This is a genomic window from Flavobacterium sp. PL002 (genome assembly GCF_054165825.1).
Genome location: NZ_CM135110.1, coordinates 1,155,928 through 1,240,000 on the forward strand (window position 1 = coordinate 1,155,928; position 84,073 = coordinate 1,240,000).

Here is an 84,073-nt window from a genome sequence, read left to right on the forward strand (position 1 = left end):
ACCCTATTGCTTGGGGCGGAAACATACTTTTTAAAGGACAAGGATTAAATGCTGACACCTATTCATTATTAATTCCGCAGTTTTTCAACAATAAATCCCTGACTGTATTGGTGTTTCTGGGTGGTTTTTCCGCAGCAATTTCTATGATTATTGTATCCTCCATTTCTCTGGCCACCATGTTAAGTAACAACCTACTTATTCCGTATGGATTTGTAGGATCTTTAGAAGACATTTCCGAAGAAAAAAACAGCAAACGCATTGTAATCAGTAGAAAAATAGGCATCTTCTCGCTGATTATTTTTGCCTATGCCATTTATCGCGGTTTCGTTCTTGATTACTCTTTAGTATCCATTGGCCTAGTCTCTTTTGTTGTAATTGCACAACTAGCACCTGCCTTTTTTGGTGCAATATTCTGGCGTAGGGGTTCTAAAAAAGGTGCTGTAACCGGTATAATTCTAGGATTTCTAGTCTGTTTATACACCATCTTGATTCCGTATGCCATCGGTGTAACTAAATCTTCAAGCACCTTCATTCAAGAAGGGCCGTGGGGAATTACAATGCTCAAACCATTTGAGATTTTAGGCTTAAATTATTTAGACCCTATTCAACATGCCTTTTTCTGGAGTATGCTATTGAACGCCATGAGTTACCTCGCTGTTTCTGTGAGTTTTAAAGGCAATTACAGAGAACGCAATTATGCCGAAATGTTTGTAGATATTGACAAATACATCACCAATCATGAAAACGCATTTGTCTGGAAAGGAATTGCGTATGTATCTGACATTCAAAAAGTTCTAAAACGTTTTCTAGGCGAAGCAAGAACAAAACGTGCATTGACTATTTTCAACCAAAAATACAATGTAGATAAAAACAACAATACAGCTGACGCCAAATTTATAAAGTTTGCCGAGAATCTATTGACGGGTCACATAGGTACGGCTTCCGCCAAAATTTTAATAGCGAGCGTAATTAAAGAAGACAAAATAAGTTTGCCCGAGGTACTCCGAATTCTGGAAGAGTCAAAAGAAAACATCATTATCAATAAGAAACTAACTGATACCTCAAAGGAACTTAAATCGATTTCAGAAAAATTAAAAAATGCCAATCAAGAACTAGTTAATAAAGACATTCAAAAAGATGAATTTTTAGATACCGTCACACATGAGCTACGCACCCCTATTACAGCAATTAGAGCGGCAAGTGAAATCCTTCATGATGATGACGATATTCCACCAGAAATTAGAAAACAGTTTTTAAAAAGCATCATCACAGAGTCAGATCGTTTGAACCGTTTGATTGATAAAATTTTAGACTTAGAAAAATTTGAAACTGGCAAACAAAAGCTTTACCTTTCTAAAAACAATATTTCTAAAACCATAAAAAACACTTTAGAATCAGTTAATCAACTTATAAAAAACAAAAATATAAGTATCGAACTTCATTCAACTTCAAATGAAGTAAAAGCTTTTTATGACGAAGAGAGAATCATTCAAGTCATACATAATTTACTTTCGAACGCTATAAAATTTTGTTCAGAAACAGCCGGTAAAATCACGATCATCATACTCGAAAACAATCAAAATGTAGTAATCAAAATTCACAATAACGGTAAGGAAATAAAAAAGGAGGACATGGATTCTATATTTGATAAATTCTATCAATCCCGAGATCAAAATGTAAAAAAACCTATTGGTAGCGGTTTAGGTTTGGCTATTTGCAAACAAATTATCGAACACCATAAGGGAAAAATCTGGACAGAAACCACTAAAAATGGCGCTACGTTTATTTTTACTTTACCCAATTACAACACCACGGAAAAAAATATAATATGAAAAAAATTTTAATTGTAGATGACGAACCTAACATTGTGATGTCACTCGAATATACTTTTAAAAAAAATAATTTCGAAGTTTACATTGCACGTGACGGTCAAGAAGCACTAGACATCCTGGAAAAACAACTTCCAGATATTATTATTCTAGATGTAATGATGCCTATGGTAGATGGTTTTGCTACTTTAGAACAAATAAAAAAAGATAGTAAACTGCAGCATTGCAAAGTCATTTTCCTTTCGGCAAAAAACAAACAGCACGACATTGACAAAGGACTCGAATTAGGAGCCAATTTATATGTGGTAAAACCTTTTTCGATAAAAAAACTAGTAGAACAAGTACAAGAATTAACACAATAACTTACAATAGTAACCGTATGAATTACAATAATTTTTACACAGAAAGCATTCGTGATCCCGAAAAATTTTGGGCTACACAAGCAGACACTATTGCCTGGTATAAAAAACCAGAGACTATTTTGTCTGAAGATAAAAACGGCTATCCGTTATGGTATAAAGATGGCGAACTTAACCTTTGTTACTTAACAATTGACAAACATGTAGAAGAGGGTTATGGTGAGGAAATTGCCTTAATTTACGATTCCCCAGTAACTCAAACTATAAAAAAATACACCTTTGCCGAGGTCAAAGCTGAAGTAGCAAAATTAGCTGGTGGCATGCTGGCTTTAGGATTAAAAAAGAATGATACGGCAATTATTTACATGCCTATGATTCCGCAAACAGCATTTGCCATGTTGGCTTGCGCTAGAATAGGCGTGACGCATTCGGTCGTTTTTGGTGGGTTTGCTCCTCATGAGCTGGCCATTAGAATCGATGATTGCAAGCCTAGAGTGATTATCACTGCCTCATCAGGAATAGAAGTTGACCGCTTAATTGCTTACAAACCATTAGTAGACGAAGCGATAAGCCTTGCCGAACACAGACCGAAAAAAGTAATTGTTTTTAACAGAAAACTGGGCGCTAGAGTTCCGTTTAAAAAATACGATGTGGATTATGAAACGCTCGTTTACGGTTCAGAGGAAACTCCTTGCGTTCCTCTGCCCGCGACACATCCTTTATATATTCTATACACTTCAGGCACCACCGGAAAACCAAAAGGAATTATTAGAGACACTGGTGGTTATGCCGTAGCACTGTTATTTTCAATGAAATATATCTATGACGTACAACCAGCTGAGACTTTTTGGGCTGCATCTGACATGGGTTGGGCTGTAGGACACAGCTACATCCTTTACGGCCCCTTGTTGAACCGAAATACAACGGTAATTTTTGAAGGAAAACCAATTAAAACTCCTGATGCGAGTACGTTCTGGAGAGTCATTGCTGATCATAAAGTAAACACGATGTTCACTGCTCCCACAGCCATTAGAGCAATTAAAAAAGAAGACCCTGATGGTGACTTTATAAAACAATATGATTTAAGTTGTTTGAAAAATCAGTTTTTAGCAGGAGAACGTTGCGATAATGCTACGATAGAATGGTTTCAAAAACACATTCCTATTCCGGTAATTGACCACTGGTGGCAAACAGAATCTGGCTGGCCTATGGTGGCAAACTCACTAGGATTAGAAAAAATGCCTGTAAAGTCCGGATCAGCAACAAAAGCGGTCTGTGGTTATGATATTAAAATTTTTTGAGGTAAGTAGATAATTTCATATCTTAGAGATCAATAAAACAAGGGAAACATGGATTTATTTACAGGGCAAAACCTTTTAGAATTCGCTGAACGGTTTAAAACAGATGAACACTGCAAAGAATATTTAGCAAATTATAAATGGGAACGAGGATTTATTTGTTTAAAATGTAAGCATACAAAGAGTCAAATCCGCAAAGATTTTTCCAGAACTTGTAATATCTGCAGCCATACAGAAACCGCGGCTGCAAACACTTTATTTCATAAGGTTAAGTTTGGTTTACGCAAAGCCTTTTTTATATGTTTTGAGATGTCAACCACCACTAAAAGTTTATCTGCCAGTTACATGGGAGTTCGCTATGGAGTTACAGAAAAAACAGCACGTTTATTTATGCACAAAATTAGAGAAGCGATGAAATCTAGTGAGAATCATCCAATGGACGGAACTGTTCATGTTGATGAATTCGTTATTGGAGGAAAGGAAAAAGGTAAAGTAGGCAGGAGTTATGATAGCAAGAAAAAAAAGGTTGTAACAGCAGTGGAACTAACAGATGAAGGAAAAATTAAAAGAATGTATGCCTTGAAAATTGATAATTATTCAGCCAAAGAATTAGAGACAATATTTGAAAAGCACATTAATAAAAATGCAAAAATAACCACAGATAAATGGAAAGGTTATCGTCCTTTATTTGGAGATTATAATATCACACAAATAGAAAGCAACAAAGGGATGAATTTTATGGCATTGCACACAATGATTCATCAAGTAAAATCATGGATTAGAACAACATATTCATCGGTAAGTGACTTTAATATAAACAGGTATCTTGATGAATTTTGTTATCGAATTAACCGTTCTCAAAGCAAAGACACAATATTCAACAATTTGATAGTAAGAATGGTCGAGTCAGAAAAAATATATCAATCTAAAATTATATGTTCGTAACTACTGACCTCAATAAATTTTTAATGAAAACGGAGAAGAAGTTGGGACTAACGAAGAGGGTTTAGTAGTTATAAAACTCCCTCTTCCGCCGGGAAATATGTTAGGTATTTGGGGAAACGAAGCCCGTTTTAAAGCAAGCTACTTTGATAAATTTGATGGGTATTATCTTTCTGGTGACGGTGGTTACAAAGACAACGACGATTACATTTTTATAACAGGAAGAGTTGATGATGTGATAAACGTTGCTGGTCACCGATTTTCGACCGCAGAGATGGAAGAAATCGTATCTTCACATGAGCTAATTGCGGAGTGTGCGGTGATAGGAATTCATGATGAGTTAAAAGGACAAGTACCTTTTGCTTTGGTTGTAACCAAATTAAATGCCACTATGGGCCATTTTCAATTGCAACAAGAAATTGAGAATTTAGTGCGACAACAAATTGGGGCTGTTGCCTCCCTAAAAAATATAGTAATTGTAAAACGACTGCCCAAAACGCGCTCCGGAAAAACATTGCGTAGGTTATTGCGAAGTTTATGTGATGGCGAAGAATACCAAATTCCATCTACCATTGATGATGAAAGTATTATCGATGAAATAAATAGCGTTTTAAAAGAACATGAAATTGGTTGTTATAAAATTAAATAAAACTTGAAAATTATGAGCCGTTATAAAATAAATAATCTAGAAGAATATTTTAAAGAATATAAAAAATCAGTTCGAGAGCCTAAAAAATTCTGGGACAAAATAGCTTCTGAAAATTTCACTTGGTACCAACAGTGGGATAAAGTAGTCGATTTTAATATGGCTGAAGCCGAAATAAAATGGTTTACCGAAGCTAAGGTCAACATTACAAAAAACTGTATCGATAGGCATCTAGCAAAAAAAGGGGATAAAACCGCTATTATTTTTGAACCAAATGATCCAAAAGAAGACGCTTTGCACATTTCCTACAACGAACTTCATGTCCGCGTGGGTAAAATGGCCAATGTGTTGCGCGAACAAGGCATTGAGAAAGGAGATCGCGTGTGTATTTATTTGCCTATGATTCCTGAATTAGCGGTTGCTACTTTGGCTTGTGCTAGAATTGGAGCCATCCACTCAGTTGTCTTTGCAGGATTTTCAGCATCGGCAGTGGCGACAAGAATAAAAGATAGCGACTGTAAAATAGTCATCACCTCTGATGGTGGTTATCGCGGAAACAAAACCATAGACCTGAAAGAAATAATTGACGAAGCTTTAATTGATTGTGCTTCTGTTGCAAAAGTATTGGTTGTAAAAAGAACAAACACAACTATAAATATGAAAGAAGGTCGTGACCAATGGTTACAACCACTTTTAGACGATGCATTAGAGAATAATGTGGCTGAAATCATGGATGCCGAGGATCCATTATTTATATTATACACTTCTGGCTCAACTGGAAAACCAAAAGGAATGGTGCATACCACAGCGGGATACATGGTGTACACGGCATATACTTTTAAGAATGTTTTTAATTATGAAGAGAATGATATTTACTGGTGTACCGCTGATATTGGTTGGATTACTGGACATTCTTATATCCTTTATGGTCCGTTATTAAATGGAGCTACAACGGTGATTTTTGAAGGTGTACCCTCTTACCCTGATTATAGCCGTTTTTGGGAAATTATCGAAAAACATAACATTACACAGTTCTACACTGCTCCAACTGCTATTAGAGCTTTAGCAAAAGAGAGCTTGGACTATGTACAAAGATTTCCCTTAAAAACATTAAAAGTAATTGGCTCCGTGGGAGAACCAATTAACGAAGAAGCTTGGCACTGGTACAACGATCACGTGGGAGACAAAAGATGTCCTGTTGTAAATACCTGGTGGCAAACAGAAACGGGTGGAATTATGATTTCGCCAATACCTTTTGTAACCCCTACAAAGCCAACCTATGCAACTTTACCTTTACCAGGAATTCAACCTGTTTTAATGGATGAAAAACGCAATGAAATTGAAGAAAATCAAGTAGTAGGTAGTTTGTGTATTAAATATCCTTGGCCAGGAATTGCAAGAACGATATGGGGAGATCACAAACGTTATAAAGAAACCTATTTCTCCGCTTTCCCTGGTAAATATTTTACTGGTGATGGTGCTTTGCGTGACGAAGTAGGCTATTATAGAATTACAGGAAGGGTTGATGATGTGGTTATTGTTTCAGGTCACAACTTAGGAACTGCTCCTATTGAAGATGCCATCAACGAACACCCAGCAGTAGCCGAAAGTGCTATTGTAGGTTTTCCTCATGATATAAAAGGAAATGCTTTATATGGTTTTGTAATTCTTAAAGAATCAGGAGAATCACGAGACAAGGAAAACCTTAAAAAAGAGATTAATCAACAAATTTCGAACCAAATAGGACCTATTGCTAAACTTGATAAAATACAGTTTGTTTCTGGTTTACCTAAAACACGCTCTGGAAAAATCATGCGTAGAATTTTGCGTAAAATAGCCGAAGGTGATTATTCTAATTTTGGAGATACCTCAACGTTATTAAATCCTGAAATTGTTGAAGAAATAAAAGAAGGAAGAATCTAATTTTTTATATCGAGCGCAATCGAGATGCAATAATAATTATCTACTCTGCTCAAACTAACAATTGGATTATTTTATAAATAGTATTGACATTAAAGCTACTTCCTTGACTGAAGTAGCTTTTTTTTATATAAAAAAAGCTGCCTTTTCAGACAGCTTAACCAAAATAAAAAAACAAATTACTAACTTTTTACCAACTTCATTACCTGAAGTTGCTGTTCTTGATTATAGACTTTTACCATGTAAATACCCTTTGGTAAATCATTTACATCGTATTGATGGTCTTTAGAAAAATTATCTTTAAAGGTCTTTATTAATTGTCCAGTAAACGAATATACTTGTACATTTATTGCTTCAATATTGATCATAAAATAATTTGATGTAGGATTAGGAAATATAAAAACCGAATTATCACTTTCAAAGTTTGTAATGGCCAATGCTGCTACTTTATTTCCATAAATCCTGAAATCTCCTGCGGCAATTGACATTGGATCGTTAACATTAGTCACATTGATTGTTGAGTTATCCATTAAATTGTACCAGGTTCCCGTGTATGGAAAACCAGTAGGCACATTTTGAGTAGTTACATCAAAATTAGCCATGATTAACACATCTTTTAATTGCGTAGCTGCCAAAGCTGTATTAGTGATTTTAATATTTTGTAGTAATGTACTAGAAGTACTCATTGTTGCCGTACCCGCAAAAATAGGTTCAGAGACCTTCAAGGCAATTATTTTTGCCCAATCATTGTAAATTTTGCTTCTAGCGTTATTTTCCAACCAGTTATTTACCCATTGCGGTTGTGGCTTTGTATCTAATTTACAATCACCCGCAGTAGCATCTGATGGTGTGTTTAGCGTTCCGTTATTACAACTAAATATTGATGTCTCCCAACCAAGTTCTCCAAAATGCCAAATCATTTTTGGTCCTGGAACCAATAACGAAACCGCTCCTATAGTAGACATTCTTGATAAAGCCACATCTAAATTTTTTACATTATGAGTTGTATTTGTAGCATTACCATACTGTAGGTTTTTATACATCAAGCGTTCTTCATCATGACTTTCGGCATAGCCCACTAACCTGTTTGCTATAAAGCCACGACTAGCACTTGTCATTCCTGAAATAGTAGCAGCATATCCCATAGAAAGCTCATTGTAATTATCAGTCATTTTTCCCCACATCATAATTCCCTTACTGATTCCGTCTGGTTCACCAGAGATTCGGTAATTTGCCCATTGTTGCTCTTCTTGATTGGTTCCTAAATGTTCAAAAATAGTATAATGCGTAGGATCTAAACTCCATGAATAATCTGCATAGGTTTTTAGCACCGCTACTCTATCCGCCTGAAATTGATTTGTACAATAATCCTGACCTCCAGCAACTGCTGCAGGGCAATTTTGGGTAAAACCCTTAGTTAAATCCCAACGGAAACCGTCAATTTTAAACTCTTCGACCCATTGCTTGATGACACGTTTAACATAATTTTGAGTGCGTGGTAATTGGTGATTAAAATCTTCCCCCACATTATAACTGTGTTTTGCTTCGGTATTGAAATATGGATTCTCTACTGTAGGAGATCCCCAACCGTCGCCATCAGGATCGTTCATCCACATTCTAACCATTGGGTTTCTACCAAAAGCGTGGTTTAAAGCAACATCCAGAATTACGGCTATACCGTTTTGATGGCACAAATCAATAAACTCTTTCAGCTTATTTGAAGGTCCATAAAATTTATCTAGAGCCATGTGAAAAGAGGTATTGTAACCCCAACTTTCGTTGCCTTCAAATTCCATTACGGGCAATAACTCAATAGCGTTAATTTTTAGATTTTTAAAATAGTCGATCTTGTCAATAAGGTCTTGAAAATTTCTATGCGAATCAAAATCACGTACAAGCACTTCATAGATTACTAATTTTTCTTTTTCAGGTTTTACAAAATTAGTTGTTGCTGTACTCCATGGGTAAACCGTTTGCCCCGTTTGCAAAACGGTAACTTCACGCTCTTGCCCTGTTGGGTAAACAGGCATATTAGGATATGTAGTACTCGGGATTCCAGCATCATCAAAAGGGGATAAAACCAAAGTAGAGTAAGGATCTGCCGTTTTTACTAGAGCAGGAGAATTTGCAATAGGAGTTGCATCACCCACCCAATATTGATAAGTATTTATTGCTCCCGAAACTAAACCCGTTAGCGTTAACCAGAATTTGCCATTTACAGGATCTTTTTTCATCGAATAAGTAGCTGTAGGCTGCCACATATTGAAGCTTCCGGCAACATAAATAAAATCTTTGAAAGGTGCATCAAGTACTAAAGTAGCTTTTGTTGCATCCGTAGTATTGTAATTAATCCCATCTACTAATCCTACAGGCATCACTTCAGAAATAGTTCCTGGATTGACTATAACATTAAATTTCTTGTTAATTGTTGTTGTCCCTTGTGTAACTACTAATTCGTAATTTTGATTTCCTGATAAATTAGTGTGTGAATAGCTATAACTTGTAGTAGCTGAATTAGCATTAATACTTACTCCGTTTACTTTTAAATTATAAGTCGCATTCCCACCAGAATTGGTAGCTGCAATTGTAAAACTACTTCCCGAAGTGATAATTGTAGTACTATTTTCTGATGGTGAATTTAGTGTAACTTGAAATACACCCACCTCAGCTAATATGTCTTGTGATTTTTTATCACCAGTACCATCTTTGGCTTTGACCAAAAAACCTATTTTACCAATAGCGGTAGTATTGTAAAAGGTTGTAGGAGTGATTGTTTTTGTATACACATCTAAAGCTGCATTATAAACAAACTTACTCGCCTCATTAGATGCAGTCCATGAACCATTTACTGGAGTTCCTTTTTGTGTTGTATCATTTGTATCAAAAGCCCAAGCCCAAAGGTACAATGCATTTCCAGTTACTCCCCAAGCTGCTTCGTTAATACTACTTCCGTTTATAGTAATAGTAATTGAGGCTGTTTCTTCGAAAGTAGCTGGATTAATGTTATAAGTCACCGTTTGTTGTTGAGCAAATACAGCTACATTTAATAAAAAGCATGCGATTAAAAGTAATGTTTGTTTCATAGTTTTGGCTTTAATAAAAAGGGCTATCCAAATTAGATAGCCCTTTCAATATTTAAGTATTTTATTCTTGATTTGGTATCATTAAATAACTACCATCTAAATCATTAAAGTAAATTTTGTATTTAGACTTGGTTACAGGAATATTATCAGCAGTACCTCCGCCTGAAAAAGCTTTAGAACCACCCCAGCTAACATCCCAAGCATCATTAGCTCTAAACTTAGCTTCTCCATCATTTAATGCCGTAACCCCAAGGCTCCAAACATGTGTATTAAAACCTGATTGAGTCATCGCTGTAGAAGCATCCCAACTATTAGCAGTACTACTACCTATAATACCAACTGTAGTAAAACTAGCTGCAGCCGTTGCGTCATAAGCAACTAATGAAGCTTCTAAAGTATTTGTATTCATTGTAAAAGTATAATAACCTGCTGTTGCAATAATAAATGTCCCAGGATCAGATTCTGAAGTAAGTGTTTTAATTCTAATTTTTGTATTATCGCTTCCTTTACCCAATTGTGGTAACCAGCTACCAAGTGTTGAAATAAATTTAAATTCACCTGCATTAAAATAACCGCTAAACTTATAAACGTTAGTATCTGTACCACTTCTAAATAAAGGTTGGTGTACTGTAGTTGCATCATTATCCCATCCTCCCGCTACTGCAGATCCAATTAAATACCAATCAGTAAATGGATAAGCGATCAATCCTGAATATGCATTAATACTAATTGTAATTGATTTTTCAGAAGTCATGGCTACGCCACCTGAAACACTTGACTTTATTTTCACATCAAACAAAGTAGGCACTCCTGGCTCTGCACCTAACTCAATAGCAGCTTGATTTAAATTTTTCACAATAATAGCAACCTGTGTTGTATTACTTGTAGTTGCTAATGTTAAAGCATTTTCAAAATCACCGTCTTTTTTATCTATCAACAATGTGTAGCTAACGACCACATTGTCTGAATATTTTGCAGCAGACCATACAAATCTGTCTACTTCATTCGTTCCATTTTCTTCAGTTAAAACATATTGCTTAGCCGTTTCTGGAGCTAACAATTCAGGTGTTGACACTGACTCAATAACAGGTCTACTTTCTACATCATCTGCATTACATGATACTAAAAGTACACTAAGAAATGCGATCAAAATTTTATAGTTATTTTTCATTTTTATAGTTTTATAAGGTTAATTAGTATCCTGGATTTTGTTTTAATGTTGGGTTTGCTTGAATATTCCTTGCTGGAATAGGCATCAAGTCTCTATATGATGCAGTAGAATTACCATTCATAGAACCACCTTTCCATTGCCAGATTTTAGCACTACCGGTGAATTTACCAAAACGAATTAAATCAGTTCTTCTATGACATTCCCAAAATAACTCTCTTCCTCTTTCGTCTAGAAGAAAATCAAGTGTTAAATCAGCTGTGGTAATTGCTGTTGCATTTGCTCTAGCTCTAATTTTATTTACATAACCTAAAGAAGTGGCAATATTACCTGTAGCAGCTCCTCTTAAAGTAGCTTCAGCATACATTAAATAAGCATCTGTTAATCTAAACATTGGGAAATCAATATCTGGGATATCGTTTCTTTGTGCCGCTGTTCCGTCGGCATTTTTATTAATGTATTTAGTTACTGCATAACCATCTGTAAAAGTTCCTACGTTGTTGATATCTAGTGACTGTCCATCTGTATAAAACGAACCTCTTTTATCAGCGATTCCGTTTGCGTCAGGAAAAAGATTAACAAACTCTCTACGAGTTCTAATCCCTTGCCATCCACCATCCATACCACGGCTAGCAGCATCCATGCTACCACCTATAGAAGCGTGCATGATAAAACTCATTCCACCACCAGTTGCTCTAATCGCATTTCCATCTCCTACAATAGGAAAAATCACTTCGTTTTGAGCACCGTTTCTGTCGTTATCTGCAGAAAATATATTTTTGTAAACAGGAGCAAATGTGTAATTTGAGCTTGTAATAATCTCATTAGTTAATGTAGCTACTTCACTAAACTTATCCTCTCCTATATAAACTTGAGCGTTTAAATATACTTGAGCTAATAAGAATTTTGCCGCAGTTTTATCAATTCTACCATATTCATTAGATCGAGAATCAGCTAGACTACTATCTAAATCTTTCAATTCTGATTCTACAAAGGCAAAAACCTCTGCTCTTGTTTTTTGCTCAGGATAGAAAAAACCAACTGGATCTTTCTCAGTAGTAATAGGTACATTACCAAATAAATCCATCAGGTTATAATAAGAGAAAGCTCTTAAAAAACGTGCCTCAGCTCTAAAAGTGGCTATTTCAGCTTTCAAACCTGCATCGACACCTCTAGCTGTTAACTTCTCATCTGTGGTTTGTCTTAAAAATTCATTAGCAACACTGATATGATAAAAAGCTCTTGAATAAGTTCCTTCAAGAAACTCATTTGCTGGTGACCAGGTTTGTGCATTCAATGTAGGTAAAGTTCCATCAGCCCAAGCTATAATTGCTTCATCAGTAGAAAATTCTTGCGTTACAAAAAGCAAACGCAAATAACTACTAAAGTCCCCTCCTATTCCAGCAATATCAGCTGCTCCATCTCCATCATTACCTCCCACATACAAACCAGCATATAATTTTGCTAGTACTTGTTTGTAGGATGCTGGATCTTGAAAAAAGGTTTCAGATAAAAATTCATCATCATCTCCGGGTGTAACATCCAAGTCACTCGTACACGATGAAAGCGCCATACTCACTCCCATAATAAAAAGAAGGAAATAAGATATATATTTAAATGATATTTTCATTTTGTTTATTTTTAAATTTTTATTTATCAGTATACTATTAGAAATTGGCATTTACTCCAACCAAGAAAGTTCTCGCTCTTGGGTAAACATTATTATCAATTCCGTTGAACTTTTCTGGATCTAAACCGTCATATTTTGTCAAAGTCAAAACATTTTGAACACCAGCAGTAAATCGTAATGAAGCTGCTTTTAATAATGTTTTATCAAAAGTATATCCAAGAGTGACATTATCTAATTTTATAAAAGAAGCATCTTTTACAAAATAATTAGACAAGTATCGCTGTGTACCATTATCTTCAAATTTAAAACCTGTATTGTAGTAATCAGCACTTACGTTAGATAAATCAGTTTGTCTTCTTAAACCTGCATCTGAATATCCTAAATTAGAACTTACATTATCAAAAATATAATTCCCTAAGCTAGCTCTCCAGTTCATTGTAAAATCAAACTTTTTATAGTTTAAAGTTGAAAAGAAACCAAAAGTATAATCGGGTGCCGGTTTATGATATCTGTAACGGTCAGCTGTATCAATTTTTCCATCATTATTTCTATCTACATAAGCTCCTGCAATGGGTCTTTTATCAGCATCATACAATTGTTCATATACAAAAAATGAATTTGGTGTAAACCCTACAGAGTTAATTTGAATTTTATTTCCGTTACCTCCAGAGATATTATCTCCAGCTAAATAACCTTGAAATCCTGGAACTGTAATCCCTAACTCTGATATTTTTTGATCAATATAAGTAGTATTGAAAGCAACATTCCATCTTAAATTGTCATTCTTAATAATATCCGACTCAATACTAAACTCTACTCCTTTAGTTCGTACACTTCCTATATTGAAAAAACCTTGATTTCTAATGTTTGCACCATCAGGAATTGCTATATCAGCTAGTAAATCAGTTGATTTTTTATCAAAATAATTAACAGATCCCGTTATTCTATCATTAAAGAATCCATAGTCTAAACCTACGTTCATCTCTGCTAATTCTTCCCATTTAATATTTTCATTGTATCCTTCTGGTCTTGCAGTAGCATATATTGTATTCCCAAAAACATATTGTGAATTAATAGTTCCTAAAGTTACTCTACGTAAATAATCGTACTGCGCTGAAATATCTTGCTGACCCGTTGTACCGTAACCAACTCTTAATTTTAAGGTAGAAAGCGTTTCATTGCCTTTCAAGAATGCTTCATCAGACAAATTCCATGCAAAAGCAGCTCCTGCAAAATTACCCCACCTGTTTTCTTCTGAAAAACGTGAAGTACCATCTCTTCTATAGTTTAAAGTCAATAAGTAACGACTATCAAAACCTAAATTTAAACGTCCAAAATAAGATTGCAAGTTGATATCTGGATCTGTAATTACATCTTCATTAGGATTAGGTTGTCTAGTTTCTCCAGATTGGTATTTTTCTTTTTGAAACAATTGATAATTGTAACCTGCTGTAGCATCAATTTTAAATTTACCTAAATCTTTAGTATAATTAAAATACGCATTTAAGTTTTTATTTTGAAGCGCATCAGTATAAGTAGAATAGTTTCCTAAATTAACGTATCCTGGATCACTAAACGCTTTTGGCTGATATCCTAGAACACTTTCAGTACTTACATTAGTAAAACCACTACTATCAAATCTATCAATACCAGCTTCAACAACCACTCTTAAATCTTCAAAGAAATGCAATTTATAATCTAACCTAACATTTCCCCATTTTCTTGTAGAAGTGGATCTACGTTCATCTTGATTTAATCTTGCTACTGGATTTCTTGCAGGTAATAACGGTAAATTTCCGTTAGACTCTAACCATTCAAAGTAACCTCCGTAACGAGAACCCGCTTGATAAACTGGTTGTGTTGGATCATAACCTATTGCACTTCCAATAACACCACCTTCATCTTGAAATCTATTTTTACCAAAAGACAAGTTTCCGCTAATATCAATTTTTAAATGATTATCAAACAAAACTGGATTTAATGATAATGACGTTGTTGTTCTTTCAAAAGAAGTGTTTTTAAGAATACCTGGGTTATCAACATTACCAACTGATAATCTTATTGGCAACTTTTGGAACAAAGCACCACTTACTGATATATTATTATTAACGGTTAGTGCAGTATGAAAAATTTCATCTTGCCAATCTGTGTTATCTGTACCCAATAAAGCTTTTTGAGCATCTGTTCCTTTTTCGTTTACTAAAGCTCTATACTGATCTGCGCTTAAAACATCAACTGTATTAGCTACAGTATTAATACCTACCTGAGAACTAAAGTTTACTTTTATGCGTCCTTTACTTCCTTTTTTAGTTGTTATAACGATTACTCCATTTGCCGCTCTAGATCCATAAATAGCTGCTGCAGAGGCATCTTTTAAAACAGTAAACGACTCTATATCATTAGGGTCAATTGTAGATAGTATACTCGTTGAACCTGAAGGTACCGTATTACTTAATGGCAAACCATCTAATACAATTAATGGCTCATTAGAAGCGCTCAAAGAAGATCCTCCACGAATACGAATATCTGCCTTTGCTCCTGGAGATCCTCCACCAGTTACATTTACTCCTGAGATACGACCACTGATTAAACTTTCTGGAGTTACGTTTTGTCCTTTGTTAAAATCCTTTGCTGCTATTTGAGAGACAGATCCTGTAGCATCTTTTTTCTTAACTGTACCATATCCTACTTGAACAATCACTTCTTGAAGCATGTTTTGATCTTCTTCTAAAGCAACTGTTAATGATTTTTGACCAGTATAAGAAATTATTGAATTTTTGTATCCAATGAAAGAAAAAACAACTTTATCGCCGTTCTTAACTTTTAACAATTGAAATTTACCATCAAAATCTGTTGAAACGCCATTTATTGCGCCTTGAATATTTACATTTACTCCTGGAATAGGTTGTCCTGATGCTTTATCAACAACAACACCATTAAAAGTAGTCTGAGCTAGAATACTAAAAGGCAGTAGTAATAATAAAAATAACAACTTTTTATAAATTGTTTTCATACTTTTTGTTTAAATTAATTAGTTTTAATTGAATTTTACTCTTACTTCGAATGTTAAATTTATGTAAATTTTAAGATGCTCGACAATCACAATTTTAGAAAAGGTTACGAAAACGTAATAGTGTTGAAAACTTTCTGATTAATCTAATTTATTAATGGGAAAATTGCCATTAATAAAAACAAATCCTACCTTTATTACGAATTAATTTTTTATCAGATTTATAATTATGAAAAGAAAAGTTACACTTAAGCAAATTGCAAAAGAACTAGACGTCTCTATTTCTACCGTTTCAAAATCACTTAGAAACAGTTTAGAAATAGGAGAGGAAACCAGATTGAAAGTACAAGCATTTGCAAAATTTTATAATTATAAACCTAATAACATTGCACTTAGCTTAAAAAATCGCAAAACTAAAACAATCGGAATCATTATTCCTGAGATTGTACACTACTTCTTTTCTACTGTGATTAATGGTATTGAGCAGGTCGCAAACGAAAATGGGTATAGTGTAATCATATGCCTCTCTGACGATTCATTCGATAAAGAAGTTCGAAATATGGAAATGCTTGCTAATGGTAGTATTGATGGTTTCATAATGTCGTTGTCTAAAGAGACGCAACTTAAAGGAGACTTTCACCACATTACCGAAGTTATCAACCAAGGCATGCCAGTAGTTATGTTCGACCGCGTTACAAGCGAAATATTATGTGATAAAGTAATCATCGATGATAAATCAGCAGCTTATGAAGCAGTACAAACCTTAATCGACAAAGGGCGCAAGAAAATTGCTTTAGTAACCACTGTAGACTATGTAAGCGTAGGTAAATTAAGAACAGACGGCTATACTAAAGCATTGCTTGATAACGGCTTGCCTTTCAACGAAAACCTCATCATCAAAATCGAAGATGTAGATACTTGCGAGGTTATCATTGGTAAACTACTAGAAGACAAAGCCATCGATGCGGTTTTTGCTGTAAACGAACTCTTTGCCGTAACCAGTATTAAAGCTGCAAATAAAATGGGATTAAATGTCCCCGAAGATCTAGCGGTAATTGCTTTCACCGATGGTATTATTTCTAAATATTCTACTCCTACAATTACCACCGTAAGTCAAAGCGGAAAGAAAATGGGAAACAAAGCTGCTAAAATGCTTATTGATCGTTTAGAAACTGAAGAGGAAAGCGAAGAGGAAGAGGAGGTTGAAAACTATAAAACTGAAGTAATTGAAACCCATTTGGTCGAAAGAGAGTCAACAAATTAAAACTATTCTGCTATACTATTCATTACTACAACCTTGTAGTTGTTAATCTTTGGATTTTTTTAGATCCAAAAAACAAATGTTTGAAATTAATTTCTACATTTACCCCAATCAAAGCTTTTACTTTTACTTCGAAAAATAAGTTAAGTTTTGATAAGCATCGCGCTTATCGTATTAATTTTTAAATTACGATAATGGAAAAGCGTAAATTAAGTTTTTGGGAAATCTGGAACATGAGTTTCGGATTCTTGGGAATACAAATGGGATTTGCTCTTCAAAATGCAAATGCGAGTAGAATTCTTCAAATTTTTGGTGCCGATGTTCACGAGCTATCATGGTTCTGGATTATTGCTCCTTTAATGGGACTTATCGTTCAACCCATAATTGGTCATTATAGTGACAAGACTTGGGGAAAATTTGGACGTAGAAAACCTTTCTTTTTAATTGGTGCAGTATTGGCCTCAGTAGGTTTGATATTAATGCCACAAGCCGAAATTTTCATCGCATTACTTCCTGCCTTATGGGTTGGAGCTGGAATGTTAATGATTATGGATGCCTCTTTCAATATTGCTATGGAACCTTTCAGAGCTTTAGTGGGAGACAATTTAAGAACAGATCAAAGAACATTAGGATTTAGCGTTCAAACGGCCTTAATTGGTTTTGGAGCCGTAATAGGTTCTTGGCTTCCTTATGTTTTGACTAATTGGTTTGGTGTTTCTAATCGAAATGAAGATGGCGGCGTTCCTATGCATTTGATTCTTTCATTTGTCATTGGTGCAGTAATCTTAATTGGTTCTATCCTAGTAACCATTTTTACCACAAAAGAATATTCTCCTGAAGAATTAGCCCAGTTTGAAGATGAACAAGCACATCAAGAAACAGCAGCTGTAGAAAAAGAATCGAGTCTTCTCGATATTTTTGAAGACTTTAGAAAAATGCCTACTACCATGCGACAATTGAGTTGGGTGCAGTTTTTCTCTTGGTTTGGACTTTTTGGAATGTGGGTTTTTACAACTCCTGCTATTGCGCACCACATTTATGGTCTGCCTATTAACGATAGTAAAAGTGAAGCGTATCAAACAGCCGGTGACTGGGTTGGTGTCCTTTTTGGGATCTACAATTTGGTTTCTGCATTTTACGCTTTTGCACTTCCTTACATCGCTAAGAAAATAGGTAGAAAACTAACGCATTCTATTTCCTTAACCATTGGTGGTCTTGGTTTAATCTCTATGTATTTTATGCCTAACGAAGATTGGTTAATCCTTTCTATGGTAGGAGTAGGAATTGCATGGGCTAGTATTTTATCAATGCCATATGCCATTCTCGCAGGTTCTATTTCGCCTTTAAAAATGGGAGTTTACATGGGGATTTTCAATTTCTTTATCGTGATTCCGCAAATTATCAACGCTTTAATTGGTGGTCCACTGGTTAAATACTTCTATCATGACGACGCTATTTTTGCACTGGTAACTAGTGGAGTGAGTTTTCTCATCGCCGCAGTGCTGGTAGTAAAAGTAAAAGATGTCGATGATGTTGTAAAAAAATAATCACTCCAGACCTTTCCTGATTTAATCCTTAAGCAAAACTGCTTAAACCACTTATTTTCCACAAAAAATTATTCTCGACATGCGTACAAAAGCATTTATATTCGACCTCGACGGAGTAATCGTCGATACGGCAAAATACCATTATTTAGCTTGGCAAAAAATTGCTCAAGAACTAAACATAGACTTCACATTAGAGCATAACGAACTCCTTAAAGGCGTAAGCCGTGTTCGCTCTCTTGATATTATCCTCGAACTAGGAAACGTTCAGGCTTCACAAGAAGACAAGAACAAATGGCTGGTTCAAAAAAACGACGAATATTTAAGCTATTTAGTCGATATGGATCAAAGCGAAATCCTTCCTGGTGTGATTCCAGTCTTAGAATTTTTAAAGCAAAACAACCAACCTATCGCTTTAGGTTCGGCGAGTAAAAACGCAAGACCCATTCTAGAAAAAACGGGCATCATCCATTTTTTTGATGCAATTGTTGACGGCAATGATGTCTCTAACGCCAAGCCAGATCCTGAGGTTTTCTTAATCGCAGCAAAACACTTGAACAGCAATCCAGCGGATGCAATTGTATTTGAAGATTCGGTTGCGGGTGTTCAAGCAGCTAACATTGCCAAGATGATCAGCATAGGAATAGGAGAAGAAAAAACACTACAAGAAGCACAGTATATTTTTGAGGATTTTACTCAAATAACGACCCACTTCATTCAAGAATTAATCAACAAATAAGACGCAAGTATTTCCTTGGCTGTATCTCGTGACAGCAATAAAACTTGAACTACAAAACTATCAAACAAAATGAATCAAGATTATATAAAACCCGATAATTGGTCTATCATCGAAGAAGGATTTGACGCAGAAAGCGTAAAATCATCTGAAAGCCTTTTCAGTATAGGAAATGGCGCGATGGGACAACGTGCTAATTTTGAAGAAACCTACACTGGAGCTACTTTTCAAGGTAGTTATATTGCCGGAATTTACTATCCAGACAAAACTAAAGTGGGCTGGTGGAAAAACGGTTACCCAGAATATTTTGCTAAAGTATTGAATGCGCCTAATTGGATTGGAATTGATATCGAAATCAACGACGAAATTTTCGATCTTAATAAATGCAGCGAAATAAAAAAATTCCGTCGTGAGTTGAACATGAAAGAAGGTTGGTACAGCCGCTCATTTGAAGCCACTTTAAAAAACGGAACGGAGATTGCCGTAAACGTAACGCGTTTCTTGGCTTTAGACTTAGATGAGGTAGGGATTATTAACTACGAAATCACGCCATTAAACAAAGATGCAAAAATAGTTTACAAACCTTATATTGACGCTGGTGTTACTAATGAAGATGCTAACTGGGATGAGAAATTCTGGGAACCTCTTGATGTAAAACACACCGGTAACGAGGCCTTTGTAACTGCACAAACATTCAAAACGCATTTTAAAGTGACCACTTTTATGCAGAATAGTGTTTTTGAAAATGGTAAAAATCTAAACCTCTCTCCTACCAACTTCAATACTACTGCAGACAAAATTCAAAGTCTGTATGCGGTGATTGTGGCAAAAGGAAAAACATCTTCTATTCAAAAAATTGGTGGTTACACCGTTTCTTTAAACCATAGCAACACGCAAACGGCTGCCGAAAAAGCAATTCAAGCGGCTTTAGCCAAAGGATACAATCAATTGTTGCAAGATCAGCTTGCTGCTTGGGCAAAGATTTGGGAAATGTCAGACATTACAATTGATGGAGATGTGAAGGCACAGCAAGGAATTCGCTTTAATATATTTCAGTTAAACCAAACCTATTTAGGTAAAGACAGCCGATTAAACATTGGACCAAAAGGATTTACCGGTGAGAAATATGGTGGTTCCACTTATTGGGACACAGAGGCCTATTGCATACCGTTTTACATGGCGACAAAAGACCAGCAGGTTGCTCGTAATTTATTGACTTACCGCTACAATCAATTAGACAAAGCCATCGAAAATGCCGAGAAAAACTTAGGTTTTAAAAACGGTGCTGCCCTCTACCCTATGGTGACAATGAACGGGGAAGAATGCCACAACGAATGGGAAATCACGCACGAAGAAATTCATAGAAATGGTGCCATCGCTTTTGCGATTTTCAACTACCACCGTTTTACCGGCGATTACTCTTATATTCCCGAAAAAGGATTAGAAGTGTTGATTGCTATCGCTCGTTTCTGGCATCAGCGCGCTTCTTTTTCGAAGGATAAAAACCAATACGTAATTCTAGGTGTGACTGGTCCTAATGAGTACGAGAACAATATCAACAATAATTTCTACACTAATTATATTGCAAAATGGTGTATTGATTATGCATTCGAACAAATTCAAAAAGTAGCTTCAGAATATGCTGAAGATCACAGTAGAATCATCGAAAAAGTAAACCTAAGTGCTAGCGAAATCCAAGAGTGGAAAAAAGTAGCGGATAACATGTATTTCCCTAAATCAGAAGCGTTGGGAATCTACTTGCAGCAAGACGGTTTCTTAGACAAAGATTTGGTTCCAGTTAAGGATTTAGATAAATTACAACGTCCTATAAATCAAAAATGGTCGTGGGATCGCGTGTTGCGTTCGCCTTACATAAAACAGGCTGATGTATTGCAGTGTTTCTACTTTTTTGAAGATCACTTTTCGAAAGAAGACCTACATAAAAACTTTGATTTTTATGAGTCATTCACGGTACATGAGAGTTCGCTTTCGCCCTGCGTACACTCTATTCAAGCTGCCTTGTTAGACAAAATGGATATGGCGTATACGTTTTATTTACGAACATCTCGTTTGGATCTAGACGACTACAACAAAGAGGTTGAAGAAGGCTGCCACATCACGTCAATGGCGGGAACTTGGATGAGTATTGTAGAAGGTTTTGGAGGAATGCGCGTTAAAAACGACAGCTTGCATTTCTCTCCTAAAATCCCTAAAGAATGGGATGGTTATTCGTTCAAAATTAATTTTAGAAACCAAATTTTGAAAGTAATTGTAAACCATAACGAAACCCAAATCACCCTTGAGGGTTCACAAGATCTTACCGTTTATATCAATGACAAACCGCTGCTAGTTCGTGCAAACGAATATGCTACAGCATAAAATTTCCAATAAATGAATGATATCGAGGCATTACCCAAATGATTTTTTCAAAGTACGTAATGCCTCCCTATTATTTTAAAAAACCGCTTACTTAGACTATTTTAAGTAGCAAGAACACTATTTTTTTGCTTGTAATTATTAGAAGCTATTTCCTGCTATCCCCTTTATCTCTTCACTACGTTACGAGGATATCGGTCCTATCAGGGCTAAAAAAAAGTACCATGAACAAATTCCTTCTCAGCATCATACTACTGGTTTTTACAATCACATTTTCATTTGCGCAAAATGCAAACCGAAAATTTAAAAGCAGCAGTTACAACCACAACACATTAGAAATAACAACTTCTGATGGTAACTATAGTATCACTGCATATACTGACAAAATTGTAGCGACTACTTTTATTCCAACATTCGAAAAAAATAAGCCAAACGCAACATCGCACGCGGTTGTTCTTGAACCTGAAAACAACATTGCTAAAATAAAAGAAACAAATACACAAATCGTTTTGTCTACTCAAGGAATTGCGGTTACGGTAACCAAATCACCTTTTCAGATTAGTTATTTCTATAAATCGAAAGCACTACTCTCTGAGAAGAACGGCTACATAAAAAAAGACAGCACAGAAGTACTCGATTTTAATTTAGATAAATCAGAAGCATTGTATGGAGCAGGCGAACGCGTTTTAGGCATGAACCGCCGTGGCAACCGTTTGCAATTATACAACCGAGCTCATTACGGTTATGAGACGCATTCAGAATTAATGAATTTCACCATGCCACTGGTAATGTCGTCAAAGATTTATGCCGTTCATTTTGACAATGCCGCCATTGGATACTTAGATTTAGACAGTAAAAAAAACAACACCCTAGCATACGAAACAATCTCTGGCCGAAAAACCTATCAAGTAATCGCCGCTGATTCTTGGACCGATTTAATTACTAGTTACACCACCTTAACAGGAAAACAACCGCTGCCTCCTCGTTGGGCATTTGGGAATTTTGCTAGTCGTTTTGGCTACCACACCCAAGCTGAAACCGAAGCGACCATTCAAAAATATAGAGACGAAAAAATTCCTGTAGATGCTGTAATTCTGGACTTATATTGGTTTGGAAAAACCGTTCAAGGAACAATGGGGAATTTAGATTGGGACAAAGAAAGTTTTCCCGAGCCTACAAACATGATTGCCAATCTTGAGAAAGCAGGCGTCAAAACTATTCTGATCACTGAACCTTTTATATTGACTACGTCAAGCAAATGGCAAGAAGCAGTCGATAAAAAAATCTTAGCCACAGATAGCAATGGCAAACCCTTTACTTATGATTTCTATTTCGGAAACACAGGAATCATCGACATTTTTAAACCTGAAGGCAAGCAATGGTTTTGGACTATTTATAAAAATTTAATCAATCAAGGCGTTGCTGGATTGTGGGGTGATCTTGGCGAACCTGAAGTATTTCCGTCTGCTGCGATAACGGTAGCTGGAAAAGCCGATGAGGTTCATAATATTTATGGGCATAATTGGGCAAAACTTGTTCAGGACGGTTATAAAAAAGATTTCGCACAACAAAGACCTTTTATATTAATGCGCGCAGGATATTCTGGATCACAACGATACGGCATGATTCCGTGGTCAGGAGATGTTAGCAGGTCTTGGGGCGGATTGCAAGCACAAACAGAAATCGCACTTCAAATGGGAATGCAAGGTATGGGATACATGCATTCTGACTTGGGCGGTTTTGCTGGAGCTACAGACGATAGTGAATTGTACACCCGATGGTTGCAATATGGCGTTTTCCAACCTATTTTTCGCCCACATGCGCAGGAAGACGTTCCTTCTGAACCTATTTTTAAAGACGAAATTACAAAAAGCAGAACGCGTAAAGCCATTGAATTACGCTACCAAATGATTCCGTATAATTACACTCTAGCTTTCGAAAACAATCAAAAAGGAACGCCATTGATGCGCCCATTACTTTTTGAAGAACCTACAGATACAGTTATCCAAAAAGTAAACGAAACCTATTTATGGGGAAATGACTTTCTGGTTACTCCTATTACGAATGCAGCTATAGCTAACAAAACGATTTATTTCCCTAAAAGCAGTAATTGGTTTGACTTTTATTCTGACAAGAAATATGCGGCAGCGACAACTAAAAATATCACTGTTGTTCCTGAACACATTCCGGTATTTGTGCGAGGCGGCGCTTTTATCCCTCTGGCTGATTTGGTACAAACTACGCGTGATTATACTACTTCAAAAATAAATCTACATTACTATAAAGACAGCGATGTAAAAGCAAGTTCTGGCGAAATGTACCATGATGATGGTAAAACCCCGGAAGCTTTCGAAAAAGAAAACTATGAGATTTTACATTTTAATGCAAAAAATAAAAGCAATATCTTGAGCTTTGAATTAACAACAACAATTGGCGCTAATTACACTGCTATAGATCGCCAAATCCAGTTGATTATTCACAACAGTGATGCTGAACCTAAAAAAATCACTAGCAATAGAAAAGCAGTAGATTTTAATTGGAACAAAAAAGAAAAGACACTTACTATTCCCGTGCAATGGACCAAGGGAACATCAGAAAAAATAAAAATTAAATTCTAATAAAATGAAAATATACCCTCTATTTTTTTTACTAGCGACTGTCGTTTTAACCGTAAGTTGCACCGCTACTAAAAAAGTTTCCAATATAAAAGCAGCAAAAACTCCCTTTGTATGGGAAGCCGCTAGCGTTTATTTTTTAATGACAGACCGATTTAATAACGGTGACAAAGCAAACGACCAGAATTACAATCGCACGAAAACTAGCGGGAAATTACGCGGTTTTCAAGGAGGAGACATCAAAGGGATTTCGCAAAAAATCGATGAAGGTTATTTTGACAAACTCGGAATCAATGCGATTTGGTTTACACCAATAGTCGAACAAATTCATGATGGCGTTGATGAAGGAACGGGATACAGCTACGGGTTTCATGGGTATTGGACGAGAGACTGGACCGCTTTGGACCCTAATTTCGGAACCAAAGAAGATCTTGCAGCCCTTGTTGAGAAAGCACATACTCACGGCATCAGAATTATTCTTGACGGCGTAATCAATCACACAGGACCGGTAACTCCTGAAGATTCGGTGTGGCCAAATGATTGGGTACGCACAGACCCGCAATGTGACTACAAAACATTTGAAACTACAACCGCATGCACCCTAGTTAAGAACTTACCCGATATTAAAACTGAGAGCGATCAAGAGGTTGCACTCCCTCCTTTTTTAATCGAAAAATGGAAAGCAGAAGGCCGTTACGAAAAAGAAGTCGCTTCGCTAGATGCCTTTTTTAAAAGAACAGCATACCCGAGAACACCCAAGAATTACATTATAAAATGGCTTACAGATTACATCGCTGATTACGGAATTGACGGTTACAGAGCAGATACCGTAAAGCATACAAACGTGAGTGTCTGGAGTGATTTTAAGACGCAATGTGAGTTTGCTTTTGCAACTTGGAAAAAAAACAATCCAACAAAAGTTTTAGACAACAATCCTTTCTACAGTATTGCTGAGGTCTACAATTACAACATTAGCGCCGGGAAATATTTTGATTTTGGTGACAAAAAAGTAAACTATTATGACAATGGTTTTAACAACATGATCAATTTCGAATTCAAATCAGATGCTTTAAAAGACTATGAGTTCATTTTCTCTAAATATGCTACTATTTTGAATGGTGAACTAAAAGGATCGAGCGTATTGAACTACTTATCGTCTCATGACGATGGAAGTCCGTTTGACGCAGCACGAACAAAGAACAAAGAAACGGCCACCAAATTATTACTTTCTCCAGGATTAGCACAAGTTTTTTATGGAGATGAATCGGCTCGTTCTCTTATTGTAGCAGGCACTGAAGGCGATGCAACATTGCGTTCCTTCATGAACTGGGAAGACATCAAATCAAATCCTGCAACTCAAGCAGCACTTTTACATTGGCAAAAACTAGGACAGTTTAGAAAAAACCACCCATCGATTGGCGCTGGCGTACACCAACAAATTAGCGCTCAGCCGTATGTATTCTCGAGAACATTTACTAAAGGCGATTATAGTGATCAGGTAGTCGTAGGACTAGATTTATCGATTGGTAAAAAAGAACTATCTGTTGGTACAATTTTCGATAACGGAACAACGTTAAGAGATGCGTACTCCGGTAAAACGGCCACTGTAACAAACGGAACCGTTGCTATTGATAGCCCGTTTGACATTGTACTATTAGAAAAATAAGTTTAAATATTGCTTTAAAATTCTTTTATTGCTACCAATCTGTGACAAAAAAATTACCCGAAGAATACCACAAATACTTCAAGTCAAAAAAGCACAAATCGAATCTGGTTTGTGCTTTTTTATTTTTCTAAAAACCGTTTTCAAAAATAAAAATTATATTTTCTTTAACATTTGTAACTTTTGTAAAAAATATCGTCTAATTTGGACACCCAAACCATTATTATGAACTTTTTAGAAAACTACGAACCCTTGCTAAAAGCTTTCTGGTACATTGCGCTACCCGTAAGTTTGTTTTTCAGTCTGCAAACCATCATGACATTTGTTGGTTTAAGCGATGGAGAAACCGACATGGATTCAGACACCGGCGATGTAGAGATGCCATTTGAGATTTTCACCTTACGCAACTTGATCAACTTTTTATTGGGTTTCAGTTGGACAGGAATTTCCTTTTACAACACCATAGAAAACAAAACAATATTGATTGTTGTTGCGCTTATTGTTGGGTTGTTATTTGTTGCTATCTTCTTTATGCTAATCAAACAAATTTTAAAACTATCAGAGAACAATAGTTTTAAAATTGAAAGTACCTTAAACCAAACTGCGCAAGTCTACCTGACCATTCCTGCAGAAAAATCAGGACGAGGCAAAATATTGATCAGTATAAAGGGAGCATACCATGAGCTGGATGCCATGACTGTCTCTTCCGAAAAAATCCTTTCAAATACTTCCGTGAAAGTCGTTGCTATAGAAAACAACGTATTAATTGTAGAAAAAAACTAAATTTAAAATAACCCATGACTGAAATTATTATTATCGTTGTTGCCGTACTTGTTGTTTTTGTAACCTTCCTTACGCTTATTTCTCGTTACAAAAGATGTCCTTCAGATAAGATCCTTGTTATTTATGGTCGCACAGGCGGCACCTCTGCAAAGTGTGTGCATGGTGGTGGTGCATTTATCTGGCCAGTTGTTCAAGATTACCAATACTTAGACTTAAAACCACTATCTATTGATGCTAATTTAACGAATGCACTATCGCGTCAAAATATTCGTGTCGATGTTCCTTGCCGATTTACCATTGCCATTTCAACAGAAAGTGAAAGCATGAACACCGCTGCCGAACGTTTATTAGGCCTACAACCTGAGCAAATTCAAGAATTAGCTAAAGACATATTATTTGGTCAATTGCGTCTGGTAATTGCTACAATGACTATTGAAGAAATCAATTCAGACAGAGATAAATTCTTAGAAAACATTTCTAAAAACGTTGATTCTGAACTTAAGAAAATTGGTTTAAAATTAATCAACGTTAACGTTACTGACATCAAAGATGAGTCGGGATATATCGAAGCTTTAGGAAAAGAAGCTGCTGCAAAAGCCATCAATGAAGCCAAAATTTCTGTTGCAGAACAAGAGAAAATTGGAGAAACAGGAAAGGCATTGGCTGACCGTGAGAAAGACGTTCAAATTGCAGAAACACATAGAGATCGTGACGTAAAAATTGCGATTACAAATAAAGATAGAGAAGTAAGTATTGCCGCTGCATTTAAAGATGAAAGCATTGGTAAGGCTGAAGCACAGAGAGACACCCGTGTAAAAACATCTGAAGCAAATGCAATTGCGATTAAAGGAGAGAATGAAGCTCGCATTGCCATTGCACAGTCTGAGGCAACACGTCGTGAGCGTGAAGCAGAAGCATTGAGAACAGCATTAGCCTCTGAAAAAGTACAAAGTGCAAAAGCATTAGAAGAGTCTTATGTTGCAGAGCAAAAAGCAGAGGAAGCCCGTGCCGAAAGAGAACGTTCTACTCAAAACGCTAATATTGTAATTCCGGCGCAAATTGCCAAACAAAAAGCAATTATTGACGCTCAAGCAGAAGCCGAAAAAACAAGAGAGTTAGCAAAAGGAGAAGCTGATGCTATCTTTGCAAAAATGGAAGCGGAAGCAAAAGGTTTGTACGAAATCCTAACAAAACAAGCAGAAGGATACCGCGAAGTCGTAAGCGCTGCTGGAGGTGACCCTACAAAAGCATTCCAATTATTGTTAATTGAAAAATTACCTGAATTAGTAAAAACTCAAGTGGAAGCGGTTAAAAACATCAAAATTGACAAAATCACCGTTTGGGATTCTGGAAATAATGGTGACAACGGAGCAGGTTCAACTGCCAACTTTGTATCAGGAATGATGAAAACGGTCCCACCATTGAACGACCTATTTAACATGGCTGGATTAAACCTACCTACTTATCTAAAAGGAAATGACACTGCTGAAGAGGCAAAACCTACAACCTCAAATGAGAACAGTACACCGACAGAAAAATAAGACAATATAGAAAGTCCTAATTCAAATTGTTTGTAAATTTGGACCTCTATTTTTCGAAATAAAAAAGCACAAATCGAATCTGGTTTGTGCTTTTTTATTTTAGTTACCTTTGCCAAAAATTAGTAGCATGTTAAAGATCGGCCATCGCGGTGCTAGAGGTAATGAACCTGAGAATACTTTGATTGGTTTTCAAAAAGCGTTAGCGCTTAATGTGGATCAAATCGAACTTGATATTCACAGCAGTGTTGATGGAGAAATCATGGTAATTCATGATGAAACAATCGATAGAACGACCAATGGCAACGGTTATGTAAATAGTTTTACGCGTTTAGAATTACAGCAATTCCAAATTGAAGGACAGCAGTATATTCCAACATTAATTGAAGTTTTAAATCTTATTGATCGAAAATGCTCCATTAATATCGAAATAAAAAGCAATGGATTAGCTGACAAATTAGTTGGCATAATTGAGCAATATGTAACTGAAAAACGGTGGGAATACAGCGATTTTATTGTCTCTAGTTTTGAGTGGGATAATTTGGAAAAAGTTCGCTTGCTGAATCCTAGTATTCCCATTGCCGTATTGACGGAGACGAGTATTGAGGACGCTTTGGCTTTCGCCAAAAAAATAAAAGCACAGGCAATAAATCCCGATTTTCAGATGCTCTCGACAGAAAATGTAAGTCAGATGCAACAGACTGGGTTTCAAGTTTTCCCTTGGACGGTGAACGAAATCGAAGACATAAAAAGAATACAATCATACAAAGTAGACGGAATCATCTCTGATTTTCCCGATCGATTATAAATTTTGCTTCAAGCAAAAACAACAAAAACATGAATCAAGATTTTGATATAATAATAGTAGGTGGTGGTGCAGCAGGTTTTTTTACAGCCATTAATATCGTTGAGAAAAACCCAAAGTTAAAAGTAGCCATATTAGAACGTGGTGCCGAAGTTTTGCAAAAAGTCCGCATCTCTGGTGGTGGGCGTTGCAATGTTACCCACGCCTGTTTTGAACCTAATGAATTAGTAAAATTCTACCCTCGTGGAGAGAAAGAATTGCGAGGACCTTTTCATCAGTTTTGCTCAGGTGATACTATCGAATGGTTTGAAAAACACGGTGTCGAATTAAAAATCGAGGATGACGGCAGAATGTTTCCGGTATCTAATTCGTCACAAACAATTATCGACTGTTTTCTTGAAGCCACTACTAAATTAGGCATCAAAGTATTGACAGGACAAAGTGTACAGTCTATTTTCAGGCCCGAAATCGCAGGAGAAAGCGTTTGGAAAATCGAAACACAATCGGAAAATTATATTACCGAAAAATTAGTTTTAGCCACAGGAAGCAATCCTAAAGTTTGGGATATGTTACAAACCTATGGTCACGCGGTTGTGAATCCCGTACCTTCCTTGTTTACATTCAATATCAAAGATCCTAGAATTAAAGAATTACCCGGAGTAGCAGCCTTAGCAACGGTTAAGGTCAAAGACAGCAAATTAGAATCAACCGGTCCTTTATTAATTACCCACTGGGGAATGAGCGGTCCAGCAGTTTTAAAATTATCCGCTTGGGGAGCCCGAATCTTACATGACAAAAACTATCAGTTTACTATTTATGTGAATTGGCTGAATGATGTAGATGCAAATGATGCCGAGATAAAGTTAAAAGAACTCAAACAAGAACATGCTAAAAAAGCGGTATCTAAGAAATCACCGTTTGACTTCCCAAACCGTTTGTGGGAGAGTTTAGTACTTGCTTCAGGAATCGAAATCGAAACAAAATGGGCCGATCTATCCAAAGCGCAGTTGCAAAACCTAGCAAACCAATTAACAAACGGAAGTTTTCAAGTCAATGGAAAGAGCACTTTTAAAGAAGAGTTCGTAACCGCTGGCGGAATCGATTTAAAAGAAATCAATTTTAAAACTATGGAAAGTAAGTTGCACAACAACCTATATTTTGCTGGAGAAATTGTGAATATCGATGCCATAACCGGAGGATTTAATTTCCAGAATGCGTGGACAAGTGGGTTTATAGTAGCCAATGCTATTTAACGTCTTAAAATTAATTAACAAGAATTTACACAAACGATAGGTTTTTATTAAGAACAATCTAATACTTTTACAGCTAAGCTATTAGACACACTTATATGAGAACAAAACTACTTTCTATTGTTGTTATTTTGCATACTATAAATAGTTTTTCTCAACAAGTAAAAGGCACAGTCCGCTACAACAAATATGCGATTCCGGATGTGGAAGTCATTAATTCCAATACAAAGCAGCTCACTGTAACAGATGCTAGAGGAGAATTTACCATCAAGGCAAAAACCAATGACAATTTAATTTTTGTATCCAAACAATACCAACTAAAGAAACTGGTTATCAATCCTGCGCTGTATACTAATGGCGTGTTAGAAGTGGATTTAATTCTGAATGCCGAAGAGTTAAATGAAGTTGTTGTAACTAACATGCCTTCAATAAAACTAAGCAAAGATGACAGCTGGGAGCAAACTAAATTAGATCAATACACCTTAGAAAAAAGAACTGCTGCTCCAAAAGTACAAGGCGTTTACACAGGCGAACTAGTTAACGCTGCTGACTTCATGCGAATAGGCGGAATGCTTTTAAGCCTATTCCTTAAAGATAAAGAACCCGCTAAAAAAGAAGCACCCGAAATAGCATTCAAAGATTTTGCCCTATCAAAATGTGACACCACATATCTCAAAAAAATATTAAACCTACAGCCCGAAGAGATTGGATTATTCTTAGAATTCTGCGATGCTGACCCTACATCAAAAACCATCGCCGCCAACCAAAATGTGCTGAGTTTAATGGATTTTTTATTCGAAAAAAACACCGCCTTTAAAAACCTAGCTACAGCAAATTAAACACACCACAAGCAAACAAAGACTGCGACTGCAAACAAAGACTGCAAACCACTACCCACAAACTAAACCTGAAAACTGAGACTGAGACTGCAAACCAATACCCGCAAACCACTACCCACAAACTAAACCTGAAAACTGAGACTGCGACTGCAAACTAATACCCGCAAACAAAGCCTGAAAACTGAGACTGAGACTGCAATCTATTATTCGCAAACAAAGACTGCAAACCAATACCCGCAAACAAAGCCTGAAAACTGAGACTGAGACTGCAAACTATTATTCGCAAACAAAGACTGAAAACCACTACCCGCAAACAAAGCCTGAAAACTGAGACTGCGACTGCAAACTAAAAAACCCTACCTATTCAACCACCAAATACTTCCGTTCAAAACAGCTGCAAAACTTACCCAAGCCAAATAAGGCAAGAATAAATAGCCTGCAATTTTATTAATTTTAGAGAACTGTGTGTATGTTTCGAAGATCATCAACCATAGAATAATAATTTCGATTCCGGCGAGCATAGGATTTTTTAATCCGAAGAATAAGTAGGACCACAAAGCATTCAATCCAAGTTGGATGGCAAATACAATCAAGGCTTTTGTAACGATCTCTTTTTCAAAATCAATGCGGTTCCACACTAGGCCTGCCGCCACTCCCATCATAATATACAGCGTACTCCACACCGGTGCAAAAATCCAGTTAGGCGGGTTAAAACTAGGCTTCACTAAGGTAGGATACCAAGTTAGTATTGCTGATCTAGTAACCGTACCCGATAAATAACCAATAGCCAAGCAAGTAACCACTACGGTAAGTATTTTTGTAATCTTATTCATTTTTCTAATTTATTTGAGAAACCAAAATTAATGAAAATTCAAGAGTTTTCGACAAATAAACCAATTGATGTGTAGTCCAAAAAAAGTATCTTTGCCAAAATTTTACCATTCATGTTAACAGCAAAAGACTTTATCCCGACAGCCTATTCTCAAACTATAGAAAGTGGTGAATACCAGTGGAGCGCGCCTAGCAATATCGCCTTAGTGAAGTACTGGGGAAAGAAAGACAATCAAATTCCTGCCAATCCCTCAGTGAGTTTTACTTTGAACAATTGTAAAACAATTACTAAGTTGGCTTTCGCCAAAAAGCATATTGCAACATCGTCCAACGCAAGTTCAGAGGATTTTTCATTTGATTTGTTATTTGAAGGGCAACCGAAAGAAGATTTTAAACCAAAAATTAGGAAATTCTTAGAAAGAATCGAAGTCTATCTTCCGTTTTTAAAAGAGTATCATTTTACGATCGACACACAAAACACTTTTCCGCATAGTTCAGGTATTGCTTCATCAGCGTCAGGAATGGCAGCTTTAGCGATGAACTTGATGAGTTTAGAAAAAGCGCTTAATCCTGCAATGACCGATGCGTATTTTTATCAAAAAGCCTCTTTTCTAGCCCGATTGGGATCAGGGAGTGCTTGCCGTAGCATAAAAGGGCAAGTAGTTGTTTGGGGAAACCAAGCGAATATTGCAGGCAGTACTGATTTATATGGCGTGGAATTTCCTAACGAAATCCATTCGAACTTCAAGAACTACCAAGACACTATTTTACTAGTAGACAAAGGCGAAAAGCAAGTCTCAAGCACGGTAGGCCATGATTTAATGCATAACCATCCGTATGCCGAGAGGCGTTTTGCTCAAGCGCATGAAAACTTAGATGCTTTAAAAGCGATCTTTAAGAGCGGGGATTTAGACGCCTTTATTAAAGTAGTAGAAAGCGAAGCGCTAACATTGCATGCGATGATGATGACTTCGATGCCTTATTTTATTTTGATGAAACCAAATACGTTACAGATCATCAATGCGCTTTGGAAATTTAGAAACGAAACTAAAATACCTGTTTGTTTCACGCTAGATGCAGGAGCAAATGTGCATGTATTATACCCCGAAAACGTTAGCGAAAAAGTTTTGCAATTTATTAAAGACGAATTAGTTGGCTATTGTCAAAATGGGCAGTACATTTGTGATGAAATTGGAAATGGAGCAATCCTATTATAATTTTCGTATCTTTAGGAGATTAAAGCGCTAAGTATGGATATTCAATTAGAAAAACAAGAAATTATTGAGCAGTTATTGCAAACCAATGACGAATCACTAATTGCGTCTATAAAACACCTTTTAACTAAAGAAAAAAAAGATTTTTGGGAGGAGTTGACGCCGGAAGAAAAAGCAGGAATCGAAGAAGGAATTGAAGATTTTAAAAATGGTAATACAACATCTTGGGATGACTTTATAATCAACTATCTTTAATGCGAAAGGTGGTAATTTCGAAACGAGCAACATACGAATTAGAAGATTTATTTGATTTTCTTGACTATAAATGGTCTATCGATATTCGTAAGAAAGTCGCACAGAAATTGAATAAAAATATTGAGAAGATCAGATTAAACCCTGAATTATTTCCAAAATCAACAGTACGAAATACACGAAAATGCGTGGTTTCAAAACAGATAAGCTTGTATTATGACTTTGACGAAAAAAATTTAAATATTCTTCGCATTTTCGATACAAGACAAGACCCAAATAAGATTAAAAAAATAGAATAATTACCAACCCCAAATTGTTAATTTAAAATAATATGAAAGGACCTTTATTTTACTCAAAAATATTACTCTTTGGAGAATACGGAATTATTCGTGACTCTAAGGGATTATCTATTCCCTATAATTTTTACAATGGTGCTTTAAAAACCGACGAAAACCCCTCTGCAGAAGCGATTGCTTCTAATGCGAGTTTGAATCGTTTTGCTAACTACCTAGAGACACTACAAACTGAACAACCTGAATTAGTTGCTTTTGATTTAGCTTTACTTAAAGAAGACATTGCCACAGGTATGTACTTTGATTCTAGTATCCCACAAGGATATGGCGTAGGGAGCAGTGGAGCACTCGTTGCGGCTATTTATGATAAATATGCTCAAGACAAAATCACGGTTTTAGAAAATCTAACGAGAGAAAAATTATTACAGTTAAAGAATATCTTTTCCCAAATGGAAAGCTTTTTCCATGGAAAAAGTTCTGGTTTAGATCCTTTAAATAGCTATTTAAGCATTCCGATCTTGATTAATTCTAAAGACAATATTGAAGCAACTGGAATTCCGAATCAGAGTTTTGACGGAAAAGGTGCTGTCTTTTTATTAGACTCTGGAATTGTAGGTGAAACTGCTCCTATGGTTAACATTTTTATGGAAAACTTAAAAGACAAAGGTTTCCGTACCATGTTAAAAAATCAGTTTGTAAAACACACCGATGCTTGTGTTGAAAACTTTTTAGGAGGCGACATGAAATCATTGTTTAGCAATACTAAAAAATTATCAAAAGTTGTTTTAAGTCATTTTAAACCAATGATTCCAGAACAATTTCATGCTATTTGGCAAAAAGGAATTGACACGAATGACTATTACTTGAAACTTTGTGGTTCAGGTGGCGGTGGATATATCTTAGGATTTACTGAAGATCTAGAACGAGCAAAAACAGCATTGAAAGATTACAAATTAGAAGTAGTTTATCAGTTTTAATAGAACATAAAAAACCAAATTTAAAGCTTAAAATTCAGTGTAATTTTAAGCTTTATTATTTTAATAAAGTATGGCATTAAGTAGAAAGCAAAAGCTTTTTTTAAAAAAGGTAATCAGTTTATTCTCAGTAGTAAGAGGACACAACATCCCGGTTATTATATTGGCACAGTACCTTTCGGCGATATTTATCTTAGCACCAGAGAAAAGAGCGATTGCTATTTTACTGGATTTCAATTTGTTTTTATTAGTTTTTGCCTCAGCGATTACGATTGCTTCTGGTTACATTATCAATAATTTTTACGACAGCCAGAAAGATTTAATCAACCGCCCTAATAAATCGATGCTAGACCGCTTAGTAAGTCAGGCCACCAAACTAAAGGTCTATTTTACTTTGAATTTTATTGCCGCATTGCTAGCTTTATGTGCTTCTTGGCAAGCCTTTTTATTTTTTTCGGCTTATATTTTCTTAATTTGGTTTTACTCCCATAAAATAAAAAAATATCCGGTTGTAGGTAATTTGACCGCTGCAATGATGGCTATTTTACCGTTTTTCGCCTTACTCCTACACTATTACAATAGCATAACCTTTGAAGAAATAGAAAGTTACAAAGGCCATTTTGCCGTGATTTTTGCACATGCGTGTTTCTTGTTTTTATTATTGCTAATACGAGAAATGATTAAAGATTTAGAAAATTTAAAGGGAGACTTGGCTAACAATTATCAAACAATCCCAATTCGTTTTGGCGAGCAAATGTCTAAAAAGATCATTACTATTTTAACGATAGCTACTATTGTCCCAGTTTATGTTTTAATAGACATTTATGACGTAGGTTATATGGACATCTATTTTTATGTTTGCTTTATCATCCTTATTTTCTTTTTACTTTACTTATGGAAATCACATCAAAAAGCAGAATACTTATTGTTGCATAATGTTTTAAAATTCTTGATTGTTGCAGGCGTTTTTTGCATTGTTTTGATCAATCCATCTGTTTTATGGAACGGCAGAAAATTGTTGTTAATGATGTAAAAAAGGTTTCTTTTAAATCCTAACTTTCTCGTAATTCTAGCCCTGATTACAGCGGCATCCTTTTACTTTTTTCTTTAAAAAGTAAAAGATATAGTGGAAAGCAGGAAATAGCTCCTTAAAAAAATCAAATTCACTTATTTAATACTCCTATAGGTTAACGTTTTAGCATTTTAATTAGTAGTTATTGATTGCCAATTATATAAATACTATCTTTGCGCAAATTATTGATTATTATGAATAACAAGGAAGGCAATAATAAGAGTAGCGGCGGAAGAGCAAATAGCTCACGACCACACTCGAATAAGCCAAAACCTGCCATGCAGAAGCGCGCTCAAGGGCCAAAAAAAGTTAAGGTAACTACTAAAGTTGCCGATGTTGCTACTGATAAAGTAGAAAAAAAGCCAAATCAAGCGCCAAAAAGACCGAAGGTAAAAGACGAAATTCGTTTAAATAAATACATTGCTAATTCAGGTGCGTGCTCGCGTCGCGATGCAGATATTTACATTACATCAGGAACAGTAAAAGTAAACGGAATTCCGGTTACTGAAATGGGATATATGGTTAAACCAGGAGATGTGGTTAACTTTGATGGTGCTACATTAACACCAGAGAAAAAAGTGTACATCTTATTAAACAAGCCAAAAAACTTTACTACCGCTTTTGACGAAGGTCAAGAGTTCCGTAATGTTCTTGAGTTAGTAAAAGGTTCTACGACTGCCAAAATTGGTGCTGTAGGAAGAATGGATAAAAATACGACGGGTTTATTATTATTTACTAATGATACTGACATGATTCGTAAATTTACTTTACCAAGTCAAAAATCATCTAAAATATACCACGTATCTCTTGATAAGAACTTAAAATTTGAAGATTTAGAAAAAATCAACAAAGGACTAACTCTTGATGGACACCGTGTTTTTATTGAAGACGTAAGTTATATTGAAGGAGAAGCTAAGAGCGAAATAGGTCTTAAATTAAGATCCGCTAACGTGAAAGTGGTTCGTAACATATTTGAACACTTTAGCTACGATGTTTTGCGTATTGACAGGGTCTCTTTTGCAGGTTTGACTAAGAAAAACTTACCAAGAGGAAACTGGAGATTGCTTACTGAACAAGAAATCATCAATTTAAAGAACGTTTAATAACCGCCTTTAAAAACAATACATAATTAGAAAAATCCTTTTCATTCGTGAATAGGATTTTTTTTTACTCCTAACCCATCATTCTCCATGACACCAGAAAAACTACAATCGATTGCTTTTAAATGGATCGAAACTTTTAACAACAAAGAATTAGACAAATTATTATCATTATATGATGATGATGCCGTTCATTTTAGTCCAAAATTAAAAATAAAAAAACCTGAAACTAACGGGAATGTTAGTGGAAAAGAGGCTTTACGCCAATGGTGGCAATCGGCTTTTGAGAATATTCCGAGTTTACAATACCAGCTTAAGTCGGTTACTGCAAATGGAGATCGTGTTTTCATGGAATACATTAGAACCGTTGACAATGAAGATGACTTATTAGTTGCCGAAGTTCTTGATATTAGAGAAGACAAAATTGTTGCTTCAAGGGTATATCACGGTTAAAATTGACAGTAAGATTAGTCAAGAAACAAACGTTATTACACCATTTAAAATTCCATTTCGATCTCCTCGAAATGGAATTTTTTATTTCGCACTCATTTTAAAAGGGGTTTATAAACTATCTCCTCTATCAAAGCTATTGAAATATTGCCTAATTTTGAGTATCACTTTATTGGTAACATTATTTCAATTACAGCTTTACTCTTTATTCAAACACAAAATGCACAAATTATATTTAAAACTAGTTGCCTTATTATTCCTTACACTAGCGAGTTGTCAACAGCAGGGAAAGCAACACAAAATTGTTGCCGAAAACACTACTAATGCTAGCACAAAACAGACAGTTGATTCTATGAGCATTGATTTGCTTGCTTTACAACAAGAAGGTAAATTAAAAAACACCCACTTAGTCACTGTGCAAGATGATCCTGTTTATCACAGCATCAAAAGATATCAGGCAGTTGCTTTGTCTAAGTTACTCTCCAGCTATACCGCTATTAAAACAATAGATCCTAAAAATTACCAAATCGTTTTTGAATGTGAGGACGGATACAAACCCATGATGCCTTTGCAAAAAATCATGGATTCTAAAGCGTATGTTGCCGTAAGCGATGTTGACGCTCCAAAGGGTCAATTATGGTCGGAGATTATTAAGGACGGACACCAAATGAAAGCAGCACCTTTCTATCTAATTTATGAAGCCGTACCTGCTAATGAAACAGACTATAAATGGCCTTACAACCTTGTCAAAATACAGCTCGTGAACAACAGCCTGAATACTGCCCTTATCGCTCCAAAAGACGATCCTAAAGCACAAGCGGGTTTTGACTTATTTGATAAAAATTGCGTGACTTGCCACGCCATAAATAAAATAGGAGGCACTATGGGACCCGAATTAAATTATCCAAAGAGTGTCACCGAATACTGGAAAAAAGACCAATTAAAAAAATTCATACAGCATCCAGCATCGTTTAGGAATGATGTAAAAATGCCAACCTTGACAAACATAACCCCAAGAGACATCGATCAAATCATTTATTACCTAGAATACATGTCAGATCATAAAATATAATTTTATTTTAATCGAAAAAAAAAAATAGACAAGAAAATTAGTTAAATCACCTGATATGACAACACAAAAACTTCTGATTTTAGGAACAGCAGTCTGCTTATTTTTTAACAGTTGCAAAAAAGAAGAGGGTAAAACTACCGATTTTACGGCCATTACTAAAAACTATTTTGACGATAAAAACGCACTAGATCCTTTGAGCGCAACCCAAAACGGACAAAACCAATACAACGACCAATTGCAATTTGAAATGACCGATGGCTATCGCAAATCACAATTGGCTTTTTTTGATAAATACCAGAAAACAATCGCCAGTATCAATCAAAAAGACTTGTCTGAAGAAGAACTCAACAGTTATGAAATTATTAAATGGGAAGTGACCGTAGGCAAGGAATTATTAAACCAACCCACCAATTTAATTCCGATACATCAGTTTTGGGGAACGCATTTAACCATGGGGCAATATGCTGGAGGAAGCAGTGGCCAACCTTTTAAAACAGAGAAAGACTATACTAATTTCTTAAAGAGAATGGACTTGTATAGTGTTTGGATTGATTCGGCGATGGTGTACATGAGAAAGGGAATTACAAAAGGAGCGGTTTTACCTAAGGCGTTAACCGAAAAACTCCTTCCGCAGTTTGCTAACAAGCCAACCGCTAACGTCGCCGACAATTTGTTTTATTCGGCGATTAAAATCATGCCAGCAACTTTCTCAGACGCCACTAAAAAAGAGCTAACCGCAAAATACACCGCTACAATCAACGATAAGTTGGTTCCGCAGTACAAGAAAATGGCCGAATTCATAAAAAAAGAATACTTGCCAGCCTCCCGCATGACAAGTGGCATAGGCAGTTTGCCTTTTGGAAAGGCATTGTATGCTGTTTATGTCAAACAATGGACCACGACGAGCATGACTCCTGAGGAAATTCATGAATTAGGACTAAGCGAAGTCGCGCGCTTGAATAGCGAAATGGAAAAGGTAAAAATGCAAGTAGGTTTCAAAGGAAGCTTACTCGAATTCTTTGACTACGTAAGAAACAAACCCGAACTAAAACCCTTCAAAAAACCCGAAGAAGTCATCGCAAATTTTGAGCGCATCTACAGTGTAATCAAACCCAATGTAGACCGATTGTTCTCGTTACAACCAAAAACCAAATTTGAGATTCGAAGAACAGAAGCCTTTCGAGAACAAACTGCCAGTGCTGAATACAGTCCAGGCACAACAGATGGTACACGTCCGGGGATATTTTATGTACCTATTCCAGATGTGAAGGAATACAATATGTATGGAGACGAAGATTTGTTCTTACACGAAGCCATTCCGGGGCATCACTTTCAGATTTCGCTACAGCAAGAAAACGCTAGCCTACCAGATTTTAGAAAATACAACTGGTTTGGCGCCTACGGTGAAGGTTGGGCATTGTACACCGAAAGTTTGGGGAAAGAACTGGGCTTGTATAAAGATCCGTATCAGTATTTTGGGATGTTAGGAAACGAGATACACCGTGCGGTACGATTGGTTGTCGACACGGGATTGCATAGCAAAGGTTGGACTAGAGAGCAGGCAATAGCTTATTCACTCGCCAACGAAGCCGAAAGTGAAGCGAGTATCACCACGGAGATCGAACGCTACATGGCGATTCCGGGGCAGGCTTTATCATATAAAATAGGACAATTAAAAATCATGGAACTGCGCAAAAGAGCACAAGACAAAATGGGAACCCAATTTGACATTAAAAAATTCCACGAGAAGGTATTAGCATCTGGAGTCATGCCGCTGGCTTTATTGGAGAAAAAAATCGATGCTTGGATTGCTGAGAAATAAATAATTTAAAAACGATGATAGCTCCTTATTATGGGAGCTATCATTTTTATAGAATCATCACCCTTCGTAATGAATTAATTAGGCTTAATTTATTACTAAAACTGGATCAAGTCTAAAAGTTGTGGGGAAATATTAAAAAAGGGATATTTGTGTTTTTAAAAATAAGATACAAATGCAAGATTCTTTTACCGAACTTCTCAAATTATTACTACCCGAAATTATTGTTGACTATTTTGAGTTAACCTCATACAAGAAAGCAGATGAAGTTTTGCATTTATACTTAAAAGAGATTAATTCCCCCCCTAAAGAATATCGTAATGAGAAACTAAGTTCCAAGGGATTCTTTGATGAAATAACAGTTCAAGATTTTCCCATTCGAGGACATCAGGTTTATCTTCATATCACACGCAGAAGATGGCTTAATGAAGACACTAGTAAAGTTGTATTTAGAGATTGGAATTTAGTAGCAGACGGAACTCGAGTAACACAAGAGTTTGCGTCTTTTTTAAAAGAGATCAATAGATTCCAAGGCTAATGACTGTAATGCCATAGCCTCTTTTTATGGAGTTAAAGGAAAAAATCTACAACATCAATACAAGGATTTTTTAAGTAATTTTAAAATTTGGGATCAAAAACCACATGCTAAACAATGGCTTCTATTTGCCCAAAATATTGGCAAACGTTTGTCTATAGACGAAACTTCACTATCCAATGGTGAACTCTATACTATTTTGACAAACAAAACTGCAAAAGGAAGAAAAGGAGCTATAGTAGCTATGATTGCTGGCACTAAAGCTGAAACAGTAATTTCAATCATTGAAAAAATCCCAATTAAGCGACGAAATTTAGTCACTGAAATCACTTTAGATATGGCAGGAAATATGGGTCTAATCGCCAAGAAATGCTTCCCAAATGCAACACGAGTTACTGATAGATTTCATGTACAAAAACTAGCTACAGAGGCTTTACAAGAAATAAGAATAAAATACCGTTGGCAAGCAATAGACCACGAAAACGAGGCTATAGAAAAAGCTAAGAAAAACAAGAAAAAATTCGAACCTACAATTTTATCAAATGGAGATACCATTAAGCAATTACTAGCCCGAAGTCGATACATCTTGTATAAAAACAAATCAAAATGGTCAGAAAAACAAACGGAAAGAGCCAAATTGCTATTCGAATTATACCCCGATATTGAAAAAGCGTACGGATTAGCTCAAGATTTACGAAATGTTTTTGAAAACACAACTGATAAAATATACGCACTAACCAGATTAGCTAAATGGCATGAAAAAGTAAATCAAGCAGAATTTAAATCCTTTAATACAATATCTAGAACGATACAGAATCATTATCAAACAATACTAAACTACTTTGATAACAGAAGTACAAATGCGTCTGCAGAATCTTTTAACGCAAAGATAAAAGCTTTTAGGTCTCAATTTAGAGGAGTAAGAAACATCGAGTTCTTCCTTTTTAGGCTAACAAATATATATGCCTAATTTTTACTTCCCCACAGGTTTTCGTTATGATCCCTAAAACTTTCAAGAGATGAGTAGACTTTATTTTAAAATTTACTAAAAATTAGGCATAAAAAAAAGCTTCCCGATTGAGAAGCTTTTTTTGTGCGGATAATAGGACTCGAACCTACACGCCTTGCGGCACCAGATCCTAAGTCTGGCATGTCTACCAATTTCACCATATCCGCGTAATTGTGGGTGCAAAGATAGACATAACTTTGAACTTTCAAAGCTTTTTTTAAAAAAAAATAATAATTCTATTTTTTGTACTTTTGGGTTTATAAAAATTAACAAATAAATGGAAAATATAAAGGCATACGTTCAAGAAAACAAAGACCGTTTTATCAATGAATTAATCGAATTATTAAAGATCCCATCAGTAAGTGCAGATACAGCTTACTCTCAGGATGTAATCGACACCTCGGAGGCAGTGAAAGCGAGCCTTGAAACAGCAGGATGTGATTTTGTTGAAATTTGCGAGACTGACGGATACCCTATTGTTTATGGAGAAAAAATGATTGATCCCGCCTTGCCTACCATCCTTGTTTACGGACATTATGATGTGCAACCCGCTGATCCAATCGAGCTGTGGACTTCTCCCCCATTTGAACCGGTTATTAAAACCACTGATATTCACCCAGAAGGAGCGATTTTTGCCCGTGGTGCTTGTGATGATAAAGGCCAAATGTACATGCACGTGAAAGCGTTTGAGTACATGATTAAAAATAACAACCTGCCGTGTAACGTAAAGTTCATGATTGAAGGAGAAGAAGAAGTAGGTAGTGTGAACCTGAAAACATTTGTAGAGAAAAACACCGAGAAGTTAAAGAATGATGTAATCTTGATTTCAGACACGGGAATGATCTCTAATCAACAGCCGTCTATTACAACTGGTCTACGTGGTTTGAGTTATGTAGAAGTAGAAGTTACTGGTCCTAACCGTGATTTACACTCTGGATTATATGGTGGTGCTGTGGCTAACCCAATCAATATTCTATCTAAAATGATTGCTTCGCTTCATGACGAAAACAACCATATTACGATTCCTGGTTTCTATGACAACGTAGAAGAATTATCACTAGAAGAAAGAGCAGAAATGGCCAAAGCGCCTTTTAGCCTAGAAAAATATAAAAATGCCTTGAAGCTAAACGATGTTTATGGCGAAAAAGGATACACTACAAACGAGAGAAACTCGATTAGACCTACCCTAGACGTAAACGGAATTTGGGGTGGTTACATAGGTGAAGGTGCCAAAACGGTAATTGCTAGTCAGGCTTTCGCCAAAATATCAATGCGTTTAGTTCCCAACCAAGACTGGGAAGAAATTACTGAACTGTTTACCAAGCATTTCATGAGCATTGCTCCTGCTGGTGTTACTGTAAAAGTAAAACCACATCACGGTGGTCAAGGTTACGTGACACCTATCGACAGCATAGGATACCAAGCAGCAAATATGGCCTACACAGAAACTTTTGGAACGCCTGCTATTCCGGTTCGTTCTGGAGGAAGTATTCCTATCGTGGCTTTATTCGAAAAAGAATTAAAAAGCAAAACCATATTAATGGGATTCGGCTTAGACAGTGACGCCATCCACTCACCAAACGAGCACTTCGGAATTTTCAATTACCTTAAAGGAATCGAAACAATCCCGTTGTTCTACAAATACTTCGTTGAGTTAAGTAAAAAGTAATTCCTTTCTAATCAAAAGGTAATTTTTTATCAAAATCAAAATCCGTTCAGCAATGAGCGGTTTTTTTTTTGAGTTTTTTTTAAAGTTGCAGAGCTGCTGAGTTGCTGAGTTTTTCTTAGAAGCTACAAAATTCTTTTTTGAGTTGCAAAGTCTCTGAGTTGCAAAGTTTCAAAGCAAATAAAGAAAAAAAAATCCGTGATGATCCGCTTAATCCGCGTCATCCGTGTTCCAATTCGTAGAGTTGCTGAGTGGCAAAGTTTTTCTTTTGAGCTACAAAGTTTCTGAGTTGCAGAGTTGCAAAGTTTCAAAGCAAATAAAGAAAAAAAATCCGTGCCAATCCGCTGAATCCGCGTCATCCGTGTGCCAATTCGCAAAACATTCCTCAAAACAAATCCGCAACACACTACCCTACAAATAATTACAAAATAATTTGTTTTATTGAAATATAACTCTACATTTGTAGAGCAATGTTTAATTATGTAGAACAAATGAAACAATTCTCTTTTCTTTTTATCATCATTATAAGTTTGAATTCATGCAAAGTAAGAACTAGCAATCAAACCATAAATAATAAACGAGAAGGGCGCTGGGTAGAACAATACACAATAGATAGCGCGCATTATAAATCAATTGGAACATATAAAAATGATGATCTCGTAAAAAAGTGGTGCTACTTTTTAAACGGCAAGCTAATAAAAAAAGAACGCTATCATAAAAAATATTGTAAAACCAAGCTCTTTTATGAAAACAGAAAAAAACAAGCCAGCGGAAAAACACATCTCGATCAAGGTACAAAGGAACTACATTGGTACTATTCTGGAAAATGGAAGTTTTACGATAACAATGGAACATTAACAACAGTTAGAATTTACAATAAAGGAGAATTGGTTTCGGAGATTCTTAGCTGCAAAGATGCTAAGCTTCAAAGTAACTAAGCTTCAAAGTTTTTTTAAGCTGCAAAGATTCAGAGTTGCAGAGTTGCTAAGCGGCAGAGCTTCAAAGTTTAAAAAGAAAAAAAAATCCGTTATGATCCGCTTAATCCGCGTCATCCGTGTTCCAATTGGCAGAGAAGAGTTGCAGAGTTGCAAAGATTCAGAGCTGCAGAGTTGCTAAGCTGCAAAGTGGCAGAGTTTCAAAGTTTAAAAAGAAAAAAAATCCGTGATGATCCGCTTGATCCGTGTCATCCGTGTTCCAATTGGCTGAGAAGAGTTACTAAGCTGCAAAGTTTCTGAGTTTCTGGGTTGCTGAGTTACTAAGCTTCAAAGTTAAAAAGTAAAAAAATCCGCGATGATCCGCTTAATCCGTGTCATCCGTGTTCCAATTCTCAAAGTTTCTAAGCTTCAAAGTTACAAAGTAAAAAAATGCGTGGCAATCCGCGGACTATATACAAACCAAACACAACAAGAATAATTTAAAAATCCGTGATGATCCGTGTGCCAATTCGCAACACAAGTAACGGAAACAAACTAACACAATACAACACAACAAAAATATAAAAATACCATGCAACAACTTACAAACGCCGAAGAACAACTCATGGAACATTTATGGAAGCTCGAGAAAGCTTTTATGAAAGATTTACTAGAAGCGTTCCCGGAGCCTAAACCAAAAACGACTACTGTAGCGACTTTACTAAAACGCATGATCGATAAAGATTTTGTGGCCTACAATGAATTTGGTAACTCTCGTGAATACTATCCGTTGGTTAAAAAAACCGACTATTTCTCTAAGCACGTCAATGGATTGATTAGTAGTTTTTTTAATAATTCGGCTTCGCAGTTTGCGTCGTTCTTTACAAAAGCAACCAATCTCTCTACAAAGGAGCTAGAAGAATTGAGACAGATCATTGATGGTGAAATCTTAAAAAAGAAAAAATGATAGCCTTTTTAATTAAATCGACCCTTTCGTTAGCCGTACTTTTAGCGGTGTACCATCTTGTTTTAGAGAATGAAAAAATACACAGATTCAATCGCTTTTATCTGTTGTTTTGTTTGGCGTTTTCGTTTGCTGTTCCGTTTATTACTTTCGAAATAGCGCAAGAAGTCAGCAGTGCGGCAATCAAAAAACCGTTGGTATTTGCTTCTGAAGCGACAATGGTGGTTATAGAAGACGAGACCAATTACTGGCTGCTTGCCTTATGGATCAGCTACGGACTGCTTACTACTGCTCTTGCTTTTCGTTTTGCTAGTAATGTGGCTAAACTGCTTCACAAAAAAAGAAACAATCCCACGGTGGAATATAAAAATGCGGTGTTGGTTTTACTAGATGAGGAGATATTGCCACATACTTTTTTAAACTATATATTCATCAATAAAGATGCGTATCATTCGAGAAAAATTGAAGCCGAACTGTATGCACACGAACTCATTCATGTGACTCAAAAACACACTATTGATATTTTAGTAATCGAAATAATTCGCGTGTTTTTTTGGTTCAACCCATTATTCCTATTGTACAAAAAAGCAATCCAGCTCAATCATGAATTCCTAGCTGATGAGCAGGTTGTGAAAACCTATAACAATGTTCCGTTTTACCAGAATTTACTACTCTCTGTAGCTAACGCGAACCCAACTTATTACTTGGCCAGTAATTTAAACTATGCAGTAACTAAAAAAAGACTTATTATGATGACACAAAAAACCACAGCTACCAGAGCTATTTTAAAGAAAGGGATTGTAATTCCCGTATTGACAGCCTTACTATTTTCATTGTGCATAAAAACTGTAGCACAAGAAAGCACACAAAAAATGGCGACAGTAGACTATTCGACTTTATTTAAAAATTATTACATCAATACTAATTTCCAAATATTAGGTGAAGACGGTACGGTAGTCGCTACTAAAAAATACGCTGATTTGACCGATAAAGAAAAAGACGTTGTCCCTGCTTTGATTACGGGAAATATTAAAAACCCTAGTAAAGAGAAAATGGACGAAATACTGACAAAAGGGGGACCAGAGACGTATCAGGTAGATGTTTATAGCAAGAAAATAGGCGCTGAAAAAGCCGCTGGCTCTACATACAACATCGCTGAGCTATCAGAAAAACCAGAATTTCCTGGAGGTATGGTTGAGTTTTATAAATTCGTTGGTAAAAATTACACCATGTCTCCAGAAATGTCTAAAGAGAAAGTAAAAGGAAAAGTCTACATTACTTTTATGATTGAGAAAGACGGATCATTGACTGATTACAAAATTTTAAGAGAAATAGGACACGGTACAGGAGAAGAAGCGATTCGTGTTTTGAAACTTTCTCCAAAATGGAATCCTGGTAAGTTGAATGACGTTGCTGTTAAAACAATGTACAGTTTACCCATTACTATAGCAACAGCACAATAAAATGTGTGAAAAACAAAATCCGCTTTGTGAAAAGCGGATTTGTTGTTTTATAAAAAGACTAACTAAAATCTTTATCGGGTTTGTACCCTAAATAAGGCATTGTTTCCTCTTTAAAAACAACACCATATTCTTCTAATTCTTTTAAAATAGGCAAATACACTTCTTTATTAATAGGAAGCTGTACCCCTGGAGTTTTTATTTTTCCGTTTAATATTTGTAATGTTGCCATAGCTACTGGTAATCCTACCGTTTTTGCCATAGCCGTATATGTTTGATCATCCCCTAAGCAAACCATTTTAGAATCAATTTGCTTTTTTACACCATCAAGTTCATAACCAAACTTATGGTACATGACAATCATGTCTTTATCATCTTGCTCTAAGGTCCATTTGTCACTTAATATTTTTTCTAACATTTGTGCAGGTGTCGCATTTTTAAGACCCACAATTTTATTTTTATTAAACAAATCCAATTCTAATAATTTATCCCACATGATGTCATCTTGATCAATTTTTAAAATCAATCTTGTTTTAATCTCTACCGAATCTGTTGGGTGGTAAGGCAAAAACGAATTTACAAAATCTCGGTAACTCATCGTGTCTGAGTTTTCCATTTGGTAACTATCATCAGTCATTCCTAATTGAACAAACATATTCCATGCTTTAGAAAAGCCAACTCTACGAATTGTCCCTCTATACAAAGTCAGTACTTTGTCTAGGCCATAAACCGAGCGGTATTTTAACGAATCTCGATTAGAATAAGCTTCAAAACGACCGTATCCTTCTACATCAAGAAACTCAGTTCGTCTAAACAAGTTGCAATACGGAATGTATTTGTACGTTCCTTCCTGAACAAATTTAGCGGCACCACCTTGACCCGCTAATACAACATTACGCGGTGCCCAGGTAAATTTATAATTCCACAAATTAGTATCTGATTCTGGAGCCACTAACCCACCACAAAAAGATTCAAACAAAAGCATTTTTCCGCCCTTATCTCTAATCTCGTCAATCACTTTCATCGCACTCATGTGATCGATTCCTGGATCTAACCCTATTTCGTTCATGAAAACCAAATTATTCTCTTTTGCAGCAACGTCCAGCTCTTGCATAGCATCACTAACATACGAAGCGGTAACCAAGCTTTTTTTACATACAATACAATCTCTAGCAACTTCAATATGCAAATGCGCAGGCAACATACTGATTACAATATCCGCTTTGCTAATTGCATCATATCTTTGATTAGTATCAAAAATATCCAGTGCAATTGCAGTAGCATTAGGATGATTGTTTGTTTTCTTTTTGGCTAGAGCCAAAGACAAATCGCCAATAACAAGATGTAAATTTTCCTTTTCAGATTTATTTAATAGATATTGTATTAATGAAGAGGCTGATCTTCCTGCACCAATTATTAAAATTTGTCTCATAATTTATATAAATATAACACAAACATACAAAATTGTTGTATTTATAACAACGCGCATTTGTTAAAACATTTTTTAATATTTAACAAATCTCTCTGTAAAGTATCACTAATAAATGTTTTAGATTCGTGAGATAAGGAATACTTTTGTATTTCATAAAATAATGATCATGAATAAAAAAATAATCACCACAGCAGCATTATTAGGAGCAATTGCAATAATTTTTGGGGCTTTTGGAGCACATGCTCTAAAAAAAGTTCTTGCTCCAGAGCAATTAATCACTTTTGAAACAGGAGTACGCTATCAAATGTACCATGCATTATTTTTGTTATTTATTGGTACCCTAACCACACTTTCAGAGAAAGCTAAAAAAACCATCCACAATTTAGTACTTATAGGTGTACTTTTATTCTCGGGTTCTATTTATTTATTAGCTACAAACGACCTTACTCCCTTTAATTTTAAAGTAATAGGTTTTGTTACACCAATAGGAGGAGCCTTGCTAATAGCGGCTTGGGTAGTTTTGTTTTATCAAAATTGCAAGAAAAAGGTATAAAAATAGGAATATCAAATCGTATCTGAAATATAATATCTATTTTTGCAAATAATAAATTAAACCACTCAATTATAATTCCATGAATAATAACACACCGTTTACGAAATCGATTTCGCTAACTGACTTAGGAATCGAAAACGCAAAGATTCATTACCAATTATCAGCCAGCGAATTACAAGCAAAAACAATCGCACTAGGTCAAGGAGTAGAAAACTCTACAGGAGCACTAGCAATTAACACTGGTGAATTTACTGGACGCTCGCCGCAAGACCGTTTTATTGTAAAAGACAGTATTACAGAAAACCAAGTTTGGTGGGGAAAGGTCAACATTCCTTTCGATCCTGCTGCTTTTGACGCTTTATATAAAAAAGTTACGGCTTACTTGAGTAACAAAGAAATTTACGCTAGAGACTCTTATGTATGTGCTGACCCTAATTACCGCTTAAATGTGAGAGTGGTTACTGAAACCCCTTGGGCAAACTTGTTTTGCTACAATATGTTTTTGAGACCTGAAGAAAGCGAATTAGAAAACTTTACACCAGAATGGACTGTAATGTGCGTACCTAGCTTTATGGCTGATCCAGCTGTTGACGGAACACGTCAAGCTAATTTTGCCATCCTAGATTTTACTAAAAAAATTGTCTTAATTGGGGGAACTGGTTATACTGGAGAAGTAAAAAAAGGAATTTTTTCAGCATTAAACTTTATCCTTCCTGTAGACAAAAACACTTTACCAATGCACTGTAGTGCTAATGTAGGTGATGATGACGACACTGCTATTTTCTTTGGATTATCCGGAACAGGAAAAACTACTTTATCTGCAGATCCAAAAAGAAAATTAATTGGAGATGACGAACACGGATGGACAAATGAAAACACAGTTTTCAATTTTGAAGGCGGATGTTACGCAAAAGTGGTAAATCTATCTGAAGAAAACGAACCAGACATATTTAGAGCAATTAAAAAAGGTGCAATTCTAGAAAATGTAATTTTTAAAGAAGGAACAAACGAAGTTGACTACGAGGATGTTTCTATCACGCCAAACACAAGAGTAAGTTACCCTATATTCCATATTGATAATATTCAACCAGGTTCTATTGGAAAAAACCCTAAGAACATCTTTTTCTTAACGGCAGATTCATTTGGAATCCTACCTCCTATTTCAAGATTAACTCCTGGTCAAGCTGCTTACCACTTTATCTCAGGATACACTGCAAAAGTAGCAGGAACAGAAGCTGGAGTGACTGAACCTCAGCCTAATTTCTCAGCTTGTTTTGGTGCGCCTTTCATGCCGTTACACCCTACGAGATATGCCGAAATGTTAAGCAAAAAAATCCAAGATGCCGATGTAAAAGTATGGTTAATCAACACGGGATGGACTGGTGGAGCTTATGGAACAGGTAGCCGAATGAAATTAAAATACACTCGTGCCATGATTACTGCAGCATTGAATGGAGAATTAAATGATGTAGAATATAAAAACCACGCCGTTTTTGGAATTGCAATTCCACAAGAATGTCCAAATGTTCCTAGCGAAATTTTAAATCCTAGAAACACTTGGGAAGACAAAGATTTATACGATAAAAAAGCCGTTGAATTAGGTCAAAAATTTAAAGCTAATTTTGCTAAATTTGAAGAGTTTGCGAATGCCGAAATTATGGCAGGAGCACCTAACGCATAAGTTAATTATAATTCAGATTCTAAAAGAGCTGTTCCTTACGGAATGGCTCTTTTTTTGTTTAACAAAAGAGCTAATCAAAAACAAATCAGCAATTTAAAATAATAATAGTTTTTTTGGTCTTAAATTTGCATTGTCGTTTAACACCTTCTTTAGAGGAAACGAAACAATCAAATCATCAATCAAAACAATCTGTTATGTTAAAACAATTTTTCATTCTTTGCTCGGGAGCTGACAAAGATATTCTAGAGGACTGCTCACAAGGAGAACAAACTAAATACGTAGGAATAGGTGCTACTGTATTTTTTACTGCAGTTATGGCATTTATCGCCTGTACTTATGCACTATTTACTGTTTTCGACAATCTATATCCCGCCATAATTTTTGGGATTGTATGGGCATTACTTATTTTTAATCTCGATCGTTTTATTGTTTCTACTATTCGAAAAAGAGACAAGATAGGAAGTGAATTTCTACAAGCAACTCCCCGAATTATATTAGCCGTTATTATTGCTATTGTTATCTCTAAACCTTTAGAAATTAAAATTTTTGAAAAAGAAATCAATACCGTGTTATTGAAAGAGAAAAACGCAATGGCTTTGCAGAATAAAAAAGAAGTGGCCAATTATTTTAAATCGGATGTAGATAAAAACAAAACCGAAATAGAAAAGCTCAAAGCAGAAATCACCAACAAAGAAAAAGAAGTAAATACGTACTACGAGACCTACATTGCAGAAGCTGAAGGTACATCTGGAACTAAAAAACTAGGTAAAGGCCCAGTTTTTAAAGAAAAAATTGCCAAACATGATTTGGCTAAAAAAGAATTAGACAGTTTGCAAAAGAATAATTTAGCAAAGATTGCTTTATTAGATAAAACAGCCACAACTCTACAAACAGATTTAGATAAAAAAGTAACCGAAACCCAACCTATAATTGATGGTTTTGATGGTTTAATGGCTCGAATAAATGCGCTAGACAAATTACCTTGGTTGCCTTCATTCTTTATTATGTTACTATTTTTAGCGATTGAAACCTCTCCTATTATTGCAAAATTACTTTCGCCAAAAGGAGAATATGATTTTAAAACTGAAGATATAGAAACCGCATTAAAAGCTACAATTACACAAAACAAATATCAAAGAGAATTATTAGTAAAAACTAGTGCCACAATGCATGACAAAGTGTATGAAGATATTGCACAAGACAAAAACCTCTATGATTTACAAAGAAAGAAAGCTACTGAACTACTAGAGTTACAAGCTCATAATTTTACCGAAAAACAAAAAAGAACATTATAAAACTAAAAAGGTCAAATGAGAAACATCATTTGACCTTTTTAGTTTATTTTTAATAGCTAGGAGTTACATATAAGAAAGAATCTCCTTTTTATAAGTATCATACTCTCCCTGCAAAATAAGTCCGTTATCAAGGAGCTTTTTATAATTCTGTAATTTCCCAAAAAGTTCATCTTGCGATAATTCACCTAATGCTTTTTCTTTATTTCCGTTTTCACTTTCAACAACTGCGGCATCAGGAGTATTATAATGTGGTGTAGCTATTGGCATAATTTCTGAATAGTTAGTCACTTCTTCCGTTTCTACTTCTTCAATAACCTCAGCTTCTTCAACAATTTCCTGATGTTCTTCAACTTGAACTTCTGGTTTTACGTCTTCTACAACTACATTATTTTGAGCTATAGGAGACTTTAAAAAATCCATTTGCTCTTTTGCGTAAGTATATAATTTTCTAGCTTGCGTTTTCGGGATGTAATCAATTGAAATTGTCAATTCACTTTTTGTAGAAAACGAAAACTCTGAACCAAGAATATTCTCTTTTACAAAAGCAGCCGCCACATCTTCCCAATCATAATCAACAAAATCCATGGACAGTCCTAAATTTTTAGGTTTGCACAAAATAATTCGCTTATTAGTTAACACAATACTATCAGGAAACACTGTTATAGCTGGCTTTTTTTGAACTCCAATGTACCCAACCTCTTCGTTTTTCATTAATAAATCCTGCAATTTTGAAGTGATTTTTTCAATCGCTTTAGGATCTTGATCTTCGTTTAAGAATTTTTTAATTTGTTCTTTCATATTGTATTGCACTTGATTACACTGCTTTTTAAACAGCAACTATTACGACACAAAAGTAATACCTATTTACGATATATAGTGATGCCTATTTTATTTTTTAATTGATTTTATAAAAAAAAGATTATGCTCTAAAACATAATCTTTAATTAAACCTTTATTAAAACTATTTTTTACCTGTAGTGGATTGCTATATGTCCAATTTGGAATACAATTTTCAAAGAATCTTTAAATGACAATTTAGATCCATCAGCGTGAATCCATCTTTTTAAAGGCTGTTCACATACTATTTTTTTAGTTTCTTCATCTCCGTAGATTTTTTTCATTCGCATAAAAATCTCTACGTCAAATAACCATTTTGTAATAAACTTAGTTTGAAACGTATTTTCAATAACATCCTTACTCATTATTTTAGCACCACATTGAGTGTCATTAAACTCCATCCCAATTGTTTTTCGAATAATGAAGTTGATGATTTTACTAATGATTGCACGTGCAGATTCCTTAGTAATATCAGCTCCCATGCGCGCCATTCTAGAACCACTAACCACTTTAAATTTAGAGTTGGAAATTGTTTTTACAAGATCATGAAAATCTTCAAAATCAGTAGATAAATCAGCATCTAGGAAACCTATATAATCAAATTGGTCTTGCTTAGCAAGATGCAACATCCCGAGACGAACAGCCTCAGCCTTACCTCCATTTTTTTCACAATCATAAATACTAATATGGTCTTCATGTCCTTTTCTTAGTTCTTCTAAAACTTCTAAGGTTTTATCAGTACTTCCATCATTAACAAAGCACAGATGATACCCTAGATTCGAATTTATAAAAGCCTTAAACTCGTCACCTAACAAGCGTAACTCCTCATTGTAACAAGGAATAACTACACCAATACAATCATTTTGAATAATCTGATTTTTTTTAGTGTTAGTGCTTATTTTGTCTCCACTTCCAATTAAACGTTTTACACGAGCACCAATTTCGCTTAAGCTCAAAGGCTTTTTCATATAATCATCTACACCAAGATCAAAACCTTTTACAATGATATCCTCATCTGTATTTCCAGACAAAATCATTACTGGTGTTGCATGGCCTCTTACCTTTTTAACGTGTCTCGCTATTTCAAGTCCATTATAAGCCACCTGTAAATCTGTACCATTAGCATTCGTTTCATTGGAAAAGGGCATGTTGATATCTGCGATAACTAAATCAGGACTGTGCTGATCATACTTTTCAATACCATCAGAAATGGTGTTAGCAGAAATCACTTCGTAGCCTAAATCAAGAAGGCTTTTTTCTAAAGAAAGAATAACTAATTCTTGATCATCAATTATTAAAATTTTCATAACTCTACTATTTGGCATTTGGTTATAGTAAATATATTAAATCTGCTTTAAAAACCAAACAAAATATGACAGTTAGTAGCTATGATTTATTTAATTAACAGTTTTATCATTACTTTTACAAAAACATCAATTTTCAATCATTGGCAAAAGAAAAATCAAATAAATATTTAATTGTAGCGCTACTTATTGGAGTTGTCTTTCATTCGAGTGCTATTTTCTTTACACTTGAGAGCACTTACGATGCGTTAATACACATGTTTTTTGCCAATCATTATGCAACAAGTTGGTTTGAACCCTGGAATTATAGCTGGTACACAGGATTTACCGTTATGGGATACCCACCGCTTGTTCATCAAGTAATTGGACTTTTATCTTTAATTGGGGGCCTAAAATTTGGTATGTTTACCGTGGCTATAATTGGTATTGTTTTATTTATAACCGGTGTATATCGCTACACTTTAATGATTACAGGGGATCGTACGGTAGCTGGATACGCATCAATTGTAGCTGTTTTTTCTTCATCATTTGTTGAAACACTCCATATTTTTGGACAATTACCCAGCATAATTGGTGTTTCTGTATTGATGCATTGCATGCCAGAGATCTATCTTTGGATAAAAACCGGAAAAATTAAATACCTTTTAAGGTCCTTTTCACTCTTAGCGGTAACAATAACTTCACACCATGTTACACCAATTTTTGGAATGATTTTTTTTATTTTTCCTTTGATTGGAACGGTAATTATGGATGTTTCTCGAGAACAAGTGAACTCCTATAAAGAGATAAAGTTTAAATTATTTCTGCAAACATTTTTTAAATTATTCAAACGAATTGTCACCTTTGGAGCTGGCTCATTATTTCTAATCATATTTTGTATTTTTCCATATTGGGTAAACTCAAAAGCAAACCCCATCACACAAGTCCCTATTCCGCATGGAAGTCGGGATAACTTTATTGAAGTTACCTCATCAGGGCTTATGTTTTTTGTGATTCCGTGGGGGATATTATTCTTTATTTTGCCGTATATATTGTACCGTTATTACAGTAAAAGATACATTTGTTTTGGGCTATCCATCTCTTTATTAATCGTTTTGGGAACGGGAGGAACAACACCTATCCCTTTAAAAGTTTTAGGCGAAACCGCTTTCAATATCTTAACACTTGACCGTTTTACGTTGTGGGCATCCATCATGAGTTTACCCATGTCAGGAGAATTTGTCTACCGCTTGATTGAAGGTGATTTAAAAACGGCTATTCAAAACCGTTTTGGGAATGTGTATCACCGTATTTTAGGGGCTTTGTTTGCAGGTTCTTTTTTGTTTTTTGCAGGTTTTACAATTACGCTGGGTTACTTTAGACCTTTTCAACCTCAAAAAATAAACACCTTACCGCTTGTTAATTTCTTAAATCAAGATCAGCACGATCAGTGGCGCTATTTACCACTAGGTTTTGGAGATCAAATGGCTACATTATCCTCGCAAACAAAAGCCAAAACAGTAGATGGTAATTACCATTCAGCACGAAGGCTACCCGAGTTAACTACCCGAGCTGTGGAGCGTTTAGAAAATTCAAAATTTAGAGGAATGGAAGGAATTGGCTCATTACAGCAATTCTTGACTGTACCGGAAAAATACAACCTGAAATATGTTTTTTCTAATGATAAATTTTATGATCCTATACTCTATTTTTGTGGTTGGCACCGCTTGTCATTACTAGAAAACGGAATCATGGTATGGGAAAAGCTAAATATTGCGCCACTCCCAAAAGTACTCCCCAAAGACGAAGTCCCTCTTTATTTAAAATTAATGTGGGGAATTATCCCAATCCTTACTGTGATAATTGCTTTTGTAATTAATATACAAAGTATTTTTTATAAAGCATTAAAATTAAAAGATGAGCCAAAACCTGATTTCTTCAAGTTTGCTGTGGCTTATAAAAAATTTCCGTTTAAGATTATCACTATTTTACACCTTTGGATTGTACTATTATTAGGTATTATTGGGTATAGCACCTATGATTTTTACACGTACAACGCGACACAAATAAGTCCGAAGAACGTGATCAAAGCATACTATGATGCGCTGGATTTTAAATTTTACGAAAAAGCACATTCTTTTATCGATCCTGAAAGCAAACTTTCTATTTCACAATTTATGCTCGAAACATCTGTTGCTGATGGGATTTTAAATTCTTATGCAAAACTTGATGCTATAGACATAGAAATCGCTGAGATCTCCGATAACAGAGCCTCTCTTGTTGCTAAAACAAAATGGATTACGCCACTTGAAATAATTAAAAAAGACTTTTACCATGAGGTAATTAAACGAAAAGGAAAATGGTATATCTTGCCTCAAAAACTGCCTTTAGATATTCCGCCAGATCAGTTTATACTAGACAATACTACTGAATATTTCAAACAAGGAAGGCGAAAAATAACCACGCAGCAAACCTATCATGAAGACGTCTTAAAACAACCTGAATTGGAAATTTTATCGGCTAAATTGATTCATTATAAAAATGAATATATTATCATTGGTGAATTGCAAAACTTAGATAACAGTCCCGCTGATGTGGTTTTAAAATCTACCCTCTACAATAAATATGACAAATCACTAGCTACTTTTAATGCTAAAGACGCTATTAAACATAAAATATTACCCAAAGAAACAACTAGTTTTAGAGTGAATTTTGAAGAAATCGCTTGGTTAAATAAGGATGTAACACAGCCTACTACCTTTAATCCTAATGAATTTACGCCAAAAAACATTACCGAAACTCCGGCAAATTTTGACATCCAGTCAGCGGGTAATATTGCTATTACTGATTTTTATATTCAGGTAGCTTTATCTGATTTAACTATCGAAAACAACCACGTCAAGGGAACATTGTTCAATTATGGTATTCAAGAAGTCACTGTCCCTGAAATAATAATTTCGTATTATACTGATAAAAAAGAGCTATTGTATGTTGATAATTATTTTTTAAGAGAAGGAGTCCGTGTACAGCGCAAACAGTATTTTGATTATAAATTGCTTGATTTATCTCAGTGCCGAATCATATTATCATCATTAAAAAATTGTTTTGTCAATGGTTTACCCAATGAGGCTCTGGCCAAAACAATTCTTCCTAATCGAAATAAAGAGGTAGAGAAAGAACTGCTACAAAAAGTAGACGGAAAAGGATTTAGTTACATTAAAATCGAAATGAATAACTATATTGGTAATCCAAAATGATAAAGAAACTAACAACTGTATTGCTTCCATTAGTATTATTCTTTTTATTCGTTTTTGCTATTTCAAAAACAAATAATACAGAAGCAGCATTTACTTTGGATACATCCAAAAAAACATTTGTAGCAGGAAGACCCATTTCATTACACTTTTCGACTACTTCTAAATCCGCAACAGCCGATTTATTTATTATTCATTCCTACGGAAAAACCATTTTGAAAGCCAAAAACAATAACGGAAAACTTGTATTTAATATTCCGCCCCTTTACTGTCTTAAAACCGGATTCGTAACTTGGTATTTGTTGCAGAATAATGAAAAAATAATCACAGGTGATTTTAGCATTCGCCCAAATGATGACACAGCTACGGTTCTAGAAAACTATTTAGGCCCAACAACTATCCTTACAGGGCAAGAACATTTTACAATGATGGTTGCCATTCCTACGGATAGTTATGACAACCCAAAAGAAGACAATACAACTGTTTTTATAAAAGATCAATTTCTTGAAAATGTAACGGTTACTACCAAAAAAACAGCTTCGTTTATTGCATGGAAAAACATTTATTCCAGAAACAAGTCAGGTAAAATGCTTGTTTCTACAGAATGTAATACTACAGGATCTAAAGAATTTGAAACCGAAATAACGCCATCACCAGCTACTAACTTTACTATTAATTTTAAAAGAAACCACGAATTTGCTGATGGCAACCAGATCACAAAATTAGAAACTTCAGTAATAAAAGATCAGTTTGGCAACCTAATTGGTGATGGAACCTTAGTTACTTTTCAAGTTACTACTAACAATAACAGCTTGTTAAAAACCTATGCTGCAACAATAAACGGAATTGCAATAGGACAATTATTGCATCCCGATCATCAGGATATCTATCGAGTAAAAGCTTACATCACTGGAATGGCTGAGAGCAAGCCCATCCAGATTAGTTACAAACCATTGATTAGAACTTTTCCTTATGAATTTTATGAAAAGAATAGAAAAATTACCGTGGGTCCTCTTAAAAGTTTCATGAAACAAATTGTGCCTGACGGAATAAAAGTAGAATTAAAAATATTTCATCACAAGGAATTAATAGAGACTAAAATTACTGAAAGTTCTAAAGGTTACGCTAATTTTATTTTATTCCCTCCTTTTTACAAAGAAAAAGAATATCGCTTTGAAATCACAACGTTAGGAATAACTCGAAAAACCGAAATAAAAAAATATGAGACTAATTAACAATCGAAATATTTATAAAGGAGCATTCATTTTTTCCTTTATTCTAATTTGTATTTTCACGCTATTGGGTTTGGCCAGAATTTTAGATTATTTAAATACTGGAGCAGATAGAAGCAGTATGTTACATCTAGAAACCGAAAGTGAAGATATTTATTTACCTAAAATAAACTGGACCAATCTTGTTAATCCGGCGCGGGTAATGGAAAAAAACACGCTAGGAAAACTAGAGCGCGATTACTTATTTTCATGGTATGTAAAAAATAATGCCTTAGAGAATAACACTTCAAAAGGCATTGACGATTACTATACTCAAAATACGCGTGAGAACTTATACCGCACTATTAAATACAATAAATCTCATGAAATCTCTATTGAGAACACGACTATCAAACATTTTCCTGATTTAGAATTTTACAGTGAAGATGGGCAGTTAGTTGTATTTAAAGATAGAAATGTAGTTGAGTATCAAAAAATCTATCAAAACAAAACGTTACTTACCACTATTCAAGATACGGCGACCTATAAGGTGATGATGTTGCTTGAAGATGGTTTTTGGCGTGTACGTCATTTAGAGAAAATGAAATCCGAGGCATTTGCAAAAGACACGGTAAAACCACACCCCATTTATACAGTTAAAAAAAATCAAATCTTACAAAATAACATTCCTTATACCATTAAAGGAATTAATTATTACCCTAAAAACTCTGCTTGGGATACCTTTGGTGATTTGTTTAATAAAGACACAATTGCGCAAGATTTTGATATTATAAAAAATTCAAATCTAAACACGGTTCGCGTTTTTATCCAGTATGGTGATTTTGGAAAAGCAAAATTGATTCCGCAGAAAATGGAAAGGCTAAAAGTACTTTTAGATTTGGCTGAAGCCAAGAAATTAGCCGTAATCGTTACATTATTTGATTTTTACAGTGATTATTCTATTAACAGTTGGACCTTGACGCATCGTCATGCCGAACAAATTGTTACTTCTTTTAAAGACCATAAAGCGATACTCGCATGGGATATAAAAAACGAACCGAATTTAGATTTTGAAAACAGAGGAAAAGACAATGTTTTGAGCTGGCTAGATCACATGGTAACCGTTATAAAAGAAAATGACCCCAATCATTTAATGACTATTGGTTGGTCAAACTCTGTTGAAGCGACAAATCTTGCCGATAAAATGGATTTTATATCCTACCATTTTTATAATGACATAGTACATTTAGAATACGAGACAGATAAATTAGTAAAAACTACTAAAAAACCAGTCGTGATCGAAGAGTTTGGCGTTCCCTCTTACGGCGGAATGTGGAATTTTTGGGAAGGAAGTGATAAAAAACAAGCAGAATACCATCGAAAAATACAAGCGTACTTTAAGAAAAACAATTATTCATTTATGTCTTGGACGTTATATGATTTTCCTCATGTGCCGGATCAAGTAGCGGGAAGATGGGCTTGGCAGAAAATGCGACAAAAAAAATTCGGGTTTATTGATGACAAAGGCAACAACAAACCCGCATTTAAATACATCTCAAATTAAGATTTTGATTGGATAATTTTCTTAAAAGTGTCCATATACATTTCTGTAATTTTGTCCATTGACAAAGCACTCGCAGCCTTATAGTTTTGCTTTGCAATTGCTTTGCGATTAGCGTCGTTATTGATAATTTTTTCGAGTGCTTGCGCTAACGATTCGGCGCTTTCAGGATCAAAGAATTCACCTTTATAACCTTCTTCCTCAACCAATAAAGCCAAGTCACCTAAATCTGGCATCACTACCGCTTTACCATAACTACCCGCTTGGTGTAAAACTCCTGAACTACCTGTGGTTGAAGTATATGGAAAAGCAACTACGGTACTTTCTCCAAAGATAACGGGAACATCTTTTTCCTCTACATATCCTGTAAATCTAATTCCTTCCACCTCTTTATATTTCTCCTTTACTCCCGCAAGATATCCAGGTGTATTAGGACTATCTGTTCCTGCAATAACTACTTCTATTTTCTCAGTGCTTCGTTTTCTTATTAAAATAGCAGCTTCAATGAGAATCTCTACTTTTTTATAGGTACCAAACTTACCAAAAGCCATAATTTGTTTTGGCCCTGGAGCCAACTCAAATGAAGGTTCATCGATACTATCAAATGTTCCATGCGGAATCACTTTTACATTTTTAACCTTGTATTTTTTCTCTAATACTTCTACGTATTTATTGATTGTAACCGCAACAACATCTGACCTTAATATAAAACGGGTTAATGTGGTTCCAACAAAATTATAGAATTTTTGAGCTAATCTATTATCTGTAAAACCGGCACTTTCTAAATCTACTTGTTCTAAGATATTGTGTAATAAAGATACTGTGGGCACATTATTATTGCGTAAAACCATTGGAATCATCAAGCCTAAAGCCGCAGGAACTTTCTTATCACCAAATTTCATAAATTGAAGATTGATCAAAACCGCATCTGGTTTTTCCTGACGTATTGCCGCGCTAATAGACATAATATTAGTGTAACTATTAAAAGCCCAACACTCATTAACTTTTACTTTATTACTATTTTCAAAATCAAGTTGTTTGGGCTCGTCTGTTTTGTCACACAGCAAGACAACTTCTGAAACATCATTTTTTTGAGCAAAATTCTTTACTAAATGGTATCCATACTCATTTAAAGTAACTTTACTTGGCGGAAAGGCAGTGATTACAGCAATTTTCATCTTAATATAGATTTGGTTTGGAACTTAATTAGCAACATTAATTCACACTACTAATTACTTTTTATTTTTATAAAAGAAATAACACAATTGAAAAAACAATAAAATAACCATAGCAATAATTTGCATGTGAACCACTTGTTCTAATGAATTATGAAAGGCTACAATTAAACCTATTTGCGTTGAACCCAATACTGCCGAAACTACAACAGGCACATATTGATTTAATGACAAATAGTAATAAGCAAAAATATTTGCTACTGCAAAAAGTGATGTTGCTAAAGCATATTTCCATAATAAAAAGGAAATAGAAACATAGGCTTTCCCAAACATTACACTCACAACAAACTCAGGAAATAATGCAGTAAAGCCAACGATTAAAGTTGACAAAACAACAATATAACCTACGTATTTTAATAAAATAGGCAGTGTATCTTGATTGTCTTTTTTCATTTGGATAACCTTAGGCAACAACAACATTACAAACATCCAGGCTACAAAATACACCACGCGCCCAATTAAAGCTAACGAAGCATATAAACCCGCCTCTTTGCTGTCAAAAAAGTGTTTGACTAAAATGATGTCGCTATTGTTTATTATGATTTGTGTGAGCTCATAAAATGCTGTTAGCGCAAAGAAACTTGTTATTGAACGGGTATCAATTGCAGCGGTAACCGAAGTTCTTAATCCTTTGAAAATTATTTTTTGAAAGGGAAGCACACCAAATACAAATGAAAATAGAATTCCAAGTGCTACAATTATAGAACTAGGCACATTTGGCAGCAGCAATAAACCAGCAATAGTCAATAGTAACCTACTAGCCATTTCGGTTTGGTATGTTGTCGCTAATTTACTTAATACATTTTGACCTTGGTACAAGCCTCTATTGACGCTCATCATAAAATACAGTGGTATCCCTATACCAAAAATATAAAACATTGCTGCCGTTTTAGTATGAAAAACAGCTTGTAATTCTTGGTAAAAAATTATAATTGCGATTCCGAATAATACTCCTAAAACCGTCGCATATTTTGTAATTAACTTAATAAAGGCAAGCAAACTATTTTCATCAAACAATACTGCATACTTAGCCGTTACAATTTGAAAAGTCATCCCCACAAAAGACAATATTAGTAAAAGTGTAATTAAAATTGCTGCATCAGAAAATGCTTCTGGGCCCAGCATTCTCCCCAATAATAAATTATACAGGTAATTCCCTCCATTAACTAATAATATGGTTACCATGAAGACTTGTTCAGGACCTAATTTTCGGGGTATTTTAGCAATCAGACTTGAGACTATCTTCATTACTTCTATTTTATTTATTAAAAATATTTATTTTTAAAGCAGTAGGTCGTTATAATGTAATGTATCAAATTGCTCACTCACGCATTTATTTTTTTTGCCAATAATATAAAATGACTTATCCATTAAAATTGTTTGTTCTTGAAGGGCAATAACACTTTTTATAGCATATTGATCAATGGCAGTGACTTTTTCTAGTGAAAGAACGATTCCAGTAGAAGCAGCAATAAGCGCATTTAAATGATTCTCTAAATATACACTGTTTTGAGAATTTAACAAACCTTTAATCTCATAAACTCCTGAATTATAATTTATTTGTAAAGCCATAATTTTTTAATTTGTTATTCATTTATTAAGACAAATATCAATTATATCACAACAACGGACATAATTCTTAGATGAATGACCCGAAAGTGTAGATGAAATATTACCATTTAATCCTTAACTTGCATCATTGAACCCAAGATCATTATTCTATGAAATTTGTATACAAGATTACTTTATCTATTTTCTTCATTTTTAGTCTTTCGATGAATGCCCAAGACATGAAGAAAGGATTTACTCAGCTTGAAAAAGGAGATTTTGCTAATGCCGAAGTATTTTTTAAAGACATCTTAAAAGAGTATCCTGAAAATAAAACAGCACGTTTGTGTTATGCACGAGCCATTGGATTAAATAATAAAGCTAACGAAGCATTAGACAATTTTATCCAATTGAAAAAAGAGTATCCTGGCGATCTTGAAATTGAATTGAATTATGCCGAAGCGCTGCTTTGGAACAAAAAATTTGACGAAGCAAAAGTTTTCTATAGCGAGCTCGTTAAAAAGAATCCTACAAATTTTGTCGCGCATTTAGGATTTGCAAATACACTATCTAATTTAAAAGAATATCCTGACGCTTTATTAAATGTAAATAAAGCATTGATGTTATCTCCTGGAAATTCTGGCGCTTTGATTTCAAGGAAATACATTAAATTAGGTTATGCTTATCAAAATGTCAACGAAAAAAAGTTTATTGAAGCTGAAACGTATTATGATGAAATTCTAGTTGATTTTCCTTTAGATAAAGAAACATTGATGAATAAAGCCAATATGTACCTTATCACTAAAGAAATTAAAAAAGGAAAAGACGTTTACAATTTACTTCAACCAGAACATCCTGTTATTGCATTAAACGGTCTTTCTTTATTAGAGCATATTGACAAAAAAGAAAAAAATGCTTTGAAACTTGCGACAACATCTTTAGAAAAATCACAGAGCATTACTGATGAGAGTTTAAAGAAGCAAACTCAAGAACGTTATGTTCAAGCGTTGATTTGGAATAAAAAATACAAAGAATCTGCATCAGTAATCGAAGAGTTAAAAGTTACTTACCCTAATGAAAATTGGGTGCTTTCCTTAGCAGCAACGCTAGCAATTTATAAAAGTAATTTTCCTGAAAGCATCACTCATTACGAACAAATTTTAAAAAATGACAGCAAATCATTTGATGGAAATCTAGGAATAGCAAATGCTTACAAAGCCTCTGGAGAAATAAGCCTGGCATATCAAGCAGCTAATACTACTCTTGAAATTTTTAACAATCAAGGAGATGCTTTAAATTTTATAAAAAAAATAAAGGAAGACTACACACCTTATGTAGAACAAAAATTTAGTTACTCATTTGATAATGGTGATAATACTGCGATAGCATCTCACACCGAAATTAATTTACCGCTATCTACTAAATGGGCTATTAATAGCACCTACCAATTTAGAAAAACGGACAATAAAGTAACTAAGGCCAATGCAGAAAGTAATGATTTTCTATTAGGCGCAACGTATCAGTTTCACCCAAAAATTAGTTATGCTTTTGAAGTTGGTGTCAATTCAGCTAATTCTAGCACAACCGATTACAATCAACTTTTAATTCATACTTATTTTAAAATTAAACCTTTAAAATTACAAGATTTAGAAGTGGGTTATAAAAGAGAGATGCAAAATTTCAACTCTGATTTGATTGACAAAGAAATTGCTACAAATAATTATTACTTTAATTATAATTTGAGTACTAATTTTAATTTTGGATGGTTTACCCAATACTTTTTTACCTCACAAACAGATAATAACAATAGAAACTTATTATTTACATCTTTCTATTACAACTTCATGTCTAGCCCAGTGCTCAAGGGAGGCTTAAATTACCAATATATTGCTTTTAAAAACCGTGTTCCTACTGATTATTTTAGTCCTAAGAAGTTTAATGCTGTAGAATTATTTTTAGAAATACTAAAAGACGAAAAAATTGTTGAAGCTAAATCTTGGTTCTATAATGCAAGTCTTGCCACAGGATACCAATTTATTGAAGACGATAGTAAACAATGGACCTACCGCATTCAAGGAAAGCTAGGATATAAATTTTCAGATAGGTTGTTAAGCAACTTGTATGTAACCCGAAGTAACATTGCCTCAACAACAGCATCTGGATTTACATTTAATGAATTTGGCTTGCGTATAAAATGGAATTTAACAAGTCAACCAATCTTTAAACTTAAATAAAAAACTTTAGCAAGCGCTTACTTTTTTACAGCGTTAGTTTACTAAACAGAAAAAGACTGCTCGTGGTAGCAGTCTTTTTTTTTATATTAACTAATCTTACAGTTAATACTAAATTTGTTTTTAGAAAACTTGTATTACTCTATCTAAAATCAGGGCAGTTAGACTGCAACAAAATTCAAATAGTGTTATTAATCTTATTTTGTTTCGGGACAAAAAGAGTGTTTGTGTTTTGTTTTCTATACAAAGATAGGTACAACGGCAATAAAGAATTGGGGTTTTTCGGTAAGATCAAATTTGCATTCGACCAATGGTTATTTTAAAACGATAAGAAAGATAAAAATACGGCCAAACTACTCTTTTAAGTTAAAGTAATTTCAGTTAGCTAATTGTAATTCGCCACTATCAAGACCAATAAGTTTGCGTATTTCGCCAGTATTAGGTAAAGAAACAGAGTCACTTGTTATGACAAGAAATGATTTAAGCAATGAATGGCTTATTATTAATGTTGTTTTTTTACTTTGACAAATTTTTTCGGCTTCAAATTTACTCATAGGACCAGCCCACTTTGAGTTGTAACAATAGCCTAACCCTTTACATCTAATAAAAGTGATATTAACATCATTTATCATGGTCCAACGTTTAGACACTAAATAATAACCTGTAACTTCATCGTAATTAGCGCTTGTAGCATCAGGATTTATAGTAGGTAGTTTTACATCCATGTTTTTACGTTTTAAATAGAGTACTAAAGTAGTGACAATCTAGATAAAATACATATTTAGTCGATGAAATACATCTTTTTAAACTATTGGTAAGTAAAGACTTATAATTAAAGCACATTTATCCTATTAAGTAACTCCGCTCTATTTGAGCGACTTACAGGAATAACATCTTTTCCTATTAAGACACTATTATCTTCGATATCGATAATTTTACTAGTGTTAATGATAAAAGAACGATGTACCTTCAAGAAAATATCTTTAGGTAGTTTGTCTTCTATTTTTTTTAAGGTGGAGTGCACGATGTAATTTTTAGCCTCTGTTTTAATATGAATATAATCTCCCTTGGCTTCAATTATATTTACGGTATGAAAATCTATTTTAATCAATCTTCTATCCACATTAATGTAGAAATCATGAACCACATCATCAACCATAGGTTTTGTTTCAATGATGGGCGTCTCCGTTTTTAAAGAATTTAATTTATGAATAGCTTTTAAAAAACGAGCTTCTGTAATGGGTTTAACAAGATAATCAACGATACATTCATATTCGAATGCCTCAAAAGCAAAATTTCGATCTGAAGTAACTAGGATAATATGAGGCGGGTTTTTGATAGTTTGGATAAAATCAAAACCAGTAAAATTAGGCATGTGAATGTCTAGAAAAACTAGATCAACTGTGTTTTGATTTAAAAATTTAATTGCATCGATCGCGCTAGGAAAATCACCAATGACTTTATAATCAGTATAATTGGCTATAAACTGTGCCATAATGGCTCTTGCCATTTCTTCATCGTCTATAATAATGCAATTCATGTAAGGTTGTTTTACAATTGTATAACAAACTCTTCCATAGCTTTTAATATTGATTCAAAATCACTTTTTAAGGCTACTGAGTTATCATTTAAATTATCTTCGTAATCAGAAGCAATATAATAACTTTTTTCGAGACCTAAAATAGAAACTTTATGTTTTAATTTATGTACTGCTTGAGCAGCTTGATTATAATCAGCCTTTTGCATTTCCTTTTGATAAACTTCTACCTCTACTGGGAGCTCTCTCTTTAATATATTAATAATCTTAGCTTTAAATTCCTCATTGTCACCTGACAAGTCATTTATGTAATTTAAATTAGGTGTCTCCATTAGTTTTTGGTATTGTGAAATAAAAGGTTGTTCCTATTTTCTCTTGGCTTTCCAGCCAAATTCTCCCTTTATAATATTCGATTATTTTTTTTACTATTGATAGCCCTATTCCTGATGAGTTTCCGTCGTTATGTAATTTAGAAAAAACATCAAAAATTTTACTATGATACACTGCTGGAATTCCTATACCATTATCTTTAATTTTAAAAGTGATTTCCTGATTACTCTCTGAACAGGAGATGGATACCTTGGCATTTTCTTTATCGTTGTATCTAATTGCGTTTTCAATTAAATTTTGAAAAAGTTGTTTCAATCTAAAATCATTACCTCTAACTTTTGGTAATATGTTATCTATGCTAACAACTACATTTTCTGGAATTGGAATCGTTTTTAGAATATCGTTAACCATCATATTCAAATCAATTGTCCGGCTATCATGCGATTGACTTTCTATAGAGGAATAGTTTAAAATACCTTTAATTAACAAATCCATTTTTTCGACATTAAAAAGAATCCGATTTAGAGATTTGAGATTATTCTCGTTCATTATTCCCTGATTGTCCTGTATGAACCAGTTTATTAAAGTATCAATAGTTCTTAAAGGTGCTTTTAAATCATGCGAAACCATGTGAGCATACTCATTTAAAGCTATATTTTGCTTCTCTAAATTCACTAAAAGATCCTCCCTTTGCTTATTTATTTTTACAATTTCAATTGATTGTTGTTTAATATAATCCGAGGAATCAAAACCTTCTTCTTTCGAAGTTAATTCGGGATCCAAACTCATTGACTCTAATATGTTCTGTAAATTCCTATTAACCTCTTTTAAGCTCTCTGCTTCATCACGAAGTTTTTGATTGGCATCAAACAATTCATCAGAGCTTATTTTCATAGCACGCTGCAGCATCTCAATCTGACTTTCGTAATTTAAATACGATTCGTCAACAGCTTCGAGAAATACATCCAAATCATTCAGACCCCCGTTGAGCTTTTTATCTATTTGTCTTTTTAATAATGAATGCATTACTCGCTAATTAAGGTTAGTGTCATAGTTTGATTGTGTAATTCACAGGAAGTACTACCGTTAAAAGGTGCCATCTCTCCATAAGAATAAAAACCAGCCATAGGTACGCGTTCTCCAACAACTTCTCGCACTTGTTCAACCTCCTCTTCAACTCTTTGATTCATTACTAATTTTCTACCAATACAGCTAACTAAAAGAGCTAGTTCTGGCTTACTCTTTCTATTGTTCATTGCTAACTTAGCTGCTGTTTGTGCTCCTTGAGCAATGCCATCAACTGATGCCATCATTAATTGCACACGGGAATTTACGGGTGCATCTCCAGCTAAAATCATCGATTGATCTTCGTTATTTATATTTAAAATAGTACGCACAACGGGGTCTTTCTTTCCATCAGGAGTAACGTTTAAGGGATATAATAACGAGGCTTGAGGCAATTCATTAGATTTATCTCCTAAATATTTTTTATATAAATCCAAAGCGGGATGTCCATCAATTTCGTATAAAATATTCCCCTCAGCTTTAGTAATTATACGCTCAGGACCAAATGGAATCCAACCTCCAAAACTTGCGTAAGACACCTCTAGCGTAGCTCCATAAAAACCAATTAAAATGACTTCGCCTTCTTTTGGATTTTCTTTATAGGAAGCTAATGTTTTTTCAAAACGTGCATCATCACCACACATTCCTCCTGTGATGGATAACTTAGCATCAATATTAGTTTCTAAGCCGTTAATTAATGAACTACCGTTAACAAAACTTCCTTCTGAGAGTACAAATAAATGTTTTAAATTTTCTTTCGGCATTTTCTCATATAGCGCTTCACCTAATTCTTTAGCATTTTTATCAAAGTCTAATATATTTTCTCTCTTTACAATAAAACTAGAATTCTCAAGCTCTATAGCGGTAACCGAAATGGATTCGTCATTAACATTACAACAAATTATTTCACCTGAAGTAGATCCAAAAACAATATCTTCATAAGGAAACTCTTTTCTTATATCATCAATTACCTCCGATTTCTCTAGTAAATAACGGTTTCCAAAAACTAAAACTAAAGGATTCTTAAGCATTGCTTTTTTCTGGAAATATTCCCATTCTTTACCGGCTTCTTTATATGCTTGAATAATTTTCATAGTTGTTTTTTAAGTTTTACAAAGAAGGTTGTTCCTTTTCCTTCTTCGCTTTCGAGCCAAATTTCACCTTTATAAAAATCAATTACTTTTTTAACAATAGACAACCCCAAACCGGTTGAATGTTTACTGGTTGTGTAAGTTTTAAAAGTATCGAATATTTTAGAATGAATCTCTTTTGGCATCCCCATTCCGTTGTCTTTTATAGAGAAAACATAACTGGAGTCTAATTCCTCAGCAGCAATTTCGACCAATCCGTTTTCCTTATCAATATAATTAACCGCATTACCAATCAAATTTTGAAACAACTGCTGAATTCTAAAACGGTCGGCTTTTATAGTAGGCAACGTATCAATTATTTTAATACTAATATGTTTTGGCACATGAATAATATCAATAATACTGCTTATTATAGCTTGAGTGTCCACACTTTCATTTCGGGTTTCTTCTTTATCAATCTTAGAATAGGTTAATATACCTTCAATTAAATGGTCCATTTTTTCTACTTTATGCTCTATTAGTGCAAAGTATTTCATTGTTTGTTCTTCAAAACCATTTTCATTCTCTTCTTTAATCCAAGATATCAAGGAATTTATGCTTCGTAAAGGTGATTTTAAATCGTGAGAAACTATTTGAGCATAATCTTCCAGCTCTTTATTGGTTTTAGCCAAATCACTTATTAAGTTTTCTTTTTGAGCTTCAAGAATTTTCTGTGCAGTGATATCTTCTTCAATAGCAAAGAATTTTATTATGGCTCCTTCTTTATCGTACAAAGCTTGACCTTGAATTCTAACCCAATATTTTTCTTTGTTTTTAGAATAATTGACTATTTCACAATTAAAAGGCAATCCTTTTTTTATTTGCTCTCTAAGATATTGCACCGATTCTTGATTCGATCCTTCCCCTTGAAGTAATTGACCTGGTCTAAAACCTAAAATTTCCTCTTTAGTATATCCTGACATTTTCAAGAAACTACTATTAGCCCATTCTATATGCCCTTTAGCATCACATATAATCACCGCATTAATATTCTTCTCAGCGATTAAAGAAAGCAAATACAGCTGCTCTTCTTGATTTTTTTGATCAGTAATATCTAAATGAATCCCTATAGAACCAATTATATTTCCTTGAATATCATAATTAGGAGCACCACTAACTAACCAAAACTTTTCTTCGTTGTTTTTATTTATAGCGGTAACTTCAAATGAATCAGTGATTCCATTAGTACGTAAATCCCCTTTAGATTCTATTAATTTTATACTTTCTGGTGATAAGAATTTTCTAGCTGCTTCATGACCTATTAAGTCATCCATATCAAAACCACTCATATCAAGAAAACTTTGATTTGCCATGGTAATTCTATCATTTAAGTCTACTTCAAGCAAACCTAAATTCATATTAGCAATAATACTTCGGTATTTTTCTTTTTCGATCTCTAAGCTTTCATCATATCTTTTCTTGAGTGATATGTCTTCTAGAATTGCAAAATATTGTGTCGCATTTCCATCTGCATCTGTAATAGGCTGCCCTTTTACGCGAGACCAAAATGAATTACCATTTTTTCGAGCATGGTGCAACTCAACTTCAAAAGATTGACCAGTATTAAACGCAGTAATCATTTTAAGAATTTCCGCTTTATCTGTTGTTGCAGTTCTTCCTACTTCAAGAGGTGTTTTTCCTAAAATTTCAAATTTATCAAATCCTATCAAATGCGCATAAGCATCATTACACCAAAAAATAGTACCATCGAGTTTTGTAAAAACAACTCCGTTTTTATTAGCACTTGCTACAAATGACAATCGGTTTAATTCCTCTTGATCTTTTTTTAGCTGGTTTTTTTGACGATTTATTGTTAACAACAGTTCTTTTAATTCTTTTGAAGTATTGTCGGCATTATTAAGAACGTGCAGTAAATCTAATAAGGGGTCATTATGAGCAAAATCCTCAAAACTTAATTTCCTATCGATCACTTCATTCATAGAAGTAAACCAAGGTGAGCCCACAAATAATAAAGTATCGTCCATAATTTCAAACTGACCTCTAAGAGTTAGATCAGTTTTAGCATATCGTAATAGAATATGTTGGTCGCTATTTTTTAAAAGTTCTTCGAACGAAATAGTATTTAAGTGTGGTCTTTTAATTTCAAAACTAGCCGTAAATAAATCATTTTTTTGAAGATCTGGACAAACTTTAGCAAGGCTTTTTCCAAAATTCAAAATATGAAAATCAGTACTTAATTGAAAATAAAAGGGAAACAATCTATTAAAACTATCTTCATTAAAATGCATTGCTAATTCAGCCATAAGTTTACCATTTTATTTTAAAAACTTCGTGTGAACTACCTTCATTTCTAGATTCTAATAACTCAAGTTCAACAGGCGTTTCATAAACATTTCCTAATCCTTGAATTATTCCTCTTACAAAATCTTGTAGCCCCTCCCTTTTTGAAAAGTAATGTAGATTAAGGCTTTTTTCAGCAACATCACTTACTTTAAATTCAGGTGGAGTTAGTTTTGGGTAAATCAACATAACCCTATTATGGAAATTGGGTAAATTAATTAAAAAATCTCGTAAATTATTACCTCCTGACTCCATTAGCCCTGGATACTTTTCTTTTGTAGTTCTCATTACCCACCATTGTCCAAAAGCAATTAGTACCTCACTTAATGTCATCTCCATTACCTCACCTACGGCAGTTGCAATTTTATAGGTTACATCATCATCATAAACCTCGTTACTTAAAAAAAAATCGATATCAACTCCACTTTTTTTATGAATAATATCCCATTTCTCTTTTCCAAAGTTTGCGATAACTAGGTCTTCTATTGATTTATTGACAATTCCGTACATAATTTCTAGTTGGTTATTAGTTCATTACAACTCCAGTATTCGATTAATTTTGTAATTCTATCCACATAATCATCGTATTTCAAAGGCTTAATAACATATCCTGCAATACCTATTCTATAGCACTCTAAAACATCTTTATGATTACTAGAAGTTGATAAAATAATGGCAGGAATATATTTCAAATAATCATCAGCTTTTAAAATTCCTAAAAATTCAATTCCGTTAATCTTAGGCATATTCAAATCCAGAACAATTATATCAGGAACAACTTCTTTGACTTTTAAAATCTCTATTGCTTCCTCTCCATTATTAGCCTCTACAATTTTGTGATTTAGCTTCAAGGTACTCAATACCCTGTTGAATTTCATTACTTCAATTTCGTCGTCTTCAATTAACAGTATATTTAATGCCTTGCTCATGGTATTTATGATAAAAATTTGAAAGATAAATTTAACTCTATTTCACAATAAATTTTGCTTGTATTCGATACTAAATCTATAATGATAGCTGAGTCGACGAAAAGTATCGACGAATGGTTTTTATAAATTCTCGATCTCTAGTTGTATTTTCTTCGGCAAACTTTTAAAAACCAAATCATACGAATGACCAATTAATTCTTTTACCAATTTATCTGGAACATCTTGATTTATTGTAACGGTATTCCAATGTTTTTTATTCATATGAAAACCCGGAATGATATCGTCATAGCTAGCGCGTAGTTCTTCGGCTCGGTCTGGATCACATTTTAAATTGACTCCTGGTGTTCCCATTTCCCATTTTTGCAATGAAGACAAAGCAAAAACTTTCCCACCAATTTTAAACACTAAAGTATCTTCATCAAAAGGAAAATGCTCTGTCACTCCTTTTTTTGACAAACTATATTCATAAAACGTTTCTAAATTCATGTTGCTAAAACTTTATTTGATCACTTTTTCCATCATTCTTTCTGGTCGAGCCAAAAGAGCAAAACCAAATTTCTCATATAAAAAATGCGCATCAGCCGTTGCCAATCGCCATATTTTAACTTGTTGTAACTTAGGTTCATTTAGCATTGCATCTATTAAAATTGATGAATACCCTTTCTCCCTGTGCGCTTCATCAATAAAAACATCCATCACATATGCAAAAACAATGTAATCTGTAATTACTCTAGCAAAGCCTATTTGCTTGTCATCTAGATAAACACCAAAACAAAAGGAGTGATCAATTGTGGTTTGCACCTCTTCGATCGTACGGCCTGTCGCCCAGTAAACATCTTTAAGAAACTCCTGAATAAACGGTACATTGAGTTTGCTTTTATCTGTAGAAATCGCAATCATATTTGATACAAAACAGGTTTTGATGGAGACGCATCATTTTCAAAAGAAGCAATTTGAAGGTTCAATACATAACTCCCATCTTGAACAACATCATCAACAAAAATCAGCTCGGTTATTGTGGCGTTTAGCCTTGCATCTTTATTTAAGTGATTCACATCAGTAACATTCCAAAAAGCTTTGTGCGCCAACAATTTCCCTTCGTCCTTCTCTTTATCTACACTAGGCAAATCAATTAATAAATGCTGTATGCCGCTTTCGCGAATGAAACGCGCCGCAGCCTCTTCTAAATAAGGGGGATTGGTATGTGAATATTTCCTTGATTTTTTTGAAGGTTCGTTTGGCAGAGTTCGAATAACAATTGCTTCGGGCGTTTTACCACTTAATGCTTTTGCTATCGCTTCTTTGGTTATAACCAAATCTTCACCTCTTTTTTCTAAAGATACCGAAACCAATTCGGCACTAAAAAAAAACTGTTTCAAAGCTTGATTAACGCTGTAAAAATCACGCGTAATGTGCCCCAAACATTCGGTATGCGTACCATGACCGTGCGGGTTGAAAAGGATGTTATTAAAATTAGTAGACGACATACCTGACGACACTTTGCCTACCCATTCGTCAAATTTTACTGGCTCAATCACTGGTCTCTCAATGTACCATGCAATTGGGTTGTCATCTGTATTGGTTATCGGAATCGAAATATCAATTGGTTTTGACAAATCGATTTCAAGTAGTGTATTGTTATGTTGTATTGTAGTTTTCATAATTTTGTTTTCGGCAAGATTTGTTCCTGTAACGAACGCTCGGATACGTTATTATTCCAAATTTACCCAAAAAAGATCAGAAGCAATCCCATCTGTCAAAAACTTTCCTTTTTTTGTAGGCTTCAAAATTGCGTTTTCAATCGAAAGCAACTCATCATTTAAGAATTTCTGAGCTTGTTTCATCAAATAATCATGGTAGTCTTGTCCAAATTCAGATTGAATTCTCTCTAAAGAAACACCCCAAATTGTTCGCAGTCCTGTCATAATATATTCGTTGTAACGATCTGCTTCAGAAAGTATTTCAACTTCGTTTGGTAATTCATTGGATTCAAGTGCTTTTATATACAATGGATTATTGGCAATATTCCAACTCCTCGAAATCCCATCGTAACTGTGTGCCGAAGGACCTATACCTATGTATTTTTTCCCTAACCAGTAAGCTGAATTATTTTTTGAAAAATAGTTTTCTTTCCCGAAATTCGAAAGTTCATAGTGAATGAAACCATTTGCTTCGAGCGTATCCACAAGAATCATAAAATGTTCTTGAGCAACTTCGTCATTTGGGGCAGCTATTTTTCCGGTTTGAATCAGTTTATTCAATGCTGTTTTTGGCTCGACCGTCAAAGCATAACTAGAAATATGCGGAATCCCAAAAGACAAGGCCGTTTCAATATTTGCTTGCCATTTTTCATTACTCATTTCGGGAACACCATAAATCAAATCAATCGAGATATTATCAAAGTATTTTGTGGCCTCAGTCAAGCATTTCTGGGCTTCCGCCGAATTGTGCGCGCGGTTCATCATTTGTAAATCGTCTTCAAAGAAAGATTGAATTCCGATGCTTAATCGATTGACTTTACTTTTTGACAGTTCCAAAATTCGTTCCGTAGAAAGATCATCAGGATTGGCTTCTAATGTGATTTCTGGATTTGCGGTAACCGTATAATTTTCATACACTTCGGCAATTAAAAAATCAATTTCAGCCGAAGTCAGCACACTAGGTGTTCCTCCTCCAAAATAAATAGTCTCGATCACAATGTCAGTTCGAGAAGAGTCGAGAAAAGTAGCTTCACTTTTGCGTAAGCGAATTTCTTTGGCCAAAGCCAAAACCATTTCTTCCTTTTTCTTCATCGAAGTCGAAAAATGGAAGTCGCAGTAATGACAAGCCTGCTTGCAAAAAGGGATGTGTATGTAGATTCCGGACATAAACCAAATTTTATTTAAATTTATAAACAAGAATAATCTTATTAATATGATATTTTTTGTGTACTATTGTTCAAATTTATAAATTAAACCATGAAAAAAATTACTTGTTTACTTCTTATTTTACCTCTATTACTTCTATCATGCTCTAACAATGACAGTACTACAGATGATTCAACCCCTCAATTTGCAATGACTGCAACGATTAACGGAAAATCTTTTCAAGCTAATAATCCCTTTGGCGGAAATCAATATTCTGAAACCAACCTCTGGAGCTACTTCCCTGTTGAAGACTATATATTGATTCAAGGGAGGCAAGGTGGCGTTTTTGGAAATCCCGAAATAAATATTTGGTTAAAAAAATCAGATATTGTAGTTGGTGTGTATGCAATTAGCGAAGAGACTTACAATACGCCACCATCACATTTCATAGATTTAACTGATAATTCCAACGACACGTTTGAAGTGACAAAAAGTGGCACTATCAAAATTACAGAAGTTAATACCAGTACAAAAATTGTTGAAGGTACTTTTGAATTTATCACTGTCAATTCAGTGAGTAATCAAAATGAACCAATAAACAATACCATTACTAATGGTACTTTTAGATACAAGTACGCAAATTAAAATCATAAAATAGCTAGAAAACACTTCTAGCTATTTCTTCACTCTTTCTTCATTTTGTTTTACAAACGCATCCCAACCGGTGTAACTTTTGGTTCCCACCACTTTTCCAGAATTAAAAAAATGGCATACTGCTGCTGCCAATCCATCCGTTGAATCGAGGTTTTTGGGTAATTCTTTCAATCCCAAAAGTTGTTGCAACATTTTGGCAACTTGTTCTTTGCTGGCATTTCCGTTTCCGGTAATAGCCATTTTAATTTTTTTGGGTTCGTATTCTGTAATCGGGATATCTCTTGATAACCCTGCGGCCATAGCTACTCCTTGCGCACGACCAAGCTTCAACATTGACTGCACATTCTTACCAAAGAAAGGAGCTTCGATAGCAATTTCATCCGGATGATGCGTATCGATCAGTTCAATCGTGCGTTCAAAAATTCGTTTCAGTTTCATGTAATGGTCATCCATTTTATTCAACTGCAATTCGTTTAATTGAATGAATTCCATTTTTTTATTGATAACCCGTATCAACCCAAAACCCATTATGGTCGTCCCTGGGTCAATTCCTAATATGATGCGTTCGTTTGCCAAAGTTTTGTTTTAAATTAATGTAATACAGAGAGTCTCGAAGTTATTGAAAGTTGCATTTGAAACAAAGATAGTTGCGAAGAACATTAAAGTATATTAAACCTCTGGAAAACTTCGCTCTCTCTTTGTGAATCTTTGCGAAATAATTTTTCTCACAGAGTGAAACTTACAAAATATCGTTTTCACGATACTTTTTCCTTTCTTTGCACTCATGATTTCAATTCCTCGCAAAACTAAGCAATTCCTCGTACTTCTAATCAAAGTTTTGATTGTTGCTGGCGCATTTTACTTTATATACAACCAGCTAGCCAACAATGACAAACTAGACTGGGCGCAGTTTATGACAAAATTTAAAAAAAACCAGTCTGTTATAGGAATTAGTTTCATACTGTTGCTAAGCGTATTGAATCGTTATTTTGAGATTTTAAAATGGCATAATCTGGCTTCGTACATTAAACCTATTTCAGTTGCCGAAGCGACAAAGCAAGTGCTTGCTGCTTTAACTGCTGGAATTTTCACACCCAATGGTGTAGGCGAATATGCAGGTAAGGCCTTGTACTATGAAAAACACGAAACCAAACAAGTCGTTTTCCTAAACTTAATTTGCAACGGAATCCAAATGGTGCTTACTGTAATCATTGGGTTATTTGGATTACTTTATTTCAATGCCCAATACAATGTAATCACTACTAAGACCGTAGTATTACTATTTGGCGCACTACTAGTATTATTTATGATCTTATTTTCGATAAAAAAAATAACCATCAAAGGCTATTCTATAGAAAAACTGATTCATAAAATCAATAAAATCCCAAAATCCATACACCAAAAAAACATTCTTTTAGGCGTTTTGCGATATCTTGTTTTTTCACATCAATATTATTTTTTGTTCCTAGCTTTTGATGTTGATTTGCCTTATTTGACTTTAATGTCGGCTGTAACTAGTGTTTATTTTTTAGCATCATCGTTACCTACTTTTCAGTTTTTAGATTTTGCTGTAAAAGGAAGTGTGGCCATCTTTTTCTTTGGAATTTTGGGCGTAAACGAATGGATTGTAATCTTTGTATCTACCCTAATGTGGTTTTTGAATGTAGTACTACCTGTAATCATTGGTAGTTATTACGTGCTAAATTTCAAAACCCAAAAAACAAAATGATGTTTTTTACAATCATCATATCATTCCTTTATTTCGTAGCCATAGCGCTCTTAATTTATGGTTTTACCAAAATAAAAAACTACGATTCTATTGGCTTAAAGCCAAAGACAAAATTCACAATTATAGTACCTTTTAGGAATGAAGCCAAAAATCTACCGTTCCTTTTGGATAGCTTTTCAAGACTAAATTACCCAAACGATCTTTTTGAAGTTCTTTTAGTTGATGACGAATCTGATGATAAATTTAGTCTACAGACTTCTAAGCTAAAAATCCAAATTATAAACAACAATCGAGTCTCTAACTCTCCCAAAAAAGATGCCATTACAACGGCTATTCCTTTAGTAAAAACAGATTGGATTATCACTACAGATGCCGATTGTACTGTTCCTAAAAATTGGTTATTGACCCTAGATAATTACATCCAGACTCACAATGTTACTATGATTGCAGGCGCAGTAACTTATGATTGCAACACTACTTTTTTACATCAGTTCCAACAGTTAGACATGGCTAGTTTGCAAGGTGCCACTATAGGTAGTTTTGGAATCGGGCGAGGATTTATGTGCAATGGCGCCAACTTAGCCTATACTAAATCACTTTTTACAGCATTAAATGGTTTTGATGGCAATGACAAAATCGCAAGTGGTGACGATGTTTTTTTATTGCAAAAAGCAATTAATAGAGCTCCAAATGAGGTTCATTATCTGAAATCAAAAAATACAATTGTTACGACTCAACCTCTAAATAATTGGACCGCTTTATTTCATCAAAGGGTCCGATGGGCTTCAAAAACAGCTTCGTATCAAAGCGATTTTGGAAAAATCTTAGCCTTAATAGTTTTTGCAGGTAATGTATGCTGGATTATAATGTTTATTTTTTTACTAATAACTAATATAAACAAACACATAATACTGTTATTAATTCTATTAAAAATTATTATTGATAGTGTATTAATACTGCAATCAAACCATTTTCTAAATTCTAGGAAAACATCTTATCTTTTATTAAGCAATATACTTTACCCGTTTTTTAGCGTTTCCGTTGCACTGTATTCCTTATTTGGAAAATATGAATGGAAAGGAAGGCAGTTTACTAAGTAATTTTTTTAAAACTAAAAATTAATCCCACAGCTGTTACAGCCAACATCCCCGAAAACAGAATACTAACAATTACACTTCCTATTTGCTGTATTTGCAATCCAAACATAAAACGGACAATCAATATAACAGCTGCAAAAGCAATCGTCATAAACCAGTATTTAAAAATAGAACTTTTTACTACTGCAGTATCAACGACTAAGTTATGAATGTAGAAAAATAAAATAGTTAAACCTACAACTGTACTTAAATGCTGTGCTATTTTATAAATTGGTATGGTCATAACTTCTTCATTAAAAAACGGAATCCTTTGCACTAAATAACCGTCCCAATGTGTCATAGAATCCCAAAATAAGTGAGAAAGTGCTCCAATTAAAAAAGAAATCAAAACTAAAAACACATTTTTTTTTAAATAATCAAACCAATTAAAATTCCGTAACAATTGCAGTCTGCTTTTAAAAAAAAGTGGTGAATTATCTATTAATGGCTTTTTAATAATACCGTGGAAAACAAAAATCACTAAAAAACATAAAGGAAAATCAATTAAAAAAAGTCCTAAAAAAGTATGGCTTAATTCACTTTGCATTTTCATTCTAAAAAAGTATTCAAAATCAGGAGACATCGAACCGACAACTAAAGCAGTTGCTGACATTTTTTTATTTTTTAAAAACGGTAAAATAATAGCAGGATGAGAAAAAGTAAAAGGCATTAATTACTCGACTTTTATAATTACAGGTAATATAAATTGTGTTTTAACTGGAATTCCACGTTTAATTGCAGGACTAACTTTTGGAAAATCAATTAAACGCGCATGCAAAATACTATCTATTTTAATAGTATCATAAGCAACCGAATCTTTAGGAAACTGAGGCTCAAACTTCATTTTAGAGTTAGAAAAAACCGTTACTTTAACTTCAATAGTATCTAGCTCAGGGTAAAGAATAGAAAGCGTATCAATACTTATCTTTTCTTGAATTAAAGTGGTTAAATACTGAAAAAAACATTGTTGGCGTTCTTCCTTGCTTTCCATTTTATTACAATCAACAAATGACGGATATTCATCCACTTCATTCCAATTGATAGCCTTCAACTCCTTCTGCAACAATTCCTTTTCTGAAGGTACTTGCTTATCAAAATACTGACAGGAATTAAAAAGAAAGAGTAGTAAAAAAAAGTAAAAATACTTCAATGTGTTATTTTTTTTCAAATTGACTTATAGAGTACAAAATTACGATTATTTTTTTTGTGTTCCTTTCGAAAGCAAATAATCTTAATAGCTTTCTACAAACCACTTCTTACTACTTTCAGTTATTAACATTTTTGTTCAATATAAAGAATATAATTGATCAGAAAAGGGTGCTATTTGAAACGTATAATTATAAAACTCCTCTTTTGACATTACTAAATTAGTATCAGCCTTTTTATTAGAAAATTCAAAAAATAGTTTATCAAAATCTTTCAAAAAAAATTCAATACTTTTACCCGTTAGTATTATAAATACTCTTTTTCAAAATGCTATGAAAATCTTTATTTACTCGTGAGAACCAAAGAGTATTACCACATAAAACAACTATTAAAACGATATAATTTTTCATTGAACACAAAAAAATCAGAATTTAACTCATCCAAAATTACAAATAAAACAACATATGGATTTTTTACTTTTAACCCTCGGCTTGAGCTGCATGCTAATAGGTATAATGGGCTGCTTTTTGCCTTTGTTACCAGGGCCAGGACTAAGTTGGTTAGGAATACTTATTCTTTACTCCACCGCAGCAATACCAGCCAACTACTGGATTTTAAGCATCACTTTAATCATAACAGCACTACTAACCGTACTCGATTACATAATACCATCCAAAGGAACCAAGCATTTTGGAGGAAGTAAATACGGGATTTGGGGAACAAACATAGGTTTAGTTATCGGAATCTTCATTCCTGTTCCATATGGTTTCTTAATTGGCCCTTTCTTAGGCGCATTAATTGGAGAATTACTATTTGACTCTACAAATCACAACCGAGCTTTAAAAGCTGCAGCAGGTTCCTTTATTGGTTTTTTAGCCTCTACTTTTATACAATTCTTGATTTGTATCTTATTTTTAGGCTTGTTCATCAGTATTGTGTGGCAACATCGCGCTGGTTTATTTTAATTCATCTTCCAAGCAGTTCAGCATGGTCTAGAATTAGGGCGTGACCCAAAAAGGGTCGAGCTATTCGCTGTATCTTTTATGTAGTCCCGATAGCAATCGGAACTACATAAAAGGATGCCGCTACTATCTCTCACGCAAAAAAAAACGAAAAATAATTCATAATGAATGAAATTACCTGGCACAAAAACGTCATTAAACTCAAAAGTTTTGAAACTTACTTTTTTAGAATAATAAATAGATACTAAAGCAAAGTTTATTATAACTTCAACTAATCACTCTAGAAGAGAACAACGGTAACAGTAAGTAATTAATAATTTTAGTAAAATGTAGACATTATAACATAAGTAAAAAATCAACGATACTTTGTAATAAAGTCAAATTCATAATATAAAAAATAGGCAATAGAAGAATCGCGATTATTATAAATGCTAACAAAATTAGTCGTAATGTATCAAGACATATTGTTGTGGGGAAATATTTAAATAAGGATATTTGTATTTTAAAATCTTATCCCAATGCAAGAATCTTTTAATGAGATCCTAAAATTATTACTACCTGAGATAATAATAAACTATTTTGAACTTACTTCTTATAAAAAGGAAAATGTAGCTCTCCATCTTTATCTAAAAGAGATTAATTCACTACCAAAAGAATATCTTCAAAACAAATTAAGTTCAAAAGGATTCTTTGATGAAATAACAGTCCAGGATTTCCCTATCAGTGGTTATAAAGTATATCTTCATATCACTCGTAGAAGATGGCTTAATGAAGACATAGGGAAGGTAATTTTTAGTACCGATAGCTATCGGGAGGAATTCAGTTGCGGACGAAACTCTTGTAACACAGGAGTTTGCGTCTTTTTTAAAAGAGATCAATAGATTCTAGCCCAAATGATTGTAATACTATTGCTTCTTTCTATGGGGTTTCAGAAAGGAATTTGCAATATCAGTACAAAGAGTACTTAAGTGATTTTAAAGCTTGGAAACAAAAATCGCATGCAAAACAATGGCTTATTTTTCCTGAAAATATTGGTAAGTGTTTATCGATTGATGAAACATCTCTTTCCAATGGCGAACTATACACCATTGTAACCAACAAAGCTGGTAAAGGTAGAAAGGGAACTATAATAGCCATGGTTGCCGGGACCAAGGCAGAGACAGTAATTGCTATATTAGAAAAAATACCACTGAAGTTAAGAAATTCGGTTACTGAAATAACACTCAATATGGCGGCTAATATAGGTCTTATTGCTAAGAAATGCTTTTCTAATGCAGTAAGAGTTACAGACCGATTCCATTTCCAAAAACTAGCGCTCGAAGCTTTACAAGAAATCAGGATTAAATATAGATAGCAAGCAATTAACATCGAGAATGATGCTATTGAAAAAGCTAAATCCACAAAAACTAAATTCGAACCCAAAATACTATCAAACGTGATACCATTAAGCAACTATTAGCTATAAGCCGCTATATCTTATAAAAAAACAAATCAAAACGGACTGAAAATCAAACTGAAAGAGCAAGTTACTTATTCGAATTGTATCCTGATATTGAAAAAAGCATACCAGCTATGTCAAGACGGTAGTGTATTAAAAAGTGTGTAAAAGTTATTATTATTATTTCAATAGAAAAAGAAGAAGTTTAGTGAAGCGTAGCGGAACTAGACTTCTTCTTTTTCTATTATTCTTTTTAATTCTTCAATCTCTCTAAAAACTGATACGGGATAAACATAGGATTTATATTCTTTTTCTATAGCCACTGATCCCATTAAAAAAAGTACCGATTCTGAGCTTGGCATTGCTCCTCTCATTTTCAATACCCGTTTGTAATCTCGATTTAAACGTTCTATCCAGTTGGTTGAATAAATCATTCTCTGAATCGAAATTGGATAATTTAAATAGGTGAAATATGCTATATTTCGCTGGTTTGAAAATGATTTTAAACTAGGATAACTTTTTTTATACTTTTCTACGAATTTACATAAATTTTCAAATGCTTCTACTACGGTAATGTTTTTTGTTTCTATTGCAAATATTTCAAGAAGTTCCTTACCTATTTCTAAACGTTTTGTTCTAGGAAAAACTGCTAAAATATTACGTTTGAGATGCACTACACATAACTGATGCTGAGCATTAACAAAAGACCTTGCAATGGCATTTTCTATTGACGTTAAGCCGTCTGAGACAACTAGGCCAACACTCTGAACACCCCGTTCTTTTAATGATTCTAATTCTTGTTGCCACAACAAAGCTCCTTCTGTAGGATGATTTACAATACTAAGGACTTCTCTAGAACCATCTTCTTTAATGCCTAATATAGTATAATATCCCTCTTTGCTGACCGATTTTTCTCTTCGAGTATGAACAAAAGTTGCATCTATATAAAACACTAAATAGTGAGAATCTAATTTGCGCTTAAGCCAAATTGAAACTTCCTCGCGACTGTCTTTCATTAAATAACTGATCTGCTGCTTACTGTACTCTTTTCCGTAAATTTCTTCGTAAACATCACTAACTTGCTCGGTTGTTAAGCCTCGGCGATATAAACTAAAAATCAACATGCGATGTTCTTCATCTTCATTGCGAAGCACATTTAAAAGCACTGGATAAAATGTTCCATTTCTTGGATCAAGCTCAAAAGTTGGGGATTAAGCAAATAATTTAGTTAATCTAAATAGAAAGAAATCAACTTTTCTAACACCTCTGAACTGATTTCTAAAAGCTTTTATTTTAGCATTGAAAGATTCTGCAGAAGCATTAGTGCTTCTATTACCAAAATAATTCAAAATAGAATCATAGTTAATTTTAATGGTATTCATTATTGTATTAAAACTTTTTATTCCTAAGCGCTCAACATCGTTATACCAGTGTGCTAATTTTGTGATAGCTATTACTTTATCATTATTGTTATTGTAAATATTGCGTAATTTTTGACTTAAAAAGTAAACTGTTTTAATTTCTGGATATGCTTCAAATACTATTGTTGCCCTATCTTTTTGACTTTCGCTCCATTTGTTAGGACTTTTGTAGAGTAGAAACCTGCTCCTGGTGAGTAATTGCTTGGCAGTATCTCCGTTAGAGAATTCTTTAGAGACAAAAGGTGCATTGTTGAGTTTTGCTTGTAATATACTTTGGTTTTCTTGATCTAGCGCTTCCCATTTTAATCTAATGCGAACTTCTTGTACAGCTTCTAAAGCAAGTTTTTGAACATGGAAACGATCTGTTACTTGTGTTGCTTTTGGGAAAGATTTTTTAGCAATTAATTT

General features: G+C 34.4%; 71 protein-coding genes, 1 tRNA gene and 2 pseudogenes (2 of these 74 running past the window's edge). 45 read left to right on the forward strand and 29 right to left on the reverse strand.

What is annotated here, in order from left to right; all coding sequences use genetic code 11:
• The 6 genes and pseudogenes from ACVEGE_RS05115 to acs form a co-directional block, all read left to right on the forward strand.
• Positions 1-1,832, forward strand: the 3' portion of a protein-coding gene (locus ACVEGE_RS05115) for a sensor histidine kinase (protein WP_192501111.1). Its footprint begins 877 nt before the window's first position; 1,832 of the gene's 2,709 nt are visible here — the last part of the coding sequence; its start codon lies beyond the left edge, outside the window; its stop codon occupies positions 1,830-1,832.
• The gene (locus tag ACVEGE_RS05120) at positions 1,829-2,191 is read left to right on the forward strand and encodes a response regulator transcription factor (RefSeq protein WP_173853608.1); all 363 of its coding nucleotides are present in this window, start codon (positions 1,829-1,831) and stop codon (positions 2,189-2,191) included. The genes ACVEGE_RS05115 and ACVEGE_RS05120 overlap by 4 nt, the downstream gene beginning before the upstream one ends.
• A 17-nt stretch (positions 2,192-2,208) precedes the next feature.
• A pseudogene (locus ACVEGE_RS05125) lies at positions 2,209-3,486 on the forward strand (AMP-binding protein); the annotation flags it as partial.
• Between the two features lie 51 nt (positions 3,487-3,537).
• Positions 3,538-4,431: an IS1595 family transposase gene (locus ACVEGE_RS05130; RefSeq protein ID WP_192501064.1), complete on the forward strand. Its 894-nt coding sequence runs from the start codon at positions 3,538-3,540 to the stop codon at positions 4,429-4,431.
• A 97-nt stretch (positions 4,432-4,528) separates the two neighbouring features.
• Positions 4,529-5,077 (forward strand): AMP-binding enzyme, encoded by a 549-nt coding sequence (locus ACVEGE_RS05135; protein WP_370566991.1) that lies wholly within the window; start codon positions 4,529-4,531, stop codon positions 5,075-5,077.
• 12 nt (positions 5,078-5,089) lie between these two features.
• The gene (gene acs / locus ACVEGE_RS05140; protein WP_192501393.1) at positions 5,090-6,997 is read left to right on the forward strand and encodes an acetate--CoA ligase; all 1,908 of its coding nucleotides are present in this window, start codon (positions 5,090-5,092) and stop codon (positions 6,995-6,997) included.
• Positions 6,998-7,176: 179 nt separating this feature from the next.
• Here acs and ACVEGE_RS05145 read toward each other — a convergent pair whose 3' ends face one another.
• The 4 genes from ACVEGE_RS05145 to ACVEGE_RS05160 form a co-directional block, all read right to left on the reverse strand.
• Positions 7,177-10,077 (reverse strand): alpha-amylase family glycosyl hydrolase, encoded by a 2,901-nt coding sequence (locus ACVEGE_RS05145; RefSeq protein WP_192501394.1) that lies wholly within the window; start codon positions 10,075-10,077, stop codon positions 7,177-7,179.
• A 61-nt stretch (positions 10,078-10,138) separates the two neighbouring features.
• Complete coding sequence (locus ACVEGE_RS05150; RefSeq protein WP_173853604.1) at positions 10,139-11,248, reverse strand: SusE domain-containing protein; 1,110 nt, start codon at positions 11,246-11,248, stop codon at positions 10,139-10,141.
• Positions 11,249-11,270: 22 nt separating this feature from the next.
• Positions 11,271-12,875, reverse strand: a complete 1,605-nt coding sequence (locus tag ACVEGE_RS05155; protein ID WP_192501395.1) for a RagB/SusD family nutrient uptake outer membrane protein — start codon at positions 12,873-12,875, stop codon at positions 11,271-11,273.
• A 37-nt stretch (positions 12,876-12,912) separates the two neighbouring features.
• Positions 12,913-15,888, reverse strand: coding sequence for a SusC/RagA family TonB-linked outer membrane protein (locus tag ACVEGE_RS05160; RefSeq protein WP_192501396.1), 2,976 nt, complete (start codon positions 15,886-15,888; stop codon positions 12,913-12,915).
• Between the two features lie 226 nt (positions 15,889-16,114).
• Between ACVEGE_RS05160 and ACVEGE_RS05165 the strand changes: the two genes are divergently transcribed.
• From ACVEGE_RS05165 to ACVEGE_RS05215, 11 genes are all read left to right on the forward strand, one after another.
• Positions 16,115-17,149: a LacI family DNA-binding transcriptional regulator gene (locus tag ACVEGE_RS05165; protein WP_173853601.1), complete on the forward strand. Its 1,035-nt coding sequence runs from the start codon at positions 16,115-16,117 to the stop codon at positions 17,147-17,149.
• A 191-nt stretch (positions 17,150-17,340) separates the two neighbouring features.
• Positions 17,341-18,693: an MFS transporter gene (locus tag ACVEGE_RS05170; RefSeq protein WP_192501397.1), complete on the forward strand. Its 1,353-nt coding sequence runs from the start codon at positions 17,341-17,343 to the stop codon at positions 18,691-18,693.
• 79 nt (positions 18,694-18,772) lie between these two features.
• Positions 18,773-19,429: a beta-phosphoglucomutase gene (pgmB, locus tag ACVEGE_RS05175; protein ID WP_173856224.1), complete on the forward strand. Its 657-nt coding sequence runs from the start codon at positions 18,773-18,775 to the stop codon at positions 19,427-19,429.
• A gap of 69 nt (positions 19,430-19,498) precedes the next feature.
• Positions 19,499-21,805, forward strand: coding sequence for a glycoside hydrolase family 65 protein (locus ACVEGE_RS05180; RefSeq protein ID WP_192501398.1), 2,307 nt, complete (start codon positions 19,499-19,501; stop codon positions 21,803-21,805).
• 221 nt (positions 21,806-22,026) lie between these two features.
• Positions 22,027-24,420 (forward strand): TIM-barrel domain-containing protein, encoded by a 2,394-nt coding sequence (locus ACVEGE_RS05185; protein ID WP_458008624.1) that lies wholly within the window; start codon positions 22,027-22,029, stop codon positions 24,418-24,420.
• A gap of 4 nt (positions 24,421-24,424) precedes the next feature.
• Complete coding sequence (locus tag ACVEGE_RS05190) at positions 24,425-26,083, forward strand: alpha-amylase family glycosyl hydrolase (protein WP_458008625.1); 1,659 nt, start codon at positions 24,425-24,427, stop codon at positions 26,081-26,083.
• A 222-nt stretch (positions 26,084-26,305) separates the two neighbouring features.
• On the forward strand, positions 26,306-26,863 hold the full coding sequence (locus ACVEGE_RS05195; RefSeq protein ID WP_192501399.1) for an NfeD family protein: 558 nt from the start codon (positions 26,306-26,308) through the stop codon (positions 26,861-26,863).
• A gap of 14 nt (positions 26,864-26,877) precedes the next feature.
• Positions 26,878-28,404, forward strand: coding sequence for a flotillin family protein (locus tag ACVEGE_RS05200; protein WP_192501400.1), 1,527 nt, complete (start codon positions 26,878-26,880; stop codon positions 28,402-28,404).
• A gap of 127 nt (positions 28,405-28,531) precedes the next feature.
• Positions 28,532-29,209 (forward strand): glycerophosphodiester phosphodiesterase, encoded by a 678-nt coding sequence (locus ACVEGE_RS05205; RefSeq protein WP_192501401.1) that lies wholly within the window; start codon positions 28,532-28,534, stop codon positions 29,207-29,209.
• A gap of 29 nt (positions 29,210-29,238) precedes the next feature.
• Positions 29,239-30,459, forward strand: a complete 1,221-nt coding sequence (locus ACVEGE_RS05210) for a BaiN/RdsA family NAD(P)/FAD-dependent oxidoreductase (RefSeq protein ID WP_192501402.1) — start codon at positions 29,239-29,241, stop codon at positions 30,457-30,459.
• Positions 30,460-30,554: 95 nt separating this feature from the next.
• Positions 30,555-31,295, forward strand: coding sequence for a peptidase associated/transthyretin-like domain-containing protein (locus ACVEGE_RS05215; RefSeq protein ID WP_192501403.1), 741 nt, complete (start codon positions 30,555-30,557; stop codon positions 31,293-31,295).
• A gap of 356 nt (positions 31,296-31,651) precedes the next feature.
• On the opposite strand, the gene ACVEGE_RS05220 is transcribed toward ACVEGE_RS05215, so the two are convergent.
• Complete coding sequence (locus ACVEGE_RS05220) at positions 31,652-32,128, reverse strand: TspO/MBR family protein (RefSeq protein ID WP_192501404.1); 477 nt, start codon at positions 32,126-32,128, stop codon at positions 31,652-31,654.
• A gap of 111 nt (positions 32,129-32,239) precedes the next feature.
• Here ACVEGE_RS05220 and ACVEGE_RS05225 point away from each other — a divergent pair, with 111 nt between their 5' ends.
• The 11 genes from ACVEGE_RS05225 to ACVEGE_RS05275 all read left to right on the forward strand — a co-directional run bounded on the left by ACVEGE_RS05225 (position 32,240) and on the right by ACVEGE_RS05275 (position 41,877).
• Positions 32,240-33,343 (forward strand): diphosphomevalonate decarboxylase, encoded by a 1,104-nt coding sequence (locus ACVEGE_RS05225; protein ID WP_192501405.1) that lies wholly within the window; start codon positions 32,240-32,242, stop codon positions 33,341-33,343.
• A gap of 33 nt (positions 33,344-33,376) precedes the next feature.
• Positions 33,377-33,595: a hypothetical protein gene (locus tag ACVEGE_RS05230; protein ID WP_192501406.1), complete on the forward strand. Its 219-nt coding sequence runs from the start codon at positions 33,377-33,379 to the stop codon at positions 33,593-33,595.
• Positions 33,595-33,891: a type II toxin-antitoxin system RelE/ParE family toxin gene (locus ACVEGE_RS05235; protein ID WP_173853588.1), complete on the forward strand. Its 297-nt coding sequence runs from the start codon at positions 33,595-33,597 to the stop codon at positions 33,889-33,891. The genes ACVEGE_RS05230 and ACVEGE_RS05235 overlap by 1 nt, the downstream gene beginning before the upstream one ends.
• Positions 33,892-33,923: 32 nt before the next feature.
• Entirely contained in the window at positions 33,924-34,862 is a 939-nt protein-coding gene (locus ACVEGE_RS05240) for a mevalonate kinase family protein (protein ID WP_192501407.1), read from the forward strand.
• Between the two features lie 70 nt (positions 34,863-34,932).
• Positions 34,933-35,892 carry a geranylgeranylglycerol-phosphate geranylgeranyltransferase gene (locus ACVEGE_RS05245; RefSeq protein WP_192501408.1) on the forward strand — a complete coding sequence of 320 codons (960 nt, stop codon included), beginning with the start codon at positions 34,933-34,935 and terminating at the stop codon, positions 35,890-35,892.
• Positions 35,893-36,125: 233 nt separating this feature from the next.
• Positions 36,126-37,034 carry a pseudouridine synthase gene (locus tag ACVEGE_RS05250; RefSeq protein ID WP_173853585.1) on the forward strand — a complete coding sequence of 303 codons (909 nt, stop codon included), beginning with the start codon at positions 36,126-36,128 and terminating at the stop codon, positions 37,032-37,034.
• Between the two features lie 87 nt (positions 37,035-37,121).
• A complete protein-coding gene (locus tag ACVEGE_RS05255) occupies positions 37,122-37,484 on the forward strand; it encodes a nuclear transport factor 2 family protein (protein ID WP_192501409.1) in 363 nt (120 codons plus the stop codon).
• Positions 37,485-37,701: 217 nt separating this feature from the next.
• Positions 37,702-38,553 carry a c-type cytochrome gene (locus ACVEGE_RS05260; RefSeq protein WP_192501410.1) on the forward strand — a complete coding sequence of 284 codons (852 nt, stop codon included), beginning with the start codon at positions 37,702-37,704 and terminating at the stop codon, positions 38,551-38,553.
• A gap of 55 nt (positions 38,554-38,608) precedes the next feature.
• Positions 38,609-40,375 carry a DUF885 domain-containing protein gene (locus ACVEGE_RS05265; protein WP_192501411.1) on the forward strand — a complete coding sequence of 589 codons (1,767 nt, stop codon included), beginning with the start codon at positions 38,609-38,611 and terminating at the stop codon, positions 40,373-40,375.
• A gap of 172 nt (positions 40,376-40,547) precedes the next feature.
• Positions 40,548-40,910, forward strand: a complete 363-nt coding sequence (locus ACVEGE_RS05270; protein ID WP_458008540.1) for an ISAon1 family transposase N-terminal region protein — start codon at positions 40,548-40,550, stop codon at positions 40,908-40,910.
• A gap of 13 nt (positions 40,911-40,923) precedes the next feature.
• Positions 40,924-41,877 (forward strand): ISAon1 family transposase, encoded by a 954-nt coding sequence (locus ACVEGE_RS05275; RefSeq protein WP_370567000.1) that lies wholly within the window; start codon positions 40,924-40,926, stop codon positions 41,875-41,877.
• 124 nt (positions 41,878-42,001) lie between these two features.
• Here ACVEGE_RS05275 and ACVEGE_RS05280 read toward each other — a convergent pair.
• A tRNA-Leu gene (locus ACVEGE_RS05280) sits at positions 42,002-42,083 on the reverse strand.
• 110 nt (positions 42,084-42,193) lie between these two features.
• Here ACVEGE_RS05280 and ACVEGE_RS05285 point away from each other — a divergent pair.
• From ACVEGE_RS05285 to ACVEGE_RS05300, 4 genes are all read left to right on the forward strand, one after another.
• Positions 42,194-43,585 carry a dipeptidase gene (locus tag ACVEGE_RS05285; protein ID WP_173853576.1) on the forward strand — a complete coding sequence of 464 codons (1,392 nt, stop codon included), beginning with the start codon at positions 42,194-42,196 and terminating at the stop codon, positions 43,583-43,585.
• Between the two features lie 467 nt (positions 43,586-44,052).
• Entirely contained in the window at positions 44,053-44,520 is a 468-nt protein-coding gene (locus tag ACVEGE_RS05290; RefSeq protein ID WP_458008626.1) for a hypothetical protein, read from the forward strand.
• 568 nt (positions 44,521-45,088) lie between these two features.
• Entirely contained in the window at positions 45,089-45,463 is a 375-nt protein-coding gene (locus ACVEGE_RS05295; protein WP_192501761.1) for a BlaI/MecI/CopY family transcriptional regulator, read from the forward strand.
• A complete protein-coding gene (locus tag ACVEGE_RS05300) occupies positions 45,460-46,923 on the forward strand; it encodes a M56 family metallopeptidase (protein WP_192501762.1) in 1,464 nt (487 codons plus the stop codon). The genes ACVEGE_RS05295 and ACVEGE_RS05300 overlap by 4 nt, the downstream gene beginning before the upstream one ends.
• Positions 46,924-46,981: 58 nt before the next feature.
• On the opposite strand, the gene ACVEGE_RS05305 is transcribed toward ACVEGE_RS05300, so the two are convergent.
• The gene (locus ACVEGE_RS05305; RefSeq protein ID WP_173856251.1) at positions 46,982-48,352 is read right to left on the reverse strand and encodes a saccharopine dehydrogenase family protein; all 1,371 of its coding nucleotides are present in this window, start codon (positions 48,350-48,352) and stop codon (positions 46,982-46,984) included.
• A 166-nt stretch (positions 48,353-48,518) separates the two neighbouring features.
• Between ACVEGE_RS05305 and ACVEGE_RS05310 the strand changes: the two genes are divergently transcribed.
• The 3 genes from ACVEGE_RS05310 (at position 48,519) to ACVEGE_RS05320 (ending at position 51,881) form a co-directional block, all read left to right on the forward strand.
• The gene (locus ACVEGE_RS05310) at positions 48,519-48,905 is read left to right on the forward strand and encodes a DUF423 domain-containing protein (protein WP_173856252.1); all 387 of its coding nucleotides are present in this window, start codon (positions 48,519-48,521) and stop codon (positions 48,903-48,905) included.
• Positions 48,906-48,984: 79 nt separating this feature from the next.
• Positions 48,985-50,586, forward strand: a complete 1,602-nt coding sequence (gene pckA / locus ACVEGE_RS05315; protein WP_192501763.1) for a phosphoenolpyruvate carboxykinase (ATP) — start codon at positions 48,985-48,987, stop codon at positions 50,584-50,586.
• A 194-nt stretch (positions 50,587-50,780) separates the two neighbouring features.
• A complete protein-coding gene (locus tag ACVEGE_RS05320; protein ID WP_192501764.1) occupies positions 50,781-51,881 on the forward strand; it encodes a DUF4407 domain-containing protein in 1,101 nt (366 codons plus the stop codon).
• A gap of 63 nt (positions 51,882-51,944) precedes the next feature.
• Here ACVEGE_RS05320 and ACVEGE_RS05325 read toward each other — a convergent pair whose 3' ends face one another.
• The gene (locus tag ACVEGE_RS05325) at positions 51,945-52,679 is read right to left on the reverse strand and encodes a PH domain-containing protein (protein ID WP_192501765.1); all 735 of its coding nucleotides are present in this window, start codon (positions 52,677-52,679) and stop codon (positions 51,945-51,947) included.
• Positions 52,680-52,849: 170 nt separating this feature from the next.
• Positions 52,850-54,025: a glycosyltransferase gene (locus ACVEGE_RS05330; RefSeq protein WP_173856256.1), complete on the reverse strand. Its 1,176-nt coding sequence runs from the start codon at positions 54,023-54,025 to the stop codon at positions 52,850-52,852.
• Positions 54,026-54,165: 140 nt separating this feature from the next.
• On the opposite strand from ACVEGE_RS05330, the gene ACVEGE_RS05335 reads away from it, so the two are divergent.
• The 3 genes from ACVEGE_RS05335 to ACVEGE_RS05345 are packed head-to-tail and all read left to right on the forward strand — an operon-like array spanning position 54,166 to position 60,030.
• Entirely contained in the window at positions 54,166-57,258 is a 3,093-nt protein-coding gene (locus ACVEGE_RS05335; RefSeq protein ID WP_192501766.1) for a hypothetical protein, read from the forward strand.
• On the forward strand, positions 57,255-58,490 hold the full coding sequence (locus tag ACVEGE_RS05340) for a hypothetical protein (RefSeq protein WP_192501767.1): 1,236 nt from the start codon (positions 57,255-57,257) through the stop codon (positions 58,488-58,490). The genes ACVEGE_RS05335 and ACVEGE_RS05340 overlap by 4 nt, the downstream gene beginning before the upstream one ends.
• Positions 58,477-60,030, forward strand: coding sequence for a glycoside hydrolase family 2 TIM barrel-domain containing protein (locus tag ACVEGE_RS05345; protein ID WP_192501768.1), 1,554 nt, complete (start codon positions 58,477-58,479; stop codon positions 60,028-60,030). Before ACVEGE_RS05340 ends, ACVEGE_RS05345 begins: the two co-directional genes overlap by 14 nt.
• On the opposite strand, the gene ACVEGE_RS05350 is transcribed toward ACVEGE_RS05345, so the two are convergent.
• The 3 genes from ACVEGE_RS05350 to ACVEGE_RS05360 are packed head-to-tail and all read right to left on the reverse strand — an operon-like array spanning position 60,027 to position 62,834.
• Positions 60,027-61,205, reverse strand: a complete 1,179-nt coding sequence (locus ACVEGE_RS05350) for a glycosyltransferase (RefSeq protein WP_192501769.1) — start codon at positions 61,203-61,205, stop codon at positions 60,027-60,029. The two genes, ACVEGE_RS05345 and ACVEGE_RS05350, sit on opposite strands and share 4 nt — an antisense overlap.
• Before the next feature lie 54 nt (positions 61,206-61,259).
• The gene (locus tag ACVEGE_RS05355) at positions 61,260-62,510 is read right to left on the reverse strand and encodes an MATE family efflux transporter (RefSeq protein ID WP_192501770.1); all 1,251 of its coding nucleotides are present in this window, start codon (positions 62,508-62,510) and stop codon (positions 61,260-61,262) included.
• Between the two features lie 33 nt (positions 62,511-62,543).
• The gene (locus ACVEGE_RS05360; protein ID WP_192501771.1) at positions 62,544-62,834 is read right to left on the reverse strand and encodes an STAS domain-containing protein; all 291 of its coding nucleotides are present in this window, start codon (positions 62,832-62,834) and stop codon (positions 62,544-62,546) included.
• Positions 62,835-62,983: 149 nt separating this feature from the next.
• Here ACVEGE_RS05360 and ACVEGE_RS05365 point away from each other — a divergent pair, with 149 nt between their 5' ends.
• Entirely contained in the window at positions 62,984-65,044 is a 2,061-nt protein-coding gene (locus tag ACVEGE_RS05365; RefSeq protein ID WP_192501772.1) for a tetratricopeptide repeat protein, read from the forward strand.
• Positions 65,045-65,418: 374 nt separating this feature from the next.
• Here the strand turns inward: ACVEGE_RS05365 and ACVEGE_RS05370 are convergent, their stop codons facing one another.
• The 12 genes from ACVEGE_RS05370 to hemW form a co-directional block, all read right to left on the reverse strand.
• A complete protein-coding gene (locus tag ACVEGE_RS05370) occupies positions 65,419-65,766 on the reverse strand; it encodes a hypothetical protein (RefSeq protein ID WP_192501773.1) in 348 nt (115 codons plus the stop codon).
• A 107-nt stretch (positions 65,767-65,873) separates the two neighbouring features.
• Positions 65,874-66,581 (reverse strand): LytR/AlgR family response regulator transcription factor, encoded by a 708-nt coding sequence (locus ACVEGE_RS05375; protein ID WP_192501774.1) that lies wholly within the window; start codon positions 66,579-66,581, stop codon positions 65,874-65,876.
• 11 nt (positions 66,582-66,592) lie between these two features.
• Positions 66,593-66,910 (reverse strand): Hpt domain-containing protein, encoded by a 318-nt coding sequence (locus ACVEGE_RS05380; RefSeq protein ID WP_173856266.1) that lies wholly within the window; start codon positions 66,908-66,910, stop codon positions 66,593-66,595.
• Entirely contained in the window at positions 66,897-67,934 is a 1,038-nt protein-coding gene (locus tag ACVEGE_RS05385) for a sensor histidine kinase (RefSeq protein ID WP_173856267.1), read from the reverse strand. The genes ACVEGE_RS05380 and ACVEGE_RS05385 overlap by 14 nt, the downstream gene beginning before the upstream one ends.
• A complete protein-coding gene (locus tag ACVEGE_RS05390; RefSeq protein WP_192501775.1) occupies positions 67,934-69,067 on the reverse strand; it encodes an FIST signal transduction protein in 1,134 nt (377 codons plus the stop codon). Before ACVEGE_RS05390 ends, ACVEGE_RS05385 begins: the two co-directional genes overlap by 1 nt.
• The gene (locus ACVEGE_RS05395) at positions 69,064-71,367 is read right to left on the reverse strand and encodes a PAS domain-containing protein (protein WP_192501776.1); all 2,304 of its coding nucleotides are present in this window, start codon (positions 71,365-71,367) and stop codon (positions 69,064-69,066) included. The genes ACVEGE_RS05390 and ACVEGE_RS05395 overlap by 4 nt, the downstream gene beginning before the upstream one ends.
• Before the next feature lie 4 nt (positions 71,368-71,371).
• Positions 71,372-71,914 carry a heme NO-binding domain-containing protein gene (locus tag ACVEGE_RS05400; protein ID WP_173853553.1) on the reverse strand — a complete coding sequence of 181 codons (543 nt, stop codon included), beginning with the start codon at positions 71,912-71,914 and terminating at the stop codon, positions 71,372-71,374.
• 5 nt (positions 71,915-71,919) lie between these two features.
• Positions 71,920-72,333, reverse strand: coding sequence for a response regulator (locus ACVEGE_RS05405; protein ID WP_173853552.1), 414 nt, complete (start codon positions 72,331-72,333; stop codon positions 71,920-71,922).
• Positions 72,334-72,453: 120 nt separating this feature from the next.
• Positions 72,454-72,819, reverse strand: coding sequence for an MmcQ/YjbR family DNA-binding protein (locus ACVEGE_RS05410; RefSeq protein ID WP_192501777.1), 366 nt, complete (start codon positions 72,817-72,819; stop codon positions 72,454-72,456).
• Between the two features lie 12 nt (positions 72,820-72,831).
• Positions 72,832-73,233 carry a GNAT family N-acetyltransferase gene (locus ACVEGE_RS05415; protein WP_192501778.1) on the reverse strand — a complete coding sequence of 134 codons (402 nt, stop codon included), beginning with the start codon at positions 73,231-73,233 and terminating at the stop codon, positions 72,832-72,834.
• Positions 73,230-73,994: a cyclase family protein gene (locus ACVEGE_RS05420; RefSeq protein ID WP_192501779.1), complete on the reverse strand. Its 765-nt coding sequence runs from the start codon at positions 73,992-73,994 to the stop codon at positions 73,230-73,232. Before ACVEGE_RS05420 ends, ACVEGE_RS05415 begins: the two co-directional genes overlap by 4 nt.
• A gap of 51 nt (positions 73,995-74,045) precedes the next feature.
• Entirely contained in the window at positions 74,046-75,200 is a 1,155-nt protein-coding gene (gene hemW / locus ACVEGE_RS05425) for a radical SAM family heme chaperone HemW (protein ID WP_173856273.1), read from the reverse strand.
• Positions 75,201-75,290: 90 nt separating this feature from the next.
• On the opposite strand from hemW, the gene ACVEGE_RS05430 reads away from it, so the two are divergent.
• On the forward strand, positions 75,291-75,824 hold the full coding sequence (locus tag ACVEGE_RS05430; protein ID WP_192501780.1) for a hypothetical protein: 534 nt from the start codon (positions 75,291-75,293) through the stop codon (positions 75,822-75,824).
• Between the two features lie 30 nt (positions 75,825-75,854).
• On the opposite strand, the gene ruvC is transcribed toward ACVEGE_RS05430, so the two are convergent.
• Entirely contained in the window at positions 75,855-76,409 is a 555-nt protein-coding gene (gene ruvC, locus ACVEGE_RS05435) for a crossover junction endodeoxyribonuclease RuvC (RefSeq protein WP_074724169.1), read from the reverse strand.
• Positions 76,410-76,617: 208 nt separating this feature from the next.
• On the opposite strand from ruvC, the gene ACVEGE_RS05440 reads away from it, so the two are divergent.
• Positions 76,618-77,562, forward strand: coding sequence for a lysylphosphatidylglycerol synthase transmembrane domain-containing protein (locus ACVEGE_RS05440; protein ID WP_192501781.1), 945 nt, complete (start codon positions 76,618-76,620; stop codon positions 77,560-77,562).
• A complete protein-coding gene (locus ACVEGE_RS05445) occupies positions 77,559-78,662 on the forward strand; it encodes a glycosyltransferase family 2 protein (RefSeq protein WP_192501782.1) in 1,104 nt (367 codons plus the stop codon). The genes ACVEGE_RS05440 and ACVEGE_RS05445 overlap by 4 nt, the downstream gene beginning before the upstream one ends.
• Here ACVEGE_RS05445 and ACVEGE_RS05450 read toward each other — a convergent pair.
• Positions 78,655-79,368 (reverse strand): DUF4184 family protein, encoded by a 714-nt coding sequence (locus ACVEGE_RS05450; protein WP_192501783.1) that lies wholly within the window; start codon positions 79,366-79,368, stop codon positions 78,655-78,657. The two genes, ACVEGE_RS05445 and ACVEGE_RS05450, sit on opposite strands and share 8 nt — an antisense overlap.
• Before the next feature lie 3 nt (positions 79,369-79,371).
• Positions 79,372-79,848 carry a hypothetical protein gene (locus tag ACVEGE_RS05455; RefSeq protein WP_192501784.1) on the reverse strand — a complete coding sequence of 159 codons (477 nt, stop codon included), beginning with the start codon at positions 79,846-79,848 and terminating at the stop codon, positions 79,372-79,374.
• Between the two features lie 460 nt (positions 79,849-80,308).
• Here ACVEGE_RS05455 and ACVEGE_RS05460 point away from each other — a divergent pair, with 460 nt between their 5' ends.
• The 3 genes from ACVEGE_RS05460 to ACVEGE_RS05470 all read left to right on the forward strand — a co-directional run bounded on the left by ACVEGE_RS05460 (position 80,309) and on the right by ACVEGE_RS05470 (position 82,160).
• Complete coding sequence (locus ACVEGE_RS05460) at positions 80,309-80,809, forward strand: DUF456 domain-containing protein (protein WP_173853541.1); 501 nt, start codon at positions 80,309-80,311, stop codon at positions 80,807-80,809.
• 515 nt (positions 80,810-81,324) lie between these two features.
• The gene (locus ACVEGE_RS05465; RefSeq protein ID WP_225738178.1) at positions 81,325-81,687 is read left to right on the forward strand and encodes an ISAon1 family transposase N-terminal region protein; all 363 of its coding nucleotides are present in this window, start codon (positions 81,325-81,327) and stop codon (positions 81,685-81,687) included.
• Between the two features lie 59 nt (positions 81,688-81,746).
• Complete coding sequence (locus tag ACVEGE_RS05470; protein WP_225738179.1) at positions 81,747-82,160, forward strand: transposase; 414 nt, start codon at positions 81,747-81,749, stop codon at positions 82,158-82,160.
• A 308-nt stretch (positions 82,161-82,468) separates the two neighbouring features.
• On the opposite strand, the pseudogene ACVEGE_RS05475 reads toward ACVEGE_RS05470, so the two are convergent.
• Positions 82,469-83,419, reverse strand: a pseudogene (locus ACVEGE_RS05475) (IS256 family transposase); the annotation flags it as partial.
• Between the two features lie 36 nt (positions 83,420-83,455).
• Positions 83,456-84,073 carry the 3' portion of an ISAon1 family transposase gene (locus ACVEGE_RS05480; protein WP_458008605.1) on the reverse strand. 15 nt of this gene lie beyond the right edge of the window, so only the last 618 of its 633 coding nucleotides appear in the window; its start codon lies beyond the right edge, outside the window; it ends in the stop codon at positions 83,456-83,458.

What these genes read in the sequence shown, in the direction of transcription:
- ACVEGE_RS05120 (WP_173853608.1), top strand. Translation starts at nt 1,829, where the DNA reads ATGAAAAAAATTTTAATTGTAGATGACGAACCTAACATTGTGATGTCA.
- ACVEGE_RS05130 (WP_192501064.1), top strand. Translation starts at nt 3,538, where the DNA reads ATGGATTTATTTACAGGGCAAAACCTTTTAGAATTCGCTGAACGGTTT.
- ACVEGE_RS05135 (WP_370566991.1), top strand. Translation starts at nt 4,529, where the DNA reads ATGTTAGGTATTTGGGGAAACGAAGCCCGTTTTAAAGCAAGCTACTTT.
- acs (WP_192501393.1), top strand. Translation starts at nt 5,090, where the DNA reads ATGAGCCGTTATAAAATAAATAATCTAGAAGAATATTTTAAAGAATAT.
- ACVEGE_RS05145 (WP_192501394.1), bottom strand. Translation starts at nt 10,077, where the DNA reads ATGAAACAAACATTACTTTTAATCGCATGCTTTTTATTAAATGTAGCT.
- ACVEGE_RS05150 (WP_173853604.1), bottom strand. Translation starts at nt 11,248, where the DNA reads ATGAAAAATAACTATAAAATTTTGATCGCATTTCTTAGTGTACTTTTA.
- ACVEGE_RS05155 (WP_192501395.1), bottom strand. Translation starts at nt 12,875, where the DNA reads ATGAAAATATCATTTAAATATATATCTTATTTCCTTCTTTTTATTATG.
- ACVEGE_RS05160 (WP_192501396.1), bottom strand. Translation starts at nt 15,888, where the DNA reads ATGAAAACAATTTATAAAAAGTTGTTATTTTTATTATTACTACTGCCT.
- ACVEGE_RS05165 (WP_173853601.1), top strand. Translation starts at nt 16,115, where the DNA reads ATGAAAAGAAAAGTTACACTTAAGCAAATTGCAAAAGAACTAGACGTC.
- ACVEGE_RS05170 (WP_192501397.1), top strand. Translation starts at nt 17,341, where the DNA reads ATGGAAAAGCGTAAATTAAGTTTTTGGGAAATCTGGAACATGAGTTTC.
- pgmB (WP_173856224.1), top strand. Translation starts at nt 18,773, where the DNA reads ATGCGTACAAAAGCATTTATATTCGACCTCGACGGAGTAATCGTCGAT.
- ACVEGE_RS05180 (WP_192501398.1), top strand. Translation starts at nt 19,499, where the DNA reads ATGAATCAAGATTATATAAAACCCGATAATTGGTCTATCATCGAAGAA.
- ACVEGE_RS05185 (WP_458008624.1), top strand. Translation starts at nt 22,027, where the DNA reads ATGAACAAATTCCTTCTCAGCATCATACTACTGGTTTTTACAATCACA.
- ACVEGE_RS05190 (WP_458008625.1), top strand. Translation starts at nt 24,425, where the DNA reads ATGAAAATATACCCTCTATTTTTTTTACTAGCGACTGTCGTTTTAACC.
- ACVEGE_RS05195 (WP_192501399.1), top strand. Translation starts at nt 26,306, where the DNA reads ATGAACTTTTTAGAAAACTACGAACCCTTGCTAAAAGCTTTCTGGTAC.
- ACVEGE_RS05200 (WP_192501400.1), top strand. Translation starts at nt 26,878, where the DNA reads ATGACTGAAATTATTATTATCGTTGTTGCCGTACTTGTTGTTTTTGTA.
- ACVEGE_RS05205 (WP_192501401.1), top strand. Translation starts at nt 28,532, where the DNA reads ATGTTAAAGATCGGCCATCGCGGTGCTAGAGGTAATGAACCTGAGAAT.
- ACVEGE_RS05210 (WP_192501402.1), top strand. Translation starts at nt 29,239, where the DNA reads ATGAATCAAGATTTTGATATAATAATAGTAGGTGGTGGTGCAGCAGGT.
- ACVEGE_RS05215 (WP_192501403.1), top strand. Translation starts at nt 30,555, where the DNA reads ATGAGAACAAAACTACTTTCTATTGTTGTTATTTTGCATACTATAAAT.
- ACVEGE_RS05220 (WP_192501404.1), bottom strand. Translation starts at nt 32,128, where the DNA reads ATGAATAAGATTACAAAAATACTTACCGTAGTGGTTACTTGCTTGGCT.
- ACVEGE_RS05225 (WP_192501405.1), top strand. Translation starts at nt 32,240, where the DNA reads ATGTTAACAGCAAAAGACTTTATCCCGACAGCCTATTCTCAAACTATA.
- ACVEGE_RS05230 (WP_192501406.1), top strand. Translation starts at nt 33,377, where the DNA reads ATGGATATTCAATTAGAAAAACAAGAAATTATTGAGCAGTTATTGCAA.
- ACVEGE_RS05235 (WP_173853588.1), top strand. Translation starts at nt 33,595, where the DNA reads ATGCGAAAGGTGGTAATTTCGAAACGAGCAACATACGAATTAGAAGAT.
- ACVEGE_RS05240 (WP_192501407.1), top strand. Translation starts at nt 33,924, where the DNA reads ATGAAAGGACCTTTATTTTACTCAAAAATATTACTCTTTGGAGAATAC.
- ACVEGE_RS05245 (WP_192501408.1), top strand. Translation starts at nt 34,933, where the DNA reads ATGGCATTAAGTAGAAAGCAAAAGCTTTTTTTAAAAAAGGTAATCAGT.
- ACVEGE_RS05250 (WP_173853585.1), top strand. Translation starts at nt 36,126, where the DNA reads ATGAATAACAAGGAAGGCAATAATAAGAGTAGCGGCGGAAGAGCAAAT.
- ACVEGE_RS05255 (WP_192501409.1), top strand. Translation starts at nt 37,122, where the DNA reads ATGACACCAGAAAAACTACAATCGATTGCTTTTAAATGGATCGAAACT.
- ACVEGE_RS05260 (WP_192501410.1), top strand. Translation starts at nt 37,702, where the DNA reads ATGCACAAATTATATTTAAAACTAGTTGCCTTATTATTCCTTACACTA.
- ACVEGE_RS05265 (WP_192501411.1), top strand. Translation starts at nt 38,609, where the DNA reads ATGACAACACAAAAACTTCTGATTTTAGGAACAGCAGTCTGCTTATTT.
- ACVEGE_RS05270 (WP_458008540.1), top strand. Translation starts at nt 40,548, where the DNA reads ATGCAAGATTCTTTTACCGAACTTCTCAAATTATTACTACCCGAAATT.
- ACVEGE_RS05285 (WP_173853576.1), top strand. Translation starts at nt 42,194, where the DNA reads ATGGAAAATATAAAGGCATACGTTCAAGAAAACAAAGACCGTTTTATC.
- ACVEGE_RS05290 (WP_458008626.1), top strand. Translation starts at nt 44,053, where the DNA reads ATGTTTAATTATGTAGAACAAATGAAACAATTCTCTTTTCTTTTTATC.
- ACVEGE_RS05295 (WP_192501761.1), top strand. Translation starts at nt 45,089, where the DNA reads ATGCAACAACTTACAAACGCCGAAGAACAACTCATGGAACATTTATGG.
- ACVEGE_RS05300 (WP_192501762.1), top strand. Translation starts at nt 45,460, where the DNA reads ATGATAGCCTTTTTAATTAAATCGACCCTTTCGTTAGCCGTACTTTTA.
- ACVEGE_RS05305 (WP_173856251.1), bottom strand. Translation starts at nt 48,352, where the DNA reads ATGAGACAAATTTTAATAATTGGTGCAGGAAGATCAGCCTCTTCATTA.
- ACVEGE_RS05310 (WP_173856252.1), top strand. Translation starts at nt 48,519, where the DNA reads ATGAATAAAAAAATAATCACCACAGCAGCATTATTAGGAGCAATTGCA.
- pckA (WP_192501763.1), top strand. Translation starts at nt 48,985, where the DNA reads ATGAATAATAACACACCGTTTACGAAATCGATTTCGCTAACTGACTTA.
- ACVEGE_RS05320 (WP_192501764.1), top strand. Translation starts at nt 50,781, where the DNA reads ATGTTAAAACAATTTTTCATTCTTTGCTCGGGAGCTGACAAAGATATT.
- ACVEGE_RS05325 (WP_192501765.1), bottom strand. Translation starts at nt 52,679, where the DNA reads ATGAAAGAACAAATTAAAAAATTCTTAAACGAAGATCAAGATCCTAAA.
- ACVEGE_RS05330 (WP_173856256.1), bottom strand. Translation starts at nt 54,025, where the DNA reads ATGAAAATTTTAATAATTGATGATCAAGAATTAGTTATTCTTTCTTTA.
- ACVEGE_RS05340 (WP_192501767.1), top strand. Translation starts at nt 57,255, where the DNA reads ATGATAAAGAAACTAACAACTGTATTGCTTCCATTAGTATTATTCTTT.
- ACVEGE_RS05345 (WP_192501768.1), top strand. Translation starts at nt 58,477, where the DNA reads ATGAGACTAATTAACAATCGAAATATTTATAAAGGAGCATTCATTTTT.
- ACVEGE_RS05350 (WP_192501769.1), bottom strand. Translation starts at nt 61,205, where the DNA reads ATGAAAATTGCTGTAATCACTGCCTTTCCGCCAAGTAAAGTTACTTTA.
- ACVEGE_RS05355 (WP_192501770.1), bottom strand. Translation starts at nt 62,510, where the DNA reads ATGAAGATAGTCTCAAGTCTGATTGCTAAAATACCCCGAAAATTAGGT.
- ACVEGE_RS05360 (WP_192501771.1), bottom strand. Translation starts at nt 62,834, where the DNA reads ATGGCTTTACAAATAAATTATAATTCAGGAGTTTATGAGATTAAAGGT.
- ACVEGE_RS05365 (WP_192501772.1), top strand. Translation starts at nt 62,984, where the DNA reads ATGAAATTTGTATACAAGATTACTTTATCTATTTTCTTCATTTTTAGT.
- ACVEGE_RS05370 (WP_192501773.1), bottom strand. Translation starts at nt 65,766, where the DNA reads ATGGATGTAAAACTACCTACTATAAATCCTGATGCTACAAGCGCTAAT.
- ACVEGE_RS05375 (WP_192501774.1), bottom strand. Translation starts at nt 66,581, where the DNA reads ATGAATTGCATTATTATAGACGATGAAGAAATGGCAAGAGCCATTATG.
- ACVEGE_RS05380 (WP_173856266.1), bottom strand. Translation starts at nt 66,910, where the DNA reads ATGGAGACACCTAATTTAAATTACATAAATGACTTGTCAGGTGACAAT.
- ACVEGE_RS05385 (WP_173856267.1), bottom strand. Translation starts at nt 67,934, where the DNA reads ATGCATTCATTATTAAAAAGACAAATAGATAAAAAGCTCAACGGGGGT.
- ACVEGE_RS05390 (WP_192501775.1), bottom strand. Translation starts at nt 69,067, where the DNA reads ATGAAAATTATTCAAGCATATAAAGAAGCCGGTAAAGAATGGGAATAT.
- ACVEGE_RS05395 (WP_192501776.1), bottom strand. Translation starts at nt 71,367, where the DNA reads ATGGCTGAATTAGCAATGCATTTTAATGAAGATAGTTTTAATAGATTG.
- ACVEGE_RS05400 (WP_173853553.1), bottom strand. Translation starts at nt 71,914, where the DNA reads ATGTACGGAATTGTCAATAAATCAATAGAAGACCTAGTTATCGCAAAC.
- ACVEGE_RS05405 (WP_173853552.1), bottom strand. Translation starts at nt 72,333, where the DNA reads ATGAGCAAGGCATTAAATATACTGTTAATTGAAGACGACGAAATTGAA.
- ACVEGE_RS05410 (WP_192501777.1), bottom strand. Translation starts at nt 72,819, where the DNA reads ATGAATTTAGAAACGTTTTATGAATATAGTTTGTCAAAAAAAGGAGTG.
- ACVEGE_RS05415 (WP_192501778.1), bottom strand. Translation starts at nt 73,233, where the DNA reads ATGATTGCGATTTCTACAGATAAAAGCAAACTCAATGTACCGTTTATT.
- ACVEGE_RS05420 (WP_192501779.1), bottom strand. Translation starts at nt 73,994, where the DNA reads ATGAAAACTACAATACAACATAACAATACACTACTTGAAATCGATTTG.
- hemW (WP_173856273.1), bottom strand. Translation starts at nt 75,200, where the DNA reads ATGTCCGGAATCTACATACACATCCCTTTTTGCAAGCAGGCTTGTCAT.
- ACVEGE_RS05430 (WP_192501780.1), top strand. Translation starts at nt 75,291, where the DNA reads ATGAAAAAAATTACTTGTTTACTTCTTATTTTACCTCTATTACTTCTA.
- ACVEGE_RS05440 (WP_192501781.1), top strand. Translation starts at nt 76,618, where the DNA reads ATGATTTCAATTCCTCGCAAAACTAAGCAATTCCTCGTACTTCTAATC.
- ACVEGE_RS05445 (WP_192501782.1), top strand. Translation starts at nt 77,559, where the DNA reads ATGATGTTTTTTACAATCATCATATCATTCCTTTATTTCGTAGCCATA.
- ACVEGE_RS05450 (WP_192501783.1), bottom strand. Translation starts at nt 79,368, where the DNA reads ATGCCTTTTACTTTTTCTCATCCTGCTATTATTTTACCGTTTTTAAAA.
- ACVEGE_RS05460 (WP_173853541.1), top strand. Translation starts at nt 80,309, where the DNA reads ATGGATTTTTTACTTTTAACCCTCGGCTTGAGCTGCATGCTAATAGGT.
- ACVEGE_RS05465 (WP_225738178.1), top strand. Translation starts at nt 81,325, where the DNA reads ATGCAAGAATCTTTTAATGAGATCCTAAAATTATTACTACCTGAGATA.